At 33.8% G+C, this 115343-nt stretch carries 110 protein-coding genes, 2 tRNA genes, 3 pseudogenes and 2 riboswitches (2 of these 117 running past the window's edge); of the genes and pseudogenes, 26 read left to right on the top strand and 89 right to left on the bottom strand.

The features are described from left to right. The 9 genes from dusB to pth form a co-directional block, all read right to left on the bottom strand. On the bottom strand, positions 1–882 hold the 5' portion of the coding sequence (dusB, locus tag FOD82_RS01670) for a tRNA dihydrouridine synthase DusB (protein ID WP_186277699.1). 144 nt of this gene lie to the left of the window's left edge; only the first 882 of its 1026 coding nucleotides appear in the window; the start codon lies at positions 880–882; the stop codon falls past the left edge of the window. Between the two features lie 78 nt (positions 883–960). After that, entirely contained in the window at positions 961–1848 is an 888-nt protein-coding gene (gene hslO, locus FOD82_RS01665; RefSeq protein ID WP_144354777.1) for an Hsp33 family molecular chaperone HslO, read from the bottom strand. Positions 1849–1901: 53 nt separating this feature from the next. After that, entirely contained in the window at positions 1902–4037 is a 2136-nt protein-coding gene (gene ftsH, locus FOD82_RS01660; RefSeq protein WP_144354776.1) for an ATP-dependent zinc metalloprotease FtsH, read from the bottom strand. Between the two features lie 83 nt (positions 4038–4120). Then, on the bottom strand, positions 4121–5380 hold the full coding sequence (gene tilS / locus FOD82_RS01655; RefSeq protein WP_144354775.1) for a tRNA lysidine(34) synthetase TilS: 1260 nt from the start codon (positions 5378–5380) through the stop codon (positions 4121–4123). A 39-nt stretch (positions 5381–5419) separates the two neighbouring features. After that, on the bottom strand, positions 5420–5779 hold the full coding sequence (locus FOD82_RS01650; RefSeq protein ID WP_144354774.1) for a S1 RNA-binding domain-containing protein: 360 nt from the start codon (positions 5777–5779) through the stop codon (positions 5420–5422). Further along, positions 5776–6153: a septum formation initiator family protein gene (locus tag FOD82_RS01645; RefSeq protein ID WP_144354773.1), complete on the bottom strand. Its 378-nt coding sequence runs from the start codon at positions 6151–6153 to the stop codon at positions 5776–5778. The genes FOD82_RS01650 and FOD82_RS01645 overlap by 4 nt, the downstream gene beginning before the upstream one ends. A 68-nt stretch (positions 6154–6221) precedes the next feature. After that, on the bottom strand, positions 6222–6464 hold the full coding sequence (locus tag FOD82_RS01640) for an RNA-binding S4 domain-containing protein (RefSeq protein ID WP_144354772.1): 243 nt from the start codon (positions 6462–6464) through the stop codon (positions 6222–6224). Positions 6465–6473: 9 nt separating this feature from the next. Then, positions 6474–9965, bottom strand: coding sequence for a transcription-repair coupling factor (gene mfd / locus FOD82_RS01635; protein ID WP_144354771.1), 3492 nt, complete (start codon positions 9963–9965; stop codon positions 6474–6476). A gap of 1 nt (position 9966) precedes the next feature. Further along, on the bottom strand, positions 9967–10524 hold the full coding sequence (gene pth / locus FOD82_RS01630; RefSeq protein WP_144354770.1) for an aminoacyl-tRNA hydrolase: 558 nt from the start codon (positions 10522–10524) through the stop codon (positions 9967–9969). Between the two features lie 160 nt (positions 10525–10684). Here pth and FOD82_RS01625 point away from each other — a divergent pair, with 160 nt between their 5' ends. Both FOD82_RS01625 and cbpA read left to right on the top strand, forming a co-directional pair. Then, a complete protein-coding gene (locus FOD82_RS01625; protein ID WP_144354769.1) occupies positions 10685–11656 on the top strand; it encodes an L-lactate dehydrogenase in 972 nt (323 codons plus the stop codon). 178 nt (positions 11657–11834) lie between these two features. Next, entirely contained in the window at positions 11835–12539 is a 705-nt protein-coding gene (gene cbpA, locus FOD82_RS01620) for a cyclic di-AMP binding protein CbpA (protein WP_144354768.1), read from the top strand. A gap of 53 nt (positions 12540–12592) precedes the next feature. Here cbpA and FOD82_RS01615 read toward each other — a convergent pair whose 3' ends face one another. From FOD82_RS01615 to glyA, 13 genes and pseudogenes are all read right to left on the bottom strand, one after another. Beyond that, the gene (locus FOD82_RS01615; protein WP_144354767.1) at positions 12593–13687 is read right to left on the bottom strand and encodes an HlyD family efflux transporter periplasmic adaptor subunit; all 1095 of its coding nucleotides are present in this window, start codon (positions 13685–13687) and stop codon (positions 12593–12595) included. 8 nt (positions 13688–13695) lie between these two features. Then, positions 13696–15842: pseudogene (locus tag FOD82_RS01610) on the bottom strand (peptide cleavage/export ABC transporter). Positions 15843–15856: 14 nt separating this feature from the next. Further along, complete coding sequence (locus FOD82_RS01605; RefSeq protein WP_144354766.1) at positions 15857–16546, bottom strand: CPBP family intramembrane glutamic endopeptidase; 690 nt, start codon at positions 16544–16546, stop codon at positions 15857–15859. Positions 16547–16607: 61 nt separating this feature from the next. Continuing rightward, on the bottom strand, positions 16608–17135 hold the full coding sequence (locus FOD82_RS01600) for a CPBP family intramembrane glutamic endopeptidase (protein WP_242450191.1): 528 nt from the start codon (positions 17133–17135) through the stop codon (positions 16608–16610). 45 nt (positions 17136–17180) lie between these two features. Further along, a complete protein-coding gene (locus FOD82_RS09915) occupies positions 17181–17306 on the bottom strand; it encodes a hypothetical protein (RefSeq protein WP_277950083.1) in 126 nt (41 codons plus the stop codon). 129 nt (positions 17307–17435) lie between these two features. After that, positions 17436–18566: an alanine racemase gene (gene alr, locus FOD82_RS01595; protein WP_144354765.1), complete on the bottom strand. Its 1131-nt coding sequence runs from the start codon at positions 18564–18566 to the stop codon at positions 17436–17438. Next, positions 18563–18925 (bottom strand): holo-ACP synthase, encoded by a 363-nt coding sequence (gene acpS, locus FOD82_RS01590; RefSeq protein WP_144354764.1) that lies wholly within the window; start codon positions 18923–18925, stop codon positions 18563–18565. The genes alr and acpS overlap by 4 nt, the downstream gene beginning before the upstream one ends. A gap of 72 nt (positions 18926–18997) precedes the next feature. Then, a complete protein-coding gene (locus tag FOD82_RS01585; protein WP_144354763.1) occupies positions 18998–20494 on the bottom strand; it encodes a DEAD/DEAH box helicase in 1497 nt (498 codons plus the stop codon). A gap of 9 nt (positions 20495–20503) precedes the next feature. Further along, positions 20504–21871 carry a UDP-N-acetylmuramoyl-tripeptide--D-alanyl-D-alanine ligase gene (murF, locus tag FOD82_RS01580; RefSeq protein ID WP_144354762.1) on the bottom strand — a complete coding sequence of 456 codons (1368 nt, stop codon included), beginning with the start codon at positions 21869–21871 and terminating at the stop codon, positions 20504–20506. A 130-nt stretch (positions 21872–22001) separates the two neighbouring features. Further along, positions 22002–22247 (bottom strand): type B 50S ribosomal protein L31, encoded by a 246-nt coding sequence (locus FOD82_RS01575; RefSeq protein ID WP_144354761.1) that lies wholly within the window; start codon positions 22245–22247, stop codon positions 22002–22004. Positions 22248–22342: 95 nt separating this feature from the next. Further along, positions 22343–23962, bottom strand: coding sequence for an alpha-glucosidase (locus FOD82_RS01570; protein WP_144354760.1), 1620 nt, complete (start codon positions 23960–23962; stop codon positions 22343–22345). 118 nt (positions 23963–24080) lie between these two features. Continuing rightward, positions 24081–25679 carry an APC family permease gene (locus tag FOD82_RS01565; protein ID WP_144354759.1) on the bottom strand — a complete coding sequence of 533 codons (1599 nt, stop codon included), beginning with the start codon at positions 25677–25679 and terminating at the stop codon, positions 24081–24083. A gap of 98 nt (positions 25680–25777) precedes the next feature. Continuing rightward, positions 25778–27013: a serine hydroxymethyltransferase gene (gene glyA, locus FOD82_RS01560; protein WP_144354758.1), complete on the bottom strand. Its 1236-nt coding sequence runs from the start codon at positions 27011–27013 to the stop codon at positions 25778–25780. 213 nt (positions 27014–27226) lie between these two features. Between glyA and frc the strand changes: the two genes are divergently transcribed. Beyond that, the gene (gene frc / locus FOD82_RS01555) at positions 27227–28567 is read left to right on the top strand and encodes a formyl-CoA transferase (RefSeq protein WP_144354757.1); all 1341 of its coding nucleotides are present in this window, start codon (positions 27227–27229) and stop codon (positions 28565–28567) included. A gap of 173 nt (positions 28568–28740) precedes the next feature. Beyond that, positions 28741–29253, top strand: coding sequence for a hypothetical protein (locus tag FOD82_RS01550; protein WP_144356002.1), 513 nt, complete (start codon positions 28741–28743; stop codon positions 29251–29253). Between the two features lie 64 nt (positions 29254–29317). On the opposite strand, the gene FOD82_RS01545 is transcribed toward FOD82_RS01550, so the two are convergent. The 6 genes from FOD82_RS01545 to guaA all read right to left on the bottom strand — a co-directional run bounded on the left by FOD82_RS01545 (position 29318) and on the right by guaA (position 32800). Continuing rightward, positions 29318–29626 carry a type II toxin-antitoxin system YafQ family toxin gene (locus tag FOD82_RS01545; protein ID WP_144354756.1) on the bottom strand — a complete coding sequence of 103 codons (309 nt, stop codon included), beginning with the start codon at positions 29624–29626 and terminating at the stop codon, positions 29318–29320. Then, positions 29626–29931, bottom strand: coding sequence for a type II toxin-antitoxin system RelB/DinJ family antitoxin (locus FOD82_RS01540; RefSeq protein WP_144354755.1), 306 nt, complete (start codon positions 29929–29931; stop codon positions 29626–29628). The genes FOD82_RS01545 and FOD82_RS01540 overlap by 1 nt, the downstream gene beginning before the upstream one ends. A gap of 105 nt (positions 29932–30036) precedes the next feature. Further along, positions 30037–30528 carry a DUF805 domain-containing protein gene (locus FOD82_RS01535; protein WP_242450190.1) on the bottom strand — a complete coding sequence of 164 codons (492 nt, stop codon included), beginning with the start codon at positions 30526–30528 and terminating at the stop codon, positions 30037–30039. A 101-nt stretch (positions 30529–30629) separates the two neighbouring features. Beyond that, positions 30630–30896 (bottom strand): Txe/YoeB family addiction module toxin, encoded by a 267-nt coding sequence (locus FOD82_RS01530; RefSeq protein ID WP_186277730.1) that lies wholly within the window; start codon positions 30894–30896, stop codon positions 30630–30632. Beyond that, a complete protein-coding gene (locus FOD82_RS01525; protein ID WP_144354753.1) occupies positions 30890–31144 on the bottom strand; it encodes a type II toxin-antitoxin system Phd/YefM family antitoxin in 255 nt (84 codons plus the stop codon). Before FOD82_RS01525 ends, FOD82_RS01530 begins: the two co-directional genes overlap by 7 nt. A gap of 102 nt (positions 31145–31246) precedes the next feature. Then, positions 31247–32800, bottom strand: a complete 1554-nt coding sequence (gene guaA, locus FOD82_RS01520) for a glutamine-hydrolyzing GMP synthase (protein ID WP_144354752.1) — start codon at positions 32798–32800, stop codon at positions 31247–31249. 139 nt (positions 32801–32939) lie between these two features. Then, positions 32940–33037, top strand: a riboswitch (purine riboswitch). A gap of 65 nt (positions 33038–33102) precedes the next feature. Here guaA and FOD82_RS01515 point away from each other — a divergent pair. Together FOD82_RS01515 and FOD82_RS01510 are read left to right on the top strand one after the other, a co-directional pair. After that, positions 33103–33681, top strand: coding sequence for a xanthine phosphoribosyltransferase (locus FOD82_RS01515; protein WP_144354751.1), 579 nt, complete (start codon positions 33103–33105; stop codon positions 33679–33681). A 1-nt stretch (position 33682) separates the two neighbouring features. Further along, a complete protein-coding gene (locus FOD82_RS01510; protein ID WP_144354750.1) occupies positions 33683–34972 on the top strand; it encodes a nucleobase:cation symporter-2 family protein in 1290 nt (429 codons plus the stop codon). Between the two features lie 106 nt (positions 34973–35078). Here FOD82_RS01510 and FOD82_RS01505 read toward each other — a convergent pair whose 3' ends face one another. The 4 genes from FOD82_RS01505 to FOD82_RS01490 form a co-directional block, all read right to left on the bottom strand. After that, on the bottom strand, positions 35079–36956 hold the full coding sequence (locus FOD82_RS01505) for an alpha-galactosidase (protein WP_144354749.1): 1878 nt from the start codon (positions 36954–36956) through the stop codon (positions 35079–35081). Further along, the gene (locus tag FOD82_RS01500) at positions 36937–37167 is read right to left on the bottom strand and encodes an ATP-binding cassette domain-containing protein (RefSeq protein ID WP_144354748.1); all 231 of its coding nucleotides are present in this window, start codon (positions 37165–37167) and stop codon (positions 36937–36939) included. Before FOD82_RS01500 ends, FOD82_RS01505 begins: the two co-directional genes overlap by 20 nt. Positions 37168–37336: 169 nt before the next feature. Further along, complete coding sequence (locus FOD82_RS01495) at positions 37337–37681, bottom strand: hypothetical protein (protein ID WP_144354747.1); 345 nt, start codon at positions 37679–37681, stop codon at positions 37337–37339. A gap of 6 nt (positions 37682–37687) precedes the next feature. After that, on the bottom strand, positions 37688–38047 hold the full coding sequence (locus FOD82_RS01490) for a hypothetical protein (RefSeq protein ID WP_144354746.1): 360 nt from the start codon (positions 38045–38047) through the stop codon (positions 37688–37690). Positions 38048–38199: 152 nt separating this feature from the next. On the opposite strand from FOD82_RS01490, the gene FOD82_RS01485 reads away from it, so the two are divergent. Further along, positions 38200–39561 carry an APC family permease gene (locus tag FOD82_RS01485; RefSeq protein WP_186277698.1) on the top strand — a complete coding sequence of 454 codons (1362 nt, stop codon included), beginning with the start codon at positions 38200–38202 and terminating at the stop codon, positions 39559–39561. Between the two features lie 458 nt (positions 39562–40019). On the opposite strand, the gene FOD82_RS01480 is transcribed toward FOD82_RS01485, so the two are convergent. The 4 genes from FOD82_RS01480 to FOD82_RS01465 form a co-directional block, all read right to left on the bottom strand. Next, positions 40020–41324, bottom strand: a complete 1305-nt coding sequence (locus tag FOD82_RS01480) for a UDP-N-acetylglucosamine 1-carboxyvinyltransferase (protein WP_144354744.1) — start codon at positions 41322–41324, stop codon at positions 40020–40022. Between the two features lie 127 nt (positions 41325–41451). Next, a complete protein-coding gene (locus FOD82_RS01475) occupies positions 41452–43071 on the bottom strand; it encodes a CTP synthase (protein WP_144354743.1) in 1620 nt (539 codons plus the stop codon). Between the two features lie 139 nt (positions 43072–43210). After that, a complete protein-coding gene (rpoE, locus tag FOD82_RS01470; protein ID WP_144354742.1) occupies positions 43211–43774 on the bottom strand; it encodes a DNA-directed RNA polymerase subunit delta in 564 nt (187 codons plus the stop codon). Positions 43775–43820: 46 nt separating this feature from the next. Beyond that, positions 43821–44225: a DUF1934 domain-containing protein gene (locus FOD82_RS01465; RefSeq protein WP_144354741.1), complete on the bottom strand. Its 405-nt coding sequence runs from the start codon at positions 44223–44225 to the stop codon at positions 43821–43823. Between the two features lie 119 nt (positions 44226–44344). On the opposite strand from FOD82_RS01465, the gene FOD82_RS01460 reads away from it, so the two are divergent. Then, positions 44345–45715, top strand: coding sequence for an HD domain-containing protein (locus tag FOD82_RS01460; protein WP_144354740.1), 1371 nt, complete (start codon positions 44345–44347; stop codon positions 45713–45715). A gap of 56 nt (positions 45716–45771) precedes the next feature. Next, positions 45772–46122: a hypothetical protein gene (locus tag FOD82_RS01455; protein ID WP_144354739.1), complete on the top strand. Its 351-nt coding sequence runs from the start codon at positions 45772–45774 to the stop codon at positions 46120–46122. 55 nt (positions 46123–46177) lie between these two features. Here FOD82_RS01455 and FOD82_RS01450 read toward each other — a convergent pair. The 6 genes and pseudogenes from FOD82_RS01450 to FOD82_RS01425 form a co-directional block, all read right to left on the bottom strand. Then, positions 46178–46300: pseudogene (locus tag FOD82_RS01450) on the bottom strand (ribose-phosphate pyrophosphokinase); the annotation flags it as partial. Positions 46301–46313: 13 nt separating this feature from the next. Continuing rightward, positions 46314–46955: an ABC transporter permease gene (locus FOD82_RS01445; RefSeq protein WP_144354738.1), complete on the bottom strand. Its 642-nt coding sequence runs from the start codon at positions 46953–46955 to the stop codon at positions 46314–46316. Between the two features lie 13 nt (positions 46956–46968). After that, positions 46969–49131, bottom strand: coding sequence for a peptide cleavage/export ABC transporter (locus tag FOD82_RS01440; RefSeq protein ID WP_144354737.1), 2163 nt, complete (start codon positions 49129–49131; stop codon positions 46969–46971). Positions 49132–49428: 297 nt separating this feature from the next. Then, positions 49429–49632: a hypothetical protein gene (locus tag FOD82_RS01435; RefSeq protein WP_144354736.1), complete on the bottom strand. Its 204-nt coding sequence runs from the start codon at positions 49630–49632 to the stop codon at positions 49429–49431. A 1-nt stretch (position 49633) separates the two neighbouring features. Continuing rightward, a complete protein-coding gene (locus tag FOD82_RS01430; protein WP_144354735.1) occupies positions 49634–49795 on the bottom strand; it encodes a bacteriocin in 162 nt (53 codons plus the stop codon). A 254-nt stretch (positions 49796–50049) separates the two neighbouring features. Beyond that, entirely contained in the window at positions 50050–51024 is a 975-nt protein-coding gene (locus tag FOD82_RS01425; protein WP_144354734.1) for a ribose-phosphate diphosphokinase, read from the bottom strand. A gap of 185 nt (positions 51025–51209) precedes the next feature. Between FOD82_RS01425 and dhaK the strand changes: the two genes are divergently transcribed. The 3 genes from dhaK to dhaM are packed head-to-tail and all read left to right on the top strand — an operon-like array spanning position 51210 to position 53167. Continuing rightward, complete coding sequence (gene dhaK / locus FOD82_RS01420; RefSeq protein WP_144354733.1) at positions 51210–52205, top strand: dihydroxyacetone kinase subunit DhaK; 996 nt, start codon at positions 51210–51212, stop codon at positions 52203–52205. A 12-nt stretch (positions 52206–52217) separates the two neighbouring features. Continuing rightward, a complete protein-coding gene (gene dhaL / locus FOD82_RS01415) occupies positions 52218–52802 on the top strand; it encodes a dihydroxyacetone kinase subunit DhaL (protein WP_144354732.1) in 585 nt (194 codons plus the stop codon). Then, complete coding sequence (dhaM, locus tag FOD82_RS01410) at positions 52799–53167, top strand: dihydroxyacetone kinase phosphoryl donor subunit DhaM (RefSeq protein WP_144354731.1); 369 nt, start codon at positions 52799–52801, stop codon at positions 53165–53167. Before dhaL ends, dhaM begins: the two co-directional genes overlap by 4 nt. Before the next feature lie 58 nt (positions 53168–53225). Here dhaM and FOD82_RS01405 read toward each other — a convergent pair whose 3' ends face one another. From FOD82_RS01405 to trpS, 16 genes and pseudogenes are all read right to left on the bottom strand, one after another. Beyond that, on the bottom strand, positions 53226–54638 hold the full coding sequence (locus FOD82_RS01405) for an SLAP domain-containing protein (RefSeq protein ID WP_144354730.1): 1413 nt from the start codon (positions 54636–54638) through the stop codon (positions 53226–53228). 126 nt (positions 54639–54764) lie between these two features. After that, positions 54765–56615 (bottom strand): SLAP domain-containing protein, encoded by a 1851-nt coding sequence (locus tag FOD82_RS01400; protein ID WP_144354729.1) that lies wholly within the window; start codon positions 56613–56615, stop codon positions 54765–54767. Positions 56616–56758: 143 nt separating this feature from the next. Further along, entirely contained in the window at positions 56759–57688 is a 930-nt protein-coding gene (locus tag FOD82_RS01395) for an SLAP domain-containing protein (RefSeq protein ID WP_144354728.1), read from the bottom strand. A 90-nt stretch (positions 57689–57778) separates the two neighbouring features. Further along, positions 57779–58471, bottom strand: coding sequence for an SLAP domain-containing protein (locus tag FOD82_RS01390; protein WP_144354727.1), 693 nt, complete (start codon positions 58469–58471; stop codon positions 57779–57781). A 96-nt stretch (positions 58472–58567) separates the two neighbouring features. Continuing rightward, a complete protein-coding gene (locus FOD82_RS01385; RefSeq protein WP_144354726.1) occupies positions 58568–59446 on the bottom strand; it encodes an SLAP domain-containing protein in 879 nt (292 codons plus the stop codon). Between the two features lie 265 nt (positions 59447–59711). Then, complete coding sequence (gene glmU, locus FOD82_RS01380; protein WP_144354725.1) at positions 59712–61097, bottom strand: bifunctional UDP-N-acetylglucosamine diphosphorylase/glucosamine-1-phosphate N-acetyltransferase GlmU; 1386 nt, start codon at positions 61095–61097, stop codon at positions 59712–59714. Positions 61098–61147: 50 nt separating this feature from the next. Then, positions 61148–61978 (bottom strand): pur operon repressor, encoded by an 831-nt coding sequence (purR, locus tag FOD82_RS01375; protein WP_144354724.1) that lies wholly within the window; start codon positions 61976–61978, stop codon positions 61148–61150. 104 nt (positions 61979–62082) lie between these two features. Next, complete coding sequence (locus tag FOD82_RS01370; protein ID WP_144354723.1) at positions 62083–62340, bottom strand: Veg family protein; 258 nt, start codon at positions 62338–62340, stop codon at positions 62083–62085. Positions 62341–62412: 72 nt separating this feature from the next. Further along, on the bottom strand, positions 62413–63300 hold the full coding sequence (gene rsmA, locus FOD82_RS01365) for a 16S rRNA (adenine(1518)-N(6)/adenine(1519)-N(6))-dimethyltransferase RsmA (RefSeq protein WP_144354722.1): 888 nt from the start codon (positions 63298–63300) through the stop codon (positions 62413–62415). Next, positions 63290–63859: a ribonuclease M5 gene (gene rnmV, locus FOD82_RS01360; RefSeq protein ID WP_144354721.1), complete on the bottom strand. Its 570-nt coding sequence runs from the start codon at positions 63857–63859 to the stop codon at positions 63290–63292. The genes rsmA and rnmV overlap by 11 nt, the downstream gene beginning before the upstream one ends. Further along, the gene (locus FOD82_RS01355; protein ID WP_144354720.1) at positions 63846–64613 is read right to left on the bottom strand and encodes a TatD family hydrolase; all 768 of its coding nucleotides are present in this window, start codon (positions 64611–64613) and stop codon (positions 63846–63848) included. Before FOD82_RS01355 ends, rnmV begins: the two co-directional genes overlap by 14 nt. Beyond that, a pseudogene (gene metG, locus FOD82_RS01350) lies at positions 64613–66598 on the bottom strand (methionine--tRNA ligase); the annotation flags it as partial. The pseudogene metG and the gene FOD82_RS01355, both read right to left, overlap by 1 nt. A 96-nt stretch (positions 66599–66694) precedes the next feature. Continuing rightward, positions 66695–69385, bottom strand: coding sequence for a magnesium-translocating P-type ATPase (gene mgtA / locus FOD82_RS01345; protein ID WP_144354718.1), 2691 nt, complete (start codon positions 69383–69385; stop codon positions 66695–66697). A 78-nt stretch (positions 69386–69463) separates the two neighbouring features. After that, positions 69464–69627, bottom strand: a riboswitch (M-box (ykoK) riboswitch). A 59-nt stretch (positions 69628–69686) separates the two neighbouring features. Next, positions 69687–70289, bottom strand: a complete 603-nt coding sequence (locus FOD82_RS01340; RefSeq protein WP_144356000.1) for a TPM domain-containing protein — start codon at positions 70287–70289, stop codon at positions 69687–69689. Next, positions 70279–70758: a deaminase gene (locus FOD82_RS01335; RefSeq protein ID WP_144354717.1), complete on the bottom strand. Its 480-nt coding sequence runs from the start codon at positions 70756–70758 to the stop codon at positions 70279–70281. Before FOD82_RS01335 ends, FOD82_RS01340 begins: the two co-directional genes overlap by 11 nt. 9 nt (positions 70759–70767) lie before the next feature. Next, positions 70768–71796: a tryptophan--tRNA ligase gene (gene trpS / locus FOD82_RS01330; protein ID WP_144354716.1), complete on the bottom strand. Its 1029-nt coding sequence runs from the start codon at positions 71794–71796 to the stop codon at positions 70768–70770. A gap of 113 nt (positions 71797–71909) precedes the next feature. Between trpS and FOD82_RS01325 the strand changes: the two genes are divergently transcribed. Further along, a complete protein-coding gene (locus tag FOD82_RS01325) occupies positions 71910–72518 on the top strand; it encodes an SOS response-associated peptidase family protein (RefSeq protein ID WP_144354715.1) in 609 nt (202 codons plus the stop codon). 32 nt (positions 72519–72550) lie between these two features. Then, a tRNA-Gly gene (locus FOD82_RS01320) sits at positions 72551–72621 on the top strand. A 46-nt stretch (positions 72622–72667) separates the two neighbouring features. On the opposite strand, the gene FOD82_RS01315 is transcribed toward FOD82_RS01320, so the two are convergent. Continuing rightward, positions 72668–73330 (bottom strand): CPBP family intramembrane glutamic endopeptidase, encoded by a 663-nt coding sequence (locus FOD82_RS01315; RefSeq protein ID WP_144354714.1) that lies wholly within the window; start codon positions 73328–73330, stop codon positions 72668–72670. A gap of 88 nt (positions 73331–73418) precedes the next feature. Further along, positions 73419–73880 carry a transcription elongation factor GreA gene (gene greA / locus FOD82_RS01310; RefSeq protein ID WP_144354713.1) on the bottom strand — a complete coding sequence of 154 codons (462 nt, stop codon included), beginning with the start codon at positions 73878–73880 and terminating at the stop codon, positions 73419–73421. Positions 73881–74008: 128 nt separating this feature from the next. Here greA and FOD82_RS01305 point away from each other — a divergent pair, with 128 nt between their 5' ends. Then, the gene (locus FOD82_RS01305; RefSeq protein WP_144354712.1) at positions 74009–74431 is read left to right on the top strand and encodes an Hsp20/alpha crystallin family protein; all 423 of its coding nucleotides are present in this window, start codon (positions 74009–74011) and stop codon (positions 74429–74431) included. 138 nt (positions 74432–74569) lie between these two features. After that, complete coding sequence (locus FOD82_RS01300; protein ID WP_144354711.1) at positions 74570–75886, top strand: C1 family peptidase; 1317 nt, start codon at positions 74570–74572, stop codon at positions 75884–75886. A 50-nt stretch (positions 75887–75936) separates the two neighbouring features. On the opposite strand, the gene FOD82_RS01295 is transcribed toward FOD82_RS01300, so the two are convergent. From FOD82_RS01295 to FOD82_RS01220, 16 genes are all read right to left on the bottom strand, one after another. Further along, positions 75937–76878 (bottom strand): ATP-binding cassette domain-containing protein, encoded by a 942-nt coding sequence (locus FOD82_RS01295; protein WP_144354710.1) that lies wholly within the window; start codon positions 76876–76878, stop codon positions 75937–75939. A gap of 10 nt (positions 76879–76888) precedes the next feature. Beyond that, positions 76889–77938: an ABC transporter ATP-binding protein gene (locus FOD82_RS01290; RefSeq protein ID WP_144354709.1), complete on the bottom strand. Its 1050-nt coding sequence runs from the start codon at positions 77936–77938 to the stop codon at positions 76889–76891. A gap of 13 nt (positions 77939–77951) precedes the next feature. Further along, positions 77952–78983: an ABC transporter permease gene (locus FOD82_RS01285; protein ID WP_144354708.1), complete on the bottom strand. Its 1032-nt coding sequence runs from the start codon at positions 78981–78983 to the stop codon at positions 77952–77954. Between the two features lie 3 nt (positions 78984–78986). After that, positions 78987–79916 (bottom strand): oligopeptide ABC transporter permease, encoded by a 930-nt coding sequence (gene opp3b / locus FOD82_RS01280; protein WP_144354707.1) that lies wholly within the window; start codon positions 79914–79916, stop codon positions 78987–78989. Between the two features lie 173 nt (positions 79917–80089). After that, positions 80090–81232: an IMP dehydrogenase gene (locus tag FOD82_RS01275; protein ID WP_144354706.1), complete on the bottom strand. Its 1143-nt coding sequence runs from the start codon at positions 81230–81232 to the stop codon at positions 80090–80092. A gap of 129 nt (positions 81233–81361) precedes the next feature. Then, on the bottom strand, positions 81362–82978 hold the full coding sequence (locus tag FOD82_RS01270) for a peptide ABC transporter substrate-binding protein (protein ID WP_144354705.1): 1617 nt from the start codon (positions 82976–82978) through the stop codon (positions 81362–81364). Between the two features lie 168 nt (positions 82979–83146). Next, a complete protein-coding gene (locus tag FOD82_RS01265; protein ID WP_144354704.1) occupies positions 83147–83800 on the bottom strand; it encodes an HD domain-containing protein in 654 nt (217 codons plus the stop codon). A 16-nt stretch (positions 83801–83816) separates the two neighbouring features. Next, positions 83817–83889, bottom strand: a tRNA-Thr gene (locus tag FOD82_RS01260). Between the two features lie 85 nt (positions 83890–83974). Beyond that, the gene (locus FOD82_RS01255) at positions 83975–84328 is read right to left on the bottom strand and encodes a hypothetical protein (protein ID WP_144354703.1); all 354 of its coding nucleotides are present in this window, start codon (positions 84326–84328) and stop codon (positions 83975–83977) included. 235 nt (positions 84329–84563) lie between these two features. Then, positions 84564–85826 carry a tyrosine--tRNA ligase gene (gene tyrS, locus FOD82_RS01250; protein WP_144354702.1) on the bottom strand — a complete coding sequence of 421 codons (1263 nt, stop codon included), beginning with the start codon at positions 85824–85826 and terminating at the stop codon, positions 84564–84566. Between the two features lie 288 nt (positions 85827–86114). Then, positions 86115–89093 (bottom strand): sulfatase-like hydrolase/transferase, encoded by a 2979-nt coding sequence (locus tag FOD82_RS01245; protein ID WP_144354701.1) that lies wholly within the window; start codon positions 89091–89093, stop codon positions 86115–86117. A 41-nt stretch (positions 89094–89134) separates the two neighbouring features. Next, entirely contained in the window at positions 89135–89749 is a 615-nt protein-coding gene (locus FOD82_RS01240) for a glycerol-3-phosphate acyltransferase (RefSeq protein ID WP_144354700.1), read from the bottom strand. After that, on the bottom strand, positions 89749–90849 hold the full coding sequence (locus tag FOD82_RS01235) for an LCP family protein (protein WP_144354699.1): 1101 nt from the start codon (positions 90847–90849) through the stop codon (positions 89749–89751). The genes FOD82_RS01240 and FOD82_RS01235 overlap by 1 nt, the downstream gene beginning before the upstream one ends. A 100-nt stretch (positions 90850–90949) precedes the next feature. Beyond that, on the bottom strand, positions 90950–91519 hold the full coding sequence (locus FOD82_RS01230) for an aldose epimerase (protein ID WP_144354698.1): 570 nt from the start codon (positions 91517–91519) through the stop codon (positions 90950–90952). Positions 91520–91684: 165 nt separating this feature from the next. Next, positions 91685–91972: a type II toxin-antitoxin system HicB family antitoxin gene (locus FOD82_RS01225; RefSeq protein WP_144354697.1), complete on the bottom strand. Its 288-nt coding sequence runs from the start codon at positions 91970–91972 to the stop codon at positions 91685–91687. Positions 91973–92077: 105 nt separating this feature from the next. Beyond that, the gene (locus FOD82_RS01220) at positions 92078–92770 is read right to left on the bottom strand and encodes a 2,3-diphosphoglycerate-dependent phosphoglycerate mutase (RefSeq protein ID WP_144354696.1); all 693 of its coding nucleotides are present in this window, start codon (positions 92768–92770) and stop codon (positions 92078–92080) included. Positions 92771–92906: 136 nt separating this feature from the next. Here FOD82_RS01220 and FOD82_RS01215 point away from each other — a divergent pair, with 136 nt between their 5' ends. The 4 genes from FOD82_RS01215 to FOD82_RS01200 all read left to right on the top strand — a co-directional run bounded on the left by FOD82_RS01215 (position 92907) and on the right by FOD82_RS01200 (position 96026). Continuing rightward, on the top strand, positions 92907–93332 hold the full coding sequence (locus FOD82_RS01215) for a PAS domain-containing protein (RefSeq protein WP_144354695.1): 426 nt from the start codon (positions 92907–92909) through the stop codon (positions 93330–93332). A 75-nt stretch (positions 93333–93407) separates the two neighbouring features. Next, positions 93408–94166, top strand: a complete 759-nt coding sequence (locus FOD82_RS01210) for a hypothetical protein (protein ID WP_144354694.1) — start codon at positions 93408–93410, stop codon at positions 94164–94166. Positions 94167–94258: 92 nt separating this feature from the next. Continuing rightward, positions 94259–95053 carry a DUF6612 family protein gene (locus FOD82_RS01205; RefSeq protein WP_144354693.1) on the top strand — a complete coding sequence of 265 codons (795 nt, stop codon included), beginning with the start codon at positions 94259–94261 and terminating at the stop codon, positions 95051–95053. 10 nt (positions 95054–95063) lie between these two features. Further along, on the top strand, positions 95064–96026 hold the full coding sequence (locus FOD82_RS01200; protein WP_144354692.1) for a Gfo/Idh/MocA family oxidoreductase: 963 nt from the start codon (positions 95064–95066) through the stop codon (positions 96024–96026). A gap of 42 nt (positions 96027–96068) precedes the next feature. Here the strand turns inward: FOD82_RS01200 and FOD82_RS01195 are convergent, their stop codons facing one another. The 7 genes from FOD82_RS01195 to FOD82_RS01165 all read right to left on the bottom strand — a co-directional run bounded on the left by FOD82_RS01195 (position 96069) and on the right by FOD82_RS01165 (position 103966). Continuing rightward, complete coding sequence (locus FOD82_RS01195) at positions 96069–97904, bottom strand: monovalent cation:proton antiporter family protein (protein WP_144354691.1); 1836 nt, start codon at positions 97902–97904, stop codon at positions 96069–96071. 80 nt (positions 97905–97984) lie between these two features. Continuing rightward, positions 97985–99091, bottom strand: a complete 1107-nt coding sequence (locus tag FOD82_RS01190; protein ID WP_144354690.1) for an SLAP domain-containing protein — start codon at positions 99089–99091, stop codon at positions 97985–97987. Between the two features lie 29 nt (positions 99092–99120). Further along, the gene (locus FOD82_RS01185; RefSeq protein WP_144354689.1) at positions 99121–100344 is read right to left on the bottom strand and encodes an SLAP domain-containing protein; all 1224 of its coding nucleotides are present in this window, start codon (positions 100342–100344) and stop codon (positions 99121–99123) included. 146 nt (positions 100345–100490) lie between these two features. Then, a complete protein-coding gene (locus FOD82_RS01180) occupies positions 100491–101435 on the bottom strand; it encodes a C40 family peptidase (protein ID WP_144354688.1) in 945 nt (314 codons plus the stop codon). A gap of 246 nt (positions 101436–101681) precedes the next feature. Beyond that, a complete protein-coding gene (locus tag FOD82_RS01175) occupies positions 101682–102476 on the bottom strand; it encodes a C40 family peptidase (protein ID WP_144354687.1) in 795 nt (264 codons plus the stop codon). 205 nt (positions 102477–102681) lie between these two features. After that, on the bottom strand, positions 102682–103224 hold the full coding sequence (locus FOD82_RS01170) for a C40 family peptidase (protein WP_144354686.1): 543 nt from the start codon (positions 103222–103224) through the stop codon (positions 102682–102684). Between the two features lie 193 nt (positions 103225–103417). Next, a complete protein-coding gene (locus FOD82_RS01165; RefSeq protein ID WP_144354685.1) occupies positions 103418–103966 on the bottom strand; it encodes a guanylate kinase in 549 nt (182 codons plus the stop codon). A 90-nt stretch (positions 103967–104056) separates the two neighbouring features. Here FOD82_RS01165 and FOD82_RS01160 point away from each other — a divergent pair, with 90 nt between their 5' ends. Together FOD82_RS01160 and FOD82_RS01155 are read left to right on the top strand one after the other, a co-directional pair. Further along, complete coding sequence (locus tag FOD82_RS01160) at positions 104057–104353, top strand: DUF2187 domain-containing protein (RefSeq protein ID WP_144354684.1); 297 nt, start codon at positions 104057–104059, stop codon at positions 104351–104353. A gap of 94 nt (positions 104354–104447) precedes the next feature. Next, the gene (locus FOD82_RS01155; protein ID WP_144354683.1) at positions 104448–105959 is read left to right on the top strand and encodes an O-antigen ligase family protein; all 1512 of its coding nucleotides are present in this window, start codon (positions 104448–104450) and stop codon (positions 105957–105959) included. Positions 105960–105983: 24 nt separating this feature from the next. Here FOD82_RS01155 and FOD82_RS01150 read toward each other — a convergent pair whose 3' ends face one another. Next, on the bottom strand, positions 105984–106610 hold the full coding sequence (locus FOD82_RS01150) for an LVIS_2131 family protein (RefSeq protein ID WP_144354682.1): 627 nt from the start codon (positions 106608–106610) through the stop codon (positions 105984–105986). 118 nt (positions 106611–106728) lie between these two features. On the opposite strand from FOD82_RS01150, the gene nrdI reads away from it, so the two are divergent. Continuing rightward, positions 106729–107172, top strand: a complete 444-nt coding sequence (gene nrdI / locus FOD82_RS01145) for a class Ib ribonucleoside-diphosphate reductase assembly flavoprotein NrdI (protein WP_144354681.1) — start codon at positions 106729–106731, stop codon at positions 107170–107172. Position 107173: 1 nt separating this feature from the next. Beyond that, the gene (locus FOD82_RS01140; RefSeq protein ID WP_144354680.1) at positions 107174–108106 is read left to right on the top strand and encodes a ribonucleotide-diphosphate reductase subunit beta; all 933 of its coding nucleotides are present in this window, start codon (positions 107174–107176) and stop codon (positions 108104–108106) included. A 36-nt stretch (positions 108107–108142) separates the two neighbouring features. On the opposite strand, the gene FOD82_RS01135 is transcribed toward FOD82_RS01140, so the two are convergent. Further along, positions 108143–108655: a hypothetical protein gene (locus FOD82_RS01135; RefSeq protein ID WP_144354679.1), complete on the bottom strand. Its 513-nt coding sequence runs from the start codon at positions 108653–108655 to the stop codon at positions 108143–108145. A gap of 119 nt (positions 108656–108774) precedes the next feature. Here FOD82_RS01135 and FOD82_RS01130 point away from each other — a divergent pair, with 119 nt between their 5' ends. Continuing rightward, complete coding sequence (locus tag FOD82_RS01130) at positions 108775–109497, top strand: C39 family peptidase (protein WP_144354678.1); 723 nt, start codon at positions 108775–108777, stop codon at positions 109495–109497. 23 nt (positions 109498–109520) lie between these two features. On the opposite strand, the gene FOD82_RS01125 is transcribed toward FOD82_RS01130, so the two are convergent. Beyond that, entirely contained in the window at positions 109521–110582 is a 1062-nt protein-coding gene (locus FOD82_RS01125) for a Fic family protein (RefSeq protein ID WP_144354677.1), read from the bottom strand. 255 nt (positions 110583–110837) lie between these two features. Here FOD82_RS01125 and FOD82_RS01120 point away from each other — a divergent pair, with 255 nt between their 5' ends. After that, positions 110838–112583, top strand: a complete 1746-nt coding sequence (locus FOD82_RS01120; protein ID WP_242450189.1) for an SLAP domain-containing protein — start codon at positions 110838–110840, stop codon at positions 112581–112583. 55 nt (positions 112584–112638) lie between these two features. Here the strand turns inward: FOD82_RS01120 and FOD82_RS01115 are convergent, their stop codons facing one another. The 3 genes from FOD82_RS01115 to FOD82_RS01105 form a co-directional block, all read right to left on the bottom strand. After that, positions 112639–113661, bottom strand: coding sequence for a serine hydrolase domain-containing protein (locus FOD82_RS01115; protein WP_144354676.1), 1023 nt, complete (start codon positions 113659–113661; stop codon positions 112639–112641). 220 nt (positions 113662–113881) lie between these two features. After that, positions 113882–114736 carry a DNA/RNA non-specific endonuclease gene (locus FOD82_RS01110; protein ID WP_242450212.1) on the bottom strand — a complete coding sequence of 285 codons (855 nt, stop codon included), beginning with the start codon at positions 114734–114736 and terminating at the stop codon, positions 113882–113884. Beyond that, positions 114733–115343: the 3' portion of a hypothetical protein gene (locus tag FOD82_RS01105; protein ID WP_144354674.1), read on the bottom strand. It continues 94 nt past the right edge of the window; only the last 611 of its 705 coding nucleotides appear in the window; its start codon lies beyond the right edge, outside the window; it ends in the stop codon at positions 114733–114735. Before FOD82_RS01105 ends, FOD82_RS01110 begins: the two co-directional genes overlap by 4 nt.

Genomic DNA, 115343 nt, shown 5'->3' with positions numbered 1-115343 from the left:
TCCCTTTAAATAATATGCAGCTTGCTGACGAAATTCTGGAACAGCAATCTTTTCACCCTTTAATTTTACCAGACCATCAAGCTGATGTTCAGCAGTTTCTACACGTTCACGTACAGTTTGAGGTTTTAATTTTTCTCCAGTTTCAAGATAATGAGTCATATCTTTCAAAATCCAAGGATTCCCCAGCGCTGCTCTACCTACCATTACAGCAGTTGAACCAATTTCATCTAGCGCTTTTTTTGCAAGTTCTGGAGTGGTAATATCACCATTTGCTACAAATGGAACATCAAGCACTTGAGCTACATCATGAAGTGTCTCCCAGTCAGCTTCTCCTTGATACATTTGTTTACGAGTTCTACCATGCATTGCAATCATTGAAGCACCAGCTTCTTGAGCAGCTAAGGCATTTTCTACTGCAAAAATATGCTTTCTATCCCAGCCAATTCTCATCTTAACAGTAACTGGTTTTTCAACATTTTGCACAACCGCATGAACCATTTGATAAATTTTATTTGAATCAAGTAGCCACTTACTTCCCGCATCAGTTTTTGTAACTTTTGGAACTGGACAGCCCATATTAATGTCAATAATGTCAGCATCAGTATTTTGATCAACATAGCGCGCTGCTTCAAGGAGCGTTTCTTCAGTTCCGCCAAAAATCTGAATACTTACTGGGTGCTCACGAGGATCTACTTCCATCATTCTGAGCGTCTTTTTATTTCGATAAATGATACCATGATCAGAAATCATCTCACATACTACCAATCCCGCACCGAATTCCTTGCAGACCATTCGAAATGCAGAGTTAGAAACTCCTGCCATTGGTGCAACAACAACTCGATTTGGAATGGTGATATCGCGTATTTTCCAGCTATTATCCACCAAATCATCCTTTCAAATATCTCTATAATAACAAAAAAGCCCGTCATGGCAAACCATAAGGGACTTTTAAGATAAAAATTAATCTTTTTGATTATTTTTCTTTGCCAAAATTTCTTTTAATTCATCTTCACTAAAATGATACTTATCACCACAGAAATTGCAAGTAAGTTCTGCTCCGTGATCTTCATTAATCATTTCATTAAGTTGTGAATCTTTTAATGTAGTCAAAATATCTGCATATTTTTCCTTTGAACAGTCGCAAGCATAATGAACATCTTGTTTTTCAAGAATTTTGCAATCAGTGCCTAAAATTTTACGTGCTAAATCTTCTGGTGTCATTCCATCTAAAAATGAACTAGAAAGTTGAGGAAGGGCATTAATTCTTTTTACAGTTTTATCAATTAACTCATCACTGGCTCCAGGCAAAGCTTGAAGCATGAAGCCTCCAGCCGCACCAATTGTATTATTAGGATTAACAAAAACTGAAAGTCCAACAGCTGATGGAATTTGTTCTGATTTAGTTAAATAATAAGTAAAATCTTCAGCGATTTCACCCGATACAATTGGAACTTGACCAGTGTAGGGTTCTTTTAATCCTAAATCTTTGGTAACTTCAAACCACCCTTGACCAACTGCTTTTTTTACATCAATATGTCCATCACTTCTAGGTGGAAGAGCAATATGAGGATTTTGTACATAGCCCTTGGCAGTATAATCAGCTTTAGCAGTAACCACCGTTGCACCAACCGGACCATTACCTAAAAGTCGCACTGTTAATTCTTCTTTATCCGTTAAACTAGCAGCGGCTAATAAAAGTCCTCCAATTAAGGTTCTGCCTAAAACTGCAGAAGAAGCAGACCAAGTATCATGGCGTTTTTGTGCTTCTGCAATCATTTCTTTGGCATTTACTGTTAATAATCGTAAGTTTTTTGTTTTATCAATTGCTTTTACTAAATAATCATTCATAACTTTTCTCCTGTAATTAAAAAAATAGAGCCACACGGCCCTATTTTTCAATTTTATTTATCGTCTCCAGATTTATCATCCTGTTCGGGCTTATCTGCTTTAGCTTCTGGATTTTCAGACTTAGAAATTTCCTTTTCTGATGGAGTATTCAATTCGTTCTTTGATTCTTCATCAGCAGCTTCAGAATCATTCTTTTGTTCAGCCTTAAGAACTTCTTTCTTTTCAGCAGCAGCCTTTGCTTCCTCATAAGTTGAAGCTTTGCTTTCGCTTGGATATTCATCTGCGTCCTTTTCTGGCATTTTACCTGTCTTGTACAATGACAAGATTTGCTTTTCATTCAAAGTTTCATACTTAAGAAGAGCTTCGGCGATAATTTTATGAGTTTCACGGTTGTTTTCAACGATTTCAAGAGCTTTTTCATAAGCCTTATCTAAAATGCTCTTTACAGCTTCATCAATTTTAGCTGCAGTAGCTTCACTATATGGTTTAACACCGTAAGGATTAGATTCGCCCTCTTTTTCAAGTTCAACCATACCTAATTCTTTAGTCATACCATAGTTAACAACCATGCTATGAGCGATTTGAGTTGCTTGTTCAAAGTCATTAGAAGCACCTGTAGATTGATCACCAAACACAGCCACTTCACCAGCACGACCACCCATGAAACCAACAATTTGTTCAAATAATGCTTTCTTAGTTAAGATATTTTGATCATCTTTAGGAAGCATAATGTTGTATCCACCAGCACGGCCTCTTGGAACAATAGTAACTTTTCTAACAGTACGTGAATCGCTTAATACTAACCCAGCAATTGAGTGACCTGCTTCGTGGAAAGCAACGCGACGACGTTCTTTTTCAGAAATAATACTATCCTTCTTAGCAGGACCTGCAATTACACGATCTTCAGCTTCATCAATATCTGATGCGGTAATTTCAGTACCATTTCTACGAGCTGCTACTAATGCCGCTTCATTCAAAACATTAGCAAGATCTGCACCTACAAATCCTGGAGTTTGACGAGCAACTTCTTTCAAATCAACATCAGGAGCTAAAGGCTTATTACGAGCGTGAACCTTCAAAATAGCTTCACGACCGCGCACATCTGGGCGTCCAACTAATACTTTACGGTCAAAACGACCAGGACGCAGCAATGCAGGGTCTAAAACATCTGAACGGTTAGTTGCGGCAATAACTATTACTCCTTCATCGCCTTCAAACCCATCCATTTCAACCAACAATTGGTTCAAGGTTTGTTCACGTTCATCGTTTCCACCACCCATGCCATTGCCACGTCGACGACCAATGGCATCAATTTCATCAATAAAGATAATACTTGGAGCGTTTTTCTTAGCATTTGAGAACAAGTCACGTACACGGCTTGCACCAACACCAACAAACATTTCAACAAAATCTGAACCAGAAATTGAGTAAAATGGCACATTAGCTTCACCAGCAACGGCTCTTGCTAAAAGTGTCTTACCAGTACCAGGAGGACCCTCAAGTAAAACACCAGATGGTATTCTTGCACCTAACTTAGTATATTTTGCAGGATTTTTCAAAAATTCTACAACTTCAACTAATTCTTGTTTTTCTTCTTCTTCACCGGCTACGTCAGAGAAACGAACCTTATTCTTAGAAGGATCTTCTGGCTTAACGTGTGAACGACCAAAATTCATTATTCCGCCGTTTCCGCGTCCAGCACCACTTTGATTCATCATCATCCAAAGCATAACAATGAATAAAATAGTTGGTACAATCATAACAATAGTTGAAATCCAATTGCCTGATTGTGATTCTCCTTGTGTAGTCATCCGAGCATTATTTTGTTGTGCCAAAGTTTGCACAGTATTTACACTAGAGTCATTTTGAAGCATCGTTGTTGAAAAACGTGTAACTTCTTTACTAGAGCTTCCATTAAAGAAATCGAAGCTGTTGTTTTGTTGACTCGTAGTCTTTTGTGCTTTCTTATAGCTACCTGAAACAGTATAAACTCCGTTTGCAGGTTGAACACTAAAGTTTTTAACTTTGCCTTGACGCAAATCTTTTACAAATTCGGAGTAACTAATATTCTCGCTACCTCCGCTATTGCTGTTTCCGCCGAGTGCCCAGTTGATTCCCCATAGGAGCAGAAGGAACACAACTATGTAGAATAGGCCATTTGATAATAGCCGATTCCGGTTATTCTTCATAAAAAACCTCCGCAAAGTTTCTAAATATATACGATTAAAAGTTTAACACAAAAAGTGCTTTTACTCTAATTTTTTAGAGGAACTTATGCTTTTTTTAATTGATAAATATAATAATGTGATAATTCGACAGATTGTTTCTGATTTTGGTAAGTTTTTTCTACAAAAACGGGTTCTTTATTTTGATAAATTGTTAAGCAAAATGTTCTTAAAGAACTCGGAATTGCTGCTTGAGCAAATTTTTTCTTACTTTTCACGTGATGCCCATTTTGAAGAAGTAATTTTGCCCCACTATTCAAACTGCCAGCACTAAAATCAGCACTTTCTGCCCAAAAGTCACCAATTAAAGTATAAGCACTCTTTTTAACACTTGTTAATAAAAACCGCTCATTTCGAAAAATAAATTTCTTATCTAGCTCTATTTTTTGAATGGGAGATTTTATACCTTTCACTTTATTCGGTATGAGATAATAATACCCTTGATATTGCTTTATTCTATAATCTCCCAAATTTTTATTAACACGCCGATGATACTTTTGCCAAATTACCTCCTGCCAAAACTCTATTTGTTCTGTTGAAGATAATTGTTCAATGGCGTTAGTTTTTGCTCTAAAAGCAACATCTAAAAAAGAATAAATTGGAATCTTAGCAAATCTTGTACTTGCTAAACTTGTCAATGACTTCATTTGATGACTAAATCTAACCGCATTTTCCACCAAATTATTATTTTCTTGTTTTAGTAATGGAACCACATGGTGCCGCAATCTATTACGCAAAACTGCATCTTCGTTATTTGTTGAATCGACTACATAAGTAATTCCAAACTTTTTATCATAATCTAGCAACTCTTGCTTTTCAAAATCAAATAATGGTCTGAGTAAAGTGACACCATTCATTTTTCCGATTTCTTGAAGACTATTCATCTCACTGGGGTTACCTGAGCGAATAAACTTAAGTAAAATATTCTCAATTAAATCATCCCCATGATGCGCTGTAAGTAAGTACGCAGCATTTGCCTTCTTAACTGTTTCAGTTAAAAAAGCATAACGTGCTTTTCTTGCAGCAGCTTCTAACCCTTTACCTTTTATAGGATTTGTCCATTTTTTGATTATTAACTCAATCTCTTCATCTTGACAAAATTTTCTCAGCAAAATGCTTTCTTCTTCTGAATCTTTTCGCAATTGATGATCAAAGTGAGCTGCAATCAATCTAATTTTATATTTAGCACGCATTTCAGCCAGCATTTTTAAAAGCGCCATTGAATCTGGTCCCGCACTTGCTGCTACGACTAAAGTTTGATTATTAAGTTTAATTTTATTAGTTTTAAAGAATTTTTCTATTTTCATTATTTACCTAAGAAAAAAGATGACTCTTTCAGTCATCTTTTAATATTTTTCAAGTTCTGCTTTCAAATGTTTAATTTCTTTAGCAGCATCTTTAGCAGTTTTATTCATCACATCTTCAAAATCTTGTACCTTAGTATTCGAAAATTGATTGTTTTGATCTACTAATGAGGCATCATTAACTCGGCTAAGCGATAAACTCAACCTTCCCTTGTAAGTATGCAGTACTACAACTCGCAGTTCATCTCCGACTCTATGCTGCATTCTTTCACGAGCCCAATTATTTTCAAAATCACTATGATGAATCAAACCGCTACGTTTTCCTGGTAATGTTAAAAATATTCCAAGATCCGTAATATTATTAATTACACCGCTCACGCGCTGTCCTACTTGATATTTCATTTACTATTTTGTCCCTCGGGTACATTGTAAATTTTTTCATTTGGTTTTGAATACATAAACTTATAACGGACCATTTTTGCAACATAATCCGGATCCTGTAAGTCATCTCTTCTAGTTTTAAGCTCTTTATGCTCTAACTTAACTTTATTGAGAATTTTCTTAGAAGCTTGTACATCACTGTTAATTCTTTGAGTTTGTGCAATTTTAATCGAAATCTGCACACCTAGAAATACAAAAATAATTGCAAAAATAGCAATTAACCTATTTCTTCTTAATTGATGTACTTCTTTTTGCCTTTTTTCTTGTTTTCGTCTTAATCGGGCATCTCGCTCTTCAGGACTAATTGAATTATAAAGTCGTGGACCGTTATTCATTTTCTATATCCCCTATTTTTTGGTTGTAACAACAACCCTTATTATACCAGCATCCAAAAACATAATCATTAATCAATTAATTCGTACAAGTCACTTGCTTCTGCTTTTTTAGTGGTTTCCCGAATATTAAGCACTTTTGCTTTAACAATTCTTTGACCATATGTTATTTCAATTACATCTCCAAGCTTGACATCATAACTTGATTTAACAATTCGATCATTAACCTTAATACGACCTTTTTCAGTCATTTCCTTAGCTACTGTTCTTCTCTTAACTAAACGTGATACTTTTAAAAATTTATCAATTCTCATATTTTTCTCCTATCGATTAATAATGTCACCAGCTGCTTTTAAAAAAGTAGTTAACTCATTAACTAGCATTCGATTATTCATTTTATCGGGTTCCTGTAACAAAACAACCAAATTTTTCTCTGGTGTCAAACTAACTCGTGCTTTCATGTTTACATGCTCAAGGGACTTAAAGATATTCGGTCCTTCTAATTCCCGAGAAGCTGCTTGATTAAATTCTACTTTAATTTTACCGTTAACTTTTGCAACCATTAAAGCTTGCGTCAAATCTGCCTCAACTTTTAAATTAGCTATTGCAAGCAGATTTTCTACAGGAAGTGGATAATCTCCAAAACGATCAATTAATTCATCTTGAATATTATCAAGTTCACTTTCATTTGTAGCCTCTTTTATTTTCTTATAAAATTCAATCTTTTCTTCTTGATCAGGTATATAACTATCAGGAATATAAGATTCAAAGCCAAGGTCAATTTCAGCATTAGTCTTTTTAACAATCGCTTTGCCTTTTCGTGCTTTAATAGCATCACTAAGCATTTGTGAATACAAATCATACCCAACACTATCAATAAAGCCATGTTGCTGCGCACCAAGCATATTACCAGCTCCACGAATTGATAAGTCGCGCATTGCAATTTTAAATCCTGAACCAAGTTCTGTAAAGTCGCGAATAGCGTCAAGACGCTTTTCTCCAACTTCAGTTAAAACTTTATTTGGTTGATATAAGAAGTAAGCATATGCTAAGCGAGCACTTCGACCAATTCTACCTCGTAATTGATAAAGCTGACTTAAGCCATATTTATCAGCATCCTCAATAATCATGGTGTTAACATTTGGCATATCAATTCCAGTTTCAATAATTGTTGTTGTTACTAAGATATCAAACTCACGATTTAAAAAACGATACAGAATATCTTCAAGTTGATTTTGACTCATGCGTCCGTGAGCACTTGCGATTCTAGCATTTGGTAAAAGTGCTTGTAAATTCTGTACAACTTCATCAATATCACCAATTCTATTATGTAAATAAAAAACTTGACCATCTCGTTGCATTTCACGTAAACACGCATCCCTAACTACACTAGGAATTTGCTCCATAACATAAGTTTGAATAGGATAACGATTCTGTGGAGGTGTTTCCATAACTGATAAGTCACGTACACCAACCATTGACATATGAAGTGTCCGCGGAATTGGTGTAGCGGTTAAAGCTAATACATCAATATTTGCTTTTAATTGCTTGAGACGCTCTTTATGTTTAACCCCGAAGCGCTGCTCTTCATCAACTATCAAAAGACCTAAGTCATTAAACTCTACATCTTTGGACAAAATTCGGTGAGTTCCAACGACAATATCAATTTTGCCTTCTTTTAGTTCTTCAATGATTCGCTTAGATTCTGTTGGTGTTTGAAAACGAGATAACATTGCAATATTTACAGGAAAATCTTTGAAACGGTCCTGCATATTTTCAAAATGCTGCTGTGCAAGAATTGTTGTCGGCACTAAAAAAGCAACTTGCTTATTATCTTGAACTGCCTTAAAAGCAGCTCTCATTGCCACTTCAGTTTTACCAAAACCAACATCTCCTACAACCAAGCGATCCATTGGTTTTGGTTTTTCCATATCTTCTTTGATTTCTTTACTTGAACGAAGCTGATCTGGGGTTTCCACATATGGAAAAGCATCTTCAAACTTACGTTGTAAATCATCATCTGGAGAAAAAGCAAAACCCTTTTCAGCTTCACGTTTTGCATATAAATCAATCAAGTTATCAGCAATATCTTCTACTTTTGATTGAACTTTACGCTTAGTCTTAGCCCATTCACTACCACCAAGTTTATTGATGTGGGGAGTTTTACCTTCAGAGGCTACATATTTTTGTACTAAGCTTAATTGATCAGCTGGAACAAATAATTGGTCACCTTTTTGATAAGTGATTGTTATATAATCCCGCTTTACACCATTATTTTCTAAAGTTTGAATTCCTTCAAAACGGCCAATTCCGTGATTAATATGAACTACATAATCACCCGGCTTTAATTCAGTATAATTGCGTAATCTTTGGGCGTTTTCAAGAGTTTTAATTCGGCGTTTGGGCTTATTTTGCTTGTTAAACAACTCTCTTTCAGTTAAATAAACAAAGTTAGAGTTTGGTAAATTAAAGCCTTGGCTAAACCCATCAACCGTAATTTGGGTTCTATTTTCAAGCAAATCTTTTTTATCTACAACAGGAATTGTTAAACCAAAATCTTCAAAATTTTCCTGCATTTGCTTAGCTCTTTTTTTATTATCAGCTTGTAAAACAACAGTTAATCCTGATTTTTGATAAGATTCAATTTCTGTTTTAATCATTGGCATTTGACTAAAGAATTGTTCAGGTTCTCTAGTTGCCCAATTAAATATTTGTCCTAAGCGAATACGCCCTAAGCTTCTTTGAAATAATGAAAAATAAATCCGATGATGTTGATCTTTTTTCAGAACTTCTTTAAAGTTTTCCCGCAATTCTTGTCCTGGCAAAAATGCCCCAGTTTTTAATTCATCATCAATAAAACTAGCATTTTGCTCATCAACGGTTTTTACATTTTGTTCAATTAAAGGCCAATCATTAAGTAAAATTTCACCATTTTTAGGTAAATATTCTAATAAGCTGCTTGGTTTTTCAATTAAAAAGTCAACCAAAAAAGAATAATTACTTGGCAAGTCTCCTGCATTTAATTCGTCTAAGCTTTGAGTAAAGTGATCTTTGACACTTTTTTCTGGAGCTGGTGCATTAGCCATTTGCTCTTGAATTTTTGAAGCAGCTTGTTTTATTTCTTTAGTTGAAAAAACACGATCTTGAGCTGCAGCAATAACTACTGCTTCAACTTCTTCAATACTGCGTTGAGTTGCTAAATCAAATTCTTTAATAGTATCAATTTCATCACCAAAGAATTCAATTCTAATTGGATTTTCTTGATCTAACGGATAAATATCCAAAATATCTCCACGAATTGCAAACTCTCCCGGTCTAGCAATCATGGCTTCTTTTTTATAGCCTGATTCTACTAGCCAAGAATTTAATTCCTTTAAGTTGTACTCCATTTCAGGAGCAAACTTCTTTTTAGCATTTTGAAAATCAACTGGAGTAGATAACTTATACTGCAGCCCTTGCGGCGTAGTAACCACAATCCCCTTACCTGACAAGAGCAAATTAAGTGCTGAGATTCTGCTAGCCATCTCATCTGGAGACTGGATGGCAGATTGAGTAGCAATTGTTGCATCTACTGGAAAAATCTCAACAGTTCCATTAGGCATGATTGAATTTAATTTGGCGTAAGTATTTTGAGCCTTATTTTCATTTTCTTCAATTACTATTAAAGGACCATCAATTCCACTTTGAATTTCTTTTAAAAGCAGACTAAAAGCACCGGCGCTTGCGCCAGTGACCATTGAGTTCTTTACTTTTTTAGTTTTTTGAATAAAATCTGTTAATTCTTGATCTTGTTTTAAAAAATCTGTTACCTGCATTTTAATTGTACTTGTTCATTAAATATTGACTATCATGACCATTTATAAAGTCATCAATAATTCCTTCACTAGTATTAAATGCGTCATCCATCAATTTTTGTTGGTCTTTATCAAATGGGGTAAGTACCCAAGATACAACGCTAGTTTTTTCTGGATGGCGAATACCAATTTTCAATCTATTAAACTTTTCAGTCCCTAAATCGCGAATAATACTCTTAATTCCATTGTGACCACCTGACTTACCATTTGCACGAATACGGATTTTTCCAATTGGCATATCCATATCATCTTGAATAATTAAGACATCTTCTGGCTTAACTTTGAAAAAGTTTGCAACTTGTGCAACTGACTTACCAGAATCATTCATGAAGGTTTGTGGCTCAAGCAATACCACATCTTCACCGTTGATTTTTTGCTTAGTCCACTTTCCATCGAACTTATCTTTGTCTAAAGTTAGATTATTTTTTTCTAAATAATTATCAAGTGCCATAAAACCAGTATTGTGCTTAGTTCTATCGTATTTTTTACCTGGATTTCCTAAACCTGCAATAATTTTCATTATATTATATACTCCTCTATTTTTTCTTTTTCTACTATAACACAAACTGGAAAAATCATTTATTTTTGCGCCTATTAAATAGCAATTGCTGACAAAAATGCGTTTTCCATGATATAATGCTTTTGTTAACATAATCACTAATTAAAAGGAGACTTTAAATATGTCAAGAGACGAAAGACCTCATAAGATTATTCTTGTTGGTGACGGTGCTGTAGGTTCTACTTACGCATTCTCACTTGTACAACAAGGTATTGCTCAAGAATTGGGTATTGTTGATATCGTTAAGGAAAGAACTGAAGGTGACGCTATCGACTTAGCTGACGCTACTCCTTGGATCGCACCTAAGAAGATCTACTCAGCAGAATACGCAGACGCAAAGGATGCTGACTTAGTTGTTATCTCAGCTGGTGCTCCACAAAAGCCAGGCGAAACTCGTCTTGACCTTGTAAACAAGAACTTGAAGATCTTATCTTCAATTGTTGAACCAATCGTTGAATCAGGCTTTGACGGTATCTTCTTGGTAGCTGCAAACCCTGTTGACATTTTGACTCACGCAACTTGGAGAATGTCAGGTTTCCCTAAGGACCGTGTAATCGGTTCAGGTACTTCACTTGACACTGGTCGTCTTCAAAAGGTTATCGCTCAAATGGAAAACGTTGACCCAGCTTCAGTTAATGCTTACATGCTTGGTGAACACGGTGATACTGAATTCCCAGTATGGAGCTACAACAATGTTGGTGGCGTTAAGGTTACTGACTGGATGAAGAAGAACGGCGTTAGCGAAGACAAGCTTGAAGAAATGCACAAGGAAGTTGCTAACATGGCTTACGACATCATTAACAAGAAGGGTGCTACATTCTACGGAATCGGTACTGCTTTAGCAATGATTACTAAGGCTATCTTGAACAACGAACACCGTGTTCTTCCACTTTCAGTTCCAATGGATGGTCAATACGGCTTAAACGACTTGCACATTGGTACTCCAGCTGTTGTTGGTCGTCAAGGTCTTGAACAAATCATCGAAATGCCATTAAGCGACGATGAAATGGAAAAGATGCACGCTTCAGCTGACCAATTGAAGAAGGTTATGGACAAGGCCTTCGAAGAAACTGGCGTTAAGGTTCGTCAATAATTCCATATTTACATTAAAAAGCATCTTCATTAAGAAGATGCTTTTTTCTTTTGTTTAAAATGCTAAAATAGAGTTGAGTTTTTAGTTAAGGTGTTTTAATTTATATTTAATTTTAAATATACCTGTGCTATAATTATGTGCAAACTTTTATACATGAACATCCATTGGAGGACAAAATATGCTTATTAAATCATTGGTTCTTAAAAAGGACTACTTGACTACAGTCAATGAAAAAGCAACTTTAGAAGAAGCATTAAAGATTCTTGAAGATTCTGGCTTTAGATGTGTTCCTATCTTAGATGATACTGGTACAATCTTCCGCGGCAATATTTACAAGATGCACATCTACCGTCATAAATCCCAAGGCGGCGATATGACTTTACCTGTAACTTATTTACTTAAGAATGCAACCAAAACTATTAAAGTTAACTCACCATTCTTCAAAGTTTTCTTCAATATCAAAGACTTACCTTATATTTCTGTACTTGATGAAGATAACAGATTTTACGGTATTTTAACTCACGCAGCTCTTTTAAGAATGTTATCTGATGCTTGGAACATTAAACATGGTTCATATGTCTTAACAGTTTTATCAGATAATACTCGCGGAAACTTAGTTAAAATGTCAAAAATCATCTCTAAATATTCCAACATGGCTAGTGTAATGACACTTGATGCTTCTGCTGGTGAACTTGGTGGTAATTTTGTTCGTCGAACCCTCTTTACGTTGCCAAGTGGTGTTTCTGAAACAACTATGAAAACAGTTGTCGAAAAATTACAAAAGAAGGGTTATGTGGTCTCTGAAATTGAAGACTTGCAAGCGGGAATGACAATTATGAGTGATGAAAACCCGGGCGTATTCATTAACGAACCAATTGAATAATTGTATTAAAATAGGACCTTCCAAATTTGGAAAGTCCTGTTTTTTCTTTATACTCAATTATTTCCAAACACTTTAGATTTATAATAATTAAAGAAAGTAGTTTTTCCAGTTATAATTGAAACACTGCCATCCATTCCATATTTTAATTGATTTTTTTGACTGTTTGTTACTTTAGCTAATGCAGTTACGCAATAATAATTTCCTTTATTTGAATTCATAGATGATACACTAATATCATTTATTATTCCAGACAGAATGACATCTTTTGGAACATTTCTCGTTACTTTAAATCTCATCTCTTGACCTACTTTAACAGAAGATATATCAGCTGCTGATATATATGTAATCAATTTAACGGAGTTTTGATTACTCAAATTAGGATAAATTTCTGCAACATTGACTCCAGGATTTATATACTTATTTTCTGCATATTGATTATTAATATGCAATACACCATCTCTAGAAGCTTTTACAGTATATTCCTTATCTTGTATATGAATATTGGCAATATTACTTTTAAGTTCTTTTAATTGTTCCTGAGCCTTAATTATATCTTGGGAATTTTGTTGTAATTCCTTTGATTGTAAAATATCTATTTTTTGATTATTTTCCTCTATAGTATATTTATTTACTTTACTTAATTTTCCTTTACGCTTTTTAGATTCATTACGTAATTGCTCATTTTCAATTAAATATGTTTTTCGTTGAGCCAAATAATCATTTAAAGCATTTTTATATCCAAATTTATCCTTATATAAAAATACATTGGTATTTGATTGTATTCCCTTTCTTAAAAGTTTTAAATCAGATATTTGTTCAGTAAGTGATTCTTTTTCACTTTGATATAAGCCAAGTTTAGTTTTATTTTCTTTGCTACTATATCGTAATAAAATTTGATTTTTCTTTACCATTTTCCCTTCTTTTAAAGCACTATAAATTATTTTGCCATTTACACTAGCTTGAACATTTGCAATTCCTTCAGCAGGTTCAATTGTCCCCATTCCATCAATATCTATCTCTCGTTTTCCAATAAATGAAAATAAAACTATTGTAACTAACAAAATAAAAACTGGAATTATTATCATGGTAGAAAAATTATTAAATCTTGCGGAATAAAATTCACTACTTTCAAGATATTTTTTATTCATTTAAATACCTAACCTTCTACCAAATCATAATAAAAACCGTGTCTCTTCATAAGTTCCTGATGTGTTCCTTGCTCAACAATTTTACCATCATTTAATACAACAATATTATTTGTTCTTCGAGCAATTGATAATCTATGAGCAATAAAAATAATGGTCATATCTTTTAAATTCATCAAATTATCAACTAATTTTCTTTCAGTTATAGCATCTAAACCACTAGTTGCTTCATCTAGAATCAAAACTTTTGCCGGAGACAATAAAGCTCTTGCAATAGTAATTCTTTGTCTTTGTCCTCCTGACAATATACTACCGGTTTCATCTAATTTAGTATCATATTGCAGTGGCATTTTCTCAATATCTTTATCAATCACTGCAATATGGCAGGCCTTTATAATATCTTCTTCAGATATTCCATCACGATTTCCTAATTTTAAATTTTCTAAAATTGTACCTGAAAATACATATGGTTCTTGCGGAGTATAATTTACATATGTCCTTAAAGTATGTCGATTAATTTCTTTTAAAGAATTTGAATTTAATACTATTTCTCCTTTAGTTGGCTCAAAAAACCTACTAGTAATTTCATCAATGTAGATTTTCCTGATCCGCTCATACCAACTATAGTTAATTTATTACCAAATTTAATATTTAAATTAATACCCTTTAATACTAATTGACCATATCCATATTGATACTCAATATTTTTAAAACTAATATTTCCAACCAATTGCTTAACCTTATTTATAGGACGCTTTTTTTCAAATTCACTTTTTACTAAATAAACTTCATTTAATCGATTATTAGCTACACGCGCACTTTGCAATTTAGTTTGTAAATTAATTACATTTTGCAAAGGATTAACAAAATACCCAAGCAGTGCATTATATGTCATAAGTTGACCTACTGACATTCTATTATGCATCACCAATATTGCACCAACTGTTAAAACTACTAATGTTAATGACAATTGAGTTATTAGTTTTAGCGCTTGTTGCAAAATATCGGCTTTTGAATACTTTAATCCTTTTCGTAAATAGTCAACAAATTCACTGTCAACTTTAAAATAACGTTCATCTTCACTATTTAAAGACTTGATAGTTTCAATCCCTCTAATATCTTCAATAATCGAAGAACTTAAAACTGCCCCACTTTCCATCTCTTTTTGATTCAATTTTTCAAATGAATTTACAAAAGACATAATTATTACCACATAGATTGGTAATGATACCATTGTTATCCAAAATAATGTAGCATTTTGAATTGCTAATATAATTCCCATAATTATGACAATTGCCAAATCTAAAAGCATAGAAACTACAACACTAGCTAATGCATCAATAATTTTACTAGCATCATTAAATCGGGAGGTAATTTCTCCTGTTCTTCTAGTAGCAAAAAAATCCATAGGAAGAGTAAAAATATGTCGAATATATCCTAATATAATTTCAATTGAAAATCTTTGCCCAAAAATTGTAAGTAAAAAGTTTTGAGCATAGGTAAATAAAGCTTGAAAAACATAAAATACAAATAGTCCTAATGCAATAATTATTAATGTATTATGCATATCATTAGGAATGTAGGTATCAATTACAGTTTGTAAGAAATATGATCCAACAATACTTATAATTGTAATCATAAGAGCTGCCAAAATAATATTAATAATCAACTTTCGTTGTTTAAATAATCTTGGTAAAAACGATAATAGCGTATGTTTAGATTGTTTAATAGGACTATAGTTAGGTCTAGGAACCATAAAAATAGCAATCCCACTCCACTGTTTAGCGAACTCACTTTTATTCATTTTAGTTACCTTAACTCGTGGATCAGGATCTGCTATTACTAGATAATTATTTTTCACTTTTAAGACTACATAATAGTGTAAAACACCATTTTTAACTACGTGTACAATACAAGGAAGTGGAATATTTTCACCATTAAACAAGCTCATATCTGCTTTGATTGCTTTAGTTTCAAAGTTTAATTTTTCTGCTGTTTTTACTAGTCCTAATGCAGTAGTTCCCTCTGTATTTGTATGAGCTAAATTACGAATATATGCAATTGAAACATCTGAATTATAGTGTTTCAAAATCATCGCAAGACAAGCAGCTCCACAATCACTTTCATCTATTTGAGGGATGTAGTCTTTATTTAACATAGTCTTCTCCTAAATTATAAAAATATTGATATACACATAATTATAGTTGTAGTCAAATTGTTTATACAATGCGATATAATGGGATACTTAATATCATTAGTCTTTTGATAAATATATCCAAAAAGTAATCCTGAAATAAAATTGCTTAAAAAGTATAAATTTAATGTAATATTATGGAAAGCTGCAAAAATAATAGAAGTTAAAACAATAGCCAACCACGGATTTAATTGCTTAAAAAAACCCTTTTGAATCACGCCTTGAAACAATAATTCTTCTAATGTTGGTCCAATAAAATTTACAGTTATAATTAACAAAAATGACATTTTAGATTTTAGTGTTTCAGAGTATATATTATTTGTAGAATTACCTGGTCTTAAGATTAATATCCCTGCTAAAAAAGATATAATTCCTATTATTACTGCCCAGAAAAAATAATTAACACAGATTTTACTTCTTAAATTCAATTTATTTCCTGCCCATTTACACAAATAATATTCCATTACTAGTGTAATAACAGTAAAAATAACAACTATAGAAATATGATGTATCAAATTTACTGATTTCATCGCTTCATTAAATTGAGCTTGACTATTAGTTTCAAAAGCAGGAGTTCCCTCCACGGACGGAACCTGAACAAATATTGCCGTTAATAACGCCATAAATACTAAACCCAACCATTTAAAAATTTTTTTTACTATTTTCATTCTTTCTCACTTCTTTAAATACTTAAGAACTATAATTCTAAATAAATATATTATTATGTGTTCAACTAAATACTTGAATATATAATAATATTGTTACTATTAAATTGTTAATCCCATGTGATAAGACAGCCATCTTTATATCATTCGTTTTTTGATAAGTATATCCATATAATACGCCTGCTATAACTTTACTTAAAAATTTTAGATTCCAAGCAATATTATGACAAGCAGCAAATATAACAGCCGTTAAAACAATTGAAAACCATGGATTTAATTTTTTAAAAAATCCTTTTTGAATTGCACCTTGAAATAAGAGCTCTTCTAAAATAGGACCAATAATAATTGAACTAATAACTATTAAAAAGCCTAAATTAGTTTTTAATGTAGCAGTAAATATATTTGGATGTGTACTATTAGATGTGGTGGGAAGAATAGCTAAAAGACCTACTCCAAATGATAATATACCAGTTACTAATGCTACAAATGTATTTTTAACAGTTATGGGCTGTCGAAAATTTAATTTATTTCCTACCCATTTACACAAATACCATTCAATTATAAATGTAATAATTGTAAATATTATAGTCATCCAAATATTATGTGCTAAATTTACCTGTTTTAAAGCTTCATTAAATTAAGCTTGACTATTAAATTGATATGACGGCGTTTCTTCGACAGCTGGTACTTGCATAAAAGCAAAAACAAAAAAGGCTAAAATTACTAGTCCTATCCATTTAAAAACACTTTTAATTATCCTCATAATATTCAAGCTCCTTTATATACTTAGCTTATATAGTTATTATAATACTACTCATCCACAAAAGTTAGGCGCTTCATTTACTATTACAAATACTAAAATAGGACCTTCCAAATTGGAAAGTCCTGTTTTTTAATCTCGATAATATACTCTTGGCAAGCGATCACTTAATAAACATGCTACTTCATAGTGAATCGTATCTACATAATCAGCTGCTGCCTTAATATTATTTGGTTCAGTTGGATCATCAGAAATTAAAGTCACTTCTGTTCCAATTGGCATTTCTTTTGGCAAAAGCACCATAAATTGATCCATGCAAACGCGGCCTACAATTGGACAATATTCATCGCCCACCTTTATCTTGAAGCCTTGGAATTTACGAATCCAACCATCTGCATAACCAATTGGCACAGTTCCAATTATCTTATCTCCATCTGCCACATAAGTTGAACCATATCCTACACCATCACCTTCATGAATTATTTTAACATGGGTCAATTCACTAACTAAAGAAAGTGCTGGACGAAGGGGGATGCTAGATTTCAAATCCTTAGTAGTTGGAGTTGAAGAAGGATTTAATCCATAAATTCCAATTCCAAATCTAACAATATCACTTGGTATATCTTTATCAAAGATACTTGCAGCAGTATTATCCATATGAATCCACTTAGGCTTAATAGTAAGCAAACTCTTCATATGATTAAACTTCTTAACTTGATGTTTGAAATAGCTGTCATCTGCACTATCAGCTGAAGCAAAATGAGCAAACATCCCTTCCACAAAGAAGAATTCATTATCTTCAAGAAAATGATTTGCTTCAATAAATTCTTCATCTTCATTAAAGCCAATTCTACCCATTCCAGAATCAATTCCCAAGTGAACTTTAAGAGTTAAATGCTCACGCTTAAGCTCTTCTTGGGCATCTTTAAGCCATTCTAAATTGGGCACTGTTAGTGAAATATCATTTACACTAGCAAGTGGTGCATATTCAGGACTAGTTACTCCTAATACCAAAATTGGCTTCACAATTCCTGCTCTTCTAAGTTCCAATGCTTCATCTAAGATTGCTACACAAAAGCCTTCTGCACCTGCTTCAAGGGCTGTTTTAGCTACTTCTACAGCACCATGACCATAACCATTTGCTTTAACTACAGCAAATAATTTTTGACCTGGCTTTAGATGCTTTTTTTCTTGTTCAATATTTTCTTTAATTGCGCCCAAGTTAACGCGGACTGCGGCTGGACGGTGAATTCCTGGGATCATTTATCAATGTCCTCCAAAACTACAAATGTAATAATTTCATGGTTATCATGTGTGATACTTGGAAAGATATTTCCAGAGTACTTAGTTGAAGTCATCACTGGATGACCTAGTTCATCCCAGAGCGTTTCAACATCTTGAAAACCGACCTCTTTTCCAAGACCGGTTCCCATCGCTTTAGAAAATGATTCCTTCAGTGAAAAACGTCCGCCAAGATATTCAACTTTTCTTTTACCCTTCATTTTTTGATATTGAGCAAATTCTTTTTCAGTTAAAACTTTTTTGGCAAAGCTATCGCCTTTTTCGACGATTTTTTTGACACGTTCTACTTCGATTGAATCAACGCCTACACCTTTAATCATAATTTCACCTCACACATTTTTTAATTATAATACAAAAAATGAGTTGCAACTATTACAACTCATTTTTGTTTATTAATCTTTTTTATTTTTGATCACAAATTCATGACCGTTTGCGCGACCCTTGCGAGTTTGATTACCTTGATGGTTATTGCGGTAATTGCTTCGACGGCGATGATTACCGTGGAAAGAACCTCGGCGATTGCCTCCGCGACCTCTTCCATGACCACGTCCTCGTCTACCATTTCCTTTATATGGAAGTGGTTTTTCTGGAGTAATCTTAACTTTGATTTCTGTTGAATCTTTTGAAAGGTTCTTTAAGAATGCTGCAACTAAGTCAAGTTCTGAGTAATTTTGAAGAAGTTCATTAGCTTCTTTTTCATATTTAGCCAAATCACCTTTCAAAAGTTCTTCAATTTGAGACTTAGCTTGCTTAAGTTGACCTTCTAAAGCCTGATCATCTGTTGGTGGACGAAGAGGTGACATCTTCTTCTTGGTCAATTGTTCAATTGTTCTCATGTAACCAATTTCGTTTGGAGTTACAAAAGTTACTGACATACCATTTTGTCCAGCACGACCAGTACGACCAATACGGTGAACATATGAATCTGGATCTTGTGGAATATCATAGTTGTAAACGTGCGTTACTCCTGAAATATCAAGACCACGTGCAGCTACATCAGTTGCGACTAAGATATCAAGTTTACCTTCACGGAAACGCTTAAGCACGCTCATTCTACGAGCTTGTGACAAATCTCCATGAATTCCTGCAGCATTATAGCCACGAGCTTGAAGACCGCGAGTTAATTCATCAACTCTACGCTTAGTACGTCCAAAAACAACAGCTAAATCTGGATTTTGAACATCAATTAAACGGCACATGATGTCAAATTTTTCAGCTTCTTTGGCACGAACAAAGTACTGATCAATTAAGTCCGCAGTTAATTCCTTGGCTTTAATTTTTACGATTTCTGGATCATGCATAAACTTTTCGCCAATACGCAAAATCTGCTTTGGCATTGTCGCACTGAAAAGCAGTGTTTGGCTACGATTATTTGCATAAGTCAAAATGCTTTCAATATCTTGGATAAAGCCCATGTCAAGCATTTCATCAGCTTCATCTAAGACAATAGTTTTAACATCATCAAGCTTAATAGTCTTTCTCTTTAAGTGGTCTAAAAGACGTCCTGGTGTTCCTACAAGAATTGCTGGTACATGATTTTTAAGTGAGCGAATTTGACGACCAATGTCTGCTCCACCATATACTACTTGAACACGCGCTTTTTCATCGCGTCCTAAACGGAAAAGCTCCTCTTGAGTTTGAATAGCTAATTCACGAGTTGGTTCAATAATAACTGCTTGAATTGCTTTTTCTTTTTTATCAATATTTTGTAAAATTGGTAAACCAAATGCAGCCGTCTTACCGGTCCCGGTTTGTGCTTGACCAATTACATCCTTACCTTGCAAGGCAAGCGGAATAGTTTGCTCCTGAATTGGTGTGGCTTCTTCAAAGCCTGAACGTTTAATTGCTTTTAACAGCGCATCATTTAATCCTAATTCCGAAAATTTCACTAAATTCTCCTATCTGAGCCGGTCTACTACTTTTTCTAGGTGCATCCCATGTGACCCCTTTAATACTACAATATCGTCCGGCTTAATATCGTCTTTAAGATCAGAAATCATTTTTTGCATCTGATCTTCACTATAATAGTGCAGAGTTTGTGGTGTGTATTTATCTTTTAAAGCTTCTGCTAAGTTTTTCATCTCTGCGCCGTAAAGGTAAACTTCATGAATTACCTCTGGGTCAAATGCATCACTTAAATCTCTATGAAGATCTGCACTTTCATCTCCAAGCTCAAGCATATCTGCTAAAACAGCAATTCTACGGCTATTTTCAGCTACTTCAATTTGACCAAAACTACTAATTACAGCACGTACTGCTGTTGGATTAGAATTATAAATATCACTCATAATATCTTCACCAACATCGCCTTTTTCCCATTCCATTCTATTAGCAGTTGGAGTAAAACTGGAAAGCGAGGATGCAATCTCTTCATCGCTTTCACCAAAATGACGTCCTACACTAATAGCTGCCATCGCATTTGAAACATTGTGCTTACCAATCATTGGAATAGAAAACTTTTGGTCAGAATTGTTAACTGTAAATGTAGCATGACGTTTATAACTCTTAAAGCTAGTTGCATATACAGTATCATCTTCTTTAAAACCGAAGGTTGATTTTGCTTGATCTAACTTCTCTGCACGAGCGCGAAGAAGTGGTTCATCTCCATTAAAGATAAATTCACCATCTTCACGTAAAAAGTCAGTAATTTCCATTTTAGCATCTGCAATCTTATCGCGATTACCAAAAAATTCAATATGCGCTTCACCAATCATGGTAATTACAGTTACATCAGGATGAGTTAATTCACTTAAATGATGTAATTGACCAGGACGGTCCATGCCCATTTCAAGAACCAAAATTTCAGTATTTGGTTTCATTTCTAAAATTGTCATTGGAACACCAATTTCATTATTAAAATTGGCTTGTGTCTTATGAACATTGAAACGCTTAGATAATACTGCAGAAGTCATGTCTTTAGTAGTTGTCTTACCATTAGATCCAGTAATACCAACTACAGTTGGATTAACCTTACGCAAATAATAGCGTGCTAATTCTTGCATCGCAGTTAACGGATCATCTACTTCAAGAAGGGCAATCCCTTCTGGTTTATCAGGGTGACCTTTTTTCCATAAACTTGCACTAGCACCATTACTGATTGCGCTTTGTACAAAGTCATGTCCATCACGATCTCCTTCAAGCGGTACAAAAAGACCGCCGTCAGTGATTTTTCTGGAGTCAAAGGCAACAGAAGTAATAATTGTATCTTCGTCACCTTCACAAGTTGTGTTTAAAGCTTTGGCTATTTCTGCCAGTTGCATCTTCATTTGATTTTTACTCCCATAAAACATAATTTACACACGAAATAATTATACGTTCTTTTAGGCATTATGCCAAATAATTTTCAAACTAAAAAGAAGCAGCCCCCAATGGGACTGCTTCCACCAGATAAAGGCTTTACTTCTTCAAACCGTACTTCTTGTTGAACTTTTCGATTCGACCATCTGCTTGAGCAAACTTTTGCTTACCAGTGTAGAATGGGTGTGAATCTGAAGAAACTTCAACACGAACTAATGGGTAAGTTTCGCCTTCGTAATCTACAGTTTCGTCTGATGTCATAGTTGAACCAGCTAAAAACTTAGCGCCAGTAGCTGAGTCCATAAATACAACTTTTTGAAATTCTGGATGAATACCTTGTTTCATAATTATTTACTCCTTTTGCCATGGTCATCTAATAGACCATAGATTAATCGATTAACGTAGACTAGGATACCATCTTAAAGAGATTTTTTCAATAGTTATTTTACAATTGCACTAAAGGCTTCATATGGCTCTAGCGTCATATTCTTTAAGTTTGATTTTGGAGGATAATTACTAATTAAAACTTTCTGCAATTCATCTTCTAGAGATAATTGTTCTTTGTTTTCAGATAAATTAGCAACTACTAACCATTTTTCATTCCCTAAAATTCGATAGTAAGCCAAAATATTATCTCCAGTATTTTTTATTAATTTAAAATCGCCATCTACAACAATTGGATTTTCATGACGTAATTTAATTAATTTTTGATAGGTATAAAAAATAGAATCCGGATCACCCAAAGCTGCTTGTACATTAATATTTTGGTAATTTGGATTTACATGCAGCCATGGGGTTCCTTCAGTAAAGCCTGAATTTTCTTTATTTGACCATTGCATCGGTGTTCTAGCATTGTCACGCCCCTTAGTATTAATACTGCGAAGTAACTCATTTTTGCTATATCCTTTTTGCAAACGTTCATGATACATATTGATACTTTCAATATCTTCTACCTCATTAATATTTTTAACGGGGCAATTAGTCATTCCAATTTCTTCTCCATTATAAATATAAGGCGTACCATGCATCATATGAAGAACAATTGCAAACATTTTAGCAGATTGCACACGATATTCCTTATCGTTACCCCAACGTGAGATAACACGAGGAATATCATGATTTTCCCAGAATAAGCTATTCCAAGCATGATTAAAATCAATCTGAGTTTGCCATTTAACTAAAACCTTTTTAAGTTCTCCTAAATCTAACTTACGCAAGTACCATTTCTCTTTTCCGGCTTGTTGGTCTAATGATTGATTTTCAAATTGAAAAACCATTGATAATTCTTTTCTAGCTGGATCAGAATATTCTTCAGCAATTGCCGGAGTTGCATTCCAAGTTTCACCAACTGTCATTAAATCTTTGCCATTAAAAGTATGTTCGTTCATTTCCTTTAAATATGGATGAAGCATGGGGCCATTTTCTCGAATCATTTTGTCAGGGTCTTTCCCAATCAACTCGATAACATCCATTCTAAAGCCACCAATACCCTTATTGATCCAAAAATTCATCATATCATAAATTTTTTGGCGCAATTCAGGATTTTTCCAATTTAAATCTGGTTGCTGATCAGCAAAAAAGTGTAAATAATACTGTCCAGTTTTTTTATCAAATTTCCATGCCGACCCTGAAAAAGCTGAAGTTAATTCATTTGGTTCATGCCCTTCAACGGGATCGCGCCAAATATAGTAGTCACGATATGGGTTATCTTTACTTTTTCTGCTTTCAATAAACCATTTATGCTTATCAGAAGTATGATTAACAACTAAATCCATCACAATTCTAATATTACGTTTCTTAGCTTCTTGAATTAATTCATCCATATCTTCCATAGTTCCATATTGTGGATCAATTTCTTCATAATCTGAAATATCATAGCCATTGTCAATTCCAGGTGATTTATAAACTGGAGAAAGCCAAATAGCATCAATTCCTAGTTTGGCTAAATAATCTAATCGTGAAGTGATTCCTTTTATATCTCCTATTCCATCACCATTAGAATCTTGAAACGACTTAGGATAAACCTGATAAACTACTGCATTTTTCCACCAAGCTGTCATAAAACTTGCCTCCATTTTTTTATTTATCATTATTATTAAATAAATGTAACCGCTTTACAATATGGGTTTGATTGTTAACGGTACCAAAAACGCTCTGCTTCTTAGCAGAGCGTTCACTTTATTCTTCTAACGTTTTTTCATTAATTTTTTCAGCATATGGATCAATATCCTTCATACTGGTATTTATCCCCCAATAATAAAAGATAAGAGAGGCAATAATAATTATTACAAAATCAAATGGATATTTGATAAAGTTTTGTCCTCCAAAACCTTCACTTCCTAAATATGAAATAATTGACATAAATACTAAGTAAATAATTATCCACCATGAATGTTTGAGTTGAGATTTTAAATCAGAGTGCTGATATTTTACTTCATAATAAATATAAACAGGAAGTCCTAATGCAATTACAAAAATAACTTCAATAGTAGTTGGCCACATTGACCAATAAATTGCTAAGCTAGTAAGAACAAAAGCAAATGGAGCAAGCCATTTCATATAAGCAGGCTTAAATGGGCGATTTAGATCAGGCCTAATTTTTCTTAAGGCAATTACAGTTACTGGTCCTGTTAAATAGGCAATCAAAGTTGAAGCCGCAATTACTGTTGCTAACAAGTTCCAATTTCTAAATACACTAACCAAAATAATAGCTAAAACCAAGTCAGCAATCATTGCAGTTCGCGGAATCAAATACTTACGATTAAGTCGGCCCAGCCAATTAGGAAGGTGCTTAGTATGAGTCATAGCAGCTAAGGCTCTAGATGCAGTTGCTACAAAGGCAACTCCTGTTCCAAATGGTGAAACAAATGCATCAAGATAAAGCAAAATAACAAGCCAATTAATACCCAAAATTATCGCAATATCTGCAAATGGAGAAGTAAAATCAATTCCATGCCAACCAACTTTAGCTAACGTAGATGGTTCAATTGCTCCAATAAAAGTAACTTGAAGCATTACATAAATTGCCGCAGTAATCAACATTGAAATCAGTACTCCGCGTACAATGTTCTTACGTGGATTTTGAAGTTCTCCTCCCATATTGATCACAGTTTGAAAAGCATCATAAGACATAATAATTCCTGAAACTGATGTCGCTTCAAAAATTGACCGACTTCCATATGGCATGAATTCATGGATATTAGTTCCGAAATTTGATGCATGAAATCCGCTGCACATCAAAACTACAATTGTTAAAGTTGGAAGCAAAATCTTAAAAATAGAGATTAAATTAGTAAATCTTGTCATGATTTTAACTGACCAGTAATTAATCAGTGTAAAAATCACCATAAATAAAAATACAACTAAGAGTCCTTGAGTTGTAATATCACCATTTTTCATAAAATGGCGCGTCCAATTTGCCCACTCCCATGGCCAGCTAGACATATACTGAACAGCAGCTACTGCTTCCATTGGAACTAGCGTTACCAAGGAAATCCAATTCGCCCATGCAGCAATAAAACCTAATAAAGGTCCATGGCTATATTGAGCATAGCGACTCATTCCCCCACTTTCCGGGAACATTGAGCCTAATTCAATATAAGTTATTGCAATTGAAATAATAATTACTGCACCTAAAATCCACGAAATAATCGCTGCTGGTCCGGCAATTTTGGAGGCGGAACCTGCACCAAATAACCATCCAGAACCAATCAAAGAATTTAAGGCAAGCATCACGGCCGAAAATAGACCGATTTTGTGTCTTTTTAGTTTTTCCATTCTTAATTCCTATCTATTCTTTTTAGATATATATTTTAACTAAAAAATGCAGAACACTCAACGACTTTATGTATTCTGCATTAAAAAATATTTAATTTTTAGTTAATTGGATGCTTCTCAGTTAATTCTTTAACAGCATTTTTAACTTCATCAATTACATCTTGATTATCACTATTATTTAAAATCTTACTAATTAAACCAGCCACTTGGCGAGCATCTTCTTCATCAAAACCGCGACTAGTAATAGCAGGTGTGCCAAGTCTAAGACCACTTGTGACAAATGGTGAACGCTTATCATTTGGAATTGATTCTTTATTAGTGGTGATATTAACTGAGTCAAGCAAACTTTGTGCATCTTTTCCAGTTAAACCAGTATCCGTAATGTCAATAATCATTAAATGGTTATCAGTTCCTCCTGATACCACTCGAATGTTTTCACTATTATTAAACTCATCAGCCATTACCTTAGCATTTTTAACTACTTGATCAATGTAAGTAGTAAATTCTGGTTGTAAATCTTCATAAAAAGCTTGTGCTTTAGCTGCGATAACATGTTCTAACGGGCCCCCTTGAGTACCTGGGAAAAGGGCTGAATTAATCTTTTTACCTAATTCTAAGTTATTAGATAAAATCATCCCCCCACGTGGACCACGCAAAGTCTTATGAGTTGTTGTAGTGACAACATCTGCAATTGGTACAGGACTTGGATGAGCACCAGTTGCTACAAGTCCTGCAATATGAGCCATATCTACCATTAAGTAAGCTCCAACTTCATCCGCAATTGCTCTAAAGGCTTCCCAATCAATAATTCGGCTATATGCAGAAGCTCCTGCAATAATCAATTGTGGCTTAACTTCTTGTGCTACTTTACGGATTGCCTCATAATCTAGTTCTTCTGTTTCAGGATTCAGATCATAACTGTAAGAATTAAAAATTTTTCCAGAAAAGTTAACTTTAGAACCATGAGTTAAATGGCCGCCGGCATCCATGCCCATACCTAGAATTTTGTCTCCAGGTTTTAAAAGCGCATTATAAACTGCCATATTAGCTTGTGAACCAGAGTGGGGCTGAACGTTAGCATATTTTGCATTAAAAAGCTTTTTAGCATAGTCAATTGCTAATTGCTCAACTTCATCAATATATTGACATCCACCATAATAACGCTTGCCAGGGTAGCCTTCTGCGTATTTATTAGTAAGAACTGATCCTTGAGCTTCACGAACTGCATCTGAAACAATATTTTCTGAAGCGATTAATTCGATAGTATTTTCTTGACGATTTTCTTCTTTTTTGATTGCATCCCATAAAACGGGAGATTTTGGTGCATATTTCAAACAATCACACTTTCTGTTACTTATAATTTCTTGTTAATTAGAATTATACTACAAAATTAATTTCTACATATTGTATGCTTATGTCGAATCTTTAATAACGTAAGCCATTTCACTTGCTAATTCTTGATAAAAAAGCTATAAAGAAAGTGTATCTATATTCTTCTGTGAAAAATCTTCTACTTAATGAAGAAAACTAGTTGAAAGGAGTCAAATATGACTGAAGAAACAAGTAATTTTGCACCTTTAAAAGGGATTAAAGTTGTTGACTGGACTCAAGTACAATCTGGTCCATCATGTACTCAAATTTTAGCATGGCTAGGTGCGGACGTTATCAAAATTGAACGTACTAATACTGGTGACCCAACTAGAAACGAATTATTAGATATTAAAGACTCATGGAGTTTATACTATTTACAACTTAATGCAAATAAAAAGTCACTTACCTTGGATATTAAGGCTCCTGAAGGTAAGAAAATCATGTATGATCTTTTAAAAAAAGCTGACATCTTTGTTGAAAATATCAAACCAGGTGCTGCTAAAAAGGCCGGTTACGGTTGGGATAAGGTTCATGAACTTAATCCACGCTTAATTATGGCTTCGCTTAAGGGCTTTAACCAAGGCTCACGTTTTGCTAATGTTAAAGCCTTTGAACCAGTTGCTCAATCTGCTGGTGGTGCAGCTACTTCAACTGGATGGAATGAAGGAAAGTTTAATGTTCCAACTCAATCAGCAGCTGCTCTTGGTGACTCAAATTCTGGGATGCACTTAACAATTGCTATTTTGGCAGCATTAATGCAACGTGAACGCACTGGTGAAGGAACTTACGTATATCAATCAATGCAAGATGCTGTATTAAATCTTTGCCGTATCAAATTACGTGACCAAATTATGCTTGATAATTTAGGCGCTCTTCCTCACTATGCTGTTTACCCTAACTTTAAATGGGGCAAAGCTATTCCTCGTTCAGAAAACACAGAAGGCGGTCAAGTTATCGGTTGGTGCTACAAGGCCAAAGGCTGGGAAAGCGATCCAAATGCTTATGTTTATATTGTTATTCAAAATAGCAACAAGAGCTGGGAAACCATCGCAAATACTATGGGACACCCTGAATGGGCTACAGATCCTCGCTTTAGCGATTGGCAACATAGACAGCTTCATAAGCAAGAACTTTATCCACTAATTGAATCTTACACTAAGAATTATGATAAATTTGAATTAACTAAGAAATTAGGTGCTGAAGGAATTCCTGTAGGTCCAGTGCTTGATTGGAAGGAACTTGAAGATGACCCTGACTTAAATAGTGATGGTACAATTGTAACTATTGATCAGGGCGGCAATCGTGGCAAATTCAAGACTATTGGTCTTCCATTTACTTTCTCTAACTACAAGCCAACTTATAAACGTGCACCAGATCTTGGTGAAAATAACAAAGAAATCTTGACTTCACTTGGCTATGATGCCGATCAAATTGAAGAATTAGTTGAAAAAGGTGTAATCTCTAAAGTAGAAAAGCCTCATAATCCAGCAGTTCATGTTGTAAAAGGTGAAGAATAAATAATCTAATTAAAGGCGAAGCTCAAGACTTTTTGGAGTCTTGGGCTTTTTCAGTGGTTAAATTCATATCTATCGAAATAATTCTGTTAAAAATAAGTTAAATTACTATACTTTATTAGCATAAGCGATTATAATAGTTTTTTATAGAAATAGAGAGAGGTGGAAGTTTTATGATGAAAGAAAATTATGTAATCGATCATAACATGTATCTTATGAATCACAAGAACGGCGATGTTCTTAAAGTGACAGTGAATAAAAAAGATCATTCATTGAAAAACTTACAACTCTATCGCCAAGACGGTTTTGGTAATTATTATTACGATAAGCACTCTAAGCTTAAAAAGTGTAATAATTTAGATACCAAACAAGATGTGATTAAAGCAAGTAAAGAAATCGGCGGTCACAATACTCATCATATTGATAAATGGCACCATGAAGTAACTCCAATTTATAATAGCCAGCATCAAATTACAGGTTTTAAACCAAAGATTCCTATTGCTCACCATACTCAAGTAAAGAATGCCAAGCGCTATTTACATCACATCAATCATAAACATGCGGGCTTTTTATTCACTAAGAATAATTCTTTATGGAAGAAGCCATTTAATTCTTTAAGGGATGCTATCTATACTGATAGAAATAAAGAAATGGTAATTGCCCACAAGGTTCATAAGTTATCTAAATAATGAAAAACAGCTCGAGCTTTCAAAAATAGAAGCTTGAGCTGTTTTTGTTTATTAACTCTCTTATTTATTTTAGTTCATTGTGAATTAGTTCTTGATGTGAACCCAATCTTACTAATCGAAAAGTGTATTTTTTAGAATTTTTTGTATAAATTACTAATAAGTCAACTTTCCCATCTAATAAATGGAATTCTAAATATCCGGCATAATTTAAATTCGAATTATCTAATAAATGCGGATTATATTCTTCTGGAACATTACCCGTTTCCATCATTACTGCTACAACTGCATCTATTTCATCCCATAATTCTGGAATTACCTTACTCCAATGATCAGCATCTCTAATAAAAGTATCTTCAGGGAAAACTTCATACATTACTCTAATTCCTTTGCACGTTTTTTTATATATTCAATCATTTTTTTAGAATTAGTGAAACTTGGTGTATCATCTGGAATAATCCCTTCATCCTTAGCTTGAGCTAATAAAATTGCATCTAAAGTTTCTTGAGTTGGTTTTTCTGATGGTGTTTTTATTTCAAAAGGAATTTTTCCTTGGATATCCAATTGTCTAGCTGCTAAAGTGAAATATGCATTTAAAGATAATCCCGTATCTTTTAATTTCTTTTCAATTCTTCCTTTTAAATCACTGTCTAGTCTTAAAGTAGTAGTACTCATTGCCATAAATATCAGCTCCTTTGCAATCAAATTATAGCATATTGATAGCATATTAGAATAATAAATTAGCTCAAGAGCTTCTATTTTGAAACTTTTGAGCTATTTTATTAATTATTCATTTTCCGTAAACAAATATCCACCCCAGCGAACAGGTTCTTCTAAAGTTGGCAAAACCAAGAAATATAACAATACAAGCCAGCCAAATGGTACACAGATAATCCAATACCACCAGCCTGTGTGATTACTATCATGCAATCTTCTTACAGTGAAGCCAAGCAAGCCTAAAAGAACCCAAATCATTAAAAGTGCAATAATAACTTGTACAAATTTTGTCGTTGCAGTTGATTCAAGAAAAACTTGCCAAGTGTTCTCTGAATATTCAATTGTGCTATCAGAAGCAAAAGATAATCCTGAGCATCCCGCTAAAATCACAGTAATGATAATTGTATCTAAGTACGCTAACCAAAATCCTTTTCTCGTACTTCTGGCATTCCACTTAAACGGTGCAGTGAGCAATAAGCCCACTACTTGCCAAAAAGTTGGTTCTGGAACGTCAGATTTTGGTTCATGATATTCTTGTTCATAATAAGGTTTGTTTTCCATTGTTTAACCTTCTTCTATATTTAACTACTAGTCTTAGTCTAGTCTTCTCAATATATTTTTCAACACCAAAAAACTCCCAAGCTTGTAACTTGAGAGTTTTATTACTCATAGTGACTCCACGCTGAATATATCGTTACTATTTTTTCTTTTTCATTAACTTTATAAACAACACGATGCTGAATATTTATTCTACGTGAATAGTATCCTTTGATTGGTGGAATTAATTTTTCAAATCCTTGACTAGACTCAAAAGGATTATTTCTTAGTTGCTCAATAACTTCTAAAAAACTACCTTCTAAATACGAACCCTTTATTTTTTTAAGATCTTTTTTAGCACTCTTTTTTAATTTGATTTGGTACATTACAATTCATTCCACACTTCATCAAAATTTAAATCTTCGTCATTCTTTCGTTCACGAATCTGTTTATCAACTCCATGATTTACAAGAAAAAGTGTCTCTTGAATCGCATCCCAATCATCTTGACCAATCATTACTGCGCCTTTTTCATTAGATTTAGTTGGCTTAATTACTACAGGTTTTTTATCCTTATTCAATGATTTAATGATTTTAAAAAAATTTCTTCTTGCTTCAGTAGGTGTTACAATTTGATCCATATTAATCACTCCTGTACGTTATCATGTACATCAAGTATATCATAGTTTTATTTTTTCAACACCAAAAAACTCCCAAGCTTGAAACTTGAGAGTTTTAATATTTTATTCCCATTCAATAGTTGAAGGTGGCTTACTAGTTACATCATAAACTACGCGGTTGATGTGACCACATTCATCTACGATTCTAGTTGAGATTTTACTTAAGACATCCCATGGAATCTGTGCAAAATCAGCAGTCATTCCATCAATTGAAGTAACAGCACGAATTCCAATAGTATAGTCGTAAGTTCGACCGTCACCCATTACCCCAACTGAACGAATGCCTGGGAGAACAGTGAAGTATTGCCAAATATCTTGGTCAAGACCTGCCTTTTTAATTTCTTCACGTAAAATTGCATCAGATTCGCGTACAATCTTAAGCTTATCCTCAGTAACTTCACCAATTACACGAATTCCAAGACCTGGTCCTGGGAATGGTTGACGCCATACCAAGTCATGAGGAATGCCAAGTTTTTCACCAAGTTCGCGAACTTCATCCTTGAAGAGCTTTCTAAGTGGTTCAATAAGTTCAAAGTTCATGTCTTCAGGAAGACCACCCACATTGTGGTGAGACTTGATAGTTTGAGCAGTATTAGTACCTGATTCAATCACATCAGTGTATAAAGTACCTTGAGCTAAGAAGTCAATGTCTCCAAGCTTTTGTGCTTCTTCGTTAAAGACTTCAATGAATTCCTTACCGATAATCTTACGCTTTTGTTCTGGATCAGTAACGCCTTTAAGTTTGCCTAAAAAGCGATCTTGGGCGTTAACTCTAATAATGTTCACACCTAAGTCTTTGTTAAGTGCTTGCATTACTTGGTCGCCTTCGTCTTTACGAAGCATACCATGATCAACAAAAATCGCGGTTAATTGGTCGCCAATTGCCTTATGAAGAAGCGTTGCAGTAACACTTGAGTCAACACCACCAGAAAGACCCAAGATAACCTTCTTGTTACCAACTTTTTCACGGATTTCTTTAACTTGCATTTCAATAAAGTCATCCATTGTCCAGTTAGCTTCAGCACCACAGATATTAAAAGCAAAGTTCTTCAAAATATCCAAGCCATATTCAGAATTACGTACTTCTGCATGGAATTGTATACCATAGAATTTCTTTTCATCGTTTTCAATTGCTGAAATTGGGCAGTTCTTACTTTTTGCAACAACCTTAAAGCCTTCAGGAGCTTTAGTTACTAAATCTCCGTGACTCATCCAAACATATTCTTTTTCTGGCAAACCTTTAAACAAGCGACTTTCTGGGTCAATTACGTCAATATCAGCACGACCATATTCAGAATTTTCAGCCTTTTCAACTTTTCCACCAAGGTCATAGCTCATAAGTTGCATTCCGTAACAAATTCCCAAAATAGGAATACCAAGTTCAAAAATTGCTGGGTCAACCTTAAGAGCGCCCTCATCGTATACACTATTTGGTCCACCTGAGAAAATGATTCCCTTAGGCTTCATTTGCTTAATTTTTTCTAAGCTTAAGTCATGTGGTAAAAGTTCGGAATAAATTCCAAAGTCGCGAAGTCGTCTAGTAATAAGTTGATTATATTGACTACCAAAGTCTAAAACAATAATCTTGTCAAATTCGTTTAGATTTGTCTTTGCCACTGTATTTGCTCCTTCATCGTAAATTATTTTGATATAAACTTTACTCGGAAAATTAAAAAAGGTCAACTAAAAACCTACAAAAATCGAACAATATTTTTTATTGAGCTACTTGTGTTCGCCAAAATATTCTGTTACAATCAAAACCAACAAAAATAAATTCTGTATAACGTCGAAATAAGGTCGGCAGTTTCTACCTAGAACCATAAATTCTAGACTACAGGTAAATTAAGACTTTTAACTAAGGATCTTTTACCCTGTCATGGTAGAAGGTCCTTATTTTTTAGCTTTTAAAGAGGGATATTGTGAAATTATTAGAAGATAGAATTAAGAATGATGGACAAGTTTTAGATGGCAACGTTCTTAAAATTAACTCATTTTTAAATCATCAAGTTGACCCACAACTTATGATGGCTGTTGGTAAAGAATTTGCTCGTCTTTTTAAAGATATGGGAGTTACAAAAATTTTAACTTGCGAAGCCAGCGGTATTGCACCAGCTGTCATGACCGCTTACCAAATGAATGTACCGATGGTTTTTGCAAGAAAGAAAAAACCATCAACTTTAAATGATGCCGTTTATTGGGCAGATGTCTTTTCTTATACTAAAAAAGTTAATAATAAAATTTGTGTAGAAGAGAAGTTTTTATCAGAAAAAGATACTGTTTTAATCATTGATGATTTTGTAGCTCATGGCGAAGCTGTTAAAGGAATGGTCAACATTGCTAACCAAGCAGGTTGTGAAATTGCTGGCGTTGGAGCAGTTGTTGCTAAAACCTTCCAAGGTGGCAGTGACTGGATCAAGGAACAAGGTTTACATTTTGAAGCACTTGCTAACATTGATAGTTTTAAAGATGGTCAAGTTCACTTTTTAGGAGAAGACTAAAATGAATAAAGAAGTCAGCCATAAAAAAGCATTTGTATTAGGTTTGCAGCACTTGCTTGCAATGTACTCCGGAGCAATTGCAGTTCCTCTTTTAATTGGTAGTGCACTTAAGTTCAATTCGACTCACATGACTTATCTAGTATCAATTGATATCTTTATGTGTGGACTTGCAACACTTTTACAATTATTTCGTAATCGCTACTTTGGAATTGGCCTTCCAGTAGTTCTAGGGTGTGCTATTCAAGCAGTAGCTCCACTTGAAATGATTGGGCAAAAATTTTCAATTAATACAATGTATGGTGCAATCATCGTTGCCGGAATTTTTGTATTTTGTGTTGCTGGCTGGTTTTCAAAAATCAAAAAACTCTTCCCTCCAGTAGTAACTGGAACTTTAATTACAGTTATTGGACTCACTCTTATTCCTGTCGCATTCCAAAACATTGGTGGAGGCAATGCAGCTGCTAAAGGTTTTGGTGATACTAAAAATCTTATTACTGGATTTTTAACCATTATTATTATTTTAGCTATTGAAGTTTGGGGCAAAGGCTTCATTAAATCAATTGCAGTCTTAATTGGCTTAATCGTTGGGACTCTTATTGCTGGTAGTTTAGGGATGGTATCTTTAGCTCCAGTAGCACAAGCTTCATGGTTTCACTTACCGCAACTCTTTTATTTTGGAGTTCCAGAATTTGAATGGTCATCTAGCTTAACAATGATTATCATTGCCTTAGTTTCTATGGTTGAGTCAACTGGAGTATTTTTTGCAATTGGTGATCTTTTAAATAAAGATATTACTGAAGAAGATCTTAAAAAAGGTTACCGCGCTGAAGGAATCGCTCAAATCTTTGGCGGATTATTTAATACTTTCCCCTACACAACTTTTTCTCAAAATGTTGGATTGCTCCAATTATCTGGTATTAAAACCAAGCGCCCTATTTTCTGGGCAGCAGGACTCCTTATGACTATGGGTTTATTACCCAAAATTGGTGCCTTAGTAACTATAATTCCTGATTCTGTATTAGGTGGAGCAATGCTGGTGATGTTTACTATGATTGCAATTCAAGGTATCAAGATGCTTAAGCATGTTGATTTTGAAGACAATCGTAACATGCTCATTGTCGCAATTTCCATTGGTTTAGGGTTAGGAGTTACAGTTTATCCGCAGATTTTCCAAACCTTGCCTGAAACAATCCAATTGTTCCTAGGCAATGGCATCGTAGTCGCCAGTATAAGTGCTACGCTTCTTAATATATTATTCCATACAAAACAAAGAAAGGTGGTTATTGAATAAGTCGAAAAACTCCTATATTTAACCTCAATTGTTACACATTCAAAAACCCTAATTACTAAAAAAGCTCGATTCTATATCTTGAATCGAGCTTTTTTATATTGACAAACTAATCAACAGCCTTGAAGTGATACATCTTAGAAGCAAAATCTTTATGAATAACTGGGTCGTAAATTCCCATCTCCATTAATTCATCGCCTCCATAAACTTCACCAGTTGCTAAATCCTTATAGTGACGTGTAGGATCAAGACCAACAAGCTTAGTTTTAGTTAAGTAGCTTTGTGCATAAGACAATATTTGAACCCAGGTAACAATAGCTTCATCTTGATTAGGGGAGACAACCATCCATGCAGCTTGATTGCCATATTTTGGATTCTTTAAGCGATAAAGGTCACCATATTGAGTTACTTCTCTAATTGCCTTATAATCCTTTACTTGCTCCTTAACCTTTTGACTATCTTCTTCACTCATCTTGGTCAAGTCTAGTTCATAGCCTAAGTCACCCCACATTGCAACAGCTCCGCGCGTATCAAATGGTGTAATGCGTCCATTTTGTTCATTAGGGGAGACAGATACGTGCGAGGTCATCATAGATTGTGGGTAAACCAAACTAGTTCCATATTGAATAGTCAAACGCGCAATAGCATCAGAATTATCACTGGCCCAAATTTGTGGAGTATAGTAAGCCATCCCTGCGTCAAAACGTCCGCCACCACCAGAGCAACCTTCAATTAGGATGTTTGGATAGTTAATAGCAAAACGGTTCATAAGGTCATAAACACCTAATATATAGCGGTGATAGCTTTCGCCTTGACGCTCGCTTGGCAGGTCGTGTTCAAATACATCTGAAATATGACGATTCATATCCCATTTGATGTAATCAATATCGACAGAGTCCAATACCTCAACCATTTGGTTATAAATATTATCACGGACTTCCTTTCTGCCAAGGTCTAAGATATATTGGTTTCTTGATGGACTAGGCTTTCTACCTGGAACATGCATTAAGTAGTCAGGATGGGCTTTATACAGATCAGAATCATAAGAGATCATCTCCGGTTCAAACCAAAGCCCAAACTTAAGCCCCTGTTTGTGAACATAATCAGCAAAATGACCTAAGCCATTTGGAAACTTCTTTTTGAAAACTTTCCAATCTCCAAGTGAAGAGTTGTCATCATCTCGATGGCCAAACCAGCCATCATCTAAAACAAACATTTCAATGCCAAGTTTTTTAGCATCATCTACGATTGGCTTTAACTTTTCTTCATTAAAATCAAAGTAAGTTGCTTCCCAGTTATTTACTAAAATTGGACGAACTTGATCTTTATACTTAGAACGAATTATACGGTCATGAATCAATTTATGGAAATTTTGACTCATTTTATTAAGACCAGTATTGGAATAAGTCATAATAACTTCGGGAGTTTGAAATTCGGCACCTTTTTCAAGCTTCCAATCAAAGTTATAGTCACTAATTCCAATATTTAACCGAGTTTGATTAAATTGATCCTTTTCTACTTCTATAGCATGATTGCCTGAATATACAAAGGCAAAGCCATAAGCGTCTCCTTGATATTCATCAGTATCTTTATTAACCAATGCAATGAATGGATTCATTTGATGACTTGATGCTCCGCGGTGTGACCCATATACATGAACACCTTGATTAATACTTTGACGTTGCATATGGCGCTCATTTGCATGCGCTCCTGGCAGAGTAATTGTTTCAAAATCTCTATCCACAAAATCAATTTGCATTGAAGCTGCTTTTTCTAAATAAACACTATCATCACCATTATTTTTAACTAAAACCGACCGAGCAATAATTGGACGATAACGATAAATAGTGTAAATCAAATCAAATTCCAGCTTGCTTACTTCATCAACTAACTCAATAGTCAAAGTTTGGGCTTCATTAGCTTCTTTTACCCATGAATGAGGCAAACCCTTCAAGTCTGGCTTTCCATTAGCAATTGAATATGCCATTTACCTCAGCTTTTCCATAAGTTGGGGTCAAAATTCCACATAATATTTTTATCATGGTACTTTTACCAGCTCCATTTTTTCCAATATATCCTACAATTTCGCCTTCCTTTATTTTAAAATTTATTGTATTTATAGCAATTTTCTCTTTTCCTTTTACCAAAAACTTCTTTGTAATACCATCAACTTCTATAATTGGTTTATTACTTTTCATTATTTCATTCCCAGTTCATTAAATGTCTAAATTTAAATTTTATTAATTTTGTATTATATATTAATTTTAAAATAAAGTAAATCATTTTTTTATTTAATTTATAAATATATAATAATTAAGCATACTAAAAAAGATTTCCTAAAATTGGGAAATCTCTTTTACATAATTTTTAGTTATTATCTTTTTCTTTATAAAGAATCAACCACAAAAATAATCCTAAAGCAATAATGCAGGCTAAAGCCTTAATAGCCTTCACTCCATATCCCATCGCTGGAAGTTTGAAATAATCACCGAAGAAATACAACATGCAAGCAATCAAGAATGTAACTGCAAATTTCTTACGAAAATTATCTTCCTTGTATTCAAACATACATAATAATAATGTTGCCAGCATGAATAACAAGGTTACGCCACTATAAATATTCGACTTAGGCTCAAAACAAACCACATAAATAGCAAAAATCCCACTAATGATAGCAAGAATTATCTCACCAGTTTTATATTTCTTTTCCATTTATAATTACTTCCTTTTCATCTTTACAGCACGGTGAGCTAATACAATTCCTAAAATAATAAAAGCAATAATCAAAATCGCATCAACTGACTTTAAGTAGTATGTTGAAGGCTGCCAAATTATCAAAAATACTAGAAAAGCAACATCAATACATGCAGAAGTAATAATATCTGCACGCGTTCTTGGTACACCGCGTTTCTTTAATTCAACTGCTTGCCATATAATGAAAATCCCTAAAATAATCACCACAATATAGCCAATTGCATCAATTCCAGCTCCAATATAAGTTTGCGGTTCAAAAATAAGCGTAAACATAAAAATTATAGCTTCTATTACCTCTAAGATTCTTAATGTCATTCTTGTCATAGTGAATCACTTCGATTCTATTACTAAATAATTCTATTATCTAACTTTATTCTAGCCTATGAAAAAATCGCTTTCAAAAAATAGGTCTTCTAAACCCATACTTAGGATTTTACCGACTATAATAGAATTAGATGTTTAGATGAAAAAGAGGCATGACTATGGAAAATAATCAAAAATCTGTGCCTAAAAAACTATCATTTATTTCGATTTACTTTTTAGGTATTAATGCTGTCATTGGCTCAGGGACATTTTTGCTTCCATCGACCATTTATCATTATATGAATTTATCTGCTATTGGTGTTTTGCTTTGTACTGCCGTAACCGTTTCGATGATTGCGCTATGTTATGCAGACTTATCTAGCCGTTTTAAGGGGTCTGGAGCTGCGTGGCTTTATTCTTATAACGCCTTTGGAAGGTTTGCTGGATACGAACTCGGAATTTTTACTTGGTTTTTAGGTTGTACTACTTTATCAGCAGAAGTAGTTGCACTTTTAACAGTGTTGAAGAGTTTTTTACCAATTTTCAAAAATTCATTAGTTTACGCAGCTGGAGTTGTAGTATTAATATTACTGTTTTCAATCATCAATTTCTTTGGTAGATCATTAGTTAAGCTTGTTAATAACATTTCAGCGGCTGCTAAAATTTTAACTCTACTTGCTTTCATTATTATCGGTGTATTCTTCATTAAAAAGGCTCACTTTACACCAATCATTCCAAAAGCAGCTCTTAAAGGACCACTTCCATTTTTGAAACACTTTGGAGCTGCATTTACTCCTATCTTTTATTTGTTTACTGGGTTTTCTTTTATTCCTATTGCTGCTAAACAAATGAATCACCCAGAAAAAAATATTCCGCGAGTTTTAATTGCGGTAATGACTAGTGTAACAATTCTCGACTGTTTGATGTTGATTGTTGCAATTGGCTTATCCGGTTCTAAATTAGGTGGTTACTCTAACCCACTAGCTAGTGCTTTAAGAACTGGTGTTGGTGAATGGGGCTTTGCTTTAATGATTGTTGGTATGTTAATTTCAATTTTTGGGGTTGCTTTCTCAGCTTCATTTAACACTCCATCACTTATTGCATCCCTTGCCACAGAACACGGGATGCTTCCAAAATGGATTGGCAAAAAGAATAAACATGATGCTCCATGGGTCGGCATTATTTTTACAGCAATTTTATCATTAGCTCTTTGCACTCAAAGCTACTTATTCTTAGTTGCTTGTACTGTTCTTGCATCATTTGTTCAATATGTACCGTCAATCCTTGCCGTCATTAAATTTAAACATAGTAATGAGTATCCTACTCATGGATTTTCACTTCCAGGAAAATATACAATTCCAATTATTGCTTTGATTATTTCTTGTTATATGATAACTAACTTTACTGCAGTAACACTTCTTCTTGGAGGAGCAGTTGCAGTAATTGCGGCAGGATGCTACTTCTTTATTGATCATGATAAAGCAGCTGACAAGAGACATGAGGAATTTTTAGATTCACTTAGAAAGAAAGTATAAAGATATTTATTTTTATAAGAAAAAACCACTAAATTTTAAGTCTAGTGGTTTTAATTTGCAATTGCATTTACTTACCTTTATAATTATAAAAGAAAAGGAGCTAACGAGTACCAGTCGTTAGTTCCAATCGTAACTTCAGAATGACTAGATTGGTGACTAATCCCTGTGATTAGTCTTTTTTGTTATTGCATTAGCTTTTGCTTTGCGTACCAAAAATTTTCCGTACGCATCTAAGATTATACTAATTGCAACAGCAATCCAAATAATCTTCAAGGAAGTTTACTTCTCCAGTCTATCCAATTCAATTATGCATCGCTGTCACCTCCATAACTTCAAAATGGTGAGGGGTGCGTAGCCATGCTAAAAATTACTAAGTTCTAGCGGTAGCTAACCGCTGTAAAGAACCTAACATTATTGTAACAAAAAACCACTAGACTTAAAATCTAGTGGTTTTATTTTTATTCTTCTTCGACTGCATCCATTACGCCTGGAACTTCAGGATCATCAACAATTGATACATCAGCACCTAATTGGCGAAGCTTTTCTTCAACGCGGTCATATCCACGTAAGATATTACCAGCCTTATCAATAACAGTAGTACCTTCTGTCATAAGACCAGCAATCATTAAACAAGCTCCTGCTCGAATTTCTCCCGCAGTAACTTCTGCACCATGCATCTTGCTAGTCGGGTGCGCCAAGATAATATTATCTTCAACTTGAATATTTGCACCCATCTTACGAAGTTCAGCAATATGTCCTATTCGCTTTGGATAAATATTATCAATTACTACTCCTTCACCGCTCTTAGCAGTTAAGAGAAGTGGAGTAATTGGTTGCTGCAAGTCTGTCGCAAACCCTGGATAAACATCAGTCTTAACTTGAATCATCTTTAAGTCTCCTGCTGGATAAACATAAAGAGAATCCTCATCAGCATCAATTACCACACCCATTTCTTCAACTTTAGCTAAATATGAGTCAAGGTGTTCTTCAATAATATTATGAATGCGAATACCATTACCAATGCAGGCAGCTAACGCAATATAGGTTCCTGCTTCGATTCGATCAGGAATAATTGTATGCGGAATCTTAGCTCGTAATTCAGGTACACCTTCAATTCTAATTGATTCAGTACCTGCACCACGAATAACAGCACCCATATTATTTAAAAAGGTCGCTAAATCAATAATTTCAGGTTCCTTAGCTGCATTATCAATGATAGTTTGTCCTTTAGCTGTTACGCTAGCCATGATTATGTTCATGGTTGCACCAACTGATGGCATTTTAAGATGAATCTTAGCACCATGCAAGCCATCTTCTGGTGCAGTAATTATAATTTGATCATTTTCATTTTTTACACTTGCGCCCAAGGCTTCAAAGCCTTTAATGTGTTGGTCAATGGGACGAGGGCCGATGTCGTCACCACCTGGAAAACCTACAATTGCCTTACCAAATCGACCAAGAAGTGCACCCATAAAATAATATGATGCACGTAAACTCTTAACCTTACCGGCTGGCAAAGGGCTCATCTTAATGTCTTCTGGATCAATGCGTAATGTAGTTCCATTAAACTCACACTTCACATCCATCTCACTTAATAAGTCCATTAAGTTATCAACGTCCGCAATTCTTGGAACACCTTCCAAAATTACTGGAGTTCTTGACAAAATTGATGCTGGAACTATCGCAACAGTTGAATTCTTAGCGCCACCGATCCAAACATCGCCCTGCAGGGGTTTCCCACCATGAATTATCATCTGCTTCATTGGCGAAAACAAATCCTTTTCTACTTTCAATAGTCATAATAATGTTATAGGAAAATGGAGAAAAAAACAAGGGCGAAAACCATCTCGATCCCTGTTTTTTCGGCTTTTTGCATTATTCAAGTGGAAACTAGAACTTTTCAGCAGGAAGACCGCTGGCAGCACCGATGAATGACTTGAACAATCCTTCTGGTCGTTGTGGACGGCTCAAGAATTCTGGGTGATATTGAGCAGCAATAAAGAATTTCTTATCTGGAATTTCAATAATTTCTACTAAATGATTATCTGGTGATACACCAGAGAAGACCATACCAGCCTTTTCAAATTCTTCACGGTACTTGTTGTTAAATTCGAAACGGTGACGGTGTCTTTCTTGGATAACATCTTGATCATCGTAGGCTTCACGGGTCTTAGTACCCTTCTTAAGAGTTGCTGGGTAAAGACCCAAACGAAGAGTACCACCAATGTTTTCTTCATCACGCTTATCAGCCATAATGTCAATAATGTTATCTGGAGTGTCTGGATCAGCTTCTGCACTATTAGCATCTTTAAGACCTAAAACATTACGTGCAAATTCAACACTAGCCATTTGCATACCAAGACAGATTCCAAGGAATGGAATATCATGTTCACGAGCATACTTAATTGAAGTAATCATACCTTCAAGACCACGAGTACCAAAACCACCAGGCACAATTAATCCATCTGAACCTTCCATGATTTCAGCAATATTATCATCAGTAATATCTTCAGCTTGAACCTTGTTAACTTCAATCTTAGTGTTGTAAAGGTAACCTGCATGTTGTAAAGCATCAGTTACTGAAATATAAGCATCTTCAAGTTCTACATATTTACCAACTAAAGTAATCTTAGTAGTGTGCTTCAAGTTCTTAGCACGTTCATCAAGCTTAGTCCAAGCAGTCATATCTGCTTCTGGCTTAGGACTGTCTAAGTGTAAGAAATCAACTACCTTTTGATCCATACCTTGAGCTTGGAATGCCAATGGAAGATCAAAAAGTGATGGTGCATCAATTGATTCAATAATACGATCAACTGGAACATCAGTGAAAGTTGAAATCTTGTCTTTCAATTCTTGGTTAATTGGCTTTTCTGCACGAAGAACAAGCATATTAGGTTGAATACCAATTGAACGAAGTTCGGCAACTGAATGTTGAGTTGGCTTAGTTTTCATTTCATGAGCTGCATGAAGATATGGTACTAAAGTACAGTGAATGTACATTACATTATCTTCACCAACTTCACGACGCATTTGACGAATTGCTTCCATGAATGGAGTAGATTCCATATCACCAACAGTACCACCAATTTCAGAAATAATGACATCAGAATCAGTAGTTAGTGCTGCACGCATGATTTTCTTCTTAATCATATCAGTAATATGCGGAATAACTTGAACAGTTGCACCGTGGTAGTCACCACGACGTTCTTTTTCAAGAACTTCCTTATAAATCTTACCAGTAGTTACGTTTGAATACTTACTGGTTCTTACGTCAACGATTCTTTCATAGTGACCAAGGTCAAGGTCAGCTTCAGTACCATCATCAGTTACATAAACTTCACCGTGTTGGTATGGGTTCATGGTACCTGGGTCGATGTTGATATATGGGTCAAACTTTTGCATAGTAACCTTCAACCCGCGATTTTTAAGTAAACGACCTAAACTAGATGCTGAAATACCTTTACCAAGTGAAGATACGACACCACCGGTAACGAAGATGTATTTTGTCATTTGCCAAACTCCTTCTCTTTTTTGTTTTTAATCAATAAAATAAAAAAAGCTCCCTCTGGGGAGCTAAACGCACTTAGGGTGCCCAAGAAAAATATTATCTGCTTTTTAAGCTTAAGTCAAGCATCAAGCAAATTAAATTTTAATTTTCTTCATCATCGTCTTCATCATCATCTAATTGTGACAATTGACCTTCGATACCATCTGGTAATACATCATCGTCATCAGTATTATCTTCATCAAACTCTGAATCATCACCATCATATTCATCAGCATCTTCATCATCAGCCACATCAAGATCTTCATCTTCTGGGTCATCATTATCATAGTCGATAATATCGTCACTACCAGTTGCACTAGCCAAAAATGCATTAACTTTCTTGTGGTGCTTCTTGTATGATGAATCATCCTCATCTTCATCTTCTGGGTGGTTAACTTCCTCATCAACTGATTCGTATGGGAACCATGTGCGGAGTGCCCAAACATTATCACCCATAGAAATAAACTCACCATCAGTGTTCATATCAGTATAAAATTGTGGCAAGCGTTCACGAATTTCTTCGTCACTTTTACCTAGGTACTCTTGAACATCGTTAACGATATCTGCAAAAGCCATTCTCTTGCCATGATCTTCTAAAATTGCGCGAGCAACTTCGATCATTGACAATTCTTCACGATTCTTATCTTTAAACTTGTCTAATCCCACAGTTGTACGTCCTCTCTTTTGCAATCTTTACTATTTTACTAAGCATTTAAGTAAAAATCAACGTGACTGTATAGTTACCTATTAAGTATAGTCCACTAAAGAGGTCATATTCAACATGAAGTTTACGTTTACCATCAATTTCTGTGGAAAAATCTAATAAGTTAGTCACGCTCACTAAATCCATCTGCCTTCCCTGAACTAGATAACGACATTTTTCCTTTTCGCCCGGGACAAAGCGCATGAAAGAATAATTTTGCTTATCAACACCACGTTTGATAATTAATTCATTATCTTTCAAAAGCATTTTGACAGGGATTTCCTCATCTTCTAAATAAGAGATTCGAATAATACCATTTTCTTCAGTAATTTCACCAGGCATTTCTTTATCAAAACTCTCTTGTTCATCTTCTTGAGTAATTGTGCTAGTTAATGTAATTTGAGTATTAGCCATTCTTTATATCACCTGCCTTAAAGCATTTTACCAGCGATTTTGTTATAATTTATTTAACTAATATATATTTTACGCGAATTTTAAGAAAAATTAACTAATTAAGCTTAAGGAAGTTTATTATGCCAAAATTTCAAAGTGAAAAATTAAAACAAGAAGTCGTCCTTCGCGACCCAGTCCATGGATATATTCATATTGAAGATAAAGTTATTCTAGATATTTTAAAATCAAAAGAATTCCAACGAATGCGCCGAATTAAACAATTAGGTCCAATTAGCTATGTTTTTCCTGGAGCTACTCATACTAGATTTGAACATAATTTAGGAGTTTATGAATTAACTCGCAGAATCTGTAATATTTTTAGTAAAAATTATCCTACTCAAACTCCCGGCGATGGTCTTTGGGATGATAATAATCGCTTATTAGTAGAATGTGCCGCAATTTTGCATGATATTGGTCATGGACCATATTCACATACTTTTGAGCATTTATTTGGAACCAATCATGAAAAAATTGGTCAAAAAATTATCACTGATCCTAATACCGAAATTAATAAGGCTCTTAAACAAGTTACACCAAACTTCCCTGAACTCGTGGCTAGTGTCATCGACAAAACCTACCCTGATGCACAAGTTGTAAAAATGATTTCTAGTCAAGCAGATGCTGACAGAATGGACTATTTACAACGAGATGCTTATTATACCGGCGCTAATTATGGTCAATTTGACATTTCTCGCGTTTTACGAGTAATTCGTCCTTATAAAGACGGAATTTGCTTCAATAATAATGGTATGCATGCTGTTGAAGACTATATCGTATCACGATATCAAATGTATCAACAAGTATATTTTCACCGAGTTGGTCGTTCAATGGAAGTAATTTTGCATCATTTATTAGAGCGTGCTAAAGTTGTTTATCAAGAAGGCCACTTAAATGTAACTCCAAGTTTAGCCAAGTTTTTAGATGGAGATTGGACTTTAGATGATTATTTAAAACTTAATGACGGAGTTATGGAAACCAATTTTTCCATGTGGATGGACTCTTCAGATCCTATCTTAGCTGATCTTTCTAAACGATATTTATTTAGAAAGCCGCTTGCTAGCGTTAAAATCAACGAAGAAACTAAAAACTTATTACCTAAACTCAAGAACCTTATCAAGGAAGCCGGCTTTGATCCAACTTACTATACTGATACAAACTCTGCCTTTGATGAACCTTACGATGCATATAAGCCTACTGGTAAAAATGCTAACAGTCAAATTGAAATCATGCAAATGGATGGCTCGCTAATTGAATTATCACAATTAAGTCCATTAGTACGAGCTCTCAATGGTACATTTCAAGGGGATGAACGTTTCTTTTTCCCAAAAGTTATGCTTTCAAAGAGTGAAGAACCACAGATTTTTGACCCATTATATGAGCAATTTCAAAAATACATAAATAATGGTGCCTTACACTATATTAGAAAACCACACAAAAATAATAAAGACTAAATTCTTGCTTGTATTCGCTTTCTGCGCTAAGTTGAAAGTAAAGGATGGCGAGAATTATGAGAATTACAAAATTAATTGTTGGCATTTTAATGATTGTCTTCGGGATTTGGCTATTTGTTCAAGCTATTACCAGTGGATTCTTAGGTTTATCTAATTATAAAAATGTCGCTGGCGGAGTAATTGGGATTTTGCTTTCAATGTTGTTCTTAGCTGGAGGAATTATTTATATTTCTACTGAAAGAATTACTAGTCTAGGTGGCGATATTGCTTGTCTTGTCTTAATGATTATTGCAGGAGTACTTGGCTTTGCTGGTGGTCTTTACAATGCATTATTACTTGATGGTATAATTGCTTTAATTATTGGCTTTGGATTCTTCATTTGGCACATTGCTTTAAGAAATGCGTAAACTAAAAAAATAAGAGTCTGGAAAATTCCAGACTCTTTATTTTCGTAAAATTTAACTATGCACGTTCTTCTTCTTGGTAACGTGTATTGAATAATGGACTCAATGGTTCGTGATCTTGAATCATCTTGATTGCATCCCCCATAAGTGGTCCAACAGAAACTAAAAGCATCTTGTCTATATTTAATCTTATATTATTTTTCATCGAATATTTTTTCCTTCAAAAAATTAAAGTAGGTTTGCCTATTTACAATTACAGAAACTTGACTTTGCATACCATACCTTAAATATGCTTTTTCACTTTTACTGGGTGAGATAGATGAAACCACTAAATAAGCTTCTTTATCATTTACTTCTTTTGGATAAATTGCAACACTTTCAATTTTTCCATTAATAATAATATTTTCACCATATCTATTTCGTATTTGAAATTTAATTTTTTGATTCCTTTTTAAATAGGATACTTCGTCATTAGGAGCATATGATACTATTTCTAAGTTCTTTTGATTATCAAGATTTGGGAATAATATTACTTTATTTTGAGCAAGATGTACTTCACTTTTTTGATTCAATTTCTTCTTTTTTCCTGAAGTTAGGATAACATTACTACCTATATTAAGACACTGTCCCTCATGATAATTTACAGTATTTTTTATATTTAAGGAACTAGTTGGTTCTATTATACCTACTAGTTTTATAGTCTTTTCACGAACTGCAAAAATAGAACCAATAAGAATGAATACTACTAGTAAAAAAACAGGCAAAATTATCATCGTTGAAAAATTTTTGAATTTATAAGAATAAAATTTACTACTTTCCAAATTTTTATAGTCCATAATGCGCCACCTTTTAGCTATTAATTAAATCATAGTAATATCCTCTTTGCACCATTAAATCATTATGGCTCCCCTCTTCAACTATTTTTCCATCATCTAGTACTAAAATATCATTCGCCTTTTTAGCCACAGATAATCTATGAGCAATAAAAATGATAGTTTTATCTTTCAAACTCATTAAATTATTTACAACTTTTTTCTCCGTAATAGAATCTAATCCACTAGTAGATTCATCAAAAATAATAACACTAGCCGGCGATAATAGAGCTCTAGCAATTGTTATTCTTTGCTTTTGTCCTCCAGAAAGAATCTTTGCATTTTCATCTAACTCTGTATCAAACTTCAATGGTAAGTTTTCAATCTCCTTTTCAATTTCAGCTAATTGACATGCTTTAATTATATCTGCTTCAGTAGTATTTGGAGCGCTTCCTAATAAAAGATTATCTTCTATACTGCCTGAAAAAGTGTATGGCGTTTGAGGAACATATGTAATATATGATCTAAGTATATGCTTATCTATTGCAGTAGTAGGTATACCATTAATAGTTACTGTACCTCCACTTGGGTCAAAAAAACTTACTAGAAGCTTAACCATGGTTGACTTACCTGAACCACTCATACCAACTATAACTTGCTTTTCTCCTTTATGTATTTTCAAATTAATATTTTGTAAGATATACTTTCCATAATCATATTTGAAATTAACGTTTTTATATTCTATATCGCCATCTATTTGACTTACTTTTTTAACATTAGTTTTCTTTTTCTTAAACTCACCATTAACAAGATAAACTTCATTTAAACGGTTTTGAGCTACATTTGCGGACTGTAATACAGGTTGTAAATTAATTATATTTTGAAGTGGACTAATAAAGTACGCTAGTAATGCATTATAAGTCATTAGTTCACCAATAGTCATTTGATTATGCATTACTATCCATGATCCAATCCACAAAATTACAACATTTAATGACATTTCAATAAATGATTTTAATGCTTCTTGAAGTGCCTCAGTTTTACTATATTTAAAGGATTTTTTTAAAAAATCAACAAATTGGTTATCAATTCTTGTATAACGTACTTGCTCACTATTTAGTGCTTTAATTGTTTCTATACCTTGAATATCTTCAATAATTGAAGAACTTAATATAGCATTACTTTCCATCTGGTCATTATTTAAATGATTAAACGATTTAGTAAATCCTAAAATTACAATTAAATATAGGGGGAGAGAAGCTATAGTGATTAAAAATAAAGTAGTACTTTGAATAGCAAGCACTATTCCCATCAAGATAACTATTGTTAAATCTAGAAACAAAGAAATCACTGTAGTAGCTAAAGCATCAATGACTTTACTGGCATCAGAAAATCTTGATGTAATTTCCCCTGTTCTTCTAGTAGCAAAAAATTCCATTGGTAATTCAAAAATATGTCTAATATACTTTAGATTCAAATCAATGGAAAGTCTTTGCCCTAACACATTTAGTAAAAACTGTTCTCCATATGAAAAGATAGAATTAAATACATATGCAATTAATAATCCAATTGCAATTACTGATAAAGTAAAATAAGTACCATCAGGAATATATGTATCAATGATTCCTTGTAGAAAATACGAACTACAGATACCAATTATTGTTATCAATAAAGAAGCCAATACAATATTTCTTACAATTTTCTTTTGTTTTAGCATATATGGAAATAATGACAAAAAACTATTTTTCTTTTCTTTAACTGGTATAAATTCAGTATTTGGAGCCATTAAAAGTGCTATTCCTGTCCATTGCTTTTCAAATTTTTTACGAGATATTTTTTTAATACCTATATCCGGATCTGGATCCGCAATAATTATATATTTATTTGTGCTTCCTAAAACAACATAGTAATGAAGTAAATCATCATCTTTAATAACATGAACAATAAAAGGATACTGTAAATCCTTTATATTAAATAAAGACATGTCTGCCTTAATTGCCTGAACATTAAAGTTAAACTGCTCAGCTGTTTTTACTAAGCCTAATGCAGTAGTACCTTCCATATTTGTCTTAGCCAAATGTCGCAAATGAGCAATCGATACTCGTGCATGGTAATGCTTTAATATCATAGCCACGCAAGCTACACCGCAATCTGATTCGTCAACTTGAGGAACATATTCCCATTTATATTTTAAAAACATAAAATCATCTTCTATATAATCCTATTAAAATAAAAAAGGTCTTTGAATTTTACTTCAAAGGCCATTATATTAACAACTTACTCTCGCTTTTTTTTGCTCTTTAGTTTTCTTAATTGCAGATATATCTTTATTTCAACAATTAATAGTGCAATTACCAATGCGAAATCTATTGCATTATAATATATATTTGCAGGCTTAATTAAGAAAATTAACATACATATTAAAATTAAACATATGCATGAAAGAACTTTATAAATTATTCTTTGATTTTCCATTTTATAGCCTCAACAGTTGTTTTTATTTTTTATTACTTTTAGCAGCGAAGCATAAACCTGCAATTCCTACTCCAATACTTGCTACAGTACCCACTATACTTGCAACTTTACCAGTAACCCATCCATCATGATATGCTCTACTATGGTGATGACGACGACCACCCACAATTTTTTCTAAGTTATCGTCTTTTACAGATTCAAATTTCTTTAATTCTGATTCTTTCATATTAATTACTTCCCTTCTTCTTATTTGGAATAACCATCCATCCATGCAAAAATCCATTTAAAAACTCACCAATGTCTTTCTGCCAACTACTTGTGCGTCTCCTTCCACCTGAGACTCTTTCCAATTCCTCATCTGAAACTTGTTCAAATTTTTTCTCTTTCATAACTAACCTCCTTATTCAACGATATTTATCTTTTCATCCATATTATAATTCTTTTGTATCTGCTTTCAAAGTATATAAAAATTTATTTGAATAGTTTTTTAATAAATTAAAATTTTTATATTAAGTTCACTATAATATTTTTCAACTATAATACGGCACACTAATACTATCCATCTAAAAATTTCAACTTTAAATATACACAAAAAAATAGTAGTAAGATATGAAATCTTACTACTATTACTTATTATTTTTAACTATGCACGTTCTTCTTCTTGGTAACGTGTATTGAATAATGGACTCAATGGTTCGTGATCTTGAATCATCTTGATTGCATCCCCCATAAGTGGTCCAACAGAAACTAAAAGCATCTTGTCGAGCTTCTTTTCAGCTGGTTGGTTGATTGAATCAGTCAAAACCAAGTTCTTAATTGGAGAATCATTAAGACGTTTAATGGCAGGACCTGATAATACTGCATGAGTAGCTGAAGCATAAACTTCAGTAGCACCAGCATCAATTAAAGCTTGAGCAGCTAAAGTAATAGTACCAGCAGTATCAATCATATCGTCAATGATAATTGCACGCTTGCCTTTAACATCACCAATGATGTTCATAACTTCAGCTACATTAGCCTTAGGACGACGCTTATCAACAATAGCAATATTAGTGCCTAAGAATTCAGCCAATTTTCTAGCACGAGTAACACCACCGTGGTCTGGTGAAACAACTACGGCATCTTTTTCCAAATCATTCTTCAAGAAGTAATCTGCAAGAAGTGGAGCACCCATTAAGTTATCTACTGGAATATCAAAGAATCCTTGAATTTGTGGTGCGTGCAAGTCAAGTGAAAGAACACGATCAGCACCAGCTGTTTGAAGCATATCTGCAACAAGCTTAGCTGTGATTGGTTCACGAGCGCGAGTCTTGCGGTCTTGACGAGCATAGCCATAGTATGGCATTACAATGTTAATTGTACGAGCACTAGCACGACGTACAGCATCAATCATAATAAGTAATTCCATTAAATTGTCATTTACTGGATCACTAGTTGATTGAATCAAATAAACATCCTTACCACGCACAGATTCATCAATATTAATTTGAATTTCACCGTCGCTGAAGCGTTCAACACTAGACTTAGAGAGTGGAACACCAACACGGTCGGCAATCTTTTGTGCGAGTGGCACATTTGAATTAAGGGCAAAAATCATCAAATCGTCTTTGTAAGACATAGTTTCCTCCGTAAAATTTATAACTACTATACTATTTTAGCAGACATCAAACGAAATGGAACGAATATTCAATCAATATTCACTTATATTTTAGCATCTTATGTCTTACTTTAATAAGAAAGCGGTTTCTAGTACAATAGATATGTAGTACTTACTCACTGTTTTTTAGAGAGAAGATACAAATAATGAAAAAAATAATAAATGATCCAAAAAATATTGTTTCAGAAATGGTTGATGGAATGGTTCGGGCTTATCCGCAATACATTGAAAAAGTTAAGAACGCCGAAGCGGTTGTTAGAAGTAACAAGGACTCAATGAAAGGAAAAGTTGGTCTTGTTAGCGGCGGCGGTAGCGGTCATGAACCAGCACATGCCGGTTATGTTGGAAAAGGAATGCTTAGTGCAGCTGTTTGCGGGCAAATTTTCACTTCTCCAACTCCTGACCAAGCTTATGCAGCAATTAAGGCTTGTAATCAGGGAAAAGGAGTCTTACTTGTAGTAAAAAATTATTCTGGGGATGTTATGAATTTTGACATGGCAAAAGATTTAGCTTCCATGGATGACATCGAAGTTAAAACCATCATAGTTGACGACGATATTGCTGTTGAAAATAGCACCTATACTCAAGGTAGACGCGGAGTTGCTGGGACAATTCTTGTTCATAAAGTTTTAGGAGCAGCTGCTCAAGAAGGAATGGACTTAGATAAACTACAAAAGTTAGGTCAAGATATTTTGCCTAATATTAAAACTATTGCTGTTGCTCTGAAAGCTGCCACAAATCCAGAAACTGGTAAGCCTGGTTTTGTATTAAAGGATGACGAAATTGAATATGGTGTAGGTATCCATAGTGAACCAGGATATCGCCGTGAAAAAATCAAGCCATCTAAAGACTTAGCCAAAGAACTACTTGAAAAACTTGATGATGAAATGAACCTATCAGGCGATAAAAAATACGCCATGATGATTAATGGCTTGGGTGCAACACCGTTAATGGAACAGTTTATTTTTACTCATGATGTACTTAATGAACTAGAAGAATTTGGTGTTAAACCTGCATTTACCAAAGTTGGCAATTACATGACTTCAATTGATATGGCTGGTATTTCAATCACTTTATTTGAAATCAAAGATGATAAGTGGCTTGATTACTTAAACTATCCTGTAGAAACAATTGGCTGGTAAAGGACAAATAATATGACATTAACTGTAGAAACTTTAACTAACTGGATGAATAATTTCGCACAAAAAGTGCATGAAAATAAAGATTACTTGAGTGATTTGGATACCCCGATTGGGGACAGTGACCATGGTTTTAATATGGATCGAGGGATGCAGGCGGTAGCCAAGAGCCTCACTCCTGCTCCTGATAATATTCAAAACGGTCTTAAGAAAATTGCTATGGCTCTTATTTCCACAGTTGGCGGAGCATCTGGTCCATTATATGGGACAGCTTTTCTTGAAATGGCAAAAAAGAGCGCAGAAACTAATGATTTAAATGAATTATTGCAAGCTGCCTTATCAGGAATAAAAAAACGCGGTGGCGCTCAAAAAGGCGACAAGACAATGGTGGACGTTTGGGAAGAATTAATTCCTGAAGTTAAAAACAATACCTTAACTGAAGATTCCATTAATAACGCAGTTGAATCAACTAAAGATATGATTGCCAAAAAAGGACGTGCAAGTTACTTAGGAGAACGTTCAAAAGGTCATATTGACCCCGGTGCACAATCAAGTGGCTACCTCTTTAGTGCAATGCTTGAAACGGAGGGATTATTATGAGTTTAGGAATTGTACTTGTTTCTCATGTTCCAGAAATTCCCCAAGGACTTAAAAAGCTCCTCGATCAAGTAGCAAGCGACGTAACCATTACTACTGCTGGTGGAACAAATGACGGTGAAATTGGCACAAGCATGGAAAAAATTATGAAAGCCTTTGATGAAAATGATGCCGATGAACTATTAGCTTTTTATGATTTGGGCAGTGCTAAAATGAATCTAGAAATGGCTATGGAGATGTCTAATAAGAAAGTTCACCTTTACGATGTAGCCTTTATCGAAGGTGCATATACTGCAGCAAGCCTTATTCAGGCGGATGCAGATTTGGATTATGTCGAAAAACAATTGAAACCATTAAAAATCAAATAATTATCAATGCATACAAAAATCGCTCCTCACATGAGAAGCGATTTTTTCTTTAGCTATTTTATTCAAAGTTTGCAACTTTAACATATCTCTTATTCGTCTTAGTTGCTCCTTCAACACGATAATATCTCTTGCCATTCTTAAACTTGTAAGAACCGCCATAAGTTGTAATCTTGGTTCCTTTCTTCAATACCTTACGATCTGCACGGCGAGTACTTGTTGCGTAAATATATGCATTATGCTTGAGAGTACGTTCAGTGCCGTCAATATTTGAAGCTTTGAGGTAGTCTGGTCTATCAGCAACTTTATAGTACTTTTCACCTCTAATAATAACTGGTTCTTCATTTACTTGAACTTTCGTGTAAGCTGCTAACTTTCTAAATTTCGAACCACCGCCTGCATCATATACCAAAGCTTTATGCATAATGGTCTTAGTAACTACCTTAGGTACTTTTTGATTCAAAGTTAAATACTTCATTTCGATATAGTATGAACTTTTATCAACATCTGCTTGGGATTTTTGTGAAAATTGAATATATGAAGTTCCGTTTAGAATCATGGATTTACTTCCAATATAAAGTTCTGTTCCATTACTAATAGTTGCTCCAGCTGGAAGCATGTTATTATTACTCTTATTGTATGAATAATAATGAATATAGGTAGCATTGTCACCATAGACTCTATATTTACCTTCTGGCTTAACTACTACAGTATATGTTGCTTTTGTTGTTTTACCTTGTCTATTAGTAGCACTTAAAGTTACTTTATAGTGAGAATTTGATTTTGAAGTATCAACTTCATTTCCATCACCACTTACTTTTACACTAGTATTATTATCGCTTGATTCACTAGCAGTGAAAGTATATCTTGTTCCATCACTACTTACAAAATTAGTGGGAGCAAACTTAGAATTTGGAGCAACTTCAAAAGTTTGATCTTGAACTACGTTATTTACTTCTACACCGTTTTGAGTATAATGCACACTAATTAGTGGAGAATCAGTTCTCTCAATTGGATGAAACGGAATGGAGATGGATGACTTACCTAACTTTTCAATCGGATCTGTTCCTTCTAAAGTAACATTAAAATCTTTATTAGGAATAGTAACTTCACCTTGTGAATCATTTTTGGTAACAGAAATTCCCAAACTAGTTAATTGATTATACAATTCAGAAGTAGTAGTAGTCATCTTTTGGTCTTTATTTCCAGGATGAAATGGAGCTAAAGCTTTAGCTTTATCAAGTAAAGCTTGTAAAGTAATTTTACCTGTATATATTTCTACGCCGTTGCCGTTGTTAAATTGACCAGCATATCTTTGACCATTATAAGTAAAGTAACTTGTTCTATCTGCTTCACTTACATATGTAGCTGCTAAAGCTTTAGATGGTGATTTTAATGCTACTGGTGTCACTACAGGTGCAACAGTAAGTAAAGTAGCTGCTGCTATACCTATAATTTTAATTTTATTTTTCATATACTTTTCCTTTCGAAAAAAATATAATTAATGACGTTTCATCATTAATTATACTTTATTTTTACATTGCTGTATCCAAAAACGCATCCCTCACCAGGATGCGTTTTCTTAATCTTTATCTTATATTTAGTTTACACTTGCTGCAGTTTGAGGAGTTGCAGTAGCGTAATCAGTTACAGGCTTAGTTGAAACATAACCAGTTGCACTTGTAACTTCTATATTAGAATTACCAGAGAACTTAACTGAACTTGTTGGAACACCTTCTGCATTAGCAACAACTTGAATAATTTGTTCTTGTTCGCTCGCTGACAAGTTGTTCAAATCAGTTACTTGAACCTTTCTACCGTTTAATTGACCTTGGGCAGCAACTAAAGCATTAAGATTAGTATTAACTTCTGCCATATTAGCATTTACAGATTCATTAATATCCTTTGCCGCTTGCAATGCCTTATCAAAGTTTTGCTTTGAAGTTGGAGAAGCTAAAGTATAAGCAGCTTCCTTCTTAACAGCTTCTGCAGCATTAATTGCAGCTACTAATCCTTGCTTAGTTTCGGTAGTTGCTGGAGTTGCCAAGTTCTTAGCTTCTTCTTGAGTATTTGAAATAGCTAAAGTTGAATCCTTAACATCAACTACATCAGCCTTTACATAACTGTCTTTTGCACTAGCTACTTGGTAGAACAATTCTGCCTTATTTTCTGCCTTTACCCAAATGTAAAGAAGTTTATTTACACGAGCTTGGTGACCTTGTCCAAAATAAGTATTTGGCTTTACTACACCATTAGAATTGTAAAGTGATGCACCAGTCTTCCAAGTTGCAATTGTAGTACCTAAAGTTGCGTCTGCATCTGCATTTGGCTTAGCAGGATCTTCGTCAGCTGGAATAAGAGCATCTCCACTTGAAACAACTGCATTAACTGCCTTAATGAACTGATTATGACCAATTTGGTAGTACCATACGTCATTAATCTTTCTAGCGCCGTCTCCTACAGTTTGATATTCAAGACCTTTGAACAAAAGACCTGTGTTTGCTACACGCTTACCATTTTCATCATAAATGTAAGCATTCTTAATCAACTTAACGTAAGTATTCTTTACGTTTTCATCATCGCCTTGTTGATCATCTACATCAGGTTTTACATTAGCAGCTTTTACAAATTGACCTTTGCCTAAATTGTAATATTCTTTACCCTTGATTGTTTTAGTTCCAGTGTACTTAATAGTAGCACCTTTTTTCAAAGTTTTAGCTGACTTAATACGCTTACCATTTTTATCATAAACATAAGCATTATGAGTTAAAGTACCAGTTGGTGTATTATCATCAATAATATCATCAGCATTTACATTGCCAACTTTAATATACTGACCCTTACCTAAATCTAAGTACTTCTTGTTCTTAATGGTTACTGTTGAAATATATTCAACACTTGAGCCCTTCTTCAAAGTACCTGCTGACTTAATACGTTTACCGTTTTTATCATAAACGTAGGCATTTTTAATCAATTGAATTGAATTAGTATCAGCTTTTTTTGAAGTAGCTGTTTTATCTGAACTTGTCTTTTTAGTAGTGGTAGTTTTCTTTGAAGTAGTAGAAGTCTTGGTTGAAGAAGTAGTGTACTTTTTACCATTTACTGTAGCAACATTACCAGCTTTAATGTAATTGCCGTTACCAATATCAAAGTAAACAGTACCATTAATAGTAGTTGTGCCATAAGTTTGAATAGTTGAACCTTTACCAATTGACTTCCAAACTTTACCCTCGTATTTATAGTTAGTGTTACGCTTACCATTTTTATCATAAATGTAAGCATTAGAGCCAAGCTTAGTCTCATCTCCACTCTTAGTAGTCTTACTATTAGAGTTAGTGGTCTTCTTAGTTGCAGCTTGTGCCACATTTGAACTTACAACTGGAGCAACAATAGGGCTGACACCCATTAATGCTGCAGCTGATACCATTATTAACTTGCGACTTAACTTCATAAAATTTTCAACCTCATAATATCTAATTATTCTAAATTACACTTCATTTCCCATAATGGGTACATTAACTACATTATAACGCAAAAAAAGAAGACGGTTCAATTTTGATACCATCTTCTTATAAAAATGTAAATAATTTGTAACTACTTAGCAGTCTTAAAGTCTGATGCTAATACGTAGTAGTGGTTAGGTTGCAAAGCGTAGTAAGTCTTACCATTGATCTTCTTGGTGCCTAAACCGTTAACAGTTACACCCTTACCAATGATAGTGTATTTCTTTGAACCCATGTAAGTCTTAACTTTCTTACCATCTTTATCAACAACTGGAGTCTTCTTTGTTGCAGTAATCTTTACAGGTTTAATAGTTGCTTTCTTAGTTGACTTCTTTGTTGTAGTTGCCTTCTTTGAATCTGCTTTTGATTCTGATTTCTTGTCTGACTTAGTAGTCTTCTTTGCAGTTTCTTTCTTTGAAGCAGTCTTTGATTCTGACTTTTTGTCTGACTTAGTGGTCTTCTTTGCAGTTTCTTTCTTTGAAGCAGTCTTTGATTCTGATTTCTTGTCTGACTTAGTGGTCTTCTTTGCAGTTGCCTTCTTTGAATCTGCTTTTGATTCTGACTTCTTGTCTGACTTAGTAGTCTTCTTTGTTGCAGTCTTAGTAGACTTCTTTGAGGAAGATTCAGTTTGAACTACTTTCTTGCCATCTGTAGTAAGAGTTACAGTAGTTGAACCAGTCTTGTATTCAACTTTACCCTTAGTGTTTACTGCTGGAATCCAATACTTAAGATCAGTTTGAATGCTGTAGTAAGTTTCACCATTGATTTCTTTAACATCCCAAATGATGTATTCGCCACCCTTAGGTGCTTTCTTTGAGGTTTTCTTACCATTTTCATTTACAAAGTTTTGGCTCTTAGTAACAGTAACCTTACTGTTCTTACCATAAGTCTTATGAACTGTGCTTGAAGACTTCTTAGTTGCAGCTTGAGCAACACTTGAGTTAACTACTGGTGCAGCAAGTGGACTAACTGCCATCAATGCCGCAGCTGATACCATAACTAATTTACGACTTAATTTCATAATTTCTCTACCTCATCTGAAAATTATATTTATACCCATATATTGTAATGCCTAAGCCTTAATTTGTGAAATAAATATAATCCAAATTTACTATTTCTTAGAATTTTCTTCCAGATTCTTATACTTGATCCAACCATAATTAGTAATATAAAACTTTTTGTTAGCTACTTCTCGAATAGCATAAGCCTTAACTTTTTTACCCTTTTTAATCAAAGTCACGTTTCCTTTTTTGTTTAAGTCAAGCTGTCCATCATTATCATAAACATAAGAATTATGCTTGACTGTCATTTCTTTAATTATAGGATGAGAATTATCAATCGAATATGATAGGTCTCCTTTTTTATCTGTTGTTAAATTCATAATAGAAAACTCGTTTTCTTGATACTGCACAGTTCCCCGAACATCATCAGATTTTAACCACAGATTATTTTTAGTTTTATAAAAAGTATCTTTGTCTATAGTTCGAATTTGATAGATAGTATAGCTTTTATTCTTTTTGGCAACTTTCTTTTCTTTTTTACCTTCGCTATTATAAAAATTAGTCTTATGATTTAAAGTCACTCTGCTATTCTTTACTATTGTATTAAGTAATTGATTAGGCTCTTCTTCATCCAACACCATTTTGCTTTTTTTAGTATTTGTAGTAGTTGTTTTAGTTTTTGCAAGTTCTACTTTAACAGTCGAAGTACTATTTTGAGTAGTTTTTGCTGCAAAAACTGGATCACTTACATTAATCAAACTAACTGCTGTTAATATACCAATCACTTTCTTATTCAGTCTCATAAGATTACTTCTTTCTTAAACTATTATCTATTTAGCTCTCATCAGTTTAATTATAATTCCAAACAAAAAAGCAGTCATATAAGACCACTTCGTTTATTATTTATTATTAACAGATCCAACATTTGCACCATTAATATAGACACCATCACCTAAATAATAGTAAGTAGTACCATTAATCTTCTTAGTACCGTAGTAATTAAGAAGGGTAGTTTTTCTAATATAGGTATAACCTAAATCTGTTCGACGCTTACCATTTTCATCATATGGAATAGCATTTCTCTTAAGCTTTAAAGTATTATCATCAGGTTGCCAATCATCGGAGCGACCAACCTTCTTTGTAGATTTAGAAGTTGTTGACTTGGTTGCAGGTTTAATCACCTCACTAGAATGAGGCATTACAGTTCCATTTTGAACATTACCTGCTTTAACATAGCGACCATCACCAATATTATAATAAAGCTTGCCCTTAATTTTCTTAGTGCCGTTATTTACAAGAACTGCACCTTTTGCTATATACACTTTCCCTTGACGCTTACCTTTTGAAGAATAAATATAAGCATTGCGCTTAAGTGTAATAGTACTACTTGATGGGTGAGGAGCAACAGTTCCTGCTTCAGTATTTTCATTAGTTGAAATCGTATAAGTTGCACCATTTTTAATGTATGTTACTCTGCCTTTAGTTACTGAAGATAAGAGCCAGTAATCTGCACTTTTTTCTACATTGTAATAAGTTTTATTACCACTTGTCTTAATATCCCAAACAGTGTAAGAGCCACCTTTTTCGGCAACAATTGGTAACTCCTTGCCATTTTTATCAACGAAATGGGCACTCTTAATAGTCACTACAGAACTTGCTTTGCTATCAGTTTTATAGCTAGCTGCTAGTGCAGATTGACTTAAACTTCCAACCGCAATTGGACTTACAGCAAATAAAGCTGCTGCTGACACCATCATTATCTTACGACTTATTTTCATGTTCTCTACCTCATGTTAAATCTATAATCTCCACTTAATGTGAATGCAAAATGTGGTCTTAATATTAAATTGTCAAATACTCTGTTGTTTTTCTCTGTTATATTTTCTTAGAAAGTACTCAGTCCTTTCTAAATATGTTTGTTATTTTTATTTAAATCCATTATAGTTCTAACTCGTTAAAAATACTATAGTTAAGGTAAAAAATAAGTCTACAAATTCAAAAAGTATGAATTTATAGACTTATTTTTTGTTATTTAATTGTTTTTTATTCCCATTCTTTATCTTTTGATAATGGAAGTTTATGCCAATAATCTGGCTTGTTAACTTGACGGCCACGAGCAATTGCCATGTCATATCTGTCAACATCTTTTGTAATAGTTGAATCTGCTGCAATAAAGGCATGGTCAGCAATATTAACTGGAGCAATCAAAGTAGCACCGGCACCAATAAATGAGTGATCTCCAACATTAGTATGGAACTTCTTAACTCCATCATAATTTGAGAAAATTGTCCCACAACCAACATTGATATCTTTACCCAATGTTGCATCCCCCACATAAGTTAGGTGACCAACTTTAGAATCTACGCCAATTTCAGCCTTCTTAATTTCAACGAAGTTACCAATATGTGCACCTTCTCTAATAAGAGCTTTTGGACGAAGATGAGACATTGGACCAATATCAGTATTATCTTCCATTACAGAATCTTCAATAGTTGATGAAGTGACAGTCACATGATTGCCAATTTTTGAATCAATAATTCTAGATCCACTAGTAATTACAGTTTCACTGCCAATTTCAGTATTACCCTTAATAACAACATTACCTTCAATAACTGTATCGTTACCGATTTTTACATCACTATCAATGTGTGCTGTATCTGGATCAATGAATGAAACACCATTTCTCATATGTTCTTCGTTAATCCGCTTTTGCATAATCTTTGTAGCTTGAGCTAAAGCAACACGGTCATTTACTCCAAGGCTTTCACTAAAGTCAGGCATTGTGTAGGCACCTACTTTATCACCGTTTTTACGCAAAATTTCTAATACATCAGTTAAATAGTATTCTCCTTGTGCATTATTGTTAGTAACATGCTTTAAAGCTTCAAAAAGCTTCTTATTATCAAAGCAAAAGACACCAGTATTAATTTCTTTAACTTTTAATTCTTCATTATTGCCATCTTTTTGTTCAACAATACGAAGAACATTTCCATCTTCATCGCGAATAATTCGACCATAGCCAAATGGATTAGGAGCTTCTGCAGTTAAAACTGTAGCAGCATTGCCTTTTTCTTGATGATAGTCAAACAAACTCTTAAAAGTTTCTGTAGTAAATAATGGTGTATCTCCAGTTACTACTAAAGTTTCGCCGTCTTCATTTGCTAAAAGTTCAGCTGCTGTTTTTACAGCATCTCCAGTACCTAGTTGTTCTTTTTGAAAAGCAAATTTAGATTTACCTTCTAAAACTTTTTCTACATCTTCAGCACCAGTTCCAACAATTGTTACAATCTCTTCAGGATCAACCCCTGAAGCAGCATCTACAACATGTTCTACCATGGTCTTTCCGCAAACCTTATGCAAAACCTTGTAGAGCTTTGATTTCATACGAGTACCCTTACCAGCAGCAAGAACAACTACAAATTTTTTCATAATTTAAATTTCCTTCTTTGTTAATATCAAACTAGCCTTTAGTATAACATTTAGAAGCGGTCAAAATCTGTTTGAGCCAAAAAGTTTCCCGGTTCAGCAGCAATGATTTTATCATGAGTATCAATTTTAGTAATTTTTACTAAAGATAAATAATCTTCAACTAATTTATTTTTATCAAAATCAGCTTCACAAAGAACACAAATTCCAGCAATTTTACCATCAAATTCTTTAACCAATTCTTCCATTCCAGTTAAAGTTCCTCCGCCCTTCATAAAGTCATCAACAATAAGGACATTAGAATTCTTTTTAAGTGCACGAGTAGGCAATTCCATCTTAGAAACTCGGTCAAGTGAAGAAGAAATATAATTTACTGATACTGTAGCTCCTTCAGTTACCTTAGAGCGTTTTCTTGCAGTTACAAATGGCACATTAAGAAAGCGAGCCGCAACTTGAGCTAAAGCAATCCCCTTAGTTTCCACAGTCATTACTGCATCAACTTCTGAATAAGCATAACGAGTGGCAATCAATTCTCCTAAAAGACGTAGATCTTGAGTATTTCCAAGAATATCAGACATATAAACAAAACCACCAGCTAAAATTCTGCTCGGATCTTCAATTCTTTCAGCCAAACCAGTTAAATATTTTTCTGCATGTTCTTTGCCTAAAAATGGAATATATCTTACTCCACCAGCAGCTCCAGCAACAGTTTCTAAAATACCATCTTGATTTGCTGCAAGAGTATGCTTCAAAATTGCCAAGTCTTCTGAAATTGAAGACTTTGCAGCATTATAACGCTTGGCAAAGAAAGGTAGTGAAATTAAGGTATGTGGACGTTCCATTAAATATTTGGTCATATCCACTAATCTTTCTGAACGTTTCATATTTTTTCCTTTCTAATGTTTGTTTTTTATCTGTAATTATATTACTCTAAAGCACACAAAAAAGCACTAACATTTTAAATGTTAGTGCTTAATTTTTAAATAATTTAAGCTTCAGCTTCTTCAGCCTCATCATCAAATTCTAATGCAATATTCTTGGTTAACAAATCAGTGTAACTATAAGAAACATGTTTAAAATTATTTTGATCTTGGTCCAAATCTACCATAAAGACAGCAGGAAATGTTTCACGTAAAATTCCGTGTCTTTTTGTTACCTTCTTGCGACCCGCTTGAGCTACTACTGTTAAGGTATCGCCTAAGTGAGAATCCAACTTACTTTTAATCGTATTAATTGATGTTGGCACTAAAAAACAACTCCTTTGAGTTAATTTTACCATATTTTAATAATTATTTCAAGTAGGTTACAAATACGAAGCCTACTGCTTCAAGGGAATAGCTTTAGCAATCACAATAAATTGTGAAATTGTTAAATCTTCTGGGCGGACCTTAGGATTTACACCAAGTTTTTGAATTAAAGTTGCTCGCTGCTCCTTATCTGGAATTAAGTTTTTCAAATTGTTATTAAGCGTTTTTCTTCGTTGACTAAAGCACATCTTAACTACCCAATTAAAATGCTTGCGATTTTCAATATCAGGCTTGTCTTTTAATGGGGTTAAAACTACCACACTGGAATCAACTTTTGGACGAGGCATAAATGAAGTGTTTTTTACTTCAAGTGCAACTTTAGCATTCATTTCTGTTTGAACTGCAATTGACAGTGGTCCAAAATCTTTTGAACCAGGCTTAGCAACTAAACGCTCAGCTACTTCTTTTTGCATCATTAAAGTCAAACTTTCAAAATTTAAATCTGATTCTGCCAATGCAAAGATAATAGGAGTTGTAATGTAATACGGTAAATTTGCTACGACCTTAACAGGTTTAGTTAAATCGAAAAAGCCTGCCAAGTCATTTTTAAAATCAGCCTTCAAAACATCTTTAAGCATCAATTTAAAACGATCACTCAAATTATCGTTACCGATTTTATCTGGTAGTTCATTTTTAAGAATCGGAGGAAGATCTTCATCAACTTCATAAGCAAAAACTTTTGCTCCTGCTAAAAGAAGTTGTTCAGTTAATGATCCAATTCCAGGTCCGATTTCAATAACTTGGTCTCCTTCATGAATATCAGAAGCATGAACAATTCCTAAAATTGCTTCTTGATCTACCAAAAAGTTTTGCCCAAGGTTCTTTTTTGCCTTTACAAAATAACGATTAACAATTGCTTGAGTTCTAACAGGTGACCCAATTGGAATATTATTTGCCATTTTGAACTTCCTTTACTGCTTCACTTAATTCACTCATTGAAATCCCAAACATATGCAGTCTTTTAAAAAATTGCTTAGAATTTCCATAACCAACTCCAAGTTTGATTCCAACTTGTTCACGTAAATGTCTTGAGCCTTCCCCACCAGCTAAGCCTAATTGAGTATAGAGATCATAATCAAGGTCGCTTTTTTCAGGTTCTACTTCGTGAAGATCACTTAAAGCCCGCTCTAAGGCTTCTTTTGAAGCATGTTCAACACCTAAGCTATTGCCACGCTTAAGCGGTTCACCTTCTTTACGAGTAATAAAAGCTTGTTTTGCATTAGGAACAGCTTCTGTTACAATTCTCCGAATTCGTTCACCATTGAAGTCAGGATCTGTAAAAATGATAATATCTCTTGTTTCACTTAATTTTCTGATTTGCTTTAACACACTTTCAGAAACTGCTGACCCTTGAGTTTCAATAGTTTCAATTCCAGGAAAAAATTGCTTCAGGCGAATCGTATCATCTTTGCCTTCAACAACTACAACTGCATTAAAATTCTTTTTATTTAATACCATAAACCCTCTCAGTATTCTTATAGGTAGCATCTGCTACTTCTTCTAAAGAAATATCTTTGATCTTAGCAATCGCCTCTGCAACATAGCGCACATAAGCTGGTTCATTTTGACGACCACGATATGGCTTAGGTGTTAAATATGGAGCATCTGTTTCTACCATAAATCGATCCATTGGAACAACTTTAGCTGATTCATGAACTTCAACTGCCTTAGTAAAGCTAACTACACCAGAATAAGAAAACATTACATTTAAATCTAGAAACTTATTAAGCCAGTCAACTCCACCATTAAAACTATGTAAAATTGCTCCATATTCCAAATTAGATTCTTTTAAAATTTTATAACAATCCTCAAAAGCATCCCTTGTATGAATATCTACTGGCACCTTTAATTCATGGGCTAATTCAATCTGTCTTCTAAAAACTTCTTGTTGCTTGTCTCGCGGTGATTCATCCCAATAATAATCCAGCCCCACTTCACCAAGTGCCACAACTTTTGGCATTTGAAGCTGTTCAATTAACTTATCTTCAGCATCTTGATCATAATTTTTGGCAATATCTGGATTAAGTCCAACCATTGCATAAACATTATCAAAACGTTGCGCTAAATCAATTGCTCGCTGATTAAAATCTGGGTCTTGCCCCGCACAAATAACTTTAGTCACGCATAATTTTTCTGCTCGATCTAAATAATATTCTTCCTTTCCACGGAAAGGTTCATCATTTAAATGCGTATGATTGTCAATAAGTTGCATTATCCAAGCTCAGCCCCAGCTTCATGCTCGTCACCTACAATAGCAAGCTTAACTTTGCCATCTTTTTCACTAGATAAAAGCATTCCTTCACTAACATGTCCTAACATCTTACGAGGCTTCAAGTTAGTAACTGCTAAAACTTTCTTATTAAGAAGTTCGCTTTCATCTGGGTAGAACTTACGGATTCCACTTAAGATTTGACGAGTGTGTCCATTGCCAAAATCAAGTTTAAACATCAAGAGCTTATTTGAACCCTTAACTGGTTCAACAGATAACACTTTAGCTACTTGGATCTTAACTTTATCAAAATCATCAATTGTAATGAACTTTTCTTCTTTCTTTTGTTCACTACGAGTTTGTTTCTTTGGCTTAGCCTTCTTCATTTCATCCTTGATATACTTCACTTCTACATCTTGTTTAAGACGTGGAAAAATTGGGGTTGGTTTTTCAGTTACTTTAATGTCCCAATCAAAACTACCAAATGATAAATCCTTTTGTTCACCATTATTAAAGTCAAGACCAAGTTGATTAAACATCTTAACTGGACTTTCAGTCATAATTGGAGAAATCAGAATTGCTACTAAACGAAGACTTTCTGCTAAGTTGGTCATTACCTTAGACAATTCTTCACTTTTACCTTCTTTATTAAGGACCCAAGGAGTGGTTTCATCAATGTACTTATTAGCACGACTAATAAGTCTCCACACACTATCAAGAGCTTGTGAGAAGTGTAAGCTATCCATTTGGTTAGTGTATTCAGCAATTACTTCTTGAGCAGTCTTTATTAAGTCTTGTCCGTATTCATCTTGCTCTTCAGCAACTGAAGCTACCAGACCATCTTGATATTGATTAATCATTGAGACAGTTCTATTTAAAAGATTACCTAAATCGTTAGCCAAGTCAAAGTTAACTCTTTCAACAAAATCTTCTGGAGTGAAAATACCATCAGAACCAAATGGAATTGCACGCATTAAGTAATATCTAAGTGCATCTAATCCATAACGCTCAACAATCATTTCTGGGTATACAGCATTACCCTTAGATTTAGACATCTTACCGTCCTTCATCAATACCCAGCCATGACCAAAAATTTGCTTAGGAAGCGGCAAATCAAGTGCCATTAACATAATTGGCCAGTAAATTGTGTGGAAACGAACAATTTCTTTACCTACTAAGTGAACATCAGCTGGCCAGAACTTCTTGAAAAGTTCATCATTGTCTGAACCATACCCAAGAGCTGTAATATAGTTAGATAAAGCATCGATCCATACATATACAACGTGTTTAGGATCACTTGGTACAGGAATTCCCCAGTTAACTGTAGTACGTGTTACTGAAAGATCTTCTAAGCCTGGCTTAATAAAGTTGTTGACCATTTCTTTTTCACGAGAATGAGGCAAAATGAAATCTGGATGTTCCTTGTAATAATCAAGAAGACGGTCAGCATATTTACTCATTCTAAAGAAGTAAGATGGTTCTTTAACGAGCTGTACTTCATGACCAGATGGAGCCTTTCCACCTACAACATTTCCTTCATCATCTTTGTAAACTTCAGCAAGCTGACTTTCAGTAAAGTATTCTTCATCTTCTACTGAATACCAACCAGTGTATTCACCAAGGTAAATGTCACCTTTTTTCAATAATTTTTCAAAAATCTTTTGAACTGCTTTAACGTGTTCATCATCAGTAGTACGAATAAATTTATCATAAGAAATATCAAGCATCTTCCAGAGCTTCTTGTAACTTGATGCCATTTCATCAACGAACTCTTTAGGCTTAATTCCACGAGCTTCAGCTTTTTGTTCAATTTTTAAACCATGTTCATCAGTTCCAGTTAAAAAGAAAGTGTCATATCCCTTACTACGTTTGTATCTAGCCATTGAATCAGCTGCTACAGTGGTATATGCATTTCCAATAGTTAATTTACCTGATGGATAGTAAATTGGGGTTGTAATATAAAAAGTTTTTTTATCAGCCATACTTTTTCTCCTTAAATTAGAAAATAATTCATATTATATGATACACCATGATAAGTATCTCAGAAAAGGATAGGCAAAGAAAAAAGAAGCCAAATCAGCTTCTTAAATCAAAAAATCATTTTTCTGTAAATACAATATTTTCACTAAACTCATCAATAAAACATATCCCAGCAATAGTATTAAAATTACCAATAAAAAGCTCTGAGGCATTGGTCCAAAAGCTAAATCTTTACTCAAAAATGAAAATGGTAAAATTGTTCCAACTATTGCCGCAAACAAAGTTCCCATAATTACCGGGGGAGTAGCATGTTGAAAAATAAATGGAAAACGTTTATCACGAATCACATGAATAACAATTTCTTGAATCCAGATACTTTCAATAAACCAACCAGTATAAAAACTTGTTACAAATATTATTTGTTGTGCTTTACTAATTTCATAAAAATTGCCTCCTGCAATTTGAGGACAAATCCAGAAAAATAAAAGTGCAAAAGTAATAATATCAATTATTGTTGAAACAGACCCAAAAATTATCATGAATTTTGGTAAACGCCGAATTGCCCATTTTTTAGGTTTATCTAAATAACTCTTCGGCATCTTATCAAATGGAATAAGCAAACAACTCATTCCAAATAATAAATTCATCACTACAATCTGTAAGGGCATCATAGGTAAAAATGGTAAAAATATGGATGCAATTATCATTGCTAAGGAATTACCGAAACTAGAGGTTAAAATAACCTTGAAATATTTCATAATATTTCCTAAAACATTTCTGCTAATTCGAATACCATCTTCTAAAATCGCCAAATCTTTATTAAGCATAATTATATCGGCAGATTCTTTAGCAATATCAACTGCATTATCAATCGAAATTGAAACATTTGATGCATGCATAGCTGGGGCATCGTTAATTTTATCCCCTAAATAAGCAACAGTATGACCATTAGTGCGAAGGATTTTTATTATCTTTGTTTTAAGTTCGGGAGTTAGTTCAACAAAAATATTGCACTCTTCTACCATCTTAGATAGTTCTTCAGTACTTTTTCCTTCTAAATCGCTTGCTGAATAAATAATATTAACATTTAATCCAACTTGAAGCCCTAACGTTCTAGTGACAGCTTCATTATCACCAGTTAATACTTTAACATCGATTCCATCTCGGCGCAGTTTAGCCAAACTTGCCTGAGCACTTTCTTTTGGTGGATCTAAAAATGTTAAAAAGCCAACTAAAGTTAAGTCATTTTCATCATTCACTGAAAATTCGCCTACTGGTGCGGGATTGCGTTTATATCCTAGTAAAAGCACACGCATCCCATCCGTATTCAAATCTTCAACTTGTTCAAGTATTTTCTCTCGTCTTTCTTTAGTCAAAGGCAACACTTTACCATTAAGCTCTACTTTTGTTGCTACTTCAAGCATTTGTTCAGCTGCACCTTTAGTTACTAAAAGATGCTCACCATGATTTTGATCAGAGTTAGCAACTACGACACTCATACGTCTACGATTATAATCAAACGGAATTTCATCAATCTTGTTGTAGTCGCGCTGAATCTCATTAGTATCTAACTCATCCCCTGCAGCATTGATTACAGCTTCATCAATTAAATCCTTCATTCCTGTTTGATAATATGCATTTAGATATGATAACTCTAAAACTCGCTTCGTCTCTTGCATAGTTAAATCATAATGGCGTTCAAGCATGACTTTATCTTGAGTTAAAATACCAGTCTTATCAGTACATAAAACATCAGCTGATCCAAAATACTGAATTGAGTTTAATCTTTTTACAATGTTTCCTCGCTTGGCCATTTTTTTACTACCATTAACCAAGTTAGAAGTTACAATTACTGGTAACATTTCAGGAGTTAAACCTGCCGCAATTGCAATTGCAAAAACAAATGAAGAAATCCAATTTGCCTTAGTTATACCATTAATAATAAAAACTAATGCACTCACAATTACCATCATTAGCATTAATAACTTAGTAATACTTTTGATTCCTACATTGAATGTAGTTTTATGAAGTTCGCGTTTATTCTCGTCTCGAATTTTTTTACCAAAAATTGTATCTTTGCCAGTTGCAAAAACTACTCCAGTCCCAGATCCAGAAACAATTGTTGTTCCTTCATATACAATATTAGGATAATCAAGATAATTATTCACTTGTTCAAAGCGGGGAGTTTTTGTGGCAATTTTTTCTTTTGGATCAAACTTTCCATCAATATAACTAGTTGAACAAAAAAGATCCTTGCTTCTAAGAAGTCGCATATCTGCCGGGACCATATCACCAGCAGATAGATTAATTACATCTCCTACTACAACTTCATTAGTTGGCAATTCTTGATTTTCATTATCGCGTTTAATATTTGTAGTAACAGATACTAAAGCTAGCATTTCTTCTACAGCATCTGATGTTTTAATATTTTGAACAAATTTAATTATTCCAGCTATTAAGACCATCACCACAATAATAATCGCAGTACTTACATCATCTTGACCACTTGGAACCACATCAGCAATCAGTAGAGTTGCTGCTAACAAAATCAAAACAATTGTAAAAGGCGTTAAAAATGACTCAATGAAAAAATGCCATTTAGAATCATTCTTAGTATCTACAATTTGATTTGTCCCATATTCTTCTCGGTTTACCATTGCCTGTTTAGTAGATAAACCTTCCGCACTCGCATGAAGTCTAGCTAATGTTTCTGTGCGACTTTCACGTGCAATCTTTTTTACACGCTCAATGTAATCGCGACTTACCTCATATTTCGAAGTTTTTACATTTAGCATTTTATTCCTCCTTGTTTTTGTGCGCAAACAAACTAAAAGGAGTCACTTTCTGAAAAGTGGCTCCATACCAAACAAGGCTTTTAATACTCGTCGTTCAGTTTTAACACTACGTGACGTAAGCACATGCTAGCTATCTGGATCTCGCCTTAAGTCGACGAGGCCTATTTGACCCGTTGGCATCTCTGGATGTTTCTGGGCGATAGCGTGTGTTCACGTAGGAATCTCACCTAACAGTTTATTTGCAAAAATTGTATTACCTTAATAAGTCTAAGGCTTAAAAAGCTTATCGTCAAATTGAATTTTATTTCTTATTATTTTTAACTCGTACCCCACGTAAAACATAAATCATTCCAGCTACTACAACAACCAATGCTAATGCAATTGGAAGAGCAACTTTTCGTGGATGAGAAATCTTATTTTGTTCGCTATCAGTAAGATCATACTTATCTAAGGTGTACTGATATTGTTGATCAACTTTAGTAGCACAAGCTCGAAATACAAAGCGCACTCCCTTATTGAAAGTTGTATTATTATCGCTTCTCAGTTCATCTCCAGCTGCTCTAATGATACTTGCTCGTGACTCCGCAGTAAAAGCTCCATGTAAATCTTTAGTTGAAAAAATTTGCACATTTTTCTTATCTTTTTTAACCCCAATTACAATAAAAACTTTATTTTTTTGCTTATTTAATCTTTTAGGAGTTAAGTGATTGAGTCTGGTGACTGTTTTAACTACTACTTGTGGTTGCTCTTTTGTTTGCCAATAACGATTATTTTTTGCTGTTATTAGTTGCTTAGTTTCTTTATTTAAAACATGAGCATTATCTTCAATATCTTTTTGACTAAATCCACTCAAAGTCAAAAAAGTAATTACTAGTCCAGTAAAAATTAGCAGCTTAGTTTTCATCTTCTTCAAGTTTATGAGCCAATCCTTCAACATATTTGCGGTCAATATTGATTTTCTCATATGGTACCCCACAATCTTCTAGTAAGTCTATTGCTAGTGGATTATCACGGTAATCAAAGTAATAATTAACTTTTTTAATACCGGCTTGAATCAATGCTTTAGTGCAATTATAGCAAGGAAAATGAGTTACATAAATTTCAGTCTCAGCCGTTGAAACTCCATTTTTAGCACATTGAATCAAAGAGTTCATTTCTGAATGAATTGTTCTAACGCAGTGTCCATCTACCATTTGGTGACCTACATCATCACAGTGAGGCTGACCTGAAATAGAACCATTATATCCTGTACCGATAATTCTATTATCTTTAACCAACACACTACCAACAAGAGCACGATTACAAGTTGATCTTTGAGCAATCACCAAAGCCTGCATCATAAAATACTGCTTCCAAGGAATTCGATCACGCATAAATTGCCTCTATTTTTGTCTGTTCTTAAAATAGTTAAGACCAATTGCATCACGTACTTCTTCCAAAGTTTGGTTTGCAACTTCATTTGCTTTATTAGATCCGTCAATTAACATTTGGTACACACTATCAAGATCTTTTTCATATTTTGCACGACGCTCACGAATTGGAGCAAGTTCTTGTTCTAAAACTTTGTTTAAGTAGCGTTTAATTTTAACGTCTCCTAAACCGCCCTTTTGATAATCTGCTTTTAATTGAGCAACTGTCTCTTTATCTGGATCAAATACATCAAGATAAGTAAAGACAGTATTTCCTTCAACTTGACCAGGGTCTTCAACATGAATATGATTTGGATCAGTGTACATTGACATAACTTTCTTTTGAACTGTCTTTTCGTCATCTGATAGGTAAATTGCATTACCAAGGGATTTAGACATTTTCGCATTTCCATCAAGACCTGGAAGACGACCTTCACCTTTTGCAGGGAAGTAACCTTTAGGTTCTACAAGTACATCACAATCATATACACGGTTAAATGTGCGTACGATTTCACGAGTTTGTTCAAGCATTGGTTCTTGATCATCCCCAACTGGAACTACAGTTGCTTTAAAAGCAGTAATATCGGCTGCTTGAGAAACTGGATAATTCAAAAAGCCAACTGGAATAGAGTCTTTAAAACCTTTTTGCTTAATTTCTGTTTTAACAGTTGGGTTTCTTTCAAGACGTGCTACAGTGACTAAGTCCATGTAATAAGCTGTTAATTCAAAAAGAGCAGGAATTTGTGATTGGACAAAAATTGTTGATTTAGTTGGATCAATACCAACTGAAAGATAGTCAAGTGCTACTTGAATAAGTGAGTTGCGAATTTTTTCAGGATCTCTTGCATTATCAGTTAAAGCTTGAGTATCCGCAATCATAATATATGGGGCATAATCACCACTATTTTGGAGCTTTACTCGATTTCTAAGAGAGCCAATGTAGTGACCAACATGTAATTTACCTGTTGGACGATCACCTGTAAGTAATATTTCCTTTGTCATAACTATTCTTCCTTCTTAAATCTTTATACATTAGTTTTTAATAACTTCAATTTTATCAAAAATTAAGCTAAGATTAAACTAGCTATGAGATTACATTAGTTAGAAGGCTAAAAATGTGCAATAATTTTAAAATACCTAAACTCAAAACAATCGAAAATTATTTAAAAAATGATTTAAATCTACCTTTAATTAAATCTGACTTTCAAATTAAAACTCAAAATATCTTTCCCAAAACTGCTGCTCCAGTTTTACTATTTAATGACAATAAACTTCTTCTGCAGCCCAAATTATGGGGTTATCCAAGTCCATTTGATTTAAACAAACCTGTTTTTAATGCACGAATCGAAAGATTTTATGAAAAACGCTCATCAATGTGGGATAAGTCATTTGCTCGTCAAAGATGCATTATTATCGCTGATGAATTTTTTGAAACTAGCAAAGAAAAATATCGCTTTGAAAATAAAAATTATCATGAAAAATATGCCTTTCGTGATCCAGAATACCCATTAACTTTAATCGCTGGGATTTATGATAAAGATAAATTTGCAATGGTTACAACTGCTCCTAATTCTTACATGATGCCAATCCATAATCGAATGCCATTATTACTTAAGCCTGCAGAAATTCGCCAATGGCTCTTTCAAAATTTTACCAGTTTAATTAATCGTGAAAATTTTGACTTAGCAGTAAAGAAATTACCCCATGAAAATAATTTGGCATAATTTTTCAATTCATGATAGAATATAGAGGCAATGCGGGTATAGTTAAATGGTAGAACGTCAGCTTCCCAAGCTGAAGATGCGGGTTCGATTCACGCTATCCGCTTATATAAAAAAGATGATGAACAAATTTTGTTCATCATCTTTTTCTTTTAAGTCATAATTACTAATAAAACACCATTTACAACAGATAGATATATTGGCATCCATATTGTTTGTGTGTATAAGTAGGACCATGCAAACATTGCCCCAAAGGCAATATCTATAACAAACAATGGGATTGACATTTGAAAGTTTAAAATACTGAATAAAATTCCTGACGTAAACATTCCAACTACTGCGATTGCTGGCACACTTCGTCTAAATGCATAATTGAATAAAAATCCAATTGTCAAAAATTGTTGCAAAATTGGCAAAATAATTCCAACAGCTACAATCAAAAACCAAAACATGGGAATGGACTCATGTTTTAAGTATTCAATCTGAAAACCATACCAACTAATTTTATTATAAGCTTGAAGCCATGAAACTCCAATTCTGCCTGCTACAACCAGAATCGTTAAACCAATTGTTATTGCATAATCACCTAACCACGGCATTACAAAATCTCGCTCAAAGAAGCGCTGTTCACGATTAAAGCGATAAATATAAAATAAAAGCACCATCGCTGCAATTAATCCAAATAAGATTATGTCCCATATTCTAAGCGGTGATTTCATAGTAACTAATTTAACTACACCAGCAGCCATTAAATAGCCAATAAAATATACAGCATAGCGAATCAGATTACCTTCTCTTGATTCTGGCGTATTCAAAAACTTCACTCCTAAAATTGTATATATCCTACAAATTCCATATTATAACAAAAAAAGCCATATTTAGGAATTATCATATTGATTTTTCCTATTTCACTTCAACTACTTTTACCTGATAACTGCCAGCTGGTGCTTCAACTGTTACTGTCGTACCAGCTGTTTTTTTCATAATTGCACTCCCAAGCGGTGAATCAAAAGATACCTTATTTTCTGCTAAATCAGCTTCCATTCTTCCCACAATACGATATTCTTCAGTTTCATCATCATCTTCAAATTTTAAAACTGCAACTTTTCCTAAATCTACCTTGCCATCATCTTTTGCTTTGATTACTTCTGCATACTTTAATTGCTTGCCCAAATAACGCAAACGGCTTTGCAAATGACCTAAATCACGTTTAGCTTCAGTATATTCTGTATTTTCAGATAAGTCTCCCATTGAACGAGCTTGTTGCAAAATTTTAATTCTACGTGGTCGGTCTTTTTTTAAACGTTCAATCTCATCTTCAATTTGTTTATAACCTTCTGGGGTCATTTTTTGATAATAAACCATTTTTACCTCCAATTAGCACTATCTATTTTTAAGTGCTAAATACTTTATTTTTTATTCTATCCTACTACAATAGTCTGTGTAAGGAGAAATAAATCTTCTAATATTATTTGAAAGGAAGTTATTAATTTATGGCAAACGAAATGATGAATCGTCATAATGATGTTTTTGATGCAATGAACGATTGGTTTGGTTTTCCAAGAAACTTCTTTGACGATAAAGTTGCCAACATCATGCAAGCTGATCTTTCAGAAACTGATAAAGACTATATTGTAACTCTTGATATGCCAGGTTTTGACAAAAACAAAATTCATTTAAACTACCAAGATGGAATTTTAAGCGTTTCTGGTACAAGAAAATTCGAAAATAATGAAACCGCTAAGAATGGCGATGTAATACACAAAGAAAGAAGCGAAGGACATGTTTCTAGAAGCTTCAGATTACCAAATGTAGTTGCAAATAAGATTCATGCAAAGTATGATGATGGTGTATTGACTATTACTTTGCCTAAGCAAAATGCAGAGGAAAATAATAGTTCAATTCAAATTGATTAACTTATAATAATTGCAAGAAGTCCACATAAGTTATTCAATAATAATTCTCTATTGAAGGCAGGTTCTTTATTGAACCTGCTTTTGTTTTGGACTAAAATGAAAGGTAATATAAAATAATATTAAAAAGGAAGTTTTCTTATGGCACATAAATTAACCTTGCAAGAAATCGAAAAGTTTTCTCAAGACTTTAACAAAAATCCTGAGAACCATGTCATTGCACGTGCTGCTCAAAAAAGTGGTGTTTTAGCAGCGTCTTATAATGATCGTGTTCAGAGCAAATTAACGCGAGTTTTCTCAACAGAACTTGATACCGATAATGTTACTAATCAAAAACACTCAGGCCGGTGCTGGTTATTTGCGACTTTAAATGTACTTCGTCATGAATTTGGCAAAAAATATAAAGCAAAGAACTTTACTTTCTCACAAGCTTACAACTTCTTTTGGGACAAAATTGAACGAGCAAATATTTTTTACAGCAATATCATTGAAACTGCTAATAAACCTCTTGATTCACGTGAAGTTAAGGCTCATTTAGATTTTGCTGGAGCAGACGGTGGACAATTCCATATGGCAGCTTCCTTAGTTGAAAAATACGGAGTAGTGCCTTCTTATGCAATGCCAGAAACTTTTAATACCAATGATACTACAGGCTTTAGCAACGCACTCAAAGATAAACTTAAAAAGGATGCTTTAGTTTTACGTAAATTAATTCAAGATGGAAAAACAGCAGAAGCAGAAAAATTACGTAATAAGTTTTTAAGTGAAGTTTATCGTATGACAGCAATTGCTGTAGGTGAGCCACCAAAGCATTTTGACTTAGAATATCGTGATGATGAAAAGAATTATCATTTAGATAAAAATTTAACTCCAATTGAATTTTTCCATAAATACTTAAACGATGCGAATTTAGATAATTACGTTGTTTTAACAAATGCTCCTGACCATGAATATGATAAACTCTATGGCCTTCCTGCAGAAGACAACATTGAGGGGCAATATCGCATTAAATTATTAAATGTTCCAATGGAATACTTAACTCAAGCTTCAATTGCTCAATTAAAAGATGGTGAGGCTGTTTGGTTTGGAAATGATGTTTTGCGCCAAATGGATCGTAAAACTGGTTATCTTGATACTAATTTATATAAACTTGACGATTTATTCCATGTAGACCTAAAAATGAGTAAAGAAGATCGACTAAAAACTGGTGCAGGTGAAGTTTCACATGCTATGACTTTAGTTGGAGTTGATGAAGATAACGGTGATATTCGTCAATGGAAAGTTGAAAACTCCTGGGGCGATAAGTTGGGAGCAAAGGGTTATTTTGTAATGAATAATGATTGGTTTAACGATTATGTCTATGAAGTGGTTGTTCACAAGAAGTATTTAACTGAGGAACAAAGAAAAATTGCAGAAGGTCCAATTACTGATCTTCCAGCTTGGGATTCTTTATCATAATTATTTCCCAGGAAATAAAAAACTCTGCACAAAATGCAGAGTTTTTTTGTCTATTCATAACTTTTAGCTACTTGCCTATAACGTTCTACTTCATCATCACTGCAACGAACAAAATGTCCTGGAGTAATTTCATGTAGGGTTCGTTTTTTACCGTCATTTTCTTCTTTTTCAGCATCATAATCAATTCGCTGACGGCTTCTTTCAATTTCTGGATCAGGTACTGGGACCGCCGAAATCAAACTCTTAGTATAATCATGAAGTGGTCTATCATAAACATCATCCGCTGATCCTACTTCTAATAATTTACCAAAGTGCATAACACCAATTCTATCTGAAATAAATTTAACCATTGATAAATCATGGGCAATAAATAAATAAGTAAGTCCACGCTTTTTTTGTAATTCAATCATTAAATTCACAACTTGAGCTTGAATAGAAACATCAAGTGCAGAAATTGGCTCATCAGCTACAATAAACTTAGGTTCAACAGCTAATGCTCGAGCAATACCGATTCTTTGACGCTGACCACCAGAGAATTCATGAGGAAAACGGCTAGCATGGTTTTTATTAAGACCAACGGTTTCAAGAAGCTCTTCAACGCGCTGACGTCTTTGCTCTTTGTTTTTGACTAATCCATGAATATCAAGACCTTCTGCAATAATATCTTCAACGGTCATTCGTGGATTAAGAGAAGCATAAGGGTCTTGGAAAATCATCTGTGCATCACGTCTAAACTTAAGTTTATCATCGCGCTTTTTTAAATTTTCAACATTTTTTCCTTCAAAAATCACTTCACCACTAGTCGGTTTATATAATTGTAAAATGGAACGACCAGTTGTGGTTTTACCAGAGCCAGATTCTCCTACTAGCCCAAAAGTTTCACCTTCATAAATATCAAAACTAACATCATCAACAGCCTTAGTAATTTCACGTCCATTTTTAAAGTATTGTTTTAGATGCTTTACTTCCAAAATTTTCTTTTTTTCTGGCATAAAATCCTCCCTAGCTGTTAGTATTATAGCCTTCTTGCATCAATTTAAATTTCTTCCAACGTCTTTGAATTTCTTCAGGAGGTGTCACTTTCGGAGCTCCTGGTGCTAAAAGCCAAGTAGCTGCATAATGAGTATCTGACACTTTGAAAAGAGGGGGTTTTCTTTGAACATCAATTTTCATTGCGTAACGATTTCTTGGCGCAAACGGATCACCTTTTGGTGGATCAAGTAAATCTGGAGGAGTTCCCGGAATTGATTCTAAGGTATTACTCTCTAGAGTTGGCATTGAATTGATTAGCCCCCACGTATATGGGTGTTGTGGATTATAAAAAATGTCATCTACTGTACCATATTCCATAAACTCACCAGCATACATTACAGCAACTCTATCTGCCATACCGGCTACTACACCTAAATCGTGAGTAATAAAAATAATAGAAGTTTTTACACGCTTTTGCAAATCTTTCATTAATTCCAAAATTTCAGCTTGAACTGTTACATCAAGGGCAGTAGTAGGTTCATCGGCAAGCAAAATTTCTGGTTCACAAATAAGTGCAATTGCAATCACGATTCTCTGTCGCATCCCTCCAGAAAATTGGTGCGGATATTGATTAATTCTCTCTTCAGCCTTAGGAATTCCTACTGCCTTCATCATTTCCAAAGCTTTTGCCCAAGCCTCTTTTTTAGACACTCCCTTATGTTTAATCAAAGGCTCAGCAATTTGTTGCCCAATTTTCATAGTTGGATCAAGTGAGGTCATTGGATCCTGAAAAATCATTGCAATTTCATTACCACGAATATGTTGCCATTCTTTTTCAGATAAATCTAACAAATTCTTTCCATGGAAATTAATTTCTCCACCCATAACTTGAGCATTTCTTGCTAAGAGTCCAATGATAGAACGAGTAGTAACTGATTTACCTGATCCCGATTCACCAACAATTGCTAAAGTTTCACCTTCATTCAAATGAAACGATACATTCCGAATAGCCTTAACTTCACCAGCATAAGTATGGAAATCAATTTTTAAATCTTTTACATCTAATACCCTTTTTGGCATCGGATACACCCTCCTATCTTTGGCCTCTTGGATCAAAGGCATCACGCAAACCATCACCTAATAAGTTGAAAGCAATCATTAAAATACACAAAATAATTGCTGGATACCACATTTGGTATGGTAAAAATTGGAAATTCTTTTGTCCTTCATTAAGAAGTACTCCTAGTGAAGTTTCTGGTGCAGAAATACCAATACCAATAAAGCTCAAGAATGCTTCAAAGAAAATAGCTGTTGGAATAGTATACATTGTTTGAATGATAATAATACTAGAAAGATTAGGCACTAAGTGCTTAATGGCAATCTCCCAAGGAGATTCTCCAAGAGATTGAGCCGCTAATACATATTCTTCATTCTTTAAACTTAAGGTTTCGGCTCTAACTTGCCTTGCCATAGTTGTCCAACTAGAAATTGCAATAGCTAAGATAATTGAAGTAATTCCTGGCTTTAATACAACTAACATTAAAACCACAATAATTAAGTTAGGAACTGATGAAATAATTTCAATTATCCGCTGCATCACATTATCGACTCGGCCACCTTTCCAGCCAGATATGATTCCATAAGCAACTCCAATTGTTAAATCGAAAAATGCAGCTACTAAAGCAACAATTAAAGAAATTTTAGTACCATAAATAATTCTTTGACCCAATGGACGACCTAAATAGTCAGTTCCTGCTAAGAAATATTTATCTTTTGGTACACCGTTTTGAGCATAAGCATCAACCCATTGACCATTCTGTTTAATTTTTCCATTTAAACCATTAATTGCATCAAGTCCAGGAACTTTAGCAGGTAAATTAGCATATTGCGGATGTGATTTAACTAACGTGGATTTATTAATGAACGGGGTTGAGCCAAAAGCAACAATTACCATCAAAATAACAATGATTGCTGAAAGCATGGCTGCTTTTCTTTGCTTAAATCTTAACCAAACATTTTGCCCAAAAGATAATGATGGTCCAGCAATATTTTCGCTATCTTGAGCTTCGTCTTTGGTTAAAGGTTCAAAAGCATCTGGACTAAGTTTTAAATCTTTTTCATCCATGTTTTAAGCCTCACTTTCAGTTAGTCTAATTCTTGGATCAATCAATCCATAGATAATATCAGTAATAAGCAAAATCACAACTAATCCAATACAGTAGACCATTGTAATTCCCATAATAGTTGGATAGTCATTAGTTAAAATTGACTTAACAAATTGTTCCCCGATTCCTGGAACATTAAAAATATTTTCAATAACCATAGAACCAGTCATAAGTGCTACAGCATAAGGACCAATTAAAGTTACAAGTGGAATCATTGAATTACGCATAGCGTGTTTTCTAATAACTTCCATTCTGCTGAGTCCTTTAGCTTTTCCAAGTTCAATATAATCGCTACTTAAAGTATCAACCATACTAGTTCTAATAAATCGAGCAGTTTCAGCAAGTGGTCCTACAGCTAAAGCAATCGTTGGCATTATTGTTTGACTGAATTGACCCCAGCCAGCAATTGGAAACCAACCTAATTTAAGTCCAATATAATATTGTAAAAGTACTGCTAAAACAAAGTTAGGAACTGATTTACCAATAATTGAAACTACAGTTGCTGTTGAATCAACCCACGTACCTTGTTTCATTGCAGCAATTGCCCCAACAATTACTCCAAGTACTACTCCAACAATCAAAGCTTGTAGACCTAATTGGACAGATGCTCCTAATCGAGCACTAATTAAACTAGAAACCGGTTGGTTGCTGTATTGAAATGAGGTACCAAAATCCCCATGGAGCATTCCTGTAATATAGATAAGATATTGTTCCCAAACAGGTTTATTTAAACCGTATTGCTCATTCATTATGTGCAATTGCGTCGGCGTCATCTTCGCTTCGTTAGCATATGGTGAACCCGGCATTAATTTCATTAAAAAGAAAGTAACCGTAGCTACAATGAACAAAGTGAGGATCATATAAAATACACGTTTTAATAAGTACCTAGCCATATAACTTCCTCAATTTCATATTAATTTTCATTATAAATTTTAATGTTTTTCTTATTATAGCAAAAATAATTGAAATATCTAGTATTAAATTAAAAAAATAAGAGAAAAAATTAAATTTTTCTCTTATTTTTTAGTATATTAATTATTATTTTTCTAATCTTTGCATATATTACTTACTTATAGTTAGGAGCATCTTTAGTAATTTGAACATCGTGTGGATGTGACTCGCGAAGACCGGCACCAGTAATTTTAACAAATTGTGCATTTTCAATTAATTCTGAAATATTAGCCGCACCAACATATCCCATACCTGAGCGAAGACCACCATCAATTTGGAAAATTACGTCAGAAACATCACCTTTATAAGCTACTCTTGCTTCAATTCCTTCAGGAACTAATTTATTAGCTTCATTAACGCCACCTTGGAAATAGCGATCGCTTGAACCATGAGATTGTGCCATTGCACCAACTGATCCCATTCCACGATAAGCCTTAAATTTTCGACCGTTATCTTCAAATAATTCGCCCGGAGCTTCAGTTGTACCTGAAAGCATTGATCCGAGCATTACTGCATTTCCCCCGGCAGCTAAAGCCTTAACAACATCTCCTGAATATTTAATTCCACCATCAGCGATAATTGGCTTGTGGTATTCACGAGCTGCACTAGCTGCATCATAAATTGCAGTAATTTGCGGAACCCCGACTCCAGCAACAATTCTAGTTGTACAAATTGAACCTGGTCCAATTCCAACTTTTACAACATCAACACCTGCATCAAAAAGTGCGCGCGTTGCATCTCCTGTAGCAACATTTCCTGCAATTAAAGTTACATCAGGAAAATGATCTCTAATTTCTTTAATCTTGCGCAAAACCCCAGCAGAATGTCCATGAGCTGTATCAATTACAATTGCATCAGCACCAGCTTCTAAAAGCGCTTCTGCTCTTTCAAAAGTATCACTAGTTACACCAACAGCAGCTGCAACGAGCAATCTATTTTCACTATCAACCGCAGCATTTACCGCACTTTGTGGCACCATAACACTTTTTACATTTGCAACTTCGCCAGCTTGGGCTTGAATAGACATATTCTTATGAACTACGCCAAGACCGCCTTGAAGAGCCATTGCAATGGCCATTGCGCCTTCTGTAACAGTATCCATACCAGCACTGATAAGTGGAATATGTAACTGTAAATTATCAGCTAATTTTGTACTTAAATCTACTTCATTTGGTAAAACATGACTTTCAGCTGGAATTAATAAAACATCATCGAAAGTTAAACCTTTCTTAGCAAACTTTGTTTCCCAATTAGACATTGAAATGACTCCTCTTTTCTTAAAAATATTTAAATTATCTAGATTTTACTCGCTTAAAAGAAATTGGTCAAGAGGTCAACTAAAAAAAGAATCAACCGCCTTCTTGCAGTTGATTCTTAAATATTTCAATTAGTTTCCAGAAACATAAGCTTCTTTAAAGTTGTAGTTTGCACCCGCAGCATTATAAACAATACCCTTAATATTTGGACGAACTAACCATGCTTCAGTCTTATAGTAAAGTGGAGTTACACCTTGATCTTTAAGTAAAAGTTTTTCTGCTTTTACAAGATCAGCATATCTTTGTTCATCATTAGTTGCAGTTTTAGAGTCTGCAATCAATTTATCATATTGAGTGTTTGCCCACTTACCATTATTTTGGGTATTTTTAGAAGTAAACAAATCATCAAATGAAATTGGATCTGCAAAATCTGCACCCCAACCAGTTACAACAATATCAAAATTGCCTGAAGTTGAACGACTTAAGCGAGTTTTAAATGGAACATTTTGAACTCCAACTTTAAGTCCTTTTAAGTTTTCTTCTAATTGACTTTGAAGGGTTTCAGTCGTCTTTTGACCTGCATCAGTATCATCACTCAAAATATCCACTGAAACATTATTTTTACCAAGTTCTTTAAGTGCTTTCTTAAAGAGCTGTTTAGCTTCAGCAGGGTCATATTTAGTATAATTTGTATCAGCAGTCTTTGATGCAAAGTCTTGGTTTTCTACCTTAGTTAAACCAGCTGGAGTTAGTGATTTAGCAGGTTTACTTGAACCACCCAAAGCATCTCCTAAAGCCTTTCTATTAATTGAAAGAGAAATTGCACGGCGAAGATTTGTATTTTGTAAATCTTTATTCTTTTGATTGTATTGTAAGTAGAATGTACTTGCAGTTGGACGAATAGTATAACCATTTTGGTTCTTTAAATTCTTAGTTTGTTGAGAGTCTAAAACTACCGCATCAAGTTTATTAGATTGGTATAAGTTATAAGCTGTTGATGGCGTCTTTTGGACACTGTAATTGATTGCATCAAGCTTAACATCTTTTTTATCCCAATAATTATTGTTCTTCTTTAGCTTCCAAGAAAGGTTAGATCCAGTCCACCCACTTTGAACAAATGGACCATTATAAGCCATATACTTTGAAGCAGTACCATATTTTGAACCATATTTTTCAACAGCCTTTTGTTGTTGTGGGAAAAATAATGGGAAGCCCATTAAAAGTTTAAAGTATGGAATCCGCTTATCTAAACTAACTACTAATTTATTCTTTCCTTCTGCTTTAACCCCTAAGCTAGAGATAGGAGCTTTATTTGATGAAATTTTATCGGCATTTTTAATTCCTTCAAAAAGATAAGCATATTGTGAAGCTGTCTTTGGATCTACTGTTCTGCGCCAAGAATATACAAAGTCTTTTGCAGTAAGAGCACTACCATCTGACCATTTAGAGTCACGTAAAGTAAAGGTCCAAGTTTTACCATCTTTTGAAACTTGAGTCTTAGTAGCTAAAGCATTTTCAACTTTATTATCTTTTCCCAAGCGATAAAGTCCTTCCATTACGTTGTTTAATTGGTTAAAACTAACATTATCAGTTGCCTTTGACATATCCATTGTTGGAATTTCAGCGTTTTCTTCCCAATTAATAGATTTTTTACTTCCTGATGATGAATTGTTAGAGCCACAGGCTGCTAATGCAGCAGCGGAAGCTAATACAGTCGCTCCTGCAGCAAAAAGCTTTGTAAATTTCATAAACATTTCTCCTCTCGATTATGAGAAAAATAATAGACTTTTTAAGTTGTTTATTAGTATAAATTATAATTTTCTCATATGCAAGGAAAAATTTAATTTTATTTTTACTAATATCAAAAAATATGCTCTAGAGTAGTTATCTAGAGCATATTTAAATTTATTAATTTTTTAAGTATTCCATTCTTTAAGAAACTCATCAACAAATTTTTTCATAAAAGCAGTTCGCTTATGAGCCTCTTTTTTAGCACTGTTTGTATTCATTAAATCCTCTAAATTAAAAAGTTTCTCATAGAAGTGGTTAATTGTAGTTTCCTCATGATTACGATATTGCTTATGACTAATTAATTTTTCTGGTTTAATCTTTGGGTCATAGATAAGATTGCCATGTTTACCACCATAAGTAAAAGCCCTGGCAATTCCGATTGCACCTAAACTTTCAATTCTATCAGCATCCTGTACATATTGACCAGATAGAGGCAACTTATAATGATGTTCAATATTTTTAGAAAATGACATATGTTCAATAGTAAACAAAATATCCTGAACTTCTAAATCGACAAAACCTACCTTTTTCAATAGAGCTTTAATTTGTTCAATTACTTTTTGAGGATCATCACATATTTTTTCATCAATTGTATCGTGCAAATAACCAGCTGCCATAATAATTGAAACAATACGGCTATCACTATGAGCATCAGAATAGTCCTGCAAATACATTTTTGAAGCCAAATTAGCAACCCGTTGTCCATGATGAAAATCATGTCCCGTACGCTCATTTTCTAACTGTTGTTTTACAAAATCGACTATTAGTGCTAAATCCATTATTCTACCTCGCTTAAGCCGCTTCCCAGATTTGAACTGGGGACCTCCTCCTTACCACGGCGGTGCTCTACCTCCTGAGCTAAAGCGGCAACTTTATTGTAACAAAAAAGAAGGCATTCAACGAGAATGTCTTCTAATTTTTATATAAAATCGAAAAGTATTTAATTTTGTAAATTAATCCTTTACAACATCCTTAGTGCTAAGCCATTGACTCTTGTTGATCTTAACGATCTTCTTGCCGTGAACTTTCTTAACATCTTTTGCAGTGAAAGTTGAACCCATCTTTACAGTCTTTGAAGTCTTCTTAGCATCCTTGTTGTAAACTGCTACTGTTTGCTTCTTAGTGTCCTTGATAGTAACAAAGATCTTTTCACCTTTTTGAATGCTTGGGTTAGTTGGCATCTCTTGTGCAATACCTAGCTTTGGAGCTTCGAAACTAGCAGCTTGAGCAGTAGAAGCAACACCCATAAGACTCATACCAACAACAACACTAGAAACAACTTTTACAAAACCTTTAACGTTCATCATTTTAAATACCTTCGATTCTATTAACTCTTCATTTCCTCTTGACAATTCTATTATATAACATTAGTTATTAAATGCAAGTATTTTTTATAAAAAGTTTTAAGAGGCGAAGTCTTACTCCTGCAAGGGATAAGGGGTTAAAAGTGACAAAAAACAATAACAAAAAATAAAAATAATTTTGTTATTAATAACGTTTTTTAACAAAAAACCACATGGAAATAATCCATGTGGTTAAAAATTATTTTACGTGAACCAAAGTATACTTTCTTTTACCTTTACGGATAATTACATACTTACCATCAAATGCACTGGATGGATCAACTTCAAATTCAAGATCTTGTTGACGATCACCATTAACATAGATTGCACCATTTTTAACATCTTCACGAGCTTGACGCTTAGATGGTTCAATCTTAGTATCAACTAAAAATTCAACAATGTTCTTCTTTTCCTTATCTGCTTCAGCACTTGGTGCAGAACTTAAACCTTGTTCAATTTGCTTAACAGATAAATCTTTGATGTTGCCAGAGAATAATGCTTCGGTAATCATTTTAGCTTCTTTTAAGCCTTCTTCTCCATGAACAAACTTAGTTACTTCTTCAGCAAGTTTCTTTTGAGCTGCACGCTTCCAAGGTTCTTTTTCGGTCTTTTCAGCAAGTTCCTCAATTTCTTCATGAGAAAGGAAAGTAAAGTACTTAAGGTATTTTACTACATCACGATCATCTTGATTAATCCAGAATTGGTAAAACTCGTAAGGACTAGTCTTTTCAGGATCAAGCCATACTGCACCACCAGCTGATTTACCAAACTTAGTACCATCTGCTTTAAGCATTAAAGGAATAGTCAAACCGAATGCCTTTTGATCAGATCCTTCAAGCTTGTGAATTAAATCAATACCTGCGGTAATGTTCCCCCATTGATCACTACCACCAATTTGCATTTGTACATTATGATCTTTATTCAAGTGGTAGAAGTCAATAGCTTGCAAAATTTGGTATGAAAATTCAGTGAATGAAATACCATTTTCAAGACGACTTGCAACAACATCTTTGTTAAGCATGTTATTAACTTGGAAGAATTTACCATAATCACGCAAGAAATCAAGTAAGTTCATCTTTCCAAGCCATTCTGCATTGTTAACAATTTCAAAGTTTTCAGTACCAAAAAGCTTCTTCATTTGAGCAGTAAGTTTCTTTTCATTTTCTTTAACTTGTTCTGCTGTTTGAAGAACACGTTCTGTTTTACGTCCAGATGGGTCACCAATTGCTCCAGTTCCTCCACCAATTAAGATTACTGGATGGTAACCTGCAAGTTGAAATCTCTTTAAAATCATAAACGGAATAAGGTGACCAATATGAAGAGAATCACCAGTTGGATCGGTTCCGCAATATAGAGCTAAGTCATCATGATTCTTTAAATATTCGCGTAAACCTTCTTCATCTGTTTCTTGATTAATTGCACCGCGCCATTTTAGATCTTCTAAAATATCAAATTTTGCCATATTTTCCTCCAATAAAAAACGCCCCTTGGAAAAAATCCAAGGGACGACTAAAGTATCATTATTAGCCGTGGTACCACCCACGTTCACGCCTTGTGGCGCCTTCTATAGCTGATAAGGAAGCTACTCCAAGTTGTATTTCACAAAATTAGCCTGCCTGACTCACACCATACTGTCAGTTCTCTGAACTCTGAACTAATTTGTTACTTCGATAATATGATGATACTTAGTTTTTATAAAATAGTCAACCTAAAAACAAAAAGCCGATTCTTTTGAATCGACTTAATTTGTTTAACGATAAAAGCCAGCTGCCTTTAATCCATATGCATCTCCAGCAGTCATATCATATTGAACAGCTTCATAATCATTCAATAAGGCACGTTGTTCTGAAGTTAAAGTCTTAGGGTCCACTTTCTTACCTTTTTGATCAATAAGTTCAAATCCTTTATCACCATCATAGTTAATAGTAATTGCAGGAAGCTTCTTATGAACTTCAGTCAAAAGTGCTTGGTAAGGGGTTACCTTAGAGTTAGTTTGTTCAAGCATTAAAGCAATGAAATCACTAGTATTTACAAAGTTAGTCTTATTAGTAAGTTTGGCTTTGGCACCATGTTCACGTGCATACTTATTTGAATAAATAAAGTAACGAGTTGAGTGCATTTCTACAGGATACTTAGCAGTGTAACTTTGTGACAAAATACTTGGGTAGTGGTCACCATAGAAGACAATTGTAATTGGCTTATTAATCTTATCAATCTTACCAATAAATTCCTTCACAGCTTGATCAGTGTATTGGACACCCTTAATATAAGTTGCCATCTGTTCTTTAACAGCGCCACTCTTGAACAAGTCACCAGAAATCTTACCCATGTATTCATTCTTAGGGTACCAATCATTATATGGCATGTGGTTTTGAATAGAAATCAAGTTAATAAATTGACCGCCCTTTTCAGAATTAATCTGACGAAGGCCATTAGCATAAGTAGTAAAATCTGAATTATAGCTACTCTTGCCAAGCTTCTTTTGTGCGATAATCTTGTATTTAGAACCTAAGTATTCAAATTTATTAAACTTAAATCTCTTATAATCTTCAACTCTTGAATAGTAAGTACCAATAAATGGGTGAACTGCTGACTTGTAGTCAAAGTTCATACCGATGGTTGGATAGAACTTATATCTCGGTACAACTTGAACATAAGGAGTCAAAGTTGATCTAAACATCCCCATATTAAGTCCTGTCAAAGTTTCCCATTCCATATTGGCAGTACCACCACCATAGCCTGCACTAAGCATATTACCGTAAGTAGCACGCTTTTGCATTGATTGAATAAACTTAACTGGATTTGGAACTGATTTATCAATCTTGATGGTTGGGAAAGTATATGGATCAACAAAACTTTCACTCAAGTTAAAGACAACTGTTTGATCTTTAATGTTGTTCTTTCTTGTTTTATTAATTTCATCAGCTAACTTCTTATACTTATCATTTAAGTGATTAATCGTAGATTCTGAATAATTTTCTGGCTTATTCATAATCTGTAAATCAATATAGTTCAAGAAGTTTAATACTGGACCATTGATTTGAATATCACGTTCAGGATTTCTAAATGATTGCTTATTGTCAAAACCACGATTGATGTGATAAATAAGTCCACCATCATGGTTAAAGCGAGCTGGAGTTAAGAAAAGCAATACACTAAGAAGTGCCCAAATTCCTCTTCTCTTCCAGGAGCCTTTTTTCTTGATTGGAAACTTAATTTCAAGAAATACACAAATTGCAATAATAAGTATTAATGCAATAGCAATCATTATTAGCTTTTGCGCACCAACCATTGGAGCTAATGTCTTAAAGTTAGCTGCTTCACTTAATTCACTTGGATAGATTGGTTCACCACGAAGGTCGAGCTTGATTTTATTAGCAATCGCCCAGCCAATAGTGATTACACTAACTAAAATAGTAGAAGTCCAGTAGCGAGTTGTAATAAAGTAGAAAATTGAGAACATCGCATCAAGAAAGATTGTTGTTAAAACAATAGCAAAGAATCTTGTTCCCAATAAAAAGATAACTGCATTGATATCAGTAGCAGTAGTAATTTGGATTCTTAAGTTATCAGACTCAATTAAGAAAGAAGTAAAACTTAAGATATAGAACCAACCCCAAGTCATTAACTTAACTCGGTGTTCATAAGCCCAGTGCTTAAAGCTATTCCAAGTAGCTAGGATAATATCAGCTAAATCATCATACTTATTTAAAAATAGAACTGCATGTCTAAATGGCTTAATTCTAAATAAGAATTTTTCATAAATCTTAGTTAAAAGAAGGCAAACAAGCATCATTAAAATAAGCATCAAAAGCTTATTAAACCCAGCACTTCTAGTAATAGGATATGGGGTCATAAAACCTGTAGCAATTGGAGCTTGCATGAAGATAATTACTGGGATAAAGTAGCGCATTTCTTGCTTAGTAAATGACAAAATCGTCTTTTTAAAAATCAAAAATGCTGTAATAACCATTACAACCATAAATGGAGAAGTTGGATTATTCAAAAATTGACGATTCCAGAAACTAATGCTTCTGCCTGAAAGAACTTGATACCAATAAACCCCGTTAAAGCCAGCTACACCGACTAAGACGATTACAAATGATACAATTCCTCCAAGAAATGTCCATTTAAAGATTTTAGAAGAGATTTTTTCTCTTGCTAAAAACATCCCCCAAGCAAAATATAAAATCAAATACATGCCATAAATTGAATAATTAAATAGCATAGTACCTGCACTTGTTGCAAAACCAACAATAGTTAAAGTGCATAAAATTAATAGATTTTGTTTAGAAGTAAGCTTACGCTGCAAATCATATAAATATGGTTGAGCTAAAATACTAAAGACCAATCCTGCAAGCAATACAGAAGTACTTGTCAAAATCGGGAAAAATACTCCCCAAAGTCGCCACATATTAAAACGACCTGGAAATCTAAAGAAGTACACTAAATATTGTAAAACTAATGTTACAACAGCCAAGATCCAAAATCTAAAGGCTTCACTTGGATGTACTTTTTTCTTACTATATACCGCACCAAAGACCATAGGTACTAAAATAAGTGTGGCATTTTCTAGCATTTTTGGCATAAATCTGAGTAAACTTCCAAGCGGCAATCTTCCCATACTGCTACCAAAGTTATAAGCTTCAGTCAGCATTAGAAAAGTTGCTGCAGCAAGACAAAGAAATTGCCAAAATGATAGTGATTTTTTGGTTTTATTTTCACTCATAGTTCTAATCTATGTCCTTACTATTAATTTCCCTTTCACCATTACTTCTTTATACCCAATTTTTTCTTAATTGAGTACAAAATATCGACTCTCTTGCCTCGTCCCATGAAAAAATCAACAATATCATGACGAAACTTAAAAATCATAATAACAGTAATAATACAAAAGATGATTCCAGCAGTTAAAGACTGCGTAAATTCATACATGCTAAATAGTACCATAAATATGAGTGGGGGAATCGTTAAATTTTGCATAATTGCTGTTAAGACTAATGCAATAAGGACTGTAATAAGTCCTGCTTTCCAATCATAGGCTAGTGCTACCAAAATTGATACAGCTACACCTTTACCACCTTTAAAGTGGTTCCAAATTGGAAAACAATGCCCTAACATAAGTCCTAAACCAGTATAAGCTATGTAAACCTTTCCAGGAAACAAGAAATAAACAATTAATAACGCAATAGCTGTTTTTAACAAGTCACCTACACAAGTTAAGATACCCCATTTTTTGCCAAAAACAGCTCCCATATTAGCTGTACCGGGATTACCTGAACCATATTGGGTAGGATCAAGATGTAAAACAAAGCGTCCGATAATCATTGCAAATAAGAAATTTCCAAATACATACCCTATCAAGATACTCCAAATCGGTGCCATTAATAATCACCTTCTTCAGTATAATCATCATAAATTTTATACTTTTGTGTTTTAGTACTGGTAAAACTAAACCCATCAGCTACATTACGCTGATTTTGATAAGTTTCATTATTGTTTACTACTTCTTGCTGGAGTCCAAGCTCTTTTCTAACATAATCTGAAACTCTTTGTAATTCTTTTGTTGGCTGAACTTGATAAGAAGCACCATCAATTTCAACACTATAGCCATGAAGATAATCACTTTTAGAGCTGTTTGCACATTTACGATAATTCATCGCAATTTGTTGCAGAGCGCTAAATGGCAAATTAGTACGCACATTCCCTGAAACTGATTCTAGAATTGAATCCAAATTTGATAATGAACTTACTGAAACAGCTTTCTGAATCAAAGTAGTAATTACTTGTCTTTGACGCTTTTGTCGACCGTAATCACCCTCAGGGTCATCATAACGCATTCTAGAATATGCTAATGCACCAGCGCCACCCATATGAGTTGTTTGACCCTTTTTAAACCTATAGCCGCCATATTCAAAGCTTAAGGTAGGTTTTACATCAATGCCACCAACATAACGTATCATTTTCATTATGCCGCCCATATTCACAACGGCATAATATTTAATTGGCACATTAATCAATTTAGAAACACTTGCCATCGCCATTTTCGCCCCACCAATAGAATAGGCTGCATTTATTTTTTGAACCTCAAATTTTGAAGCCCCTACCATCTGAGCCATCGTATCACGAGGAATAGACATTAGCGAATAGCGTTTCTTTTTTGGATTAACAACCGCTAATATCATTGTGTCAGTATTTCCCATTTTCTCAGTTCTATTGAGCGCACCAGTATCAGTACCCATTAAAAGAACAGCAAAATTCTTTTTTCCATTAAATTCTCCACTCTTAATTTCAACTCTATTGCTTGGATCGTAGGTTTGGTCAACCGCATTTTTAGCTTTAAAATAAACATAAGCTGAATAACTTGCTGCAATTACTACAACGATTGCAACAATACTTACTATCCAAGACAAAACATGTTTCTTTTTATTATCTTCTGAATGAAGTTGGACGCGACTTACGTCTGGTTTTTTATTATTCCGCATTTTTATACCCTATTAATTTTATTAACAGTTAAATATTATAACAAAAAAGCAAGCCACCATAGGTTTGCTTTTGTTTTCTTATTAAAATCGTTACATTTCCTTAGTTAAGTGTCAGTATTAATTCAAAATTCTGAGAATTTTTCCCTTTCAAACTGAGTTCATCAGTTGAAGCGATAATAGTATTATCAGAATCAGATAAATTAAAATTCGTAGATGCAATCTTTAATTCATGATTATTAATTCCAGTTAGAGTTAACTGATTAATACCTTTGTCTAGTTGCCAACCCTTTAAGACTAGAATTAGCAAGCCCAAAGAAAATGGCATCTCTTTATGTGAATTATTTTTCAAATAAAAAGATACATTTAACTGATTCCCTTCGAGTGCATAAGTTAGAACCACTTCGAAGTGATATGGAAAACTGCGATAGCTTTCCTCAGTATCGATTAAAGTAAGACTGACGCGACTATCACCCTTATCTACGACTGTCCAAGGTAAATCTAGCGCCCAGTTTTTCTCTTGGTCAATTGCTGGAAAAGCAACTGCCACCTTCTCTTGCTTATCACTATTTTTAAGATAATCAAACTTATCATGCTGATTGGCAAGGTTGACTAACCTTGCACCATTCTCATCCACAGAGACTTGCAAGAGAGAATTTTCAATTGTTTGCATAATGTTCTCCCAACTTTTCCCCTTTTTGAAAATAGCACTTATAGGGGTTAAATGTCAATTTTCTAATAGAGGACTTTATCTTCTCCTTCTTACAGCGACAATAATTACACTAAAAATATTTATTTCAATAAAAAACGCGCTTTTTACTAAAGCGCGCATAAATTGTCAAATTTGATAATCGATTCTATCACGAAATGCTTCTGTTAAATCAGCTGATACCTTTGCTACAAATGAGCCATCATCAGCTGTTTTAATATCGTTTGGATCGCTTGCATCTGGCAACTTTTCCTTATTGTAAAGACGACTAGCCAAAGTATCAGCTGCCATCTTCATTGCCTCTCTTAAGCCTTCTCCTTCAGTAATTGCACCTTTAACATCTGGAAAACTGATCACATAAATATCATGTTCCAGTGGCTTAAAAATAGCTGGATAAGTTACAATTCTATGATCCAATTATATTCCCCCTATCATAAAAATAACCTTTACTCTATGTTCATTATATACCTAAAACAAAAAACTCGACCAAAAAGGTCGAGTTTTTTATTGATGAACTATTAATTAGTCGTCAAGCTTTTCCTTGTTAACAACATCCAAGTTTTCGTCGAATGTGTAAACAACAGGTTCACCAGTCTTCATTTCTAAGTCCATGATATCTTCATCAGAAATGTTTTCAATGTACTTAGTTAAAGCACGAAGTGAGTTACCGTGAGCTGCGATAATTACGTTCTTACCGTCAAGCAAGTCTGGAGCAATGTGATCTTCCCAGAATGGCATTACACGATCTAAACATACGTGTAAGTTTTCTGCCTTAGGAACGATGTGTGGATCCAAGTTTGCGTAGCGACGGTCATGTGCTTGACTGTATTCGTTGTCGTCATCAATTTCTGGTGGCAAAACATCGTATGAACGACGCCAAATGTGAACTTGTTCGTCACCGTACTTTTCAGCAGTAGCCTTCTTGTTCAAGCCTTGAAGAGCACCGTAGTGACGTTCGTTAAGTCTCCAAGTCTTAGTTTCAGGAATCCAAAGTTGACCACTTTCTTCAAGTGCAAAGTGCAAAGTCTTGATTGCACGAGTAAGCAATGAAGTGTAAGCTTGATCAAATTCAAGACCGTGTTCCTTGATTAAACGACCAGCTTTTTTAGCTTCTTCAACACCTTTTTCTGAAAGGTTAACATCAACCCAACCAGTAAATTGGTTAGAAAGGTTCCATTCACTTTGTCCGTGACGGATCAATACTAATTTAGACATGAAATATCTCCTTTAAAAATTCAATGTTTCAACAAATATTCTACCACAATCTAGGAAAATGAGCAGAAAAAAACAGTCTTAAAAAATGGTAAACTAATAATGTAAGCCTTTTAATTTTCAAGAAAGAAGATAAAACATGGAAAAACAAATAAAACTTGATGGTGGAAGCCTATCAATTGACGTATTAAATGCAATTTTTGAAACTATTCCCCAGGAAATGGACGTCTTAGACGAAAATGATGTAGTTGTATGGTCATCAATGAATAAGGATCGTTTATTTAAACGTACCGAAAAAGATATTGGCAAAACTGTTTATGAAGTTCATCCAGGCCACAGTCAAAATCATGTAAAGGCTGTTTTAAAGCAAATGCATGATAATAAAAGAAAAAATCTTTCAATTATGATCCATAAGAATGGCATCCCTGTTAATATTTCTTTTTATAGTCTCCATAATAAGCAAGGCAAATATATCGGCTGCATTGAAGTAACTCAGCCGGTAGAGAATTTACAAGTCAGCGGCAGTAAGCTGCGCAATATTTTAAATATTATTAAAAAGCATTAATTTTGCTCTATATTTTTCATTTTTAAGATGAAAAGCTTATACTAGCTTTAGTTTTTAAAAATCGAGGCAATATTTATGAAAAGAAAATTCAAATTATTTACTGAATTATTTTTAGGTTTAATTTTAATATTAATACTTTCAGCTTGTTCCACTTCTAAATCAAAAACAAGCGCTCTACCTAAAGCTCAAACTATATTATCCACTGCTCAAAACACTAACTTAAATTCTTTGCAAGCAACTTGGGCTCAAACTAATTCCAACAAGCAAACAGAACAAAAAGCTCTAGTTAAATATACTAAAAAGCCATTAATAATGTATGTGGATTTTTCTACCCCATCTAATCGGTATAAAATGTGGATCAATAATAAAACTAACTATATCCAAATGCATGGTACGGCTACTAATAAATGGTTTAAAACTAAACTTACTGATGCGTCTTCATATAGTCAATTAGCTGATAGTATCGCTAAAAATGCTTTGCTTAATTTTGACGATTCAACTGCCAAACTATTTAAAGTCAAAAAAACGACTAGCGGTTATTCTCTAACTTATAAAGGGTCAAATAAAGAAATTTGGAATATAATTAAACAAAATTCTAGTCTAACTTCTACAATTGGAGTAGACTTTTCTAGCGCAAAACCAATCAACAGTACAATAACTATCAATACAGATAAAAATTATAAATTAACTAACTTAGCAGTTTCAGCCAAATACAAAATTCAAAACAAAATCAAAACACTATCAATGAATGTGGATAAAATTAATAAATTAGGTAAATTGAAAGTTCCATCTTCAATAACTAAAAATGCAGTAAACTTAGAAAAAACTAAATAATTTTTGAAAAAGTCACTATCTTTAATAAAGAAAGCGACTTTTTAAGTTACAATATAAGTGTAAATAATAAGGAAAAGAGAAAGTAGAATCAAATGAAATTCAAGAAAATTTTTATTGCAATTAGCTTAGGAGCAGCTTTAGTATTAGGTGGCTGTTCACAACAAAAAAAGGCAGCAGAGCCTATTTTAACTAAAAATCAGGTCATCAAAAAGACACAACAAACTTTCAAAAGTGGACAAATCATTCAATCTATTCGCTTATCTACCGATACATCAAGTCAATTGGTATCGGCAAATGCCAGTTTTGGTGGAGAGCCAACTATTTTTCATATTAACAATGAAACCAGTAGCAAAGGTAAAACCCAAAATACTGAAGAATGGGTCAATGCTAATAATGTGTACTTAAATGGCCGAAGCACATGGTACAAGACTAATTTTGAAAAGCTTAGCGGTCACTCTTATGCAGAGCTTTTAGATGCTGTAATAAATAATCAAACAATGATGAATCCTGATGATAAATTATTAAAAGCTTTTAAAATGACTCGAAAGAAAAATACTTATACTTTAACTGCAACTATTAAAGACAAATCTATTATGAAAGATGCTGCAGATCCTATTTTTTCAACAACTGCTCAAAGTGCTGAACAAGAAAAAGTGTTCCGCAGAATTCAAAAATACGGCAAATATCAAGATATGACAGTTAAAGCAGTAGTCAAAAACAAAAAACTTACATCATATAATTTATTTATTAATATGAAACTTGGAAAACTAATGAAAGTTCGTTTAGGTCAAAGTTATGGTAACTTTGGTAACCATGACTTCTTAAAACTTCCAGATAGTGCTCTCAATGCTAAGCCACTACCTAAGTCAAGTACAAAATCTAAGTAAGGAGATTTTTATGAAATTAGGAATTATTGGCAGCGGAAAAATCGTTCACGATTTTTTAACAACTGCAGACAAAATTGATGGATTATATTTAACAGCTATTTCTACAACTAAACGCAGTCAAGCAATTGGCAAAGAACTTGCCGAAAAATATCATATCTCAAAAACTTATACATCTAATCGTGAACTTTTGAATGATACAGATGTTGATACAGTTTATGTAGCAGTTCCTAATTCTTTGCACTATATTATTGCTAAACAAGCTTTAGAGGCGGGAAAGAATGTTATTTGTGAAAAACCTTTTGTTTCAACAACTACTGAAGCTCGAGAATTGAAAGAAATTGCTGATGCCAAAGATTTAATAATTGTTGAAGCAATAACAAATATTCACTTAGAAAACTTTAAACATATTAAAAAAGACCTTAAAAAAATTGCACCAGTTCATATTTTATCTTTGAACTACACTCAATACTCTAGTCGCTATGACGACTTTTTAGAAGGAAAAATTGCACCTGTTTTTGATCCTAAAAAAGATGGCGGAGCTTTAAAAGATTTAAATATCTACAACATTCATTTAGCCGTAGGATTATTTAAAAATCCAAAAATAGTTCAATATTATCCAAATATGCAGCGTGGTATTGATACCTCAGGAATTCTCAATTTAGCTTATCAAGGTATGCAAGCTAGCTTAATTGCTGCTAAGGACTCTTATGCTTCACCTCGCTTATTTATTGAAGGAGAAAAGGGAACTATCTTTTTTAATGGCTCCCCTGGTGAATTAAACAGCTACAATTTAGAGCTTCGCGGTCAAAAAACTGAAAAATTTAACTTTAATACTTACAATCATAGGATGGCTAGCGAATTTAATGATTTCGTTAAAACTATCGATAGTCATAATACTAAACAAGCAGATGAATGGTTTGAACATAGTTTGCAAGTGCTAGACGTTTTATCTGCAGCCAAACGTTCATATTAAAACACAAAAAATCTCGCTATTATAAAGTAGCGAGATTTTTTATTATCTAGTTAATAACCTTCTTACTCGGTCAACACTATTAAATTGTCCTGAGTAAATAATTTCATCATCTTTTTCAATCACTGTTGAACCATGTGGCGATAACCACTGACCATTGCGTCTAATTCGACTAACAGTAATCGAATCAATGAAATCTAAATCTTTTAACTCTTTTCCAATATAACGTGGATTTTTGACAGTTGCTGAATACAAAATGTTCTTAGTATCAGTAATAATTTGGTAAACACCAGGTGATTCAATAAGTGCTCTCATTAGAGCAGATCTAATATTGATGAAGTTAAAGATTTCAATATTATCTTTAACTAATTCTTCCACCGTTTCTGCATCCGGTTGTCTTAAACGAACAATAATTCGCTTAGGAATTTGGCTAGCTTTAGCTAATTTAGCTAATTTTAAATTAACCTCATCACTATGATTTGCAGCAACAAATATATCTCCATCAAACGCACCAACATCTTCGAGAGTTTTTTGGCTTAAATCTTTAATTAAAGTTAGATTTTCAGCCCGACTCTTATAAGTATTATACTTTTCTTGATCATCTGTAAACATAGTTACTGAATACCAATTATCGTGTAAGTCATGAGCTACCGGTACGGTTAAAGTATTTGCCCCCATAATTACTACACGCTGCTTAATTCTATCTTCTGGTGAAAGCTTAAACAATGAATTAAATACAATTGGACTAACAATGCAAACCACAACCGCAGCTAAAATAAAAGCATCTGATTGAGTAGAAGTTATTGCATGAAGTTTTTGTGCAACTTGCAAAGTTGGAAGAACAATCGTAATTGTTGTAGCTGTCAAAAAACCACCAGCAAAAGCATTACGCTTGTCAAATTTCCTCATAAATACTGCTACAACTGGAGCTTTAGCAATAAATAAGAATAAAATCAAAATTGGTAATAGCATCAAAGCATTAGGATTAGTGAAAAGCGATTTAAGATTTAACCTTACTCCAGTCATAATGAAAAAAATCGGAATAAAGAAACCATATCCAATCGAAGTCAGTTTATCCTTAGTTGACTCACTAGGCTCTAAAAGTTTCATTACCATCCCGGCCAAAAACGCACCCAGAATGTTTTCAGCTCCTACACGTTCTGCAACTGTAACTAATGCAAAAATCAAGAAAAAGGCTAATCGAATATCTAATTGAGTTGTTGACTTAGTTACTTTTACAAACCACAGATAAGGCTGTTTAAAACGACGCAACAAGAAGATAGCTGCTACAAAAAGTAAGATAATCAGCCACAATTGCCCTGCATTTCCCCCATGCACTGAAGCATAAATGGTCAATAATAAAAGCGGAATAACTTCTCCCATAACTGCAGTCAAAAGAATTGTCTGTCCAATTGGACGACCCAAAATCTCCTTTTCCTTTAAAGTAGCAATTACTACTCCTAAAGCTACAGTCATAAAGATAATACTTGCCAGCATTACTTCACTAAATAGACCAATCAACTTCAAAATAAAAGCTAAAACTATTGCACTTAGTGCTACACCAAAAAATGCAATCGCTGCGGTTTTTAATGGATCTACCATTTTACCAGCATGAGACTTTCCTTTAGGATTATTTTTTCTACTTAACAATTCAAAATCAATTTCCATCCCTGATAAAAACATCAAAAGGATTACTCCAAGATTCGATAAAAAAGTTAAATCATGAGTTGTAGAAATCAAATTAAAACCACTTGATCCCATAATAATTCCAACAATAATTTCAGCAACTGCTGTCGGCACATTGTTAACTTTAAATCGTGCCATAAAAATTGGAATCACTAAGGCTAATAATACGACTATGAATAATGATAATTGTTCCAAATTTACAAACCCCCTTTTTGTTCTAATTATTGTACAAAAAATACGCTTATTCCTAAAGAGAAAAAGCGTATTTTCTTAATTTAGAAGTTACCAGCTTTTACAAATTGTGTTGCACTGATTGCATAATACTTGATTCCTTGAATAGTTACTTTAGAACCATAAGTTTTGACAGAATTGCTTTTTAGCAACTTAGCGCTGCCAACTCTTACCCCGACTGTATCATAAACATAAGCATTCTTTTTTAATTCACGGTCGACACCCTCAACATTAGAACTATTAACATAAGAATCTTTACCAATCTGAAGATACTTTTTACCTTTAATTTCTTTTTCACCAGTTACATTGACAGCGACTCCAGCTTTTTTTAAGCCCTTACTACGTTTGCCTTTTTCATTATAAACATAAGAATCATGCATTAAAGTCTTAGTTTCAGTAGATGGCGCTTGAGCAACTGGAGTTTTAGAAGTAGTTGGAGCTGCGGTTTTTTGAGCAGTTGAATTGCTTGCTTGTAAGTCATAATAATACTTAATCAAATCAAAAAATTGATCCATAGAATAACCCCATGTAGCAAAATATCCATCTGGATCTCCATGGTCTGTTCCTCCTAAAAATTTTGATACAGCTAAGTGTGACCAAACTGTTCCATTGCCATCATGAGTTGCATTAGTTGGAGTTAAATCATAACGGTGCAAGATTTTAGCTGCATAAATAGCATCATTATTGATACTTTTAGCAAAGTCATTACGATCTGTTTCTTCACAAAGTTCAATTTGAACAAAGCGATTATTCGCCATCGGACCTGCTCCCCATGCACCATAATCAGGTGTCATCATTTGAATGGTACCATCTTTATCCACAAAAGCATGAACATAAGCATACATATTCATCCATTCACGGTTAAAATAGATAGCTTCATCATGAGCAGTGGCACCAGGAGTGGCAGTTTCATGAATCACTACACCATCTGGCTTACCATTATTTTTATATTTAATTGGATTTTTTTCATAAAACTTATTGTACTTAATATTCTCTGTTTTAAGCATCTTATAGAGGTAAGTCGTTCCTCCATAACTAAACTCTTTAGCAGTAGAGTTAAGATCTGCAGCTTGAGACTTAGCACTGACTGAGAGACTTCCTGCAGCCACAGCTAAGCCTAACGCTGTAATCGCCCATTTTTTTAGTCTCATTTAATTTTCTCCATTCCCAATTGAAAAAATTAATTTTTGGCAAAGTTGGCATGCTTGATGTATTCACGAATACCTACTTTGTAATACTTTTGACCATTAATAGTTACTGCACTACCGTAAGTTGCAACAGATTGATTCTTTTTGTACTTAAGATTATTATCGCGATTGCCATATTCATTATAAACATATGAATTATGCTTCAAAATGCGGGACGTTCCGTCAATATTGCCAGCTGCGATATATTGATTTTCACCAACACGGTAATATTTCTTACCTTTAATAGTTTCTTGACCATAAGTTGGGATAACGTTATCTGCCTTAAGCATTTTAATATTACGGATTCTTTGGCCCTTTGAATCATAAACATAAGCGTTGTGCATTAAGTTCTTACTTACTTTAACACTTGCACTTTTTGGTGCTTGAGAAACAGCTATTGCTGGTTGTTCACTATTATTTTCGAATAAAGTACTGTTTACCCAACCTTTTCCTGCAATATGCATCCGCTTTGAACCGTTGTAATAAGTAATGGTTTTATCTACTGTTACGGTTTGACCTTTTGATACAGAACCTGACTTAGCAGAAATGGCATGGTCAGTTGGCCAAGCATATGTCGCACCTGACTTTGCAACAGTATATGACTTAGCTTGAGTAGAAATTTGTGGATCATATTTGGTTAAATCGTATGTTGTAATATGATTATTTAATGAAATATTGTAGCGATGATCAGTAGCATAAGTTCCAGTAAGTGCTTTAGTTGCGGCAGCATATGTTGATGCGTTTTCAAGCCAAGCACCTTTGTAGCGATCTGGTTGCCAAGTCACACCTAGACGTAACTTCTTACCATTATCATCAAAAGAACCTTCATATGAGGTATATTTTCTAAAAGCAGCATTAATATAATAGCTCTTGCCACTAGAATTTTCTTCGCGAGTATTAGCAATATAAGTGGCACCATCCCAACCATCATTTGCTTTCATTCCGAATAAATTATTTGCTTCAGTTGCTAGTTTTGATTGACCCCAGCCTGATTCAACAATCGCTTGTGCAATCATCACTGATGGATATACACCATAAGTCTTGGCTGCTTTTTGAGCTTGTTTAGCAGCCTTATTTAAAAATGCTTCTTCAACATCGGTTGCAGCTTCTGCTTTTTGAGTGTTGGCATTTTTTACAAATGGTAAATTATTAATAGCAGGCATAGCTGCGGTTAAAAGAGTAGCAGTAGCTACTCCTGCGATAAATTTGGTCTTCATGAATAGTAAAAATCCTCCTTATGATATTACTTATTTTATAAGGTTCAGCCCATTGTGACAACGATATTAATTAATTTGAAACAGAAATATAACAATCCTTGCTTTTTATCAAACTAAATAAGAGCAACCTGGAGTTGCTCTTACTATTAAAGTACGCGCTTTGCTACAGTTGGGTAATAATATGATGTTAATGTTTGCAAAATTACCCCTTGTTCTGGAGTTGCAGCATTCACGTATTGATTATTGCCAATATAAATTGCAACATGATATGGATTATTTACATCGCCCCAATAAATTAAATCACCTGCTTGAAGTTGGTCCATTGATACAGTTGTACCAACTTTCACTTGATCCCAAGTTGTTCTTGGCATATTAACTCCTGCAGCATGCGAATAAACATATTGGACAAGCCCTGAACAATCAAAGCCATCTTCACTAGCTCCTGACCATACATAAGGTTTACCAACTTCTTTTTTAGCTAAAGAAACTATAGCATCTGCACGGTTAGTAGTATTTGCTACTGGAGCTTGTGTTGCTGGCTTTGACTGTGCTGTATTTTTAACAGCAGCCTTCACTATTTTTTTAGCAACATTTACCTTTTTAACTTTATCAATTGTTTTCTTTATTACAGAATTAGTATTTTTTGCTGAATCTGCTTTTTTAATAGTTACAGTATTTTTTTCATTTTTAGAAAAAATTTGCGGTGTTTTTTGAGCATTTACTTTTTTAACTTCTGTTTTTACCGCTGTTTTCTTTTTTGGGTGTTTAGCCACATCATTTTCAACATCTATTGTATATCTTGCTGGAATCCATTCACGAGTTCCGACTTTATACCATAAGTTTCCTTGTTTATCTAATGCAGTCTTAGCCACATTCCATACCGTTCCATCTTTTGCACGAAAACCCATAAATTGACCATTATTATAGCTAGTCCAAATCCTCACACCCTTGCCAGGTAGATAATGGATTTTCACACGCTTTAATGCCACAAAGCTCGAAGCTGAAACAGTCTTAAATGAGCTTACCGTACTAATACCGGTCAAAGTTAAAGCAGCGGCAGCTCCTATTTTAAATAATTTGTGTTGTGTCATTCTTCAATCCCCTTTGGTAGCGAAAAGTTAAGCAAATTACGCTAATTATTTCTGACTATACATATCTATTGTAACGGGTGAATTGTTACAATTGTGTTACAAAGCCTAATAACTTAAATTATTTTTAGCTTTATATTTAGTTATTTTGTAGATAACACTTAAACCTAAAAATCGTGCAACAAAAAAGTGATATTTTTAAAGTTTTTCTTCAAAAATACCACTTAATTTTTATAAATTTATTATTCATTAATTAAGCACACGACGTGCAGCTGATGGATAGAAATATGAACTCAAGGTTTGTTTAATCACACCTTGTGAAGGAGTTGCAGCGTGGATATATTGATTATTGCCAACATAAATGCCCACATGATATGGAGAATTAGTTGAACCCCAGAATAAAAGATCGCCTGGTTTTAAGTTTCTTAACGAAACGCTCTTACCTTGATTTACTTGAGAATAAGTTGTACGGCTGATATCAACACCGGTAGCCTTTTTATATACGTATTGAGCAAGTCCTGAACAGTCAAAACCTTTTGGTGTAGTTCCTCCCCATACGTAACTTTTACCGACTTGCTCATTTGCTAAAGAAACAACGGCTGATGCATCTCCAGTAGATTGAGTCGCAGTTTCTTGCTTATCGGTGGCAGTTGGTGCTTGACTAACTGCGGGAGTTACCTTCTTTGCTTTCTTTACTTTCTTTGCTTTAATATTTTTAGCAGCAACGGAATTAACATTTACAGTATACTTAGCTAAAATCCATTGATTTTCGCCAATAGAGTACCAAGTACGACCCTTTTTATCAATTTGTGTATCTAAAACTTGGTAAGTAGTACCATGAGCAGCACGTACTCCGGTAAAATGACCATGGTTAAAGTTATCCCAAATATTAATTCCATAGCCAGGTACGTAATTAATCTTAACAGACATTGTAGCAGCCTGAACATGACCAGATTGCGCACTAACTTCATGAACTGCTGTAACACCAGTCACAGCTAAAGTAGCTGCAGCTGCAGCCTTTACAAACTTATTATTAAATTTCAAAATTCAAATCTCCTTAATTCCTGTATTGGCAAAAATACATCTAAACTACAGGTATCTTTATACTTTCTTAATTATTCACAATGTCTATAGTACCCTTGTAATGTTACATAATTGTTACAAAAATAATACACAAAATAAAAAACGTCTAAAGCTATTACTTTAGACGCTTATTTCGTTATTTAGAACGAGAATTAATTTGTTTTAATTATAAAACTCGCTTAGCTGCTGATGGGTAGAAGTAGCCAGACAATGCTTGCTTACGAACACCTTGTGAAGGAGTTGCAGCGTGAACATATTGGCCATTGCCTACATAAATACCAACGTGGTATGGAGCACTTGCAGAACCCCAGAACAAAAGGTCACCCTTCTTTAAGTGGCTTAATGAAACACGCTTACCAACATTAACTTGTGCGTAAGTAGTACGTGGAAGAACTTTCTTACCGGCTTGCTTGTATACGTATTGTACTAAACCTGAACAGTCAAATGCGTATGGTCCAGTAGCACCGTATACATAGCTCTTACCAACTTGCTTTTTAGCAAGCTTAACAACTGCGTTTAACTTTTTAGTCTTTGCTGAAGTTTTCTTTTTTGGTGTTTGAACTGCTGCAGCAGTATTAGAAACACTAGCGGCAGTATTTGCACTTGCATCAGTAGTATCAGCGCTAACCGGAACATTGATTACTGAAATACCAGTAAAGAACACTGATAAAACTGCTGTAAACTTAACTAAACTAGACTTAAACTTCAAAATTAATTCTCTCCCTAAAATTATGTAATATTTTTTATTTGCTATTTAAAAAATTTGAATGAAATCTTATTCATTTCTTAAATCATTCAACGATTAATATGATACCTTTCAAATGTTACATAATTGTGTCAAAAAAACTACCATACCGTTAAGAAAACAAAAATTCAGCAATTAAATCTGTAAAAAAGATAATTTATGCGCTTTCAATTTTAGAAATTATCAAATCTAACTTTTCTTCCGTATCATTCCAAACATCATTGTAAAGAATATGCGCATCCTGTTTTAAAGAATTGGGTAATGGATTTAATTCGCTTCCGCTTAAGCGCTCCCTAACCATTTCCACAGTATCCCCACGTCTAATTAATCGTTCTTTTAGTTCATCAATGTTTGAAGCTGTAACATATAAAAAATATGCTTGTCCTTTTAATTGTGTTAAATATGATTTAATTCCCTGAATATCTACAATTAAAGAAACAATATCATGGTCTTTCCATGCATTTTCTAAAGCTTCTTTACTAGACCCATATTTAAATTTGCCATACTTTACATGTTCAAAAAAATGCAATTTATTAAAGCTTTCGTCAGTTTCAAAATAGTAGCTTTTATCTGCTACTTCTCCTTCTCTCATAGGTCGAGTTGTATGGGTAATCACACGTGGAATGCCATACTTTCTAGTTAAATATTCTGAAATTGTCGTCTTACCAGCCCCACTTGGTCCAGCAATCAAAATAATTTTCTTCATCAAACAGTGCCACTTTCCTTGCAAACTTTTCATTTCCGTAATAATATTTTACTATTGTAATCGAAAAGGTGGAAAGGAGCAAAATTCCTTATGAAAAAATCAGATGTAAAAGTTGGAGCACTTGTGGGAGCGAAATCAGAAGAAGAACTTAAAAAGCCTTTTATTGGTAAAGTTGAAAAAATCTATGAAAATTCAGCACTTCTTGCAATCACTTCCTATGATCCAGTTGATGAAACTGCTATTAGTGATTTAAATAATAAGATTGTAGTAAACTTTAAGAACCTTAAAAGTGCACGCAGTCTTAAAAACTCTAAAACTGCTAAAGCTAATGAAGTTAAAGTTGAAAAAATCAAGAAACCCGTTGCCAAAAAAGAAGATAATGAATAATTTTCTTTTCTGGAGCAGAGAAAATCTTTCTCTGCTCTTTTTTTCTGTCTTATTTTTTCCTAAAATGAAATGAGCAAACTACAAGGAGAAAAATATGAAAGAAAAAACAAAAAAAGTTCTATTTTGGTTTATTCTCATTCAGCCATTTCTTGATCTTTATTGGTTCTATAATGGAAAACTTGCCGAAATATTGCCTTTCACTTTACCCACAATTATCCGTATTTTAGCCGTATTTGTAATATTTTGCATGTTTTTTAGTCAAAAACAAAATTGGCAAAAACTCGGACATGACAAGTGGCAACTAGCATATTTTGCTTTATTAATTATTTATTCGGCTCTTCATCTACTTCATGTAAAAAACTTTCACAGTATTAACCCCTCTGACTATAATTATTCTACAATCAGTGAAGTTTTTTATTTGATTAGAATGTTGTTGCCTTTACTAGTAATATTTTTTACATCTGAACTAAATTTTACTAGAAATGATTTTCGCAAAGTGATTGCTGGAATTTCGGGTCTTTTTTCATCTACCATTGTAATTTCCAATCTTTTTATTATTTCGCTTAAATCTTATGAGACCGGATTTATTAACTCTAATATCTTTATGTGGTTCTTTAATCCTAATATTGGTTATTCACATATGGCTTCAAAAGGCTTCTTTAACTTTGCTAACATGGTCAGCGCTGTCTTATTTATGCTTGTTCCACTTATGTTTTATTTTATGTTTACGAGCTTTAATTGGAAAATCGTAACTTTAAATATTATTCAAGCTCTAGCTATGATTGAACTTGGAACTAAAGTAGCAGCAATTGGACTTGTTGGTGGAATTATTATCAGTATTTTAGTTTATTTTATTCATCTTTTCTTATTTAAAAATACTTCTAAAAATACTAAAGCAATAATTGCCACAATTATAATTGAAATCGGTAGTTTAGCAATTCTACCATTTGGACCTGCAATTCAACGTTACAATTATGAAATTTATTTAGCTCATCAATCTGACCATAATTTAACTGCTACTAATCAAAAATTAAATAACGGTCTCAAGAAATATAAAGGCAAAAAACGTGAACAATTTTTACGTGAATTTATCAAAGATAACTACCAAGAATATGCATTGAATAAAAAATTCGTATTTAAGAGCTATCCTTATCAATACAATCCAGAATTTTGGTTAAAAATCATGAAAAAACCTGGTGAAACTCGAATGCAAAATCGCTATGTTGAACGAGCAATGCTAGATCAAGTTAAAAATTACAATAATAACAAACTAGATAAATTTTTAGGAATTTCATACACTCGGGAAACGAATATTTTCAATTTAGAGCGCGATTTTACTTCGCAGGTCTATTCCCTTGGCTGGGTTGGTATGCTCTTGTTTATCGGCCCATATGTAGCAATTCTACTATATGGAATTTATAAATGGATTAAAAACAAAAAAGCAAGAACCTATTTGGTCAGTTCTATGCTTTCATCAATTATTTTTATGCTTTTTGCAGCATATTATTCCGGAAATGTAATGGACTTTTTAACTGCAAGTTTTATTTTAGCATTTGTTGAAGGAAGCTTATTAACGCAAGTCAACAATAAAAAGAACAAGGTCTAGGCCTTGTTCTTTTTCGATTTTATCTTATTTTTCAGCTTGCTTAATAAAGCTCTGATCTGGAATTCTAATTAAATAATATCTTGTTGCAATTCTACCAGCATGAAGTCCAATTCCATTTTGCCAAGTTTGCTTATATCTTGCCGTATAAACAGCTACATAGGCTCTTTGATATTTTTTATCCATTTCTTTAAGTTCTTTTAATTCATACGGAATCTTTTCTGCGCTTACATTTAAAGGACTATTTCCATAAGCAACTGAAGCATAATCACTGCCTACAGTTACCTTAGTTCCTGCACGATAGTAAGTATATGTTTGCGAACCAAACTTTTTCTTAGCAGAATTAATCGTTACATAGCTAGAGTTTCCTACTCCTGTATTCATCACAAGTGGTTCATATTTAACACTTGAAGTAATACGACTTGCATCATCTAAGTTAGGATTATCCATTGCAGATTGATTAAACATCCATCCAGTTGCAATAATTAAAATTATTACTTCTATAATATCAATCGTAAAATTCGGCCAGCTAAAACGCTTATGCTGCTTTATAATCATCTTAATTCGACGTTTGCGAATATTTTGTACAACAAAAACTAAATAAAGTAATATAATAACCCATAAAAGGATTCCGAGTAAGTTCCAGCTAATCATAAAATAGCCCTCCTAGATATTTTATATTATATTGTTTTTTACTTCACTTAACAATTGAAACCTTACCTATTAAGTGGGAAAATAAACTTGTAATAGTTTAGTTATAGGAAAGTTTTTTATGGTAGCAGTAGCATTTTATTCAATAACTGGGCAGACCAAAAAGTTCGTAGTAAAAACTGGTCTTGAAGCCCATGAAATTGACGATGCGTGGCCACAATATGAGATGGGAGAAAAGTATGTTTTAATAACTCCATCTTATCAAGATTTTATGATGGACTCGCTGGTTGATTTTTTAAATTATAAAGACAATAAGAAAAATTTAGTTGGTATTATTGGTTGCGGTAACCGTAACTTCAATGACCTTTTTGCTCAAACAGCAAAGAAGTTATCCGTTACACTAAAAGTTCCAATACTTTATTTATTGGAATTTAGTGGTACTGACAAAGATGTTAAAAGCGTAAAACGGATCATTAAGGATCTTTCTAAGGGTCAAAGTACGAAAGAGGTACAAAAACCTAAAGAATTACGTGGAAATATTAGCTTTTTAAGTGACTATAGGTAATATGAGTAAAAAATATACAACAATTAATTGGAATAAAATAGAAAACCGAGTCGATTATTCAGCTTGGTCCAGATTAAATGATTTTATTTGGGAACCTGAACGAATTCCAGTTATAAAAGATAAAAAAGAATTTTTACAGCTGGACCCTAAAGTTCAAGATATTTTCTTAAAATCATTTTCTGCTTTAGCTTTTATTTCAAGTATGCAAGTTAAACTTGGAAATGATATCGTTAAGAAGGATTCATCAACCCAAATTGAATATTCAGTCTTCAATGCATTGAGTTATCTTGAATCAATTGCTAACAAAGGCTACAGTAATGTAGTTCAGAATTTAGCAGATCCTCTAAAAATCAATAACTATATGGAATGGGCTGAAAATTCTGATATTTTGCAAGATATTGCAACTTTAATTGGAGATGTCTATTTAAAGGGCAGCATTTTACAAAAGAAAATCGTTCTTTCATTTGTAGAAATGTCAGTTTATCATGCAGATTATTATGCACCTTTGTTTATTTTTGGTGATGGTAAACTAACTCGCACAGCAGAAATAGCTAAGCTTGCAATTCGCACTACATCCTTTAATGCCATGTATCCAGGAGTCAAATTCCGGGCAGAATGGGATAAGCTATCTAAAGAAGAACAAGAAGATGTTAAAGTTTGGATTGATACTTTTGTAGCTGATTTAGATGAATTAGTAGAAAAACATATAAACGAATTGTATTCTAATACTAATTTCGGTGATGGTGCCAAGCACTATTTCCGTTACACCATCAATAAAAACTATATGAATCTTGGTTTTCCAACTCCATATCCAGATAGTGCTGAATCAATTAATCAAACAATTCAGCGAGGAATTATTAAAAATGCCGTATTTGAGGATTTCTTCTTCTATCAAAATGACAATACACTAATTCACTTCAAAGAAGAAAACTAAAATAATCACTGCTTGATTTTAAGCAGTGATTATTTTTTATTTCTTTTCAGTTTTTTCTGACTTTTTAGCTGTTTCTTTCTTTTCAGGTTTTTGGTATTCACGAATAACTTTAAGCTTTTCAATGATTGAATCAGTTAAAATATCAGCCATAGCATCTGGATCTGCTAGCAATTCTTTTTCTGTTGCTAATTGATCAATTCTAAATTTTGAAACATTTACATAATCCGAACGCGTTTCGAAATAAACATTTACATCATAATCAATTCCATCTTCAAAGAAATTAGAAATCTTCTTATAATTACTATATGGTAAATTAATAATATTGATTTCTAAGGCAAAAGTTGCTGGACGTTGCCCCGTTACTGCAAGTTGAGTCTGAATCAAGGAATTGTGTTTTAATGCAGCTACTGTTTCCTTAATCATCTTATCTGCGTATTCATGTAACTTCTTCTTTGATTTACTAATATCGCCATATTTTACAGTTTCCAAATCCTGTAAATAGTCTTCATTTTCAATTTTTTCGGTTAAGTCTTTTAAGTTAATTTTCAAAACAAATTTTCCTTTTTCAATTTATATTTTTTCTTTCAATTAAATATTAGCATTATAAGTTGAAAAGTAAAAAGAAATTATTTTCGACAAATTATAAAAATCATGGTTAAATACTTGCTATGGAAACACGAAGAGATTTACACAAAAATAAGCAAACAAATCGACTAGTAATTTTAGGCATCCCTTTAATCATCCTGCTTACTTTAATTGGATTAAATTTTTCAAAAATTCAAAGTCAATGGAATTGGCTAACAATGAAGCAAGAACAAAAATTAGATGTACCTGAAATAAAGCAATTACCTGATTTACCTAATGGCTGCGAAGTTACTTCACTTGCAATGCTGCTTAATTACTACAAAATTAATGTTTCAAAAGATACTCTAGCCAGTCAAATTAAGCATGTAGACTCTTACACACAAGACGGAAAAATGCGTGGCAATCCGCACGTAGGATTTGTTGGAGCGATGAGTGTACAGAATGCTGGTTGGTGTGTATACAATGAACCTTTATACAATTTAGCTCATAAATACACTAATCGGATTATAAACTATACCGGACATAATTTTATAGATGTTTTAAAGCTAGTTTCTGATAATCACCCTGTACTAATTATTACGACATTAAATTTTAACCAAGTTGATGATATGCAAACTTGGAATACTCCTCAAGGAAAAGTTAAAGTTACTCCTTCAAGCCATGCTTGCGTGATTACTGGATATAATAAAAAGACTAAAACAGTTTATGTTAATGATCCATATGGAACTAAGAATAAAGCTGTAAGTTGGACCAATATTGAAAAAAGTTATAATCAACAAGGAAAACAAGCTTTATATATAAGTTAAGATCAAGTGAAGACTTGGTCTTTTTAATTGTATTTTATTACATATTTTGTACTTCTACCATTTCCAACTGTAACAATCTGGCCGGTATCTTTTAGTTTCTTTAAGTTTCGCTGAATTGTAGTTTGACTATAGCGTGGAATTTTTTCAACTAACTCTGCTCGTGATAAAGGTTTTAAAGCTTGTGATAAAGTTTTCATAATCATTTTATCAGCAGCAAGTTCCTTGTTTTTATTTCTGTGGACTACACCCATTCGATCAATTAATTCTCGATAAGCTTTTACAATAATACCAAGATAATAACTAATAAATGGTGCATAATTATTTTTATTTTCCATCCAGCCCTGTGAACTTTCTGCTAAAACTTCATAATAAGTTTCTTTACTATTTTCAATAATTTTTTCAAGACTAATGTATTTTCCTACTTCAAACCCCAATTGATACATTGTAAGCAACATTAATAATCTTGACATTCTTCCATTTCCATCACGAAATGGGTGAATTGATACAAAATCAAATACTAATGCTGCTGATAACAATAATGGAGACATTAAGTCTTTTTCTACTGCATCATTATAAGCCATGCTTAGTTGTTCGATTAATTCAGGGACTAAAAAGGCTTCCGGTGGATTAAATCTAATTTCTTCATGTCCATCAGCATATTTAGCTATAATCTTATTATTAATGTCTTTAAATTGTCCACCCCAACTATCACCAGAATACTTAAAAAGCTGATTATGCATAGAAAGTATTGTATTTTTGGAAATCGGCATATAACGATAATTTTCATGAATAAGACCCAATACATCCCTATATCCCGCAATTTCTTGTTCATTTCGATTATGTGGTTCTACTTTATCTGACATAATTTTTTCTAATCGCTCATCTGTAGTCCAAATTCCTTCAATCCTATTGGAAGAATCTGTACTTTGAACTTTAGCAACTTCAACTAGCTTTTTTAATTCTTCTCTATAGTCAATTGCATAGCTACTAGTTTCCCCACGAAGTTGATAAATTGTAGTTAACTTATTAACAATGTCATTATTTAACTTCAAATTATTTAACGTTCGATAATTAAACTTTTTCATTCTATCCTCTTTTCTTCGTCACCACTTTTTCTTTCTTAGTCATTTTATACTATTTGACGAAGAAAAACATAAATGACGAAGAAAATGTCAAAGAAAAACAAAAAATAATAAAATAATTTCAATCCTTACATTTTTCTTACTTTTCGTGTACATTGTTTCATCCTGCTTGCTTTTTATAAAGAAGTTCAATAAAATACAGATAGAGTGAGTAAAATGTCTACTTATTCGTTTGTATTTTAAGGAGAAATTTGTATAATGAAGAAAAATGTACGTATGATTAGTGCAGCTGCCGCTGCATTATTAGCAGTTGCTCCTGTAGCAACAAATACTATTGCAACCAATAGTAATATTGTCAATGCTGCTTCAAGTAAAAAAGCCACTAAAGTTACACCTAAGGCAAATGTAACTATTACTGCTGGTACTCAAACTGTTAATATCAAGAGTTCAGTAAAACCTTCAGAAATTAACAAAGATTGGGTACAAAAGAATATCTCTTCCTCAACTGGTAATATCATTTCTGTAAATGATGTTAAGGCTGACGAAACTATTGGTAATTCATTTGAAGGTGGAAAAAATTACAAGTATACCGCAAATGTTGCCATTGGTGGTTTAGATAGTTCAAAGAATACTTATCAAGATGCTTCTGGAAAGACACTTTCAGTAAGCAACAATATCATTACTAGTGTTCCTATTACTTTTACCATCCATGTTTATGATTCAAGTAATACTAGTGTTCCATTCTTTTCATATAATGGACAAAAAGTAACTGGCGGAGTTGTTCCAATTACCAACCCAGTTCAAATTAAGAAGGGTGAAACTCCTGCAGATATTTTAAATACAGCTAAATCAGGTTTAACTGTTTACAATCAAGAAGGTCAATCCTCAACTGGTGATATTTCAACCACTGCTTCACAAGTTCAAGATCAACTTACTAAGCAAGGTGTAACTTTTAAAGATGGTAAAGTTGAAAACATCCCAAGCAGTTTCTTAAATATTACTTTAACTGGTACTAGTTCAATCAATGGTAATACTGTTCAAGTAACTGTTCCATTTGCTGGTTCTACAACAGTAACTAGTGGTGAACCAAAAATTAATATTACTGAAAATGGTGCCGCAACTACTAAGACCATCTTCCAAGTAGCAGCTGGTAGCAACTTTAATCCACTTGACTTTACTACAAGCAACGGTGATTCAGTTAAGTTCTCAGCTCAACAAAGCAACACTAATACTCAAGCTGCTAGTTTAGCTGCTACTTCAAACCCAGTTAACACTTCAGAAGAAGGCCGTTTCTATAACGTAACTTTAACTGCAACTAATAGTAACAATAAAACTTCTAAGCTTACTTACACTATTTTAGTTGTTTCAAATGGTCAACAAGAAGTTTATACTAATGCTGAAACTTACAACATGTATGGTAACAACCCTGTAGCTACTGGTAGCACAATTAATGCTGGTACAAAGGTTTACGTAAGTGATGATACTAGAACTATTAACAATGTATCTTACTCAAAGATTTCAACTCAATCTAAGACTGATGCAAATAACGGTAACACTTGGATCAAGACTTCAACTCTTGTAAAGCCACAAGTTACTGAAAAGACAGAAACTAAGACTGTTATGGTCGAATCTCGTGCTTACGATAAAGATGGTAATTACTTAAACCACAACTTTGAAACTTACTCAGACATTGACATCGTTCCAACTGTTGTTACTATCAAGGGTAAGACTTATTACAAAGTTGGTGATAAGTACAAGGTTGATGGCAAAGACACTTATGTTCGTGTAACTAACATCACTGGTACTAAGCGTACTTTAAAGCACAACGCTTACATTTACTGGTCTTCATACCGTCGCACACCTGGCACTACTAAGTACTACAAGGGTCAAACCATTACAACTTATGGTGCTTCATACAAGTTCAAGAATGGTAAGAGATACTACCGTATTGAAGGTTGCCGCGACAATAACAAGAGATACATTAAGACCGTCAACTTTTATTAATAAAAACTAATTTTTAAAAAGACCTAATTCTGCATCGGCAGGCTTAGGTCTTTTTCTATTGCGCAATATTTTTATAAATTTGAGTAATTCTATTAGACAAATCATTAAAATTACCACCAGTATTAGTTTGAAAAATCACAGCATCTTTCCCATCTTTAGAAATTCGTAAAAATGTAAAATAATTATAACCTGCGCCATTAGCACTAAAGTAAGATCCATTATCATAAAAACCTCCCCGATAGTGCGGTGAATTATTTCCCGTACCATAAATCACAACCCGACTATTATCTGAGAGGAGTTTTTCATCAAGAAGTCCTTCAGTGGCAGTATATAAATTATCGTTTGACATTGCTACACTTCCTGCACCAAGCAAACCATGAATTGCATCCATATCAACAGGCTTAGTGGCTGGAGCAAGCTGAATTCTAGTTCTAGTTGCATTATCATTCCACATAAAACCAGTATAATTTAGCTTCAAAGGATTAGTATACATATTATTAAAAAGCTGCTCATAACTTTGACCTGTTGCTTTTTCTAAAATATGACTGAGCAATGCATAATTAACATCTTGATAATCCCATTGTCCTAGTTTATTTTGATCAAAATTTAAACTTGAAATCAATTTATTAACATTATCATCATCATTTTGATAAGGAGAATTTCCTAGTGCAGATGCTGTCAGACCGCTAGTCATTTCCAGCAAATTCATCACACTTATCTTATCTCCACCGGGGATATTTGGATAAAATTGATTCAATTTAGCATTCAAATCCAACTTATGAGCATCAACCTGCTGCATCACAAGACCTGCAGTAAAAATTTTTTGCGTAGAATTTATCAAATAGGCAGAATTAGGATTATTTGCTGTTGTTAGTTGCCATGCTTTTTTACGATCTTTATAAACGGTAATATTTCCTTTAAAGTTCGATTCTTTAACTGTTTTTTGAATTTGATTAATTTGTTCTTGTGTAAGAATTGGAGCTGTAGCGTTTGGATTAGTCTGCGGTCTAAACGCAATGAATCCTACTATATATGCTACTAGCAATAATCCTATTAAGATTAGAAATTTTTTCTTCATTATATAAGTCCTTGGTTTAATAATTCATAGAACTATTTTACACCCGAATTTATTTCCTAGGAAATGTAATTTTGGTTAGAAAGAACGGTAACCATGCGCCTAATTATTACCAAATCGCCATTTTGGTAATAATAGTCGTCAATTCATGTTATAATTATTGCAAAAATCGCACATTTAGAAAGAAAAACAAAAAAGCCCAAGTTTAACTTGAGCTTTTTCATTATCCTATTCGACTTGTTCCATCTGTGTAATTCAACTTAATACCATCTTGAACATTAAAAATATACACATTAAAGTGAACTCTATTTGAAGAAATAGATTGTCCTTCCATCTCAATACCGCGCGCTAAAAGTTCACTTCCTCTAAAAATAGGCGTTACACGATAGCGAACATAGTTCTTTGAGCTTTCTTTAATATAATCAGCTACTTCATTTTCATAGCGAAGCATATCAGGATCATTCAATTGACGAGTTCCTGTCATCAAATTTTTTAAATTGTTATTCTGACCAGTTAACTGATAACCAATCAAGTGGCAGCGATTGTAAATCCAGCCACTAGCAATCCGCTTATTATGCCACCCCGTGGGATTAACATGCAAAGGTTCACGCTTAGAAGTTGGCATTAACGATTGATTAAGGAGCGCATTGGCTGCAGTAACTCTATTTTGATTATCAAGATTGCCATAACGCTGCCAAGCACCTTGGCTTGTACTTAAGTCACTCTTCGAAAATTCGGGATCATTGTTGTTAACAGTAATTACATTTTGACCAGAGTAAGTTAAATTTGCAAGTTTTGCCTGACTAACTGACTCAACAGCATGAGCACCAGAATATTTTTTAAGTTGCTTTCTTAAGCTTGCAATCTTCTTATCTAAAGATTGAATATGTTTTTCTTTTTTACTATTATCAGCTTCAATTTTTGCTGCCTTTTTTTCATCACTTCTATCATACTTATACTTGGTGATGATTTTATCTTTTGCAAAAACTGGTCCTTCAACAAGCTGCTTATTATATCCAACTAAACCAAAAAGGACCAGACAACTTGAAGCAATTACTAAAAACTTTTTCTTCATTATCTCTTAGCCTTTCGATAACCTGCATTAATTGCATCTTGTTCTGAATCAAAGTAAACCGCATTTGCAGAATTCATTCTGTAGCCAGCTTGATCTGGAGTGTGATAAATGTGGGAATTGACATTTCCAACAATTTTACCGGTTTCGGCAGTATTCATATCGCCTCCGCGACCAGCTCCAGTACCAGAATCAGAATCATTATCAGAATCATCATCTAACTTTTGAGTATCTTCGGCTTCGCGCTTTTGTTTTGCAGCTCTTCTTGCAGCTCTTTGTTCTTCTGATTTTTGCTTTTTTGCTGCTTCCTCAGCTTTTTCTTTTTCCGCTTGTTTTTTTTCTTTTTGCTCTTGCTCTTTTTCTTTTTGTGAATCTAATTCATCTTTGAGCTTTTCATATTCAGCTTCTTTTTTAGCTTCTTCTTTTGCTAAGAGTTTATTTTTAGCTTTAGCACTAGCAAGTTCAGCTTTTCCTACCTTTTTTACAACATAATGAACCCGCGGTCTTGATGCACTTTCAGCACTTTCACTATCATCTGAAATACTGTTCATCCATGTCACAAATAATGCAAAAACAACTACTAATGATCCAATACTTGACCAAGCAATTTGAT

This window comes from Lactobacillus sp. LL6 (assembly GCF_007570935.1).
Taxonomy (GTDB): Bacteria; Bacillota; Bacilli; order Lactobacillales; family Lactobacillaceae; genus Lactobacillus.
This window is presented reverse-complemented; position numbering and strand designations above follow the sequence as displayed.

What these genes read in the sequence shown, in the direction of transcription:
- hslO (WP_144354777.1), bottom strand. Translation starts at nt 1,848, where the DNA reads ATGAATGATTATTTAGTAAAAGCAATTGATAAAACAAAAAACTTACGA.
- ftsH (WP_144354776.1), bottom strand. Translation starts at nt 4,037, where the DNA reads ATGAAGAATAACCGGAATCGGCTATTATCAAATGGCCTATTCTACATA.
- tilS (WP_144354775.1), bottom strand. Translation starts at nt 5,380, where the DNA reads ATGAAAATAGAAAAATTCTTTAAAACTAATAAAATTAAACTTAATAAT.
- FOD82_RS01650 (WP_144354774.1), bottom strand. Translation starts at nt 5,779, where the DNA reads ATGAAATATCAAGTAGGACAGCGCGTGAGCGGTGTAATTAATAATATT.
- FOD82_RS01645 (WP_144354773.1), bottom strand. Translation starts at nt 6,153, where the DNA reads ATGAATAACGGTCCACGACTTTATAATTCAATTAGTCCTGAAGAGCGA.
- FOD82_RS01640 (WP_144354772.1), bottom strand. Translation starts at nt 6,464, where the DNA reads ATGAGAATTGATAAATTTTTAAAAGTATCACGTTTAGTTAAGAGAAGA.
- mfd (WP_144354771.1), bottom strand. Translation starts at nt 9,965, where the DNA reads ATGCAGGTAACAGATTTTTTAAAACAAGATCAAGAATTAACAGATTTT.
- pth (WP_144354770.1), bottom strand. Translation starts at nt 10,524, where the DNA reads ATGAAAATTATTGCAGGTTTAGGAAATCCAGGTAAAAAATACGATAGA.
- FOD82_RS01625 (WP_144354769.1), top strand. Translation starts at nt 10,685, where the DNA reads ATGTCAAGAGACGAAAGACCTCATAAGATTATTCTTGTTGGTGACGGT.
- cbpA (WP_144354768.1), top strand. Translation starts at nt 11,835, where the DNA reads ATGCTTATTAAATCATTGGTTCTTAAAAAGGACTACTTGACTACAGTC.
- FOD82_RS01615 (WP_144354767.1), bottom strand. Translation starts at nt 13,687, where the DNA reads ATGAATAAAAAATATCTTGAAAGTAGTGAATTTTATTCCGCAAGATTT.
- FOD82_RS01605 (WP_144354766.1), bottom strand. Translation starts at nt 16,546, where the DNA reads ATGAAAATAGTAAAAAAAATTTTTAAATGGTTGGGTTTAGTATTTATG.
- FOD82_RS01600 (WP_242450191.1), bottom strand. Translation starts at nt 17,135, where the DNA reads ATGACTATAATATTTACAATTATTACATTTATAATTGAATGGTATTTG.
- FOD82_RS09915 (WP_277950083.1), bottom strand. Translation starts at nt 17,306, where the DNA reads ATGAGGATAATTAAAAGTGTTTTTAAATGGATAGGACTAGTAATTTTA.
- alr (WP_144354765.1), bottom strand. Translation starts at nt 18,566, where the DNA reads ATGATCCCAGGAATTCACCGTCCAGCCGCAGTCCGCGTTAACTTGGGC.
- acpS (WP_144354764.1), bottom strand. Translation starts at nt 18,925, where the DNA reads ATGATTAAAGGTGTAGGCGTTGATTCAATCGAAGTAGAACGTGTCAAA.
- murF (WP_144354762.1), bottom strand. Translation starts at nt 21,871, where the DNA reads ATGAAGATGCAACTGGCAGAAATAGCCAAAGCTTTAAACACAACTTGT.
- FOD82_RS01575 (WP_144354761.1), bottom strand. Translation starts at nt 22,247, where the DNA reads ATGAAACAAGGTATTCATCCAGAATTTCAAAAAGTTGTATTTATGGAC.
- FOD82_RS01570 (WP_144354760.1), bottom strand. Translation starts at nt 23,962, where the DNA reads ATGACAGCTTGGTGGAAAAATGCAGTAGTTTATCAGGTTTATCCTAAG.
- FOD82_RS01565 (WP_144354759.1), bottom strand. Translation starts at nt 25,679, where the DNA reads ATGGAAAAACTAAAAAGACACAAAATCGGTCTATTTTCGGCCGTGATG.
- frc (WP_144354757.1), top strand. Translation starts at nt 27,227, where the DNA reads ATGACTGAAGAAACAAGTAATTTTGCACCTTTAAAAGGGATTAAAGTT.
- FOD82_RS01550 (WP_144356002.1), top strand. Translation starts at nt 28,741, where the DNA reads ATGAAAGAAAATTATGTAATCGATCATAACATGTATCTTATGAATCAC.
- FOD82_RS01545 (WP_144354756.1), bottom strand. Translation starts at nt 29,626, where the DNA reads ATGTATGAAGTTTTCCCTGAAGATACTTTTATTAGAGATGCTGATCAT.
- FOD82_RS01540 (WP_144354755.1), bottom strand. Translation starts at nt 29,931, where the DNA reads ATGGCAATGAGTACTACTACTTTAAGACTAGACAGTGATTTAAAAGGA.
- FOD82_RS01535 (WP_242450190.1), bottom strand. Translation starts at nt 30,528, where the DNA reads ATGGAAAACAAACCTTATTATGAACAAGAATATCATGAACCAAAATCT.
- FOD82_RS01525 (WP_144354753.1), bottom strand. Translation starts at nt 31,144, where the DNA reads ATGGATCAAATTGTAACACCTACTGAAGCAAGAAGAAATTTTTTTAAA.
- FOD82_RS01510 (WP_144354750.1), top strand. Translation starts at nt 33,683, where the DNA reads ATGAATAAAGAAGTCAGCCATAAAAAAGCATTTGTATTAGGTTTGCAG.
- FOD82_RS01505 (WP_144354749.1), bottom strand. Translation starts at nt 36,956, where the DNA reads ATGGCATATTCAATTGCTAATGGAAAGCCAGACTTGAAGGGTTTGCCT.
- FOD82_RS01500 (WP_144354748.1), bottom strand. Translation starts at nt 37,167, where the DNA reads ATGAAAAGTAATAAACCAATTATAGAAGTTGATGGTATTACAAAGAAG.
- FOD82_RS01495 (WP_144354747.1), bottom strand. Translation starts at nt 37,681, where the DNA reads ATGGAAAAGAAATATAAAACTGGTGAGATAATTCTTGCTATCATTAGT.
- FOD82_RS01490 (WP_144354746.1), bottom strand. Translation starts at nt 38,047, where the DNA reads ATGACAAGAATGACATTAAGAATCTTAGAGGTAATAGAAGCTATAATT.
- FOD82_RS01485 (WP_186277698.1), top strand. Translation starts at nt 38,200, where the DNA reads ATGACTATGGAAAATAATCAAAAATCTGTGCCTAAAAAACTATCATTT.
- FOD82_RS01480 (WP_144354744.1), bottom strand. Translation starts at nt 41,324, where the DNA reads ATGAAGCAGATGATAATTCATGGTGGGAAACCCCTGCAGGGCGATGTT.
- FOD82_RS01475 (WP_144354743.1), bottom strand. Translation starts at nt 43,071, where the DNA reads ATGACAAAATACATCTTCGTTACCGGTGGTGTCGTATCTTCACTTGGT.
- FOD82_RS01465 (WP_144354741.1), bottom strand. Translation starts at nt 44,225, where the DNA reads ATGGCTAATACTCAAATTACATTAACTAGCACAATTACTCAAGAAGAT.
- FOD82_RS01460 (WP_144354740.1), top strand. Translation starts at nt 44,345, where the DNA reads ATGCCAAAATTTCAAAGTGAAAAATTAAAACAAGAAGTCGTCCTTCGC.
- FOD82_RS01455 (WP_144354739.1), top strand. Translation starts at nt 45,772, where the DNA reads ATGAGAATTACAAAATTAATTGTTGGCATTTTAATGATTGTCTTCGGG.
- FOD82_RS01445 (WP_144354738.1), bottom strand. Translation starts at nt 46,955, where the DNA reads ATGGACTATAAAAATTTGGAAAGTAGTAAATTTTATTCTTATAAATTC.
- FOD82_RS01440 (WP_144354737.1), bottom strand. Translation starts at nt 49,131, where the DNA reads ATGTTTTTAAAATATAAATGGGAATATGTTCCTCAAGTTGACGAATCA.
- FOD82_RS01435 (WP_144354736.1), bottom strand. Translation starts at nt 49,632, where the DNA reads ATGAAAGAATCAGAATTAAAGAAATTTGAATCTGTAAAAGACGATAAC.
- FOD82_RS01430 (WP_144354735.1), bottom strand. Translation starts at nt 49,795, where the DNA reads ATGAAAGAGAAAAAATTTGAACAAGTTTCAGATGAGGAATTGGAAAGA.
- FOD82_RS01425 (WP_144354734.1), bottom strand. Translation starts at nt 51,024, where the DNA reads ATGTCTTACAAAGACGATTTGATGATTTTTGCCCTTAATTCAAATGTG.
- dhaK (WP_144354733.1), top strand. Translation starts at nt 51,210, where the DNA reads ATGAAAAAAATAATAAATGATCCAAAAAATATTGTTTCAGAAATGGTT.
- dhaL (WP_144354732.1), top strand. Translation starts at nt 52,218, where the DNA reads ATGACATTAACTGTAGAAACTTTAACTAACTGGATGAATAATTTCGCA.
- dhaM (WP_144354731.1), top strand. Translation starts at nt 52,799, where the DNA reads ATGAGTTTAGGAATTGTACTTGTTTCTCATGTTCCAGAAATTCCCCAA.
- FOD82_RS01405 (WP_144354730.1), bottom strand. Translation starts at nt 54,638, where the DNA reads ATGAAAAATAAAATTAAAATTATAGGTATAGCAGCAGCTACTTTACTT.
- FOD82_RS01400 (WP_144354729.1), bottom strand. Translation starts at nt 56,615, where the DNA reads ATGAAGTTAAGTCGCAAGTTAATAATGGTATCAGCTGCAGCATTAATG.
- FOD82_RS01395 (WP_144354728.1), bottom strand. Translation starts at nt 57,688, where the DNA reads ATGAAATTAAGTCGTAAATTAGTTATGGTATCAGCTGCGGCATTGATG.
- FOD82_RS01390 (WP_144354727.1), bottom strand. Translation starts at nt 58,471, where the DNA reads ATGAGACTGAATAAGAAAGTGATTGGTATATTAACAGCAGTTAGTTTG.
- FOD82_RS01385 (WP_144354726.1), bottom strand. Translation starts at nt 59,446, where the DNA reads ATGAAAATAAGTCGTAAGATAATGATGGTGTCAGCAGCAGCTTTATTT.
- glmU (WP_144354725.1), bottom strand. Translation starts at nt 61,097, where the DNA reads ATGAAAAAATTTGTAGTTGTTCTTGCTGCTGGTAAGGGTACTCGTATG.
- purR (WP_144354724.1), bottom strand. Translation starts at nt 61,978, where the DNA reads ATGAAACGTTCAGAAAGATTAGTGGATATGACCAAATATTTAATGGAA.
- rsmA (WP_144354722.1), bottom strand. Translation starts at nt 63,300, where the DNA reads ATGGCAAATAATATTCCAATTGGGTCACCTGTTAGAACTCAAGCAATT.
- rnmV (WP_144354721.1), bottom strand. Translation starts at nt 63,859, where the DNA reads ATGGTATTAAATAAAAAGAATTTTAATGCAGTTGTAGTTGTTGAAGGC.
- FOD82_RS01355 (WP_144354720.1), bottom strand. Translation starts at nt 64,613, where the DNA reads ATGCAACTTATTGACAATCATACGCATTTAAATGATGAACCTTTCCGT.
- mgtA (WP_144354718.1), bottom strand. Translation starts at nt 69,385, where the DNA reads ATGCTAAATGTAAAAACTTCGAAATATGAGGTAAGTCGCGATTACATT.
- FOD82_RS01340 (WP_144356000.1), bottom strand. Translation starts at nt 70,289, where the DNA reads ATGAAAACTAAGCTGCTAATTTTTACTGGACTAGTAATTACTTTTTTG.
- FOD82_RS01335 (WP_144354717.1), bottom strand. Translation starts at nt 70,758, where the DNA reads ATGCGTGATCGAATTCCTTGGAAGCAGTATTTTATGATGCAGGCTTTG.
- trpS (WP_144354716.1), bottom strand. Translation starts at nt 71,796, where the DNA reads ATGACAAAGGAAATATTACTTACAGGTGATCGTCCAACAGGTAAATTA.
- FOD82_RS01325 (WP_144354715.1), top strand. Translation starts at nt 71,910, where the DNA reads ATGTGCAATAATTTTAAAATACCTAAACTCAAAACAATCGAAAATTAT.
- greA (WP_144354713.1), bottom strand. Translation starts at nt 73,880, where the DNA reads ATGGTTTATTATCAAAAAATGACCCCAGAAGGTTATAAACAAATTGAA.
- FOD82_RS01305 (WP_144354712.1), top strand. Translation starts at nt 74,009, where the DNA reads ATGGCAAACGAAATGATGAATCGTCATAATGATGTTTTTGATGCAATG.
- FOD82_RS01300 (WP_144354711.1), top strand. Translation starts at nt 74,570, where the DNA reads ATGGCACATAAATTAACCTTGCAAGAAATCGAAAAGTTTTCTCAAGAC.
- FOD82_RS01295 (WP_144354710.1), bottom strand. Translation starts at nt 76,878, where the DNA reads ATGCCAGAAAAAAAGAAAATTTTGGAAGTAAAGCATCTAAAACAATAC.
- FOD82_RS01290 (WP_144354709.1), bottom strand. Translation starts at nt 77,938, where the DNA reads ATGCCAAAAAGGGTATTAGATGTAAAAGATTTAAAAATTGATTTCCAT.
- FOD82_RS01285 (WP_144354708.1), bottom strand. Translation starts at nt 78,983, where the DNA reads ATGGATGAAAAAGATTTAAAACTTAGTCCAGATGCTTTTGAACCTTTA.
- opp3b (WP_144354707.1), bottom strand. Translation starts at nt 79,916, where the DNA reads ATGGCTAGGTACTTATTAAAACGTGTATTTTATATGATCCTCACTTTG.
- FOD82_RS01275 (WP_144354706.1), bottom strand. Translation starts at nt 81,232, where the DNA reads ATGTCTAATTGGGAAACAAAGTTTGCTAAGAAAGGTTTAACTTTCGAT.
- FOD82_RS01270 (WP_144354705.1), bottom strand. Translation starts at nt 82,978, where the DNA reads ATGAAATTTACAAAGCTTTTTGCTGCAGGAGCGACTGTATTAGCTTCC.
- FOD82_RS01265 (WP_144354704.1), bottom strand. Translation starts at nt 83,800, where the DNA reads ATGGATTTAGCACTAATAGTCGATTTTGTAAAACAACAGTTAGAAAAT.
- FOD82_RS01255 (WP_144354703.1), bottom strand. Translation starts at nt 84,328, where the DNA reads ATGATGAACGTTAAAGGTTTTGTAAAAGTTGTTTCTAGTGTTGTTGTT.
- tyrS (WP_144354702.1), bottom strand. Translation starts at nt 85,826, where the DNA reads ATGGCAAAATTTGATATTTTAGAAGATCTAAAATGGCGCGGTGCAATT.
- FOD82_RS01245 (WP_144354701.1), bottom strand. Translation starts at nt 89,093, where the DNA reads ATGAGTGAAAATAAAACCAAAAAATCACTATCATTTTGGCAATTTCTT.
- FOD82_RS01240 (WP_144354700.1), bottom strand. Translation starts at nt 89,749, where the DNA reads ATGGCACCGATTTGGAGTATCTTGATAGGGTATGTATTTGGAAATTTC.
- FOD82_RS01235 (WP_144354699.1), bottom strand. Translation starts at nt 90,849, where the DNA reads ATGCGGAATAATAAAAAACCAGACGTAAGTCGCGTCCAACTTCATTCA.
- FOD82_RS01230 (WP_144354698.1), bottom strand. Translation starts at nt 91,519, where the DNA reads ATGCAAACAATTGAAAATTCTCTCTTGCAAGTCTCTGTGGATGAGAAT.
- FOD82_RS01220 (WP_144354696.1), bottom strand. Translation starts at nt 92,770, where the DNA reads ATGTCTAAATTAGTATTGATCCGTCACGGACAAAGTGAATGGAACCTT.
- FOD82_RS01215 (WP_144354695.1), top strand. Translation starts at nt 92,907, where the DNA reads ATGGAAAAACAAATAAAACTTGATGGTGGAAGCCTATCAATTGACGTA.
- FOD82_RS01210 (WP_144354694.1), top strand. Translation starts at nt 93,408, where the DNA reads ATGAAAAGAAAATTCAAATTATTTACTGAATTATTTTTAGGTTTAATT.
- FOD82_RS01205 (WP_144354693.1), top strand. Translation starts at nt 94,259, where the DNA reads ATGAAATTCAAGAAAATTTTTATTGCAATTAGCTTAGGAGCAGCTTTA.
- FOD82_RS01200 (WP_144354692.1), top strand. Translation starts at nt 95,064, where the DNA reads ATGAAATTAGGAATTATTGGCAGCGGAAAAATCGTTCACGATTTTTTA.
- FOD82_RS01190 (WP_144354690.1), bottom strand. Translation starts at nt 99,091, where the DNA reads ATGAGACTAAAAAAATGGGCGATTACAGCGTTAGGCTTAGCTGTGGCT.
- FOD82_RS01185 (WP_144354689.1), bottom strand. Translation starts at nt 100,344, where the DNA reads ATGAAGACCAAATTTATCGCAGGAGTAGCTACTGCTACTCTTTTAACC.
- FOD82_RS01180 (WP_144354688.1), bottom strand. Translation starts at nt 101,435, where the DNA reads ATGACACAACACAAATTATTTAAAATAGGAGCTGCCGCTGCTTTAACT.
- FOD82_RS01165 (WP_144354685.1), bottom strand. Translation starts at nt 103,966, where the DNA reads ATGAAGAAAATTATTTTGATTGCTGGACCAAGTGGGGCTGGTAAGACG.
- FOD82_RS01160 (WP_144354684.1), top strand. Translation starts at nt 104,057, where the DNA reads ATGAAAAAATCAGATGTAAAAGTTGGAGCACTTGTGGGAGCGAAATCA.
- FOD82_RS01155 (WP_144354683.1), top strand. Translation starts at nt 104,448, where the DNA reads ATGAAAGAAAAAACAAAAAAAGTTCTATTTTGGTTTATTCTCATTCAG.
- FOD82_RS01150 (WP_144354682.1), bottom strand. Translation starts at nt 106,610, where the DNA reads ATGATTAGCTGGAACTTACTCGGAATCCTTTTATGGGTTATTATATTA.
- nrdI (WP_144354681.1), top strand. Translation starts at nt 106,729, where the DNA reads ATGGTAGCAGTAGCATTTTATTCAATAACTGGGCAGACCAAAAAGTTC.
- FOD82_RS01140 (WP_144354680.1), top strand. Translation starts at nt 107,174, where the DNA reads ATGAGTAAAAAATATACAACAATTAATTGGAATAAAATAGAAAACCGA.
- FOD82_RS01130 (WP_144354678.1), top strand. Translation starts at nt 108,775, where the DNA reads ATGGAAACACGAAGAGATTTACACAAAAATAAGCAAACAAATCGACTA.
- FOD82_RS01125 (WP_144354677.1), bottom strand. Translation starts at nt 110,582, where the DNA reads ATGAAAAAGTTTAATTATCGAACGTTAAATAATTTGAAGTTAAATAAT.
- FOD82_RS01120 (WP_242450189.1), top strand. Translation starts at nt 110,838, where the DNA reads ATGAAGAAAAATGTACGTATGATTAGTGCAGCTGCCGCTGCATTATTA.
- FOD82_RS01115 (WP_144354676.1), bottom strand. Translation starts at nt 113,661, where the DNA reads ATGAAGAAAAAATTTCTAATCTTAATAGGATTATTGCTAGTAGCATAT.